The sequence below is a fragment of the Streptosporangium sp. CA-135522 genome, from assembly GCF_050949235.1.
Taxonomy (GTDB): Bacteria; Actinomycetota; Actinomycetes; order Streptosporangiales; family Streptosporangiaceae; genus Streptosporangium.
Genome location: NZ_CP192026.1, coordinates 6686195 through 6798556, shown reverse-complemented (window position 1 = coordinate 6798556; position 112362 = coordinate 6686195). Strand labels below are relative to the sequence as shown.

Annotated in this window: 97 protein-coding genes, 7 tRNA genes and 2 pseudogenes (2 of these 106 only partly in view); 55 read left to right on the top strand and 51 right to left on the bottom strand. The window is 70.5% G+C overall.

Annotated elements, in window-relative coordinates; translation table 11 throughout:
* From ACQPYK_RS32420 to ACQPYK_RS32410, 3 genes are all read left to right on the top strand, one after another.
* Positions 1-1679: the 3' portion of an alpha/beta hydrolase gene (locus ACQPYK_RS32420; protein ID WP_433239305.1), read on the top strand. Its footprint begins 163 nt before the window's first position; the window shows 1679 of its 1842 coding nt (coding positions 164-1842); the start codon falls outside the window, past its left edge; the stop codon is at positions 1677-1679.
* A gap of 108 nt (positions 1680-1787) precedes the next feature.
* Entirely contained in the window at positions 1788-2204 is a 417-nt protein-coding gene (locus ACQPYK_RS32415; protein ID WP_433239303.1) for a hypothetical protein, read from the top strand.
* 361 nt (positions 2205-2565) lie between these two features.
* Positions 2566-3024: a type I restriction endonuclease gene (locus ACQPYK_RS32410; protein WP_433239300.1), complete on the top strand. Its 459-nt coding sequence runs from the start codon at positions 2566-2568 to the stop codon at positions 3022-3024.
* Here ACQPYK_RS32410 and ACQPYK_RS32405 read toward each other — a convergent pair.
* The 3 genes and pseudogenes from ACQPYK_RS32405 to ACQPYK_RS32395 form a co-directional block, all read right to left on the bottom strand.
* Complete coding sequence (locus ACQPYK_RS32405) at positions 2958-3944, bottom strand: Ig-like domain repeat protein (RefSeq protein ID WP_433239297.1); 987 nt, start codon at positions 3942-3944, stop codon at positions 2958-2960. The two genes, ACQPYK_RS32410 and ACQPYK_RS32405, sit on opposite strands and share 67 nt — an antisense overlap.
* A gap of 122 nt (positions 3945-4066) precedes the next feature.
* Positions 4067-5959 (bottom strand): annotated as a pseudogene (locus ACQPYK_RS32400) (alpha-L-arabinofuranosidase C-terminal domain-containing protein); the annotation flags it as partial.
* A 494-nt stretch (positions 5960-6453) separates the two neighbouring features.
* Entirely contained in the window at positions 6454-6693 is a 240-nt protein-coding gene (locus ACQPYK_RS32395; RefSeq protein WP_433239294.1) for a hypothetical protein, read from the bottom strand.
* A gap of 284 nt (positions 6694-6977) precedes the next feature.
* On the opposite strand from ACQPYK_RS32395, the gene ACQPYK_RS32390 reads away from it, so the two are divergent.
* From ACQPYK_RS32390 to araA, 8 genes are all read left to right on the top strand, one after another.
* Positions 6978-7967: a LacI family DNA-binding transcriptional regulator gene (locus ACQPYK_RS32390; protein WP_433258974.1), complete on the top strand. Its 990-nt coding sequence runs from the start codon at positions 6978-6980 to the stop codon at positions 7965-7967.
* A 225-nt stretch (positions 7968-8192) separates the two neighbouring features.
* On the top strand, positions 8193-9176 hold the full coding sequence (locus tag ACQPYK_RS32385; RefSeq protein WP_433239291.1) for an ABC transporter substrate-binding protein: 984 nt from the start codon (positions 8193-8195) through the stop codon (positions 9174-9176).
* 57 nt (positions 9177-9233) lie between these two features.
* Positions 9234-10745, top strand: coding sequence for a sugar ABC transporter ATP-binding protein (locus tag ACQPYK_RS32380; RefSeq protein ID WP_433239288.1), 1512 nt, complete (start codon positions 9234-9236; stop codon positions 10743-10745).
* A gap of 68 nt (positions 10746-10813) precedes the next feature.
* Positions 10814-11860, top strand: a complete 1047-nt coding sequence (locus ACQPYK_RS32375; RefSeq protein WP_433239286.1) for an ABC transporter permease — start codon at positions 10814-10816, stop codon at positions 11858-11860.
* Entirely contained in the window at positions 11857-12837 is a 981-nt protein-coding gene (gene yjfF / locus ACQPYK_RS32370; RefSeq protein ID WP_433239283.1) for a galactofuranose ABC transporter, permease protein YjfF, read from the top strand. Before ACQPYK_RS32375 ends, yjfF begins: the two co-directional genes overlap by 4 nt.
* A gap of 47 nt (positions 12838-12884) precedes the next feature.
* Complete coding sequence (gene araB, locus ACQPYK_RS32365) at positions 12885-14540, top strand: ribulokinase (protein WP_433239280.1); 1656 nt, start codon at positions 12885-12887, stop codon at positions 14538-14540.
* Complete coding sequence (locus ACQPYK_RS32360) at positions 14537-15184, top strand: L-ribulose-5-phosphate 4-epimerase (protein ID WP_433239277.1); 648 nt, start codon at positions 14537-14539, stop codon at positions 15182-15184. The genes araB and ACQPYK_RS32360 overlap by 4 nt, the downstream gene beginning before the upstream one ends.
* The gene (gene araA, locus ACQPYK_RS32355) at positions 15181-16662 is read left to right on the top strand and encodes an L-arabinose isomerase (RefSeq protein ID WP_433239274.1); all 1482 of its coding nucleotides are present in this window, start codon (positions 15181-15183) and stop codon (positions 16660-16662) included. The genes ACQPYK_RS32360 and araA overlap by 4 nt, the downstream gene beginning before the upstream one ends.
* Positions 16663-16772: 110 nt before the next feature.
* Here the strand turns inward: araA and ACQPYK_RS32350 are convergent, their stop codons facing one another.
* Positions 16773-18341, bottom strand: coding sequence for a hypothetical protein (locus tag ACQPYK_RS32350; RefSeq protein ID WP_433239271.1), 1569 nt, complete (start codon positions 18339-18341; stop codon positions 16773-16775).
* Between the two features lie 128 nt (positions 18342-18469).
* On the opposite strand from ACQPYK_RS32350, the gene ACQPYK_RS32345 reads away from it, so the two are divergent.
* Positions 18470-18880: a RidA family protein gene (locus tag ACQPYK_RS32345; protein WP_433239268.1), complete on the top strand. Its 411-nt coding sequence runs from the start codon at positions 18470-18472 to the stop codon at positions 18878-18880.
* 101 nt (positions 18881-18981) lie between these two features.
* Here the strand turns inward: ACQPYK_RS32345 and ACQPYK_RS32340 are convergent, their stop codons facing one another.
* Both ACQPYK_RS32340 and ACQPYK_RS32335 read right to left on the bottom strand, forming a co-directional pair.
* Positions 18982-19608: a restriction endonuclease gene (locus ACQPYK_RS32340; protein ID WP_433239265.1), complete on the bottom strand. Its 627-nt coding sequence runs from the start codon at positions 19606-19608 to the stop codon at positions 18982-18984.
* Between the two features lie 214 nt (positions 19609-19822).
* The gene (locus ACQPYK_RS32335; RefSeq protein WP_433239262.1) at positions 19823-20674 is read right to left on the bottom strand and encodes a LysR family transcriptional regulator; all 852 of its coding nucleotides are present in this window, start codon (positions 20672-20674) and stop codon (positions 19823-19825) included.
* A gap of 82 nt (positions 20675-20756) precedes the next feature.
* Here ACQPYK_RS32335 and ACQPYK_RS32330 point away from each other — a divergent pair, with 82 nt between their 5' ends.
* Complete coding sequence (locus ACQPYK_RS32330; RefSeq protein ID WP_433239260.1) at positions 20757-21665, top strand: MBL fold metallo-hydrolase; 909 nt, start codon at positions 20757-20759, stop codon at positions 21663-21665.
* A gap of 164 nt (positions 21666-21829) precedes the next feature.
* Here the strand turns inward: ACQPYK_RS32330 and ACQPYK_RS32325 are convergent.
* From ACQPYK_RS32325 to ACQPYK_RS32310, 4 genes are all read right to left on the bottom strand, one after another.
* Positions 21830-21904 (bottom strand) — tRNA-Val (locus tag ACQPYK_RS32325).
* Between the two features lie 16 nt (positions 21905-21920).
* Positions 21921-21991 (bottom strand) — tRNA-Cys (locus tag ACQPYK_RS32320).
* Positions 21992-22016: 25 nt separating this feature from the next.
* Positions 22017-22088, bottom strand: a tRNA-Gly gene (locus tag ACQPYK_RS32315).
* A 76-nt stretch (positions 22089-22164) separates the two neighbouring features.
* Positions 22165-22815 (bottom strand): amino acid-binding protein, encoded by a 651-nt coding sequence (locus ACQPYK_RS32310; RefSeq protein ID WP_433239257.1) that lies wholly within the window; start codon positions 22813-22815, stop codon positions 22165-22167.
* 93 nt (positions 22816-22908) lie between these two features.
* Between ACQPYK_RS32310 and dusB the strand changes: the two genes are divergently transcribed.
* The 3 genes from dusB (at position 22909) to ACQPYK_RS32295 (ending at position 27136) form a co-directional block, all read left to right on the top strand.
* Entirely contained in the window at positions 22909-24030 is a 1122-nt protein-coding gene (dusB, locus tag ACQPYK_RS32305) for a tRNA dihydrouridine synthase DusB (protein WP_433239254.1), read from the top strand.
* A 218-nt stretch (positions 24031-24248) separates the two neighbouring features.
* Positions 24249-26171 carry a TRAP transporter permease gene (locus ACQPYK_RS32300; protein ID WP_433239251.1) on the top strand — a complete coding sequence of 641 codons (1923 nt, stop codon included), beginning with the start codon at positions 24249-24251 and terminating at the stop codon, positions 26169-26171.
* Complete coding sequence (locus ACQPYK_RS32295) at positions 26168-27136, top strand: TAXI family TRAP transporter solute-binding subunit (RefSeq protein WP_433239248.1); 969 nt, start codon at positions 26168-26170, stop codon at positions 27134-27136. Before ACQPYK_RS32300 ends, ACQPYK_RS32295 begins: the two co-directional genes overlap by 4 nt.
* On the opposite strand, the gene ACQPYK_RS32290 is transcribed toward ACQPYK_RS32295, so the two are convergent.
* Complete coding sequence (locus tag ACQPYK_RS32290) at positions 27127-29379, bottom strand: ATP-binding cassette domain-containing protein (protein ID WP_433239245.1); 2253 nt, start codon at positions 29377-29379, stop codon at positions 27127-27129. The genes ACQPYK_RS32295 and ACQPYK_RS32290 overlap by 10 nt on opposite strands.
* A gap of 63 nt (positions 29380-29442) precedes the next feature.
* Here ACQPYK_RS32290 and ACQPYK_RS32285 point away from each other — a divergent pair, with 63 nt between their 5' ends.
* Positions 29443-30399 (top strand): helix-turn-helix transcriptional regulator, encoded by a 957-nt coding sequence (locus tag ACQPYK_RS32285; RefSeq protein ID WP_433239242.1) that lies wholly within the window; start codon positions 29443-29445, stop codon positions 30397-30399.
* Here ACQPYK_RS32285 and ACQPYK_RS32280 read toward each other — a convergent pair.
* From ACQPYK_RS32280 to ACQPYK_RS32270, 3 genes are all read right to left on the bottom strand, one after another.
* Positions 30366-30881, bottom strand: a complete 516-nt coding sequence (locus ACQPYK_RS32280) for a DUF2087 domain-containing protein (protein WP_433239239.1) — start codon at positions 30879-30881, stop codon at positions 30366-30368. The two genes, ACQPYK_RS32285 and ACQPYK_RS32280, sit on opposite strands and share 34 nt — an antisense overlap.
* Positions 30882-31020: 139 nt before the next feature.
* On the bottom strand, positions 31021-33513 hold the full coding sequence (locus tag ACQPYK_RS32275; RefSeq protein WP_433239236.1) for a DEAD/DEAH box helicase: 2493 nt from the start codon (positions 33511-33513) through the stop codon (positions 31021-31023).
* 197 nt (positions 33514-33710) lie between these two features.
* Positions 33711-35078, bottom strand: a complete 1368-nt coding sequence (locus ACQPYK_RS32270; RefSeq protein WP_433239233.1) for an acyltransferase family protein — start codon at positions 35076-35078, stop codon at positions 33711-33713.
* A 185-nt stretch (positions 35079-35263) separates the two neighbouring features.
* Between ACQPYK_RS32270 and ACQPYK_RS32265 the strand changes: the two genes are divergently transcribed.
* Positions 35264-36511: a sensor histidine kinase gene (locus ACQPYK_RS32265; protein WP_433239230.1), complete on the top strand. Its 1248-nt coding sequence runs from the start codon at positions 35264-35266 to the stop codon at positions 36509-36511.
* Positions 36502-37149: a response regulator gene (locus tag ACQPYK_RS32260; protein WP_433239227.1), complete on the top strand. Its 648-nt coding sequence runs from the start codon at positions 36502-36504 to the stop codon at positions 37147-37149. The genes ACQPYK_RS32265 and ACQPYK_RS32260 overlap by 10 nt, the downstream gene beginning before the upstream one ends.
* Positions 37150-37207: 58 nt before the next feature.
* Here ACQPYK_RS32260 and ACQPYK_RS32255 read toward each other — a convergent pair whose 3' ends face one another.
* Positions 37208-38134, bottom strand: a complete 927-nt coding sequence (locus ACQPYK_RS32255) for a TNT domain-containing protein (protein WP_433239224.1) — start codon at positions 38132-38134, stop codon at positions 37208-37210.
* A gap of 631 nt (positions 38135-38765) precedes the next feature.
* On the opposite strand from ACQPYK_RS32255, the gene ACQPYK_RS32250 reads away from it, so the two are divergent.
* The 10 genes from ACQPYK_RS32250 to ACQPYK_RS32205 all read left to right on the top strand — a co-directional run bounded on the left by ACQPYK_RS32250 (position 38766) and on the right by ACQPYK_RS32205 (position 49592).
* A complete protein-coding gene (locus ACQPYK_RS32250) occupies positions 38766-39779 on the top strand; it encodes a LacI family DNA-binding transcriptional regulator (RefSeq protein ID WP_433239221.1) in 1014 nt (337 codons plus the stop codon).
* Positions 39776-40687, top strand: coding sequence for a carbohydrate ABC transporter permease (locus ACQPYK_RS32245; RefSeq protein ID WP_433239218.1), 912 nt, complete (start codon positions 39776-39778; stop codon positions 40685-40687). Before ACQPYK_RS32250 ends, ACQPYK_RS32245 begins: the two co-directional genes overlap by 4 nt.
* 1 nt (position 40688) lies before the next feature.
* Positions 40689-41507, top strand: coding sequence for a carbohydrate ABC transporter permease (locus ACQPYK_RS32240; RefSeq protein WP_433239215.1), 819 nt, complete (start codon positions 40689-40691; stop codon positions 41505-41507).
* A 26-nt stretch (positions 41508-41533) separates the two neighbouring features.
* Positions 41534-42826 (top strand): ABC transporter substrate-binding protein, encoded by a 1293-nt coding sequence (locus ACQPYK_RS32235; protein WP_433239212.1) that lies wholly within the window; start codon positions 41534-41536, stop codon positions 42824-42826.
* Positions 42823-43794, top strand: coding sequence for an ADP-ribosylglycohydrolase family protein (locus ACQPYK_RS32230; RefSeq protein WP_433239209.1), 972 nt, complete (start codon positions 42823-42825; stop codon positions 43792-43794). Before ACQPYK_RS32235 ends, ACQPYK_RS32230 begins: the two co-directional genes overlap by 4 nt.
* The gene (locus ACQPYK_RS32225; protein ID WP_433239206.1) at positions 43772-44764 is read left to right on the top strand and encodes an ADP-ribosylglycohydrolase family protein; all 993 of its coding nucleotides are present in this window, start codon (positions 43772-43774) and stop codon (positions 44762-44764) included. The genes ACQPYK_RS32230 and ACQPYK_RS32225 overlap by 23 nt, the downstream gene beginning before the upstream one ends.
* Positions 44761-45981, top strand: coding sequence for an ADP-ribosylglycohydrolase family protein (locus tag ACQPYK_RS32220; protein WP_433239203.1), 1221 nt, complete (start codon positions 44761-44763; stop codon positions 45979-45981). Before ACQPYK_RS32225 ends, ACQPYK_RS32220 begins: the two co-directional genes overlap by 4 nt.
* Complete coding sequence (locus ACQPYK_RS32215; protein WP_433239200.1) at positions 45978-47423, top strand: ADP-ribosylglycohydrolase family protein; 1446 nt, start codon at positions 45978-45980, stop codon at positions 47421-47423. The genes ACQPYK_RS32220 and ACQPYK_RS32215 overlap by 4 nt, the downstream gene beginning before the upstream one ends.
* Positions 47420-48337 (top strand): ribokinase, encoded by a 918-nt coding sequence (gene rbsK, locus ACQPYK_RS32210; RefSeq protein ID WP_433239197.1) that lies wholly within the window; start codon positions 47420-47422, stop codon positions 48335-48337. Before ACQPYK_RS32215 ends, rbsK begins: the two co-directional genes overlap by 4 nt.
* A 94-nt stretch (positions 48338-48431) precedes the next feature.
* Positions 48432-49592, top strand: a complete 1161-nt coding sequence (locus tag ACQPYK_RS32205) for a CaiB/BaiF CoA transferase family protein (protein WP_433239195.1) — start codon at positions 48432-48434, stop codon at positions 49590-49592.
* A 105-nt stretch (positions 49593-49697) separates the two neighbouring features.
* On the opposite strand, the gene ACQPYK_RS32200 is transcribed toward ACQPYK_RS32205, so the two are convergent.
* Entirely contained in the window at positions 49698-50099 is a 402-nt protein-coding gene (locus ACQPYK_RS32200) for a GlcG/HbpS family heme-binding protein (RefSeq protein ID WP_433239192.1), read from the bottom strand.
* A gap of 167 nt (positions 50100-50266) precedes the next feature.
* On the opposite strand from ACQPYK_RS32200, the gene ACQPYK_RS32195 reads away from it, so the two are divergent.
* Entirely contained in the window at positions 50267-50401 is a 135-nt protein-coding gene (locus ACQPYK_RS32195; protein WP_433239189.1) for a hypothetical protein, read from the top strand.
* Here the strand turns inward: ACQPYK_RS32195 and ACQPYK_RS32190 are convergent.
* The 6 genes from ACQPYK_RS32190 to ACQPYK_RS32165 form a co-directional block, all read right to left on the bottom strand.
* The gene (locus ACQPYK_RS32190; RefSeq protein ID WP_433239186.1) at positions 50371-51849 is read right to left on the bottom strand and encodes an AMP-binding protein; all 1479 of its coding nucleotides are present in this window, start codon (positions 51847-51849) and stop codon (positions 50371-50373) included. The two genes, ACQPYK_RS32195 and ACQPYK_RS32190, sit on opposite strands and share 31 nt — an antisense overlap.
* On the bottom strand, positions 51846-53069 hold the full coding sequence (locus ACQPYK_RS32185) for a cytochrome P450 (protein ID WP_433239183.1): 1224 nt from the start codon (positions 53067-53069) through the stop codon (positions 51846-51848). Before ACQPYK_RS32185 ends, ACQPYK_RS32190 begins: the two co-directional genes overlap by 4 nt.
* Complete coding sequence (locus tag ACQPYK_RS32180) at positions 53066-54790, bottom strand: N-acyl-D-amino-acid deacylase family protein (RefSeq protein ID WP_433239180.1); 1725 nt, start codon at positions 54788-54790, stop codon at positions 53066-53068. Before ACQPYK_RS32180 ends, ACQPYK_RS32185 begins: the two co-directional genes overlap by 4 nt.
* A 107-nt stretch (positions 54791-54897) precedes the next feature.
* A complete protein-coding gene (locus tag ACQPYK_RS32175) occupies positions 54898-55728 on the bottom strand; it encodes an SDR family oxidoreductase (protein WP_433239177.1) in 831 nt (276 codons plus the stop codon).
* Positions 55725-55895: a hypothetical protein gene (locus ACQPYK_RS32170; RefSeq protein WP_433239174.1), complete on the bottom strand. Its 171-nt coding sequence runs from the start codon at positions 55893-55895 to the stop codon at positions 55725-55727. Before ACQPYK_RS32170 ends, ACQPYK_RS32175 begins: the two co-directional genes overlap by 4 nt.
* Positions 55896-56051: 156 nt before the next feature.
* The gene (locus ACQPYK_RS32165) at positions 56052-56543 is read right to left on the bottom strand and encodes a DUF4386 family protein (protein WP_433258972.1); all 492 of its coding nucleotides are present in this window, start codon (positions 56541-56543) and stop codon (positions 56052-56054) included.
* A gap of 1 nt (position 56544) precedes the next feature.
* Between ACQPYK_RS32165 and ACQPYK_RS32160 the strand changes: the two genes are divergently transcribed.
* Entirely contained in the window at positions 56545-57141 is a 597-nt protein-coding gene (locus ACQPYK_RS32160) for a TetR/AcrR family transcriptional regulator (RefSeq protein WP_433239171.1), read from the top strand.
* A gap of 10 nt (positions 57142-57151) precedes the next feature.
* Here ACQPYK_RS32160 and ACQPYK_RS32155 read toward each other — a convergent pair whose 3' ends face one another.
* Complete coding sequence (locus ACQPYK_RS32155) at positions 57152-57319, bottom strand: hypothetical protein (protein ID WP_433239168.1); 168 nt, start codon at positions 57317-57319, stop codon at positions 57152-57154.
* A 123-nt stretch (positions 57320-57442) separates the two neighbouring features.
* Between ACQPYK_RS32155 and ACQPYK_RS32150 the strand changes: the two genes are divergently transcribed.
* Complete coding sequence (locus ACQPYK_RS32150) at positions 57443-58447, top strand: phosphotransferase enzyme family protein (protein ID WP_433239165.1); 1005 nt, start codon at positions 57443-57445, stop codon at positions 58445-58447.
* A 93-nt stretch (positions 58448-58540) separates the two neighbouring features.
* Complete coding sequence (locus ACQPYK_RS32145; RefSeq protein WP_433239162.1) at positions 58541-59317, top strand: class I SAM-dependent DNA methyltransferase; 777 nt, start codon at positions 58541-58543, stop codon at positions 59315-59317.
* 14 nt (positions 59318-59331) lie between these two features.
* Here the strand turns inward: ACQPYK_RS32145 and ACQPYK_RS32140 are convergent, their stop codons facing one another.
* From ACQPYK_RS32140 to ACQPYK_RS32110, 7 genes are all read right to left on the bottom strand, one after another.
* Entirely contained in the window at positions 59332-60960 is a 1629-nt protein-coding gene (locus ACQPYK_RS32140) for an amidohydrolase (RefSeq protein WP_433239159.1), read from the bottom strand.
* A 114-nt stretch (positions 60961-61074) separates the two neighbouring features.
* On the bottom strand, positions 61075-62490 hold the full coding sequence (locus ACQPYK_RS32135) for an amidase (protein ID WP_433239156.1): 1416 nt from the start codon (positions 62488-62490) through the stop codon (positions 61075-61077).
* Entirely contained in the window at positions 62487-63314 is an 828-nt protein-coding gene (locus ACQPYK_RS32130; protein ID WP_433239153.1) for an ABC transporter ATP-binding protein, read from the bottom strand. The genes ACQPYK_RS32135 and ACQPYK_RS32130 overlap by 4 nt, the downstream gene beginning before the upstream one ends.
* The gene (locus tag ACQPYK_RS32125) at positions 63307-64275 is read right to left on the bottom strand and encodes an ABC transporter ATP-binding protein (protein ID WP_433239150.1); all 969 of its coding nucleotides are present in this window, start codon (positions 64273-64275) and stop codon (positions 63307-63309) included. The genes ACQPYK_RS32130 and ACQPYK_RS32125 overlap by 8 nt, the downstream gene beginning before the upstream one ends.
* Positions 64275-65138 carry an ABC transporter permease gene (locus tag ACQPYK_RS32120; RefSeq protein ID WP_433239147.1) on the bottom strand — a complete coding sequence of 288 codons (864 nt, stop codon included), beginning with the start codon at positions 65136-65138 and terminating at the stop codon, positions 64275-64277. Before ACQPYK_RS32120 ends, ACQPYK_RS32125 begins: the two co-directional genes overlap by 1 nt.
* A complete protein-coding gene (locus tag ACQPYK_RS32115) occupies positions 65135-66085 on the bottom strand; it encodes an ABC transporter permease (RefSeq protein WP_433239144.1) in 951 nt (316 codons plus the stop codon). Before ACQPYK_RS32115 ends, ACQPYK_RS32120 begins: the two co-directional genes overlap by 4 nt.
* Before the next feature lie 8 nt (positions 66086-66093).
* A complete protein-coding gene (locus ACQPYK_RS32110) occupies positions 66094-67719 on the bottom strand; it encodes an ABC transporter substrate-binding protein (RefSeq protein WP_433239141.1) in 1626 nt (541 codons plus the stop codon).
* A 162-nt stretch (positions 67720-67881) separates the two neighbouring features.
* On the opposite strand from ACQPYK_RS32110, the gene ACQPYK_RS32105 reads away from it, so the two are divergent.
* Positions 67882-68931 carry a LacI family DNA-binding transcriptional regulator gene (locus ACQPYK_RS32105; RefSeq protein WP_433239138.1) on the top strand — a complete coding sequence of 350 codons (1050 nt, stop codon included), beginning with the start codon at positions 67882-67884 and terminating at the stop codon, positions 68929-68931.
* Between the two features lie 44 nt (positions 68932-68975).
* On the opposite strand, the gene ACQPYK_RS32100 is transcribed toward ACQPYK_RS32105, so the two are convergent.
* Positions 68976-69431: a DUF3237 domain-containing protein gene (locus ACQPYK_RS32100; protein WP_433239135.1), complete on the bottom strand. Its 456-nt coding sequence runs from the start codon at positions 69429-69431 to the stop codon at positions 68976-68978.
* Positions 69428-70669, bottom strand: a complete 1242-nt coding sequence (locus ACQPYK_RS32095) for a flavin-dependent oxidoreductase (RefSeq protein ID WP_433239132.1) — start codon at positions 70667-70669, stop codon at positions 69428-69430. Before ACQPYK_RS32095 ends, ACQPYK_RS32100 begins: the two co-directional genes overlap by 4 nt.
* Positions 70670-70766: 97 nt before the next feature.
* Between ACQPYK_RS32095 and ACQPYK_RS32090 the strand changes: the two genes are divergently transcribed.
* Entirely contained in the window at positions 70767-71267 is a 501-nt protein-coding gene (locus tag ACQPYK_RS32090) for a MarR family winged helix-turn-helix transcriptional regulator (protein WP_433239129.1), read from the top strand.
* 206 nt (positions 71268-71473) lie between these two features.
* On the opposite strand, the gene ACQPYK_RS32085 is transcribed toward ACQPYK_RS32090, so the two are convergent.
* The 4 genes from ACQPYK_RS32085 to ureA form a co-directional block, all read right to left on the bottom strand.
* Positions 71474-73312, bottom strand: a complete 1839-nt coding sequence (locus ACQPYK_RS32085; RefSeq protein WP_433239126.1) for a tetratricopeptide repeat protein — start codon at positions 73310-73312, stop codon at positions 71474-71476.
* A gap of 310 nt (positions 73313-73622) precedes the next feature.
* Positions 73623-74609 carry an agmatine deiminase family protein gene (locus ACQPYK_RS32080; RefSeq protein WP_433258970.1) on the bottom strand — a complete coding sequence of 329 codons (987 nt, stop codon included), beginning with the start codon at positions 74607-74609 and terminating at the stop codon, positions 73623-73625.
* A 63-nt stretch (positions 74610-74672) separates the two neighbouring features.
* Entirely contained in the window at positions 74673-76322 is a 1650-nt protein-coding gene (locus tag ACQPYK_RS32075; RefSeq protein ID WP_433239123.1) for an urease subunit alpha, read from the bottom strand.
* A complete protein-coding gene (ureA, locus tag ACQPYK_RS32070; protein ID WP_433239120.1) occupies positions 76319-77059 on the bottom strand; it encodes an urease subunit gamma in 741 nt (246 codons plus the stop codon). The genes ACQPYK_RS32075 and ureA overlap by 4 nt, the downstream gene beginning before the upstream one ends.
* Before the next feature lie 66 nt (positions 77060-77125).
* Between ureA and ACQPYK_RS32065 the strand changes: the two genes are divergently transcribed.
* Together ACQPYK_RS32065 and ACQPYK_RS32060 are read left to right on the top strand one after the other, a co-directional pair.
* Positions 77126-77719, top strand: coding sequence for a TetR/AcrR family transcriptional regulator (locus ACQPYK_RS32065; protein ID WP_433239117.1), 594 nt, complete (start codon positions 77126-77128; stop codon positions 77717-77719).
* A 356-nt stretch (positions 77720-78075) separates the two neighbouring features.
* Complete coding sequence (locus tag ACQPYK_RS32060; RefSeq protein ID WP_433239114.1) at positions 78076-80202, top strand: NPCBM/NEW2 domain-containing protein; 2127 nt, start codon at positions 78076-78078, stop codon at positions 80200-80202.
* 52 nt (positions 80203-80254) lie between these two features.
* Here ACQPYK_RS32060 and ACQPYK_RS32055 read toward each other — a convergent pair whose 3' ends face one another.
* Entirely contained in the window at positions 80255-80932 is a 678-nt protein-coding gene (locus ACQPYK_RS32055) for a helix-turn-helix domain-containing protein (RefSeq protein WP_433239111.1), read from the bottom strand.
* Positions 80933-81366: 434 nt separating this feature from the next.
* On the opposite strand from ACQPYK_RS32055, the gene ACQPYK_RS32050 reads away from it, so the two are divergent.
* Positions 81367-82971, top strand: coding sequence for an acyl-CoA synthetase (locus tag ACQPYK_RS32050; RefSeq protein ID WP_433239108.1), 1605 nt, complete (start codon positions 81367-81369; stop codon positions 82969-82971).
* 129 nt (positions 82972-83100) lie between these two features.
* Here the strand turns inward: ACQPYK_RS32050 and ACQPYK_RS32045 are convergent, their stop codons facing one another.
* The gene (locus tag ACQPYK_RS32045) at positions 83101-84483 is read right to left on the bottom strand and encodes an IS30 family transposase (RefSeq protein WP_433239105.1); all 1383 of its coding nucleotides are present in this window, start codon (positions 84481-84483) and stop codon (positions 83101-83103) included.
* 332 nt (positions 84484-84815) lie between these two features.
* Here ACQPYK_RS32045 and ACQPYK_RS32040 point away from each other — a divergent pair, with 332 nt between their 5' ends.
* The 3 genes from ACQPYK_RS32040 to ACQPYK_RS32030 all read left to right on the top strand — a co-directional run bounded on the left by ACQPYK_RS32040 (position 84816) and on the right by ACQPYK_RS32030 (position 88380).
* Positions 84816-86960 (top strand): SpoIIE family protein phosphatase, encoded by a 2145-nt coding sequence (locus ACQPYK_RS32040; RefSeq protein ID WP_433239102.1) that lies wholly within the window; start codon positions 84816-84818, stop codon positions 86958-86960.
* Between the two features lie 149 nt (positions 86961-87109).
* Positions 87110-87946 carry a helix-turn-helix domain-containing protein gene (locus ACQPYK_RS32035; RefSeq protein WP_433239099.1) on the top strand — a complete coding sequence of 279 codons (837 nt, stop codon included), beginning with the start codon at positions 87110-87112 and terminating at the stop codon, positions 87944-87946.
* A gap of 5 nt (positions 87947-87951) precedes the next feature.
* On the top strand, positions 87952-88380 hold the full coding sequence (locus ACQPYK_RS32030) for a VOC family protein (protein WP_433239096.1): 429 nt from the start codon (positions 87952-87954) through the stop codon (positions 88378-88380).
* A gap of 405 nt (positions 88381-88785) precedes the next feature.
* On the opposite strand, the gene ACQPYK_RS32025 is transcribed toward ACQPYK_RS32030, so the two are convergent.
* The 3 genes from ACQPYK_RS32025 to ACQPYK_RS32015 all read right to left on the bottom strand — a co-directional run bounded on the left by ACQPYK_RS32025 (position 88786) and on the right by ACQPYK_RS32015 (position 89044).
* Positions 88786-88860 (bottom strand) — tRNA-Val (locus ACQPYK_RS32025).
* Between the two features lie 16 nt (positions 88861-88876).
* Positions 88877-88947, bottom strand: a tRNA-Cys gene (locus ACQPYK_RS32020).
* 25 nt (positions 88948-88972) lie between these two features.
* Positions 88973-89044 (bottom strand) — tRNA-Gly (locus tag ACQPYK_RS32015).
* A 291-nt stretch (positions 89045-89335) separates the two neighbouring features.
* Here ACQPYK_RS32015 and hutH point away from each other — a divergent pair.
* Positions 89336-90883 (top strand): histidine ammonia-lyase, encoded by a 1548-nt coding sequence (hutH, locus tag ACQPYK_RS32010; protein ID WP_433239093.1) that lies wholly within the window; start codon positions 89336-89338, stop codon positions 90881-90883.
* On the opposite strand, the gene ACQPYK_RS32005 is transcribed toward hutH, so the two are convergent.
* Positions 90864-92072, bottom strand: a complete 1209-nt coding sequence (locus tag ACQPYK_RS32005) for an NAD(P)-binding domain-containing protein (protein ID WP_433239090.1) — start codon at positions 92070-92072, stop codon at positions 90864-90866. The two genes, hutH and ACQPYK_RS32005, sit on opposite strands and share 20 nt — an antisense overlap.
* A 73-nt stretch (positions 92073-92145) precedes the next feature.
* On the opposite strand from ACQPYK_RS32005, the gene ACQPYK_RS32000 reads away from it, so the two are divergent.
* From ACQPYK_RS32000 to ACQPYK_RS31990, 3 genes are read left to right on the top strand one after another with little or no spacing between them, the layout of a single operon-like run.
* The gene (locus ACQPYK_RS32000) at positions 92146-93033 is read left to right on the top strand and encodes a LysR family transcriptional regulator (protein WP_433239087.1); all 888 of its coding nucleotides are present in this window, start codon (positions 92146-92148) and stop codon (positions 93031-93033) included.
* Between the two features lie 4 nt (positions 93034-93037).
* A complete protein-coding gene (locus ACQPYK_RS31995; protein WP_433239084.1) occupies positions 93038-94060 on the top strand; it encodes a chorismate-binding protein in 1023 nt (340 codons plus the stop codon).
* A complete protein-coding gene (locus ACQPYK_RS31990; RefSeq protein WP_433239081.1) occupies positions 94057-94887 on the top strand; it encodes an aminotransferase class IV in 831 nt (276 codons plus the stop codon). The genes ACQPYK_RS31995 and ACQPYK_RS31990 overlap by 4 nt, the downstream gene beginning before the upstream one ends.
* Positions 94888-94891: 4 nt before the next feature.
* On the opposite strand, the gene ACQPYK_RS31985 is transcribed toward ACQPYK_RS31990, so the two are convergent.
* Positions 94892-96307: an LVIVD repeat-containing protein gene (locus ACQPYK_RS31985; RefSeq protein ID WP_433239078.1), complete on the bottom strand. Its 1416-nt coding sequence runs from the start codon at positions 96305-96307 to the stop codon at positions 94892-94894.
* A gap of 42 nt (positions 96308-96349) precedes the next feature.
* On the opposite strand from ACQPYK_RS31985, the gene ACQPYK_RS31980 reads away from it, so the two are divergent.
* Positions 96350-96982 (top strand): DUF305 domain-containing protein, encoded by a 633-nt coding sequence (locus ACQPYK_RS31980; RefSeq protein WP_433239075.1) that lies wholly within the window; start codon positions 96350-96352, stop codon positions 96980-96982.
* Positions 96983-97005: 23 nt separating this feature from the next.
* Here ACQPYK_RS31980 and ACQPYK_RS31975 read toward each other — a convergent pair whose 3' ends face one another.
* Positions 97006-97422 (bottom strand): SsgA family sporulation/cell division regulator, encoded by a 417-nt coding sequence (locus tag ACQPYK_RS31975; protein WP_012892610.1) that lies wholly within the window; start codon positions 97420-97422, stop codon positions 97006-97008.
* Positions 97423-97880: 458 nt separating this feature from the next.
* Here ACQPYK_RS31975 and ACQPYK_RS31970 point away from each other — a divergent pair.
* A tRNA-Val gene (locus ACQPYK_RS31970) sits at positions 97881-97952 on the top strand.
* Positions 97953-98811: 859 nt separating this feature from the next.
* Here ACQPYK_RS31970 and ACQPYK_RS31965 read toward each other — a convergent pair.
* Positions 98812-99951 carry an FAD-dependent oxidoreductase gene (locus ACQPYK_RS31965; protein ID WP_433239071.1) on the bottom strand — a complete coding sequence of 380 codons (1140 nt, stop codon included), beginning with the start codon at positions 99949-99951 and terminating at the stop codon, positions 98812-98814.
* Between the two features lie 96 nt (positions 99952-100047).
* Here ACQPYK_RS31965 and ACQPYK_RS31960 point away from each other — a divergent pair, with 96 nt between their 5' ends.
* Positions 100048-100665 carry a TetR/AcrR family transcriptional regulator gene (locus ACQPYK_RS31960; protein ID WP_433239068.1) on the top strand — a complete coding sequence of 206 codons (618 nt, stop codon included), beginning with the start codon at positions 100048-100050 and terminating at the stop codon, positions 100663-100665.
* A 41-nt stretch (positions 100666-100706) separates the two neighbouring features.
* Here ACQPYK_RS31960 and ACQPYK_RS31955 read toward each other — a convergent pair.
* A pseudogene (locus ACQPYK_RS31955) lies at positions 100707-100826 on the bottom strand (DegT/DnrJ/EryC1/StrS family aminotransferase); the annotation flags it as partial.
* Between the two features lie 13 nt (positions 100827-100839).
* Complete coding sequence (locus ACQPYK_RS31950; RefSeq protein ID WP_433239065.1) at positions 100840-101652, bottom strand: helix-turn-helix transcriptional regulator; 813 nt, start codon at positions 101650-101652, stop codon at positions 100840-100842.
* 77 nt (positions 101653-101729) lie between these two features.
* Between ACQPYK_RS31950 and ACQPYK_RS31945 the strand changes: the two genes are divergently transcribed.
* The 3 genes from ACQPYK_RS31945 to ACQPYK_RS31935 all read left to right on the top strand — a co-directional run bounded on the left by ACQPYK_RS31945 (position 101730) and on the right by ACQPYK_RS31935 (position 104121).
* On the top strand, positions 101730-102464 hold the full coding sequence (locus ACQPYK_RS31945; RefSeq protein WP_433239062.1) for a dienelactone hydrolase family protein: 735 nt from the start codon (positions 101730-101732) through the stop codon (positions 102462-102464).
* A 335-nt stretch (positions 102465-102799) separates the two neighbouring features.
* Positions 102800-103726, top strand: a complete 927-nt coding sequence (locus ACQPYK_RS31940) for a pyridoxamine 5'-phosphate oxidase family protein (protein WP_433239059.1) — start codon at positions 102800-102802, stop codon at positions 103724-103726.
* A gap of 98 nt (positions 103727-103824) precedes the next feature.
* Positions 103825-104121 carry a hypothetical protein gene (locus ACQPYK_RS31935; protein WP_433239056.1) on the top strand — a complete coding sequence of 99 codons (297 nt, stop codon included), beginning with the start codon at positions 103825-103827 and terminating at the stop codon, positions 104119-104121.
* A gap of 26 nt (positions 104122-104147) precedes the next feature.
* On the opposite strand, the gene ACQPYK_RS31930 is transcribed toward ACQPYK_RS31935, so the two are convergent.
* Positions 104148-104906, bottom strand: coding sequence for a PaaX family transcriptional regulator C-terminal domain-containing protein (locus tag ACQPYK_RS31930; RefSeq protein ID WP_433239053.1), 759 nt, complete (start codon positions 104904-104906; stop codon positions 104148-104150).
* Positions 104907-104982: 76 nt separating this feature from the next.
* Between ACQPYK_RS31930 and ACQPYK_RS31925 the strand changes: the two genes are divergently transcribed.
* A complete protein-coding gene (locus tag ACQPYK_RS31925; RefSeq protein WP_433239050.1) occupies positions 104983-106737 on the top strand; it encodes an acyl-CoA dehydrogenase family protein in 1755 nt (584 codons plus the stop codon).
* Between the two features lie 35 nt (positions 106738-106772).
* Here ACQPYK_RS31925 and ACQPYK_RS31920 read toward each other — a convergent pair whose 3' ends face one another.
* Together ACQPYK_RS31920 and dapD are read right to left on the bottom strand one after the other, a co-directional pair.
* On the bottom strand, positions 106773-107387 hold the full coding sequence (locus ACQPYK_RS31920) for a hypothetical protein (protein WP_433239047.1): 615 nt from the start codon (positions 107385-107387) through the stop codon (positions 106773-106775).
* A gap of 123 nt (positions 107388-107510) precedes the next feature.
* Positions 107511-108488 (bottom strand): 2,3,4,5-tetrahydropyridine-2,6-dicarboxylate N-succinyltransferase, encoded by a 978-nt coding sequence (gene dapD, locus ACQPYK_RS31915; protein WP_433239044.1) that lies wholly within the window; start codon positions 108486-108488, stop codon positions 107511-107513.
* A 93-nt stretch (positions 108489-108581) separates the two neighbouring features.
* Between dapD and ACQPYK_RS31910 the strand changes: the two genes are divergently transcribed.
* Together ACQPYK_RS31910 and thrS are read left to right on the top strand one after the other, a co-directional pair.
* Positions 108582-109187, top strand: coding sequence for a glycoside hydrolase family 25 protein (locus tag ACQPYK_RS31910; protein ID WP_433239041.1), 606 nt, complete (start codon positions 108582-108584; stop codon positions 109185-109187).
* A gap of 70 nt (positions 109188-109257) precedes the next feature.
* On the top strand, positions 109258-111234 hold the full coding sequence (thrS, locus tag ACQPYK_RS31905; protein WP_433239038.1) for a threonine--tRNA ligase: 1977 nt from the start codon (positions 109258-109260) through the stop codon (positions 111232-111234).
* A gap of 140 nt (positions 111235-111374) precedes the next feature.
* Here the strand turns inward: thrS and ACQPYK_RS31900 are convergent, their stop codons facing one another.
* A complete protein-coding gene (locus ACQPYK_RS31900) occupies positions 111375-112028 on the bottom strand; it encodes an Asp23/Gls24 family envelope stress response protein (protein WP_433239035.1) in 654 nt (217 codons plus the stop codon).
* 224 nt (positions 112029-112252) lie between these two features.
* Between ACQPYK_RS31900 and ACQPYK_RS31895 the strand changes: the two genes are divergently transcribed.
* Positions 112253-112362, top strand: the beginning of a protein-coding gene (locus tag ACQPYK_RS31895; RefSeq protein ID WP_433239032.1) for an HIT family protein. The gene runs 442 nt beyond the window's last position; the window shows 110 of its 552 coding nt (coding positions 1-110); its start codon is at positions 112253-112255; the stop codon falls past the right edge of the window.

Sequence of the window (112362 nt, the reverse complement as noted above, 5' to 3'; positions counted from 1 at the left end):
CCGGGCTGGACGTCGCCGCCATGAACCGCCTGGTGGCTGACCTCCAGCGGGCCGGACAGGAGCTGCCCCAGGCCGGACAGCGGCTCGCTGCCGAGCTGTCGACGCTGTGCATCGCCACCCCCTCCGGCAGGCAGGTCGGCGACATCGGGGTTTGGGCGGAGGAACAGGTGCGGGACCTGCGACAGCGCCTGGCCACGATCCAGCAGACACACGACATTGGTACGGCCTCCCAGGCGACGGCCGCCTTCGGACTGTTCGGCGGGCACGCGCCGGATGCGGGCGGAGCCTGGAAGCTGATGGCCGCCGCGGGTAGCGGTGACGTCGCGGCGTTGAAGTCGCTGCTGGACCTGCAGCGAACCGGTAAGGAAAAGACGTTGGCCGCCCGGCTCAGCGTGTGGTGGCGGCAGCTCGGCCCCCTGGCCCAAGGGCAGTTGATGAACGCCTCCCCGGGCCTGGTCGGCAGCCTGAACGGCCTTCCGGCGGTGAACAGGGACCGGGCCAACCGGGCGTACCTGGCCACCCAGAAAGCTGCGATCCCCTTGGAACTGGAGCGGTTGCGTAGGTCTTCGGCGCAGCTGGGGGAAGCGATGAGGAAGCTGGGAGGCCAGCTGAATTCGATCCGCGATCCTCGCCAGAAGTACGGGCTCGTCCAGGAGTTGGAGCGGTTGCGTAAGTCGTCTGCGGAGGTAAAGGAAGTGATCGACGAGCAGGAGTTGAAGATGCGACAGATCGCAGCTGTGGAAAAGGGGCTGGCGCGCGGCGGACAGAATGGCCGTCCTTCGGCGCTCTTGCTGCAACTGGAGCTGGGCGGTCTGGGGAAGACCGCCGTCTCGTTCGGAAATCCCGATGAGGCCGACAACGTGGCCGTCTATGTTCCCGGAACAGGCACCAAGCTGGAAGGTTTCGGGGGCGCCGACTCCGACGCCGAGCGTGCCGCCCTCACGTGGGATCGGGCAAGCTACCACGCGCCGAACAAGAAAGTCGCTTCCATCGCCTGGCTCGGCTATGAGGCTCCGCAATGGGAAACAACCGTGAGTCTGAACGGGACGGTCGCCAACGCGAACGCCGCCACCAAGGGGGCTCCGTTGCTGGCATCCTTCACCGATGGGCTGCACGCCGCACACAAGGGATCGTCAGATGTCCGGCTCAGCGTGCTGGGACACAGTTACGGCTCGACGGTCGTCGGTCTGGCTGCGCAGCAACGCTTCGGCAAGTTCGCCGATCAGGTGATCTTCGTGGGAAGCCCCGGCGTGGGGACGGGGAAAGCGAAGGATCTGGGAGTCGCCTCGGTATGGGTGGGAGAGTCGCCCAATGACCCGGTGGGGGATCTGGGATCCATGCCACTGGTGCCCGTTCGTTCATCTGATGGCCTGAAGTGGGGGAGCCCGCTCGGAGTCGATCCCAGCGGAAGTCGGTTTGGAGCCAGCCGGTTCCCTGTCCAAAGTAGTGGGAACTACTATGATTTCGCGGCTCACTCAAGTTATTGGGACCCTAACTCCGCTTCGCTTGAGAATATCGGCCACTTGATCGACGGTCAGTACAACAGGCTTCATGAGCCTCCTGAACCTTCCATAAAGCCACCACCCCCCATTGTGCCGCCCTCTCCCGCACCGCAGTCGATGCCGACCGGGAATCCGTCGCCCCGCCCGTTGCCTTCACCCAGCCCGGCCGGAGGATAGATGTCACGCCCTATCGCGATGATTGTTGTTGTCATGCTCCTTGCCGCTGGTTGCGGTCGGGGAGGAGCGGTGAACGATCCACCAGGAGGAGTTGTGCACAGACCCACGATGACCCAAGCTCAGGCACTTGAGCGGGTCGAACAGCTCATCGGAGAGACGGCCGACGTGATAACTCCGAAACCCCATTTGGATCTCTACCGGCCCAGCCTGAACGTCAACAGCTGCCTCGATCCCACTGATGGCGGCTCCGAGGATCGTGTGGTGATCAACCGCTCGTACTACCTACGTGGCATTCCCAAGGAAAAGCTGGGGGAGGCAGCCCGACAGATCAGACGATATTGGGAGCAGAAAGGGTATCACATCGAGGGGATCTCGAAAGATGGTCTGGGTGTCGCGGGGCGTTCTCGGCCCGATGACTTTCTGCTCTCCCTTTCGGCCATTGATGACGGTGACTTCCTGGGATTGGGGGCCACATCACCCTGCGTCTGGCCGAACGGGGTGCCGGAGCCCTCTTCCGGTTCCTGATCCGCCGGTAGAGATGCTCGTTTCCCGGTGCGGGTAGCTGTTCCCATCGGTTAGTCGTCCCGCTTATCTTGTGATGCCCCTCGACAAGGGGCGTTTTCTGTTTGAATGAAAAGCCCCCATCCCTCCAAAGGCCGGTGATCGTGTCACCCGTGCATCACGAGAAGGTCTTCGAGGACGCCATCGAGTCGGCCTTGCTCAAAGCGGGCTGGCTCAAAGGCGCGAACGAGCTCTACGATCACGTCCTCGGGCTGAACCCCATGAGCTGCTGGACTTCGCGCGTGCGACGCAGCCCAAGGGATGGAAGCGGCTGGTCGTCGCGCAGGCCGGGGACGAGGCGGGGCCGCGGCGGCTGGCCGGCCAGGTGGCGAAGGCGATCGACAATGAGGGCGCCCTGGAGGTGCTTCGGCACGGGGTGAAGGACCGGGGGATCACCTTTCGGCTCGCCTACTACCAGCCGGCCCACACCATCGTCGCCGCCGCGCTGAAGCCGTACGGCAAGAACACCCTCAGCGTCGTCCGCCAGTTCCGCTACTCGGCGAAGAAGGCCGAGGCCCTGGATCCGCTGCTGTCCGTCAATGGGGTTCCGGTCGCCACGGCAGAGCTGAAGAACCCGGCTGGAGCGGGGTTGCCAGCCGAACCAGCCGGTCTTCGACAAGGTCATCGTGAAAACCCTGCCGTAAAGCGCGAAGGCTCGTTAGGGTGCCGCCCCGCGGCGGGGCGACACCCTCTCACACGATCATCTGACGCGTTCGATCACGCGGGTTTCACCACGAGGGTGATGGTGCTGCTCGCCGGGGAGAACTTGCCGTCGCCCCTGTAGGAGACCGTCAGCGTGTGGCTGCCGGTCGGCAGGTCGCGGGAGAGATCGACCTTGGTCTCGCCGTCGTCGTTCATGGTGGCCTCGCCGAGGACGGCGGGGCCCTCCGTCACGGTCACCTGGCCCGAGGCGGTGCCGGGACCGCCCTTCACCGCGACGTGGACCTTGACCTTCTTGCCCTGCTTCACCTGCGGCGGCGACGCCTTGGCCTCGATCGAGGCCGTCGCGCGTCCGTCCTTGCCGAGCCGGATGAACGTCACCGAGCCGGCCGGGAAGTCGTAGGTGAACGACGACCCTAGGCCGGTGACGGTCTGCTCGACGGGGGCGACCTTCGTCGGCTCGGCGAGCGAGTTGACGTCGGCCGGCGAGCTCGCGGTCAGCGAGGTCACCAGGGCCTTGTCGGCGATCCTGGCGGCGCCGAGGTCGACTTTGCTGCGTACGGCGGAGTCCTGGGCGTTGACCACCTTGAGCACGACGTCCCCGGAGGCCGCGTCCTTCGAGACCACCTGGTACAGCGGTTGGACGGCGCTGGAGTCGTCGACGAACTCGTTGACCTTCTGCCCGTCGAGCCAGGCCGTGATCTTGCGCCCGGCCACCTGGATCTTGACGTGGTAGTCGCGGCCCGTCTCGATCGTGGTGTTCGACGTCGCGATGGACGACTTGGCGCCGTTGACCGACTTCTCGATCGCCGACTGGGTGTTGTTCCAGCCGCCGAGGTTCCACCAGTAGTAGTTGTGCCGGTGTCCTTGGCGCCGAACATCACCAGGAAGCCCTCGGAGCCGCCGGTCTTGCGCGCGGTGAGTTCGAGCGTGTAGTTCGACCAGTCCGCAGAGCCGGCGGTGGACCGGGCGTCCTCCACGTTCGCGGACTGCGCGTAGGCGCCGTCCTGCGCGCTCCAGGCGCCGGCCGTGCCCGGCGTCCACTTGCCGGTTCCGGCCGAGAAGTCGTCGCTGAACAGCACGGTTCCGTCCGAGCCGGTCACCTTGACGTCGTCGTAGCGGACCTGGGTGTTCCATGAGCCGACGCCGATGTCGCCCTTGACGTCCTCCACCGGCGGCGGACTCGCCTTGTAGGCGCTGGGCAGCACCACGTCGCCGACGTTGCGGGAGAACAGGCGCTGCACGTAGTAGTTGGGCGAGCCGTAGACCTGGTCGTTGTCGTACCAGATCATGTCCGGGCTCCAGTCGACGTAGTCGACGTTGGCCAGCAGCGGTGCGTATGAGGCCAGCTCGACGACGTCGGAGTTGCGCTCGATGCCGGTGAGGTAGGACGCCTCGGCGAGCGCGTTGCGGAAGGCGTTGCCGCGCGAGGCGTACTCGCCCACGAACACCTTGGGCCCGTTGCGGTCGTAGGAGTCGTAGCGGTGGTTGTTGGCCAGGAACCACTCGGGGCTGTTGTAGTAGTGCTCGTCGACCAGGTCGGCCTTCTACTGCCGGGCGAAGTCCCACATCCGGTCGAACCAGGAGCCCTGCGAGGTCTGGCCCGCGTTACTGATGATCTTGATGGAGGGATGCTTCGCCTTGATCGCGTCGGCGAACTTCGGGTAGTTGGCGAAGAACTCGTTGTAGATCTCCTCGTTGCCGAGGCCGATGTACTCCAGCCCGAACGGCTCCGGGTGGCCGAGCGCGGCACGTTTGGCGCCCCAGGTGGTGTCCGTGCCGCCGTTGGCGAACTCGATGAGGTCGAGGGTGTCCTGCACCCAGCGGGCGAGCTTCGCCTGGTCGGTCAGCGGCCGGTTCTCGCCGCAGGCGTTGACGCCGACCGAGAGCACCGGCAGTGCCTCGGCGCCCAGGTCCTCGGCGAACTGGAGGTACTCGTAGTAGCCGATGCCGTAGGACTGGTTGTAGCCCCAGAAGTTGAAGTTGGTCGGCCGTTCCTCGACCGGGCCGATCGTCTCCTTCCACCGGTAGATGCGGCGCCGGTCCTGCTTTTCCGAGTACGGGTCGTAGATGCCGACGTTGGTCACGCAGCCGCCGGGGAAGCGCAGGAAACGCGGCTTGAGGTCGGCGATCATCTCGGCGACGTCCTTGCGCATGCCGTTGGGGCGGCCCTTGAAGGTGTCGCGCGGAAACAGCGAGACCATGTCGAGGTCGATCCTGCCGCCGCCGCCCGCCAGTACCACCAGCCGTCCGGCGTCGGTCGTCTCGCCCGCCTCGACGGTCGCGGTGTACTTCTTCCAGTCGCCCGAGGCCACGTCCGCCGTGGCGGTGCCGTAGACCTTGGAGCCGTCGGCGTTCTCGACCGACACGGTGATCGGGCCGCCGCTGGAGCGCCTGGCCCAGAACGACAGGTCGTATGTCCTGCCCTTCTCCACCGGGACGCCCCGGTTGAAGCCGGCGTTGCGGACCCCGACCCCCGCGCCTTCGGCGGTGACGTCCAGCCGCAGGTAGTTGCGGTTGTCGGCGTTGAGCGGCCGGTCTCCGGCGACCGCGATCGTGCCGGTGGCGCCGCCGCGCTCGACCTTGCTCCACGCGGTCAGGCCGGTGTAGGTCCGCTCGTCGGTCGAGTTGAACTCGAAGGAGCGGTTCTGCACCAGCTCGGCGTAGAGACCGCCGTCGGCGGCATGGTTGATGTCCTCGTAGAGGATGCCGTACAGGTTCTCGCCGACCTTGGTGCCGTCGGCGGCGGTGTCCACCGTCAGGGCGCCGGTGTCCTTGGCGTAGCCCTCGACGCGGAACTTGGCGGCCTGCGCGCCGGTGACCAGCTTGCCGTCGGCGATCGAGACGTTCTCGCCGTCCACGGTCAGGCGGACCTTGCCGCCGCCCGCGTCGCTCAGCCGGAAGAGACCGGTGCCCGTGGTGCCGACGCGCAGCGAGCCGTCGGTGTGGACGTGCAGGTAGCCCGCGCCCGCCAGGTCCTTCAGCGCGATCCGCCCGTCGCCGCGGTCCTCCGGGGTGACGGCGAGGCCGATCGCCGGCGGGGCGGCCGAGGCGCGCACGGTGCCGTCACCGCCGGCCGACAGGTACGGCGAGGCGCCGTCGGCCCGCAGGGTGAAGGGGCCGGCGGGAACGACCGGCTGCCCCGGCGCGGCTTTGACGGCGAAGTAGTCGAAGTCGGCGGTGACCGGGGTGCCGTTCTGTGCCGAGAGCGCGAAGAGGCCGACCTGCTTGACGTCGAGGGCGGCGGTCACCTTCGACGCCTGCACCCGGGCCGAACCGTTCCAGTAGGAGGAGATGAACTCGTCGCCGCTCCTGGCCAGCTTGAGCGTCTCCGCCGAGGGGCCGGCCCTGGCCGCGTAGCTCGCGGAGAAGGCGGCCTTGACCTCCCTGGCGGTCTCGACCACGTTCCCGCCGGAGAAGCCGACGTGTGCGAGGCCCGCGCGCACGTAGTTGTCCCAGTCCTGCCAGGCGAGGATCCCGGCGCTCTGGAAGTCGAGCGCGACGGGGGCACCGAACTTGGCGACGACCTCGAAGTCCCCGGCCGGGATGTCGGTCAGGAAGAGGTTTCTGGCGGTGTTGGAGCCTTGCCAGGTGTCGCCGCTCTGCGAGTGAGCCGCAGGGCGCCGGGTTGTTCGGTGAGTGACCACCGGGTGGGGTCGGGGGCCAGGATCTGCCAGTTCGGGCCGAGCGTGGCCGCGTCGAACCGGTCGACGATCGCGCCCTGGGGATCGGCTCGACGGTGTCGGTCGATGCGGGCCGGCCTGCGAGCAGGCCGACGACCAGCGTTGCGCATAACGCCGGTGGCCAGGTTCTTCTTCTCACGTGGGGAGGGCTCCTCAGTATTTGTTAGCGTTAACAAATCGGCTTGATGGCGGAGTGAGCGTTAACAAGGGGAGACCGCCAACAGTTAAGGACCTCGTGCGCCGCTGCGTCAATAGGACGTTGACGGGAGGTTTCCTGTGACCGGACCGTGACCGGGAGAGTGCTTGACGAAGGGTGTTGTTAACGTTCACAGTCTTGCCCAAGCCAAGAAAGGAGCAGCTCGTGGGATCGATCTCGGAGCGGCGCCCTCCCGTGATGGCCGACGTCGCCAGAGTGGCGGGTGTGTCGCACCAGACGGTCTCCCGGGTGCTCAACGACCATCCGAACGTCCGCGCCGAGACCCGCACCCGGGTCCTGGAGGCGATCGACCAGCTGGGCTACCGCCGCAACTTCGTCGCTCGCGCGCTGGTCACCAGGCACTCGCGAAGATTGGGCGTGGTCAGCTTCGACACCACGCTCTACGGCCCGGCCAGCACGGTCTACAGCATCGAGCAGGCGGCCAGGGCGGCGGGCTACTTCGTGAGCATCGTCAGCCTGCGGACCATCGACAGGGCGGGTGTGCGCGACGCGCTCGACTACCTCGCCGACCAGGGCGTGGACGGCATCGTCGTGGTCGCGCCACAGCGTTCGGCGGCCCGCGCCCTCGACGACCTGCCCGCCGGCATGCCCGTCGTGGCCGTCGAGGGCGGCCACGCCGAGGACGTCTCGGTGGTCAGCGTCGATCAGGTGGCGGGCGCCAGGCTCGCCACCGAGCATCTCCTGGGGTTGGGCCACGACACGGTCTGGCACGTCAGCGGGCCTGTGGACTGGCTGGAGGCCGAGGGGCGGGTCGCCGGCTGGCGTGATGTCCTGACCGCCGCCGGGCGTCCGGTCCCCGAGCCGCTGGACGGAGACTGGAGCCCGCGCTCCGGCTACGCGGCGGGCCGGCGCCTGGCGGCGATGGCGGGTGAGGTCACCGCGGTCTTCGTGGCCAACGACCAGATGGCGCTCGGGGTCCTGCGGGCGCTGGCCGAGAAGGGGGTGAGGGTCCCCGAGCAGATCAGCGTCGTGGGCTTCGACGACATCCCCGAGTCGGAGTTCTTCTCCCCGCCGCTGACCACCGTCAGTCAGGACTTCGGGGCCGTGGGCAGGCACAGCATCGAGGTGCTGCTGCGGCAGGTCGAGGCGGACGAGCCGCTGGCGCGCGAATGCCTCGTCGTGCCACCGGAGTTCGTGGCCAGGGACAGCACCTCACCCCCGCGCTAGCCGTACGGGCCCGGCACCCCGCGCCGACCGTATGGGCCCGGCACCCCGCGGGGGCCGCGCAGGCCGGACACCCCGCGCGGGCCCGGCGAGGCCCCGGTCGCAGGCCATACGGGCCGGCCGTACAGATCCAGCGATACCGACAGACAAGCGATACCGGCAGACAACGGAGGACGCCGGCGTCGCCGCGGCGATGTTAGCGTTCACAGCAAGAAAGGACCCCCCACGATGTTCAAGAGGATCTCGGCGTTGCTGCTCGCCGGCGCCGTCACGATGACGATGGCGGGATGCGGCGGGGGCGGCAGCGGCGGCTCGGGCGGATCCGCCGACGACGGCAAGCTCACGATGGGGTTCTCCCAGGTGGGCGCCGAGAGCGGCTGGCGCACCGCCAACAGCAAGTCCGTCCAGGGGGCGGCGCAGGCGGCGGGGGTCACGCTGAAGTTCTCCGACGCCCAGCAGAAGCAGGAGAACCAGATCAAGGCCATCCGCTCCTACATCCAGCAGAAGGTGGACGTCATCGCCTTCTCGCCGGTCGTCGAGTCCGGCTGGGACACCGTGCTCAAGGAGGCCAGGAACGCCAACATCCCGGTCATCCTCACCGACCGGGCGGTGGACTCCAAGGACACCGGTCTCTACAAGACCTTCCTCGGCTCGGACTTCGTCGAGGAGGGCCGCAAGGCCGGCAAGTGGCTGACCGAGGAGTTCAAGGACGCCAAGGACCCGGTGAACATCGTCGAACTGCAGGGCACCACCGGCTCGGCGCCGGCCAACGACCGCAAGGCGGGCTTCGCCGAGATCATCGGGGCCGACCCCAAGTTCAAGGTGATCGCCTCGCAGACCGGCGACTTCACCCGCGCCAAGGGCAAGGAGGTCATGGAGGCCTTCCTGAAGTCCAACCCCGACATCGACGTGCTCTACGCGCACAACGACGACATGGGCCTCGGCGCCATCGAGGCGATCGAGGGCGCGGGCAAGGTGCCCGGCAAGGACATCAAGATCATCACGATCGACGCGGTCAAGGACGGCATGCAGGCCCTCTCCGAAGGAAAGATCAACTACATCGTCGAGTGCAGCCCCCTGCTCGGCCCGCAACTCATGGACCTGGCCGCCAAGGCCGTCAAGGGTGAGAGCATCCCGGCCCGGGTCGTGACGGAGGAGACCACCTTCACACAGGACCAGGCCAAGGAAGTCCTGTCGAGCCGCAAGTACTGATCGACGGCGGGCCGCTTCCCGGAGCGGCCCGCTCCCATCGAGGAAGGTGGACGCCGCATGGCCGCACCCGCCCCGATCCTGCGGATGAGCGGGATCAGCAAGGAGTTCCCCGGAGTGAAGGCGCTCTCCGACGTCGACTTCCGGCTGCTGCCGGGAGAAGTGCACGCGCTCATGGGGGAGAACGGCGCCGGGAAGTCGACCCTCATCAAGGTCCTCACCGGGGTCTATGACATCGACGCGGGCGAGATCGAGCTGGACGGCCGGAAGGTCGCCTTCGCCGGCCCGCCGGCCGCCCAGCAGGCCGGGATCAGCACGGTGTACCAGGAGGTCAACCTCTGCGCGAACCTCTCGGTGGCGGAGAACATCTTCGCCGGCCGCGAGCCGCGCCGGCTGGGCCGTATCCAGTGGGGCCGGATGCGCCGACGCGCCGCCGAGCTGCTCGCCCGGCTGGAGCTCGACATCGACGTGTCCGCGCCGCTGTCGTCCTACTCGCTGGCCGTGCAGCAGATGGTCGCGATCGCCCGGGCCGTGGACATCTCGGCCCGGGTGCTCATCCTGGACGAGCCCACCTCCAGCCTGGACAGCGGTGAGGTCGCCCAGCTGTTCCGGGTGATGCGCAGGCTCAAGGAGGAGGGCATCGCGATCCTGTTCGTCTCGCACTTCCTCGACCAGATCTACGAGATCTCCGATCGCATGACGATCCTTCGCAACGGACGGCTCGTGGGCGAGCACCTCACCGGTGAGCTCGGCCAGGTCGAGCTGGTCGGCAAGATGATCGGCCGCGAGCTCGCCGACCTGGAGAAGTTGGAGGGCAAGCCCTTGGCCAGGGAGACGAAGAGCCTGGTGGAGGCCGAGGAGCTGGGCAGGGCCGGAGCCGTCGAGCCGTTCACCCTCACCATTCACGAGGGCGAGGTCGTCGGCCTGGCCGGGTTGCTCGGCTCCGGACGGACCGAGCTCGCCCGCCTGCTGTTCGGCGCCGACCACGCGGGCACCGGTTCCGTCAAGATCGATGGCAAGCCGGTGAGCCTCCGCACCCCGCGCGCGGCGATGAACCACAAGATCGCATTCTGCTCGGAGAACCGCCGCACCGAGGGGCTCGTTCCCGAGCTCACCGTCCGGGAGAACCTCGTCCTCGCCCTGCAGGCGGCCCGCGGCTGGACCCGGCCGATCCCGCGCCGCAAGCAGGATGAGCTGGTCGAGAAGTACGTCTCCGCGCTGAAGATCAACCCGGCCGATCCCGAGCAGTTGATCAAAAACCTCAGCGGCGGCAACCAGCAGAAGGTGCTGCTGGCCCGCTGGCTCATCCTCGAGCCCCGCCTGCTCATCCTCGACGAGCCCACCCGGGGCATCGACGTCGGCGCCAAGGCCGAGATCCAGCGCCTGGTCGCCTCCCTGTCCGACGGCGGCATGGCCGTACTGTTCATCTCCGCCGAACTGGAGGAGGTGCTGCGGCTCAGCCACAAGATAGGCGTGCTGCGCGACCGCAGGCTGGTCGCCGAGCTGGACAACGACGACGACCTCACGACCGACGTCCTCATGGAGACGATTGCGAGTGGAGTCCGCGTATGAACCGCCGGTGGAGCCCGCGTATGAACCGCGAGTGGAGCCCGCGCATGAACCGCCGGTGGAGCCCGCGCATGAACACCGTCATCAGGCACCGGCTCTTCTGGCCCGCCGTCATCCTGGTCGCGCTGCTGCTGACCAACCTGCTGTTCACTGACGACTTCTTCGCCGTGCAGATGCGCGACGGCCACCTCTACGGCAGCCTGATCGACATCGTCAGGTTCGGCGCGCCGCTGATTCTCGTCGCGCTCGGCATGACCCTGGTCATCGCCACCGGCGGCATCGACCTGTCGGTCGGTTCGGTCGTGGCGATCTCCGGGGCCCTGGCCTGCCTGCGGATCAGCGGCATGGACGACCAGAGCTCCGTCCCGGGCGTGATCGCGGCCGCCGGTCTCGCCCTCCTGCTCTCCCTGGGCCTCGGCCTGTGGAACGGTTTCCTCGTCGCGGGCATCGGCATCCAGCCGATCATCGCGACGTTGATCCTCATGGTCGCGGGACGTGGCCTGGCCCAGCTCATCGCCGACGGCCAGATCGTCACCGTCAACAGCGGGCCGTACAAGCTCATCGGCGGTGGCTACTGGCTCACGCTGCCGTTCGGCATCATCATCGTGGTGGCGGTCCTGGCGCTGACCGCGCTGCTCACCCGGCGTCTGGCCCTCGGCCTGCTGATCGAGTCGGTCGGCGGCAACGCCGAGGCGAGCCGGCTGGCGGGCATCCGTTCCCGTGGTGTGATCATCATGGTCTACACCTTCGCCGCCCTGTGCGCCGGCGTCGCCGGCCTCATGATCAGCTCCAACGTCTCCAGTGCCGACGGCAACAACGCCGGACTCTGGATCGAGCTGGACGCCATCCTCGCCGTCGTCATCGGCGGCACCTCGCTGGCCGGAGGCCGCTTCTCCCTCGGCGGCACCGTGCTGGGCGCGCTCATCATCCAGACGCTGACCACCACGATCTACTCCATCGGGGTGCCTCCGGAGACGACGCTGCTGTTCAAGGCGCTCGTGGTCACCGTGGTGTGCCTGCTGCAGTCCCCGGCCTTCCGAGAGAAGGTCTTCCACCGCCGCAGGCGCCCGCGGACGGCGCCCTCGACGGCCGACAAGAAGGTGAAGGTCCCGGCATGAGCACCGTCCTCGCCGGCCGCCGCGCGATCCCGCAGAAATACCTCCCGGTCCTGGTGACCGCCTGCCTGTTCGTGGCGATGTTCGTCGCCGGCGGTGTCCGCTACGACAGCTTCGCCACCGGACAGGTCGTCCTCAACGTCTTCATCGACAACGCCTTCCTGCTCGTCGTCGCCGTCGGCATGACGTTCGTGATCCTCGCCGGCGGCATCGACCTGTCGGTCGGCGCGGTCGTCGCGCTGTCGACGATGATCTCGGCGAGCCTCGTCACCGACCACGGTTGGCCGCCACCGGCGGTGATCCCGCTGGTGCTGGCCATCGGCGCGGCGCTCGGTTTCGCGATGGGCTGCATCATCCACCACTTCGAGATCCAGCCGTTCATCGTGACGCTGGCCGGGATGTTCCTGGCCCGCGGGCTCTGCTACACGATCGGCACCGACTCGATCTCCATCACCGACGAGACCTACACCGCCCTCGCGCAGGCCCGCGTCGATCTGCCGGGAGGCATGTTCGTCTCGCCGAGCGTGGTCATCGCGCTGGTGGTCGTCCTCGTCGCGGCCTACGTGCTGCATTACACCCGCCTGGGGCGCGGCGTGTACGCGACCGGCGGCAGCGAGCAGTCGGCGCTGCTCATGGGCCTGCCGGTGGCCAGGACCAAGATCGTGGTCTACACGATCAGCGGTTTCTGCTCGGCGCTCGGCGGTGTGCTGCTCTCCCTCTACATGCTGTCGGGGTACGGTCTGCACGCGGTCGGCATGGAGCTGGACGCGATCGCCGCGGTCGTCATCGGCGGCACGCTCCTGACCGGAGGCTCGGGCTACCTGTTCGGCACCGTGCTGGGCGTGCTCGTCCTGGGCCTGATCCAGACGATCATCAGCTTCGAGGGCACGCTCAGCTCCTGGTGGACCAAGATCTTCATTGGCCTGCTCCTGCTGGTCTTCATCCTGTTGCAGCGCCTCATCTCGGTGCGCCGTACCTAGATCGCTCTGTGGTGCGGCGGCTCCGCACTTTGATCACTGGAGTTTTTGTGAACGCTAACAAGGATCGCTACGTGGTCGGTGTCGACTTCGGCACGCTGTCGGGCCGCGCCGTCGTGGTACGGATCGGCGACGGCGCCGAGGTCGGCAGCGCCGTCCACGAGTACGCGCACCGCGTGATCGAGGATCGGCTGCCCGGCACCGACGTACGCCTCGGCGCGGACTGGGCGCTGCAGTCACCGCAGGACTGGCGCGACGTGCTGCGCAAGGCGGTGCCGCGGGCGCTGGCCGCCTCGGGGGTCCCCGCGTCACAGATCGTCGGCATCGGCACCGACTTCACCGCCTGCACCGTGCTGCCCGCCACCGCCGAGGGCCTGCCCCTGTGCGAACTTCCGGAGCTCGCGGACCGCCCGCACGCCTGGCCGAAACTGTGGAAGCACCACGCGGCACAATCGCACGCCGACCGGATCAACGCCGTCGCCGGGCGGCGGGGCGAGAGTTGGCTTCCCCGTTACGGCGGCAGGATCTCCTCCGAGTGGGAGTTCGCCAAGGGCCTGCAGGTCCTCGAGGAGGACCCGGAGGTGTACGGCAGGGCCGACCGCTGGATCGAGGCAGCCGACTGGATCGTCTGGGAGCTGACCGGCGCGGAGACCCGCAACGTCTGCACCGCCGGTTACAAGGGCATCCACCAGGACGGCGCCTATCCCACCGAAGACTTCCTGGCCGAGCTCAATCCCGCCTTCGCCGGTTTCGCCGGCAAGCTCGGCCGGGAACCGGTTCCACTCGGCGGCCTCGCCGGTCGGCTGACCGCGCGGGCCGCCGGGTGGACCGGACTGCCCGAGGGCATCGCGGTCGCGGTCGGCAACGTCGACGCGCACGTCACGGCCGTCGCCGCGGACGCGGTGCGGCCCGGGCAGATGGTCGCCATCATGGGTACCTCGACCTGCCACGTGATGCCCTCCGACCGGCTCGCCGAGGTGCCGGGAATGTGTGGTGTGGTCCGCGACGGCATCGTGCCGGGGCTGTGGGGCTACGAGGCGGGCCAGTCCGGCGTCGGCGACATCTTCGCGTGGTTCGTCGAGACCTCCGTACCCGCCTCCTACGTGCGGGAGGCCGACAGGCGCGGTCTCACCGTGCACGAACACCTCACCGAGCTGGCCGCCGGGCAGGAGGTCGGCGGGCACGGGCTGGTCGCCCTCGACTGGCACAACGGCAACCGCTCGGTGCTGGTCGACCATGACCTCTCCGGCGTGATCGTCGGCCAGACGCTCGCGACCAGGCCCGAGGAGACCTACCGGGCGCTCATCGAGGCCACCGCGTTCGGCGCCCGAGTGATCGTGGAGGCGTTCGAGGCCGCCGGGGTGGCCGTGGAGGAGTTCGTCGTCGCCGGTGGGCTGCTGAAGAACCGGTTCCTCATGCAGGTCTACGCCGACGTGCTGCGCCGCCCGCTGTCGGTGATCGGCTCCGACCAGGGCCCGGCGCTCGGCTCGGCGATCCACGCGGCGGTCGCCGCCGGCGCCCACGAAGACGTCACCGCGGCCGCCGCGGCGATGGGCAAGCGCACCGAGGCCGCCTATGTGCCCGACAGCGGGCGGGCCGACGCCTACGACCGGCTGTACGCCGAATACCGCATCCTGCACGACCACTTCGCGGACGGTGCGATGCTGCACCGGCTCCGCGCCATTCGTAACGAGGTGACCGGATGAGAGAGATCGTCTGCGCACTGCACCGGGAGCTGGTGCGCAACAACCTGATCGCCTGGACCGCGGGGAACGTCTCGGGAAGGGTGCCCGGCGAGGAACTGTTCGTCATCAAGCCGAGCGGCGTCTCCTACGACGACCTGACCCCCGAGTCGATGGTCGTCTGCGACCTGGAGGGCGACCTCGTCGAAGGCGAGCTGTCGCCGTCCAGCGACACGGCCGCGCACGCCTACATCTACCGGCACATGCCCGAGGTGAACGGGGTGGTGCACACCCACTCGACCTACGCCTCCGCCTGGGCGGCACGCGGTGAGCCGATCCCGTGCGTGCTGACCGCGATGGCCGACGAGTTCGGTGGCGAGATCCCGGTGGGCCCCTTCGCGCTGATCGGCGACGACGACATCGGCAAGGGGGTCGTCGCGACCTTGGACGGCCACCGTTCCCCGGCGGTCCTCATGCGCAACCACGGGGTCTTCACCGTCGGCGACTCCCCGAAGGCGGCGGTGAAGGCCGCCGTCATGTGCGAGGACGTCGCCCGCACCGTGCACGTCTCCCGTCAGCTCGGCGAGCCGCTGCCGATCCCCCAGGGCGACATCGACCGCTTGTACCACCGTTACCAGCATGTTTACGGGCAAAGGAGTCAGCGTTGAAAGTCTGGTTCATCACCGGAAGTCAGGGACTCTACGGCGAGGACACCCTGCGCCAGGTGGCCGAGCAGTCCCGGCGGATCGCCACAGCCCTCGACGAGGCACTCGCCTTCGAGGTGGAGTGGAAGCCGGTGCTCACCGACGCCGCGGCGATCCGCCGGATCTGCCTGGAGGCGAACTCCTCCGACGAGTGCATCGGGCTGATCGCGTGGATGCACACCTTCTCCCCGGCCAAGATGTGGATCGCCGGCCTGGACGCCCTACGCAAGCCGCTGCTGCACCTGCACACCCAGGCCGACCTGGAACTGCCGTGGGGCTCCATCGACATGGACTTCATGAACCTGAACCAGGCGGCGCACGGTGACCGCGAGTTCGGCTACATCCAGTCCAGACTCGGTGTGCCCCGCAAGACCGTGGCCGGGCACGTGAGCGATCCGTCCGTGACGGCGCGCGTCGGCGCCTGGACGCGGGCCGCGGCGGGAAGGGCCGAGGTGGGCTCCCTGCGGCTGGCCAGGTTCGGCGACAACATGCGCGACGTGGCCGTCACCGAGGGCGACAAGGTCGAGGCGCAGCTGCGCTTCGGCGTGTCGGTCAACACCTACGGCGTCAACGACCTGGTGGACGCGGTCGGCGACGCCTCCGACGCCGAGGTCACCGCGCTGGTCAAGGAGTACGAGGACCTGTTCGAGGTCGCGCCCCGGTTGCGCGCCGGCGGCGAGCGGCACGACTCGCTCCGCTACGCCGGACGGATCGAGCTCGGCCTGCGCCACTTCCTGGAGGACGGTGGTTTCAAGGCGTTCACCACCAACTTCGAAGACCTCGGCGGGCTGCGGCAGCTGCCCGGCCTGGCCGTACAGCGGCTGATGGCCGACGGCTACGGCTTCGGCGGCGAGGGCGACTGGAAGACCTCGGTACTGCTGCGCACGCTGAAGGTGATGTCGGCCGGACTGCCGGGCGGCACCTCGTTCATGGAGGACTACACCTACCACCTGACGCCGGGACAGGAGGTCATCCTCGGCGCGCACATGCTGGAGGTCTGCCCGACGATCGCCGCGGGCACCCCGTCGTGCGAGATCCACCCGCTCGGCATCGGCGGCCGTGAGGACCCGGTCCGGCTGGTGTTCGACGCCGAGCCCGGCCCCGCCGTCGTCGTCGGCCTGGCCGACATGGGCGAGCGGTTCCGGTTGGTCGCCAACGAGATCGACGTGGTGACCCCGGCCGAGCCGCTGCCGAACCTGCCCGTGGCCAGGGCGGTCTGGAAGCCGCGGCCCGACCTGCGCACCTCCACCGAATCCTGGCTCATCGCCGGCGCCCCGCACCACACCGTTCTGTCGGCCGCGATCGGCGCCGAGGAGCTCACCGACTTCGCCGACATGCTCGGTGTCGAGCTGCTCGTCATCGACGCCGACACCACCTCACGGCAGTTCGCCAAGGAACTGCGCTGGAACCAGGCCTACCACCGCCTCGCTCGGGGATTCTGACGGCGCACCCGGTGCGTGACGGGGGCGAGCCCCCGTCCGCGTCCGGCGGTATGACCGGCCCTGTCGGGTTCACCGTGTGAACCGGCGCAGCAGGCGGGCGTCGGCCACGATCATCGATCTTCGAGAAAAGCGGTCATCTCGGTCTGGGTCTCCTCATCCGGCTCGGCGGCGGCCGCCTGCCGTACCCAGCTCATCGCCTCGTCCGGTACGGCCGACGCCGGCCAGGTGGTCAGCACGGTCAGGGCCGCGCGCCGGATCCGGGTGACCCGATTGCGCAACGCCACGTCGATCAGCGGCAACCCGACGCCGGGGAAGGCGCTCAACCCGCTCACGACGGACTCCAGGGCTCGGTCGGGAGCGCACTCCTCGCCCAGGCCGTAGTGATCGCCTGGACCGTTGGCCAGGTCGGGCAGGGAGAGGAGCCGTTCGGCCAGGTGGCTGAGCCGCCCGGCTTCCTGCGTGGTGGCGAGACGAATGGCGTGGTACCAGGTGAACTCGTCCAGCGGGTCGATCTCCAGGCGGGCGATGGCCTGCGGGACGACCGGCAGCCGCAGCCGTTCGGCCGCCCACAGCGCGTGGCCGAAATCGACATGGCGCGGATCGGTCAGGTGCGTCAGCACGAGGTCGCTCCACCGAGATTCGGCGGCGAGCGCCTCGTACCGATCACGGAGCCGCGCGATGTCGCCGGCCGGCCAGGGTACGTGGTCGCCGGGTTCGCGAAGGAAGGCCCGGATCGCCAGCAGGCTGTCCAGCCTTCCGAGCGTGGTCCGCCGGCCGGACAGGAGTTCGGCGAAGCGATGCATGGCCGGTACGGCGTCGGCGTAGTCGCTCATGTCCTCGGCCGGGCCGCCCATCGCCATGGCGGCCAGGATGTCCCCGCCACCGTCGAGCAGGGCGTCGTCGACGCCGGGTCCGAGAAGGGCGGAGTACAGGTCGCCGGTCGTGGCCGCGAGGTGGGCCAGATACCCGTTCATGATCCCGTTGCGGAAGCCGTCCCGCAGCAGCCAGGCCTTGATCTCCGGATCGTCGCAGTCCTTGAGCCGTTCCACCGCGTGGACGCGGCCCCAGTCCCGCACCCGGCGGGCCAGTTCGTACACGGCCCGCACCCGGTCGGGCTGGGTGCGCATGAGGGCGACCACCGCGTACAGCGTGAACTCCTCCAATGTGCCGAGCAGAAGCAGCAGGTCCCGGTCCCGCTCGTCCCCGCAGGCGCCGAGCAGCACAATGCCGATCTTGACGGTGTTGCGGCGGGTGCCGTACTCGGCCAGATGCCGTCCGACCTCGCGGACGCGGTCCTTGGGCAGCTGCCGCAGCCGGATCCGTTCGACGAGGTCGTCGGCGATGCCGAGCGCCGAGACGGTGGCGAGCCGGTCATGGAGCCGTGGGAGATCGTCCCGGGCGGGTTCGCCGGTGACGATCCTGCCGAGCAGGTCGGCGACCTCGGCGACGGCGTCGGCGTCGGGCCGGGTGCCGAAGTGGTGGCTTTCGATGCCGTCCATGACGACGCTGGTGATGATCAGTCCGCCGTCGGTGCGACGGGGTGGGTCATCGGGGAGTTCGTGGGCGTCCTCGGGCCAGGGGCCGGGCCCGTAGCGCAGGGACATCGCGAGCGCGTGCGCGAGAAAGGTGGGGCGATCGTCGACGGGGTCGTCGCCCGGCTTCCACGTGCCGGGGTTCATCGGCTGGGGCGGTGGCCGCCCTTCCCATAGATCATGCCCGCCATGATGACCCATCGTTGTCCGGGCCGCAATCGGTGCGCCGGGAAAACCCGTCGTGCGGTCGGAACCGGTCTGCGACACTCGGGCGGGTGAACCCGCCGATCATGCGTCTCAACCCCGCCCTCCTGCACTCCACTCCCGGATACAGCCATGTCACCGTGGTCGAGGCAGGCCGGACGGCGTATCTCGCCGGGCAGTGTCCGTTGGATCCGTCCGGTGTCCTGGTGGGGGAGGGCGACGTGACGGCCCAGGTCGATCAGATCGTGGCCAACGCGCTGGTCGCGCTGGGTGCCGTTGGCGCGCACCCCGATCAGGTCGTCCGATCGGTGATCTACGTGGTGAGCGACGACGCAGCAGCCCTGGCGACGGTCTGGCGGCACCTGACCGAATCGGCGCTGGGCGCGGCGTTCACCACCGCGAGCACGCTGCTGGGCGTCGCCCGGCTGGGGTTCACCGGGCAGCTCGTGGAAGTGGATCTCACCGCCGCGCTGCACGAGTGACCGGCCCCGCCTTCGCTGCCCCGTACCTGCGGACAACGGCATCGGGAACGTCGTCGAATTCCGTATCCGCTACCTGACACATTCGCCCAGAGCCCGGTCCTTCAGCTTCGCCGAAGCTCGGCCAGTGGTGTGCCCTGCAGCCATTTCGCGAGCTGATCGCGTTGAATGAGGATGAGCTTGGCCGCCCCGGCCTCGGCCAGCGCGTGCCGGGTGAGGCGGCTGGAGGTGACCAGAACGCCGGTGTGCCCAGCGAAGGTATGCGCCAGTGCGCCGAGGAAGTTGCGCACCTCCGGTGAGCCGACTGTCCCGGTGTAGCGCTTGCACTGGAACGCGAACAGCCGCCCGTCCGGGCCGATCGCGGTCACATCCACTCCCCTGTCGGCGGTCCTGCCGACCTCCTGAACGTCGCGGAAGCCATCGCGGCGTAGCAGCGCGGCCGTCAGTTTCTCAAAGTCGGTGCCGGACAGCAGATCGACCCTGGACAGCTCCTGGTGGGCGGCCAGCCACTGCTGCTGTCGCCGTGCCACTTCACGTGCCCTGGCCAAGAGGAAGGCTGCGGTCGTGATGAGCGCCAGCACGGCCGTCGCGATCAGATAGGGCCAGTAGGCGAAGACGAATCCCAGCACCAGCTTTCCCACCACGATGACCCCGACGATCCCGATCGCCCAAGTGACCAGGTTGATCTCGCGGCCTCTCCGCGACCTGCGTTTGCGCCGACCTGCCATCATCCGGCTCCCTCGCCATGACGGTGATGAGCGTCAGTGTGAGCCGCACCACCGACAAAATCATGCTGGCGTCTCCTGCGCTGCGTTCGCGAAAGCGAAAATCCCAGGCCGCAGATCTGAGGGCGTCGACCGGGTCCGCTTCGGGCCTTCGAAGGTCGTTTCAAAGCATTCAGGGCGTGTGTAAGCCCGCGCGATGCATTCGCCGGCCGCGAGGCGCTCAGTCGCGGTAGGCGGCCGTCGCGATCTGGACGAACGACCGGATCAGCGGGTTCGCGTCGCCCTCGTTCCACGCCGCCACCACGCGGCTCGGCGCCATGTCGATCAGCGGTACCACGGTCAGCTCCTCGGGTGGGTCGTGCCCGAGTGGGGTCATCCCGACCGTGCCGTTCCAGAGCACGGCCTGAAGGCACTCCTGGACGGCGCGCACCACCGGACCCTCGCGAGGCTCGCCGCCGTTCCAGTACGACTGCCAGATCGGGTCGGTGCCGTCAGGGAACTGGAACCAACGCCGGTCGGCCAGGTCGGCCAGCTTCAAGCGGTCGCGGCGGGCCAGCGGGTCGTCGGCGCGCAGCACCGCACCCACCGGGTCGGCGCGCAGCTCGCGCACCGTCAGGCCGGTCTCGTCGAACGGCCCGCGGGTCAGGGCGATGTCGACCAGTCCGGCGCGCAGCCCGCAAGTCGGATCGGTCAGGTCGGTCTCGCGGATGCGGACCTCGACGCCCGGGTGCCGCCGGCGGTACGCGGCGGCCAACCGCGTCGCGCCCCGGTCAGTGCTGTCGCCCAGGATGCCGACGGTGATGGTCGCGGCGCCGGCCGCCGCGGCCACGCGCACGCGTACCCGGTCGGCCTGGTCGAGCAGGGTACGCGCCTCGTCCAGCAGTGCCGCCCCAGCCGGGGTGAGCGTGACGCCTACGGCGGAGCGGTGCAGCAGAACGGCACCGAGGTCGGTCTCCAGGTGCTTGATCGCCCGGCTCAGAGGTGGCTGGCTCATGTGCAGCCGGGCGGCGGCCCGGCCGAAGTGGAGCTCCTCGGCGACGGCCACGAAATAGCGCAGCGTGCGTAGCTCCATGATCGGCGACGATACCCGTACGGTATCGAGACCACCTAATCGGTCTTGGACGGCCGCAGTGCCCGGGCGGTGGAATCGGAGCATGATCGACGAACCGATGACCGACGAACCGATGACCGACCCCGCCGTGCAGGTTGCCGGCGCCCGGGAGATCGCCCCCGACCTGATGGTGATCCCGAACCACCGGGTCGCGCTGGTACCCAACATCGGCATCATCGGCGGTACGCGGGCCGTACTGGTCGTCGAGACGGGCATCGGCGTCGCCAACGCCGAGCAGGTCCTCACCTTCGCCTCCGAGGTGGCGAAGGGCCGTCGGTTGTACCTGACCACGACGCACTTCCACCCCGAGCACGCTTTCGGCGCGCAGGTGTTCGCCGGCCAGGCCACCTACCTGGTCAACCGCGCCCAGGCGGACGACCTGAAGACGAAGGGACCGGGCTACCTGGAGATGTTCCGGGGCTTCGGCGGGCCGATCGCCCGCCGCCTCGACGGCGTCCGGTTGCCCATCCCTGATGTGGTCTACGACGACGGCTACGACCTGGACCTCGGCGGCCGGACCGTACGGCTGCGGCCTACCGGCAGGGGCCACACGAAGGGCGACCAGGTGGTCGAGGTGCCGGACGCCGGCGTGCTGTTCACCGGGGATCTTGCCGAGACCGGGCAGTTCGCCATCTTCCCGTGGTTTCCGCCGTACGACACGGACGTCTCCGGCGTGCGCTGGCTGGCGGTGATGGACCGGCTGGCCGCCACCGGACCCCGGGTGGTGGTTCCCGGTCACGGTGACCTCGGCGGCCCGCAGGTGCTCGCCGAGGTCCGCGACTATCTGTGCGAGCTACGCGACGAGACCTGGCGGCGGCGTGACTCCGCGATGGGCGAGGCCGAGATCGTCGCCGAGGTGCGGACGTTGCTGATCGAGCGGCATCCCGAGTGGGTCGGCCAGGAGTGGATCGAGCGGGGCGTCGGGTGCCTGTGCACCGAGCATGCCGCATGACCCCTCCTCCCGCCATGTCTGAACGATGTATAGGCCGGCGTCCTCGTCGAACTGCGGGCCAGAGCCGATGCGATCGGCGAGGTGGCGTGGGAGGTAAGCGTCGATTCTCCTGGCCGAACGGCCGTGAAAACAGAAAATCCCAGGTCGATGACCTGGGATCGCTGTGGTGGACGATACAGGGATTGAACCTGTGACCTCTTCCGTGTCAGGGAAGCGCTCTCCCGCTGAGCTAATCGTCCTCGCATGAAACACAAGAGGTGGAGACGGGATTTGAACCCGTGTACACGGCTTTGCAGGCCGTTGCCTCGCCTCTCGGCCACTCCACCGGAGTGAGAGCCCGAAGGCCCTTCGAGCGGAAGACGGGATTCGAACCCGCGACCCTCACCTTGGCAAGGTGATGCTCTACCACTGAGCCACTTCCGCGTGTTTTCGCCGGGTGTTTCCCCTGCGGCAACGAGAGAACTCTAGCGGGTTTTCCGAGTGGTTGCGTAACCGTCGGTCAGCCGGGGAGGCGCAGACGGCGGGTGACCCCCCGTTCCACGGCGGGGAGCGTGAGGAAGATCTCCAGGATCCGGGTGAGGCGGTGCACCTCGATGCGGTGGAAGGCGGGGCCGTCGGCGCGGGCCAGCAGGAAGGTCAGCGCCAGCGGAGGCAGGGGCGCGGAGATCACGTGGAGGCCGGAGTCGAGGGTGGTGGCCGTCGGGCGTCCCGGGGTGTCGGCGGGGAAGGGGACCTCCGCGGGGGCGCGCCAGCTGGAGTGCACCACCGTGCGCGGGTCGTCCTCCGTTCCGGCCGCCGCCCAGTCGGCGCTGAACAGCACCGGCATGGAGTCGAGCAGCGTGGCCAGCGCGCGGTCGCCCGCCGTGGTGATGTATTTGAGGATCTCCAGCTCGGGGTAGGTGCCCGGCGCCTCCCGCGTGCCCCACACGCCCTCGACGGTCACCCCCGGGATGCTCTGCAGCCCCTCCACCAGCGTCTCCCGGGGCGCGGAGTCCGGCCAGTAGACGGTGATGTCGTCGACCGCCCGGCCCTCGCCGCGCTCCAGCACGACGAGCTGGGTGATGTCGGCTCCGGCGGAGCCGAGGACATGGGTGATTCTGCTCAGGGAGCCCGGCTGGTCGGGCAATGCGATCCGTAGTCGCAGAAGCATCCATGGCCTCCGGTGTCACGTCTGGCTACGCCAAGGACAACCCTACCCAGCGGCGATTCGTCCCGCCGCGCCCCGTACGGTAGAAACAACCAGGTGGAGTCGTTGAAGCTGGGATCGCTCGAGGTCTGGCCCCCCGTCGTCCTCGCGCCCATGGCGGGGATCACCAACGCGCCCTTCCGGACCCTCTGCCGTGAGCAGGGCGGCGGGCTGTTCGTCTGCGAGATGATCACGACGCGGGCGCTGGTGGAACGCAACGCCAAGACGCTCAAGATGATCCGGTTCGACCCGTCGGAGCGGCCCCGCAGCATCCAGCTCTACGGGGTCGACCCGGTGACCGTCGGCAGGGCCGTCCGGATGATCGCCGAGGAGGACCTGGCCGATCACGTCGACCTCAACTTCGGCTGCCCGGTGCCCAAGGTGACCCGGCGCGGCGGCGGCTCCGCCCTGCCGTACAAGCGGAACCTGCTGCGGGCCATCCTGCGCGAGGCCGTGCGCAACGCCGGGACGCTGCCGGTGACCATGAAGATGCGCAAGGGCATCGACGACGACCACCTGACCTACCTGGACGCCGGGCGCATCGCCGTGGAGGAGGGCGTCGCCGCGGTCGCGCTGCACGGCCGCACCGCTGTCCAGCACTACGGCGGGACCGCCGACTGGCAGGCCATCGCGCGGCTCAAGGAAGCGGTGACCGACATCCCGGTGCTCGGCAACGGCGACATCTGGAGCGCCGCCGACGCGCTGCGGATGATGGCCGAGACCGGCTGCGACGGCGTCGTCGTGGGCCGGGGCTGCCTGGGGCGCCCGTGGCTCTTCAGGGACCTGGCGGCCGCGTGCGAGGGCGGCGAGGAGCGCGTCCGGCCTCTGCTGGGAGAGGTCGCCGCGACCATGGACCGGCACGCCACGCTGCTGGCCGAGTGTTTCGGCAGCGAGCAGCACGCCGTCGCCGACTTCCGCAAGCACGTCGGCTGGTATCTCAAGGGCTTCACCGTCGGGGCCGACCTCCGACGGCGCCTGGCCACCTCCGAGACCCTCGCCGGTCTGAGGGAGGGCCTGGCCGAGCTCGACCCGGTCCAGCCCTGGCCCGACGGCGCGGACGCGCCGCGCGGCAAGACCCATCCGCGCGACCGGGTCCACCTGCCCGTCGGCTGGCTGGACGACCCCTACGACCTCGCGGTCCCCGGCGCCGAGGCCGAACTCGACACCTCCGGCGGCTGAGAGTCCTCGCCCCGTCCGGGGCGCTCGCCATCGCACACGCCGGTACTCCGCGCGCTCGCCATCGCACGCGCCGGTACTCCGTGCGCCGGCCCGGCCCGCGCGGCCCCGCGATCGGCCCCCGTAATCGCGATGAGAACGTGATCCATTCCTGACAGATGATCGTCAGATTGTGGGTAACTTCCCGTCAGGGATCGGCGGCTCACACGTGGGGACGGCGCTTGACGGAGACCACATCACCGGATGACCTGATCGCCGAGTTCGACGCGGAGCGGCCCGCCCGGCGTCTGTCCGGCCGCGTGGCGGGAGCCGTCACCGCGGTCGCCCTCGGACTGTCGCTCTACGCCCTCTACTGGGCCTTCCGCCCAGGTCCCGTGCTGCCGTACCGCATGGTCTTCCTCGCGGTCGTGCTGCCGCTCACCTTCGTCTGCTACAAGCCGGGACGGCGGGGCGGCGATCGTCCAGGCGCCGTCGACTGGGCGCTGGCCGGACTGTCGCTGACGGCCTGCCTCTACCCGCTGGCCGTCTTCGACGAGTTCATCCGCAGGGCGTTCGACCCGACGGCCCTCGACGTGGCGGCGGGCGCGGTCATCTCACTGCTGGTGCTGGAGGCCTGCCGGCGCACCGTCGGCTGGATCCTGCCCGCGGTCTGCCTGGCGTTCATCGCCTACGCCTACTACGGCGGCTACCTGCCCTTCGGCTGGGTCATCGGGCACCGCGGCTACGACATCGACCGGATCATCGCCTCGTTCGTGATGGGCACCGACGGCGTGTACGGCGTGCCGCTCGACGTGGCGGCCACCTACATCATCCTGTTCACGATCTACGGGGCGGTCCTCGACCGCTCGGGCGCGGGCAGGTTCTTCGTGGACGTCTCCCTGGCCGCCTTCCGCCGTTCGCGCTCTGCGCCGGGCCGTACGGTCACCCTCGCCGGATTCCTGCTGGGCACGGTCAGCGGCTCGGGCGTCGCGACGACGGTGAGCGTGGGCAGCGTCGCCTGGCCGATCCTGCGCAGGGCGGGCTACCCCCGCGAGCAGGGCGGAGGAGTGCTCGCCGCGGCGGGCATCGGCGCGATCCTGTCGCCGCCCACGCTGGGCGCGGCGGCGTTCATCATCGCCGAATACATGAGGGTCAGTTATCTCACCGTGCTGGTCTACGCCCTGATCCCCACGGTCCTGTACTACCTGGGCGTCTGCCTGGCCATCGAGATCGACGCCCGCAAGTACGGCACGCGGCCGGTCGAGGTGGACGCGCCGAGGTTCTGGCCGCTGCTGAGGCGCTACGGCTACCACTTCAGCTCGCTGTTCGTCATCGTCGTCCTGATGGCCCTGGGGCAGTCGCCGTTCCGGGCGGTGGTGTACGCCACGCTGCTGGCCCTGGCGCTCTCCTTCCTGGACGCCGGCCACCGGCTCACCCCCCGCGAGACGGCGAAGGCGCTGGCCGCCGGGACGGTGGGGATCCTGCCGGTCGCGGTCACCTGCGCCGCCGCCGGGACGATCGTCGCCGTCGTCACGCTCACCGGGCTCGGCCTCAAGGCGAGCTCGCTGATCGTCGGGGCCTCGGGCGGCGTCCTGCTCGTCACCGCGCTGTTGTGCGCGCTGGCGGTGCTCGTGCTCGGCCTCGCGGTACCGGTGACGGCGTCGTTCGTCATCGCGGCGGTCGTGATCGGGCCCGCGCTGACGGACCTGGGGGTCAGCCAGGCCGAGGCCTACATGTTCATCTTCTACTACGCGGTGCTGTCGGAGGTCAGCCCGCCCACGGCGCTGTCGGCCTTCGCGGCCTCGGCCATCACCGGCGGCAACGCCTACCGGACCATGATGGCCACCTGGAAGTACACGCTGCCCGCCTTCCTGGTCCCGTTCGCCTTCGTGCTGACCCCGGCCGGTTCGGCGCTGCTCGCCCAGGGGCCGGTGGGGGAGATCCTCCTGACCACGGCGGTCTCGGCGCTCGCGGTGGCGGCGCTGGCCGCCACCACCGGCGGCTGGCTGGCCGGCCCCGCGAGTGCGGCCGAGCGGGCCCTGTGCGGGGTGGCCGCCGTCCTGCTGCTGTTCCTGTCGCCGGTCCCGGTTCTCGTCGGGGCGGGCGTCCTGACCCTCGCCATCGCACTGCACCTGGTTACGCGCAAACGGAAGGCACGATCATGACCATCAAACGTGTGGCGGTCCTGCTGGCGGCCGGAGCGCTGCTACTCGGCGGCTGCGGCGGCGACCGGTCCGCGGAGCAGGGCGCGGACCGCAGCACGGCGGGCAAGCGGCTGTCGATCGCCACCGGCAACACCACCGGCGTCTACTACGTCCTGGGCGGCGGCCTGGCCGACCAGATCGGCAAGAACATCCCCGGCTACCAGGCGACGGCCGAGGCGACCGGCGCCTCGGTGGAGAACATCCAGCGGGTCGTCAGGGGCGACTCCGACATCGCCTTCACCCTCGCCGACTCCGCCGCCGACGCGGTCGCCGGCAAGGGCTCCTTCACCTCTCCCCAGCCGATCCGCGCGATCGCCCGCCTGTACGACAACTACACCCAGGTCGTCGCCACCACCGGGTCGGGCGTGAAGTCCGTCGCCGATCTCCGGGGCAAGCGGGTCTCCACCGGGTCACCGAACTCCGGCACCGAGGTCATCGCACTGCGCCTGCTGCGGGCGGCCGGCCTCGACCCGGACAAGGACGTCAGCCGCCAGTCGCTGGGCCTGCCCGAGAGCGTGCAGGGCATCAAGGACGGCAACCTCGACGCCCTGGTCTGGTCCGGGGGGCTGCCCACCCCCGGCATCACCGACCTCGTGACCACGCTCAAGGGCGAGGTCGCCTTCGTCCCGCTGGATGCCGTGCTGGCCTCCGTCCGGCGCGAGCACGGCGAGGTCTATGCTCGCGGCACGATCGCCAAGGACGTCTACGCCACCCCGGCCGACGTGTCCACGATCGCCGTGCCCAACCTGCTCGTGGTGAACGAGAAGATGGATCCCGTCCTCGCGGGAAACCTCGCCAGGCTGCTCCTCGACCACAGGGCCGACCTGGCGAAGATCCACCCCGCCGCCGGAGGTATCACCCGGGAGAACGCCCCCAGGACCGATCCCGTCCCCCTCCACGACGGCGCGAAGCACTACTACGGCTGACCCAGGTCGCGGCGGAGATATTCGGCGGTGAAGGAGCCCTTCGCGTCGAGGAGCTGCAGGGGTGTGCCCTCGAACACGACGCTTCCGCCCTGGTCGCCGCCGTCGGGGCCGAGATCGATGATCCAGTCGGCTTTCTTGACGACGTCGAGGTTGTGCTCGATGGTGATGACGGAGTTCCCGCCGTCCACCAGGCTGTCCATGATGGCCAGCAGATGCTGGACGTCCGACATGTGCAGTCCGGTGGTGGGCTCGTCCATCACGTAGACGGCGCCGGTCTTGTGGAGCTCGCCGGCGAGTTTGATCCGCTGGCACTCGCCGCCGGACAGGCTGTTCAGCGGCTGGCCGAGTTTGAGGTAGCCAAGGCCCACCTCGTTGACCGCGCGCAGGACGCGTGAGGGCTTCGGCTCGGTGAAGAACCCCGCCGCCTCGGCCGCCGTCATCTCCAGCACGTCGAGAACGGACCTGCCGCGCAGGGTGTGCCGGAGCACCTCCTCCCGGAACCGCCGCCCCTGGCAGGTCTCGCACGTCGACGTGACGCCGTCCATGAACGCCAGGTCGGTGTAGATGAGCCCCAGACCCTGGCACTGCGGGCAGGCGCCCTTGGAGTTGAAGCTGAACAGCGCGGGGCTGACGCCGCCGGCGGCGGCGAACAGCTTGCGGATCTCGTCCATCAGCCCGGTGTAGGTGGCCGGATTCGACCGGATCGACCGGCTGACCGCCGACTGGTCGATGACCACCGCGTCCGGGTGCCGCGTCAGGAACACCTCGTTGACGAGCGTGCTCTTGCCCGACCCGGCCACTCCCGTGACCACGGTGAGCACGCCGGTGGGGAAGGCGACCGTGACGTCCTTCAGGTTGCGCGCGGTGGCACCGGTGACGGTCAGCGCGCCGGTCGGCTCGCGGAACCCCGTCTTGAGCGGCTGGTTGTCGCGCATGTGCCGGCCGGTGAGCGTGCCCGCCCGGTGCAGGCCGGCCACGCCCCCCTCGTAGACGATCTCGCCGCCGTGCGATCCCGCGCGCGGTCCGACGTCCACCACGTGATCGGCGATCTCGATGACGTCACGGTCGTGCTCGACCACGAGCACGGTGTTGCCCTTGTCGCGCAGTTCGCGCAGCAGGTCGTTCATGCGGGTCACGTCTCGCGGGTGCAGGCCGATGGTCGGCTCGTCGAAGATGTAGGTCATGTCGGTCAGGCTGCTGCCCAGGTGTTTGACCATCTTGATCCGCTGCGACTCCCCGCCGGAGAGGGTGAGCGTGGGCCGGTCCAGGCTGAGATAGCCCAGGCCGATGGTGACCAGGTGCCGCAGCCTGGCCACGATCGCCGGGACCAGCGTCACCGCGACCGGGCGGTCGATCCCGGCGACCACGTCCACCAGGTGCCGGACCTCCATCGCGGCCATCTCGGCGATGTTGCGGCCGTCGATCCGGCAGGCCAGCGCCGCCTGGTTGAGCCTGGCCCCTGCGCACAGCGGGCAGGCCTGCGTGGAGACGAACTCCATCAGCGCGTCTCGGTTGGACTTGGTGTCGATGTCCTTTTTGATGTAGAGCCGGTCGAACTTGTGGATCACCCCCTCGTAGCCCTGGTGCACCGGGCCGCCCTGCGTCTCGAACGGGACGTCCGGCCCGCTGCCGCGCAGCAGCGTCTCCCATTCGGCCTCGGTGTAGTCCTTCAGCGGCTTGTCGTTGTCGAACAGCCCCGAGTGGGTGTAGGTCTTCCAGTACCACGAGCCGACGCGGAAGTTCGGCAGCAGGATCGCGCCCTCGTTCAGTGACTTCGACCGGTCCAGGGCCAAGCCGACGTCCAGCGCCATCTTCCGTCCCACGCCCTCGCACTCCGGGCACATCCCCGCCGGGTCGTTGAAGGAGAAGGCGTTGGAGTAGCCGGCGAACGGCGTGCCGGCCCGGGAGTAGAGCAACCGCAGCAGGGAGTAGATGTCGGTGATCGTGCCGACGGTGGAGCGGGAGTTGCCGCCGATGCGCTGCTGGCCGATGACGACCGCGGCCGAGAGGTTCTCGATGCCGTCGGCGTCCGGCTGGCCGTACTTGGGCAGGCGGTTGCGGACGAAGGTGGTGAAGGTCTCGTTGAGCTGCCGCTGCGACTCGGCGGCGATCGTGTCGAAGACGATGGACGACTTGCCCGATCCCGAGACCCCGGTGAAGACCGTGATCTGCTTCTTCGGGATCTTCAGCGAGATGTTCTTGAGATTGTTCTCACGGGCGCCCGTTATCTCGATGTGGCTCATGAACCCGACGCTAGCCACGGTTTAGGCCAGTTTCCGGCCGCAACCGGTGGCATCGTGGAAACCATGGCAGACACCACGGCACGGGTGCTTCGACTGCTGTCCCTGCTCCAGGCGCACCGGGAGTGGCCGGGGCCCGAGCTCGCCGAGCGCCTGGAGGTCAGCCCGCGCACGCTGCGCCGGGACATCGACCGGCTGCGCGAGCTGGGTTACCCGGTGCACGCGACGACCGGCCCGGCCGGGGGATACCGGCTGGAGGCGGGGGCGGCGATGCCGCCGCTGCTGCTCGACGACGAGGAGGCCGTGGCCATCGCGGTGGGCCTGCGCACGGCGGCGAGCGGATCGGTGACGGGGATCGAGGAGACCTCGGTGCGCGCGCTGGCCAAGCTGGAGCAGGTGCTGCCCTCCCGGCTGCGCCGCCGGGTCAACACCCTGCAGACCCAGACCGTGGCGGTGCGCGGCCGGCAGCCGACCGTCGATCCCGGCACCCTGACGCTCCTGGCGCAGGCGAGCCGGGACCGTGAGCGGCTGCGCTTCGGCTACCGGCGGCGTGACGGCACCCAGACCGCCCGTCTGGTCGAGCCGTACCGGCTGGCCTCCACCGGGCGGCGCTGGTATCTCGTCGCGTGGGACACCGACCGGCGGGACTGGCGGACCTTCCGGGTGGACCGGCTGACCTCGCCGCTGGCCACCGGGATGCGCTTCGGCCCGCGCGAGCCGCCGCCCGGCTATGTGGAGGAGTCCGTGGTCGCCCCCTTCAGCCGTTACCGTGCCGTGGTGACCGTGCACGCCCCCCTGGTCGTGGTCGCCGAACGGTTCTCCGGGCCCGGCTGGGTGCTGGAGGCGCTGGACGAGCGCAGCTGCCTGCTGCGCACCGGCGGTGACTCCCTGGAGTGGCTGGTCTTCTCCGTCGGGCTGCTCGGTCTGGACTTCACCGTCCACGAGCCGCCCGAGCTGGTCGACCACATCCGGGTGCTGATCGCCCGGCTTCAGGCGTCGACGGAGCCGCCGCTGCGCCAGTAGACATTGTTCTCCCGGCTCAACAGCCCGTCGTCGACCAGGTATCGGCGCAGCGCGGCGTAGTCGTCGTGGAAGGCGCGCAGCGCGGTGTCGACGTCCTTCTCCGGGTAGCGGATCCCGGGCTCGAAGACCTGGGCGATGTAGTTCAGCACGACGAGTTGCTTGTCCCGTTTAGTGGGAATCGCCCGAAGTCGCCCCTCGACGAGAAAGGACTGCAGCACCTTCTCCTCCGGGGAGACCGGGACGGCGGGCTTGGCCGTGGCGTGCAGCAACTCGCGGAACCGCTCCCGCCGCACCTGCCACGCGCCGTCGTCGTCCCGTACGGCCAGCCCGCCGCGTTCCAGCCGGTCCAGCGCCCGTCTGGCCGCGTCCCTGTCCAAACCGGCCTCCTCGGGGCCGCCGCTCAGCACCAGCGCCGCCAGCACCCGTAACGTGTCCTCCTGGTAGAGCAGGCCCAGCACCTGCCTGATCGCGTCATCGCTCATGCCTTCCATTCTGTCGGTCCCGCCGGGTGCCTTCGCTCTGTCGGTCCCGCCGGGTGCCTTCGCGCCGTGGACGCTCACGGCGCGGACGGGGCCCCGGCCCGGGTCGCGGGTGGACGCGTCCGGGCCGGCTTCCGTGGGGTCAGAGGCGGTTCAGGCCGATGACGTGGACCACGGCGCGGCCCTCCTCGTCGGAGGCGGCCAGGTCCACCTGGGCGTCGAGGCCCCAGTCGCCGTCGCCCGCCGGATCGGCGATGACCTGACGGACCCGCCAGAACTCCTTCTCCTCCTCGATCCGCAGCAGGCCCGGACCCCGGGCGTCCGGGCCGGTGCCGATCTCCTCGTGGTCGTCGTAGTAGGCGTCGAGGGCGGCGCCCCAGTCCACATCCGGTGCCAGCTCGGCCAGCTCCGTCTCCCTCTCCAGGGATGCCAGCTCGACCAGGCGGAACATCGCGTTGCGGACCAGCACCCGGAAGGCGCGGGTGTTGGCGGTGACCGGCTTGGTGGTCTCCTCCAGGGAGGGCGCCTCCAGCTCGCCGCTCGGGTTCTGCAGCTGCTCCCACTCGTCGAGGAGACTGGAGTCGACCTGACGCACCAGCTCGCCGAGCCACTCGATGAGGTCGATGAGATCCTCGGTCTTGAGATGCTCGGGGATGGTCCGCGACAGGGTGCGGTAGGCGTCGGCGAGGTAGCGCAGGACGGTGCCCTCGGACCGGGCCAGCTCGTAGAACTGGACGTAGTCGGCGAAGGTCATCGCCCGCTCGTACATGTCCCGCACGACGGTCTTGGGGCTGACGGTGTAGTCGCCGACCCAGGGATGGCCGCGCCGGTAGGTCTCGTAGGCGCCCAGCAGCAGGTCGGCCAGCGGCATGGGATAGGTGACCTCGTTGAGGAGCTCCATCCGCTCCTCGTATTCGATGCCGTCGGCCTTCATCTGCGCCACGGCTTCGCCACGGGCCTTGTTGAGCTGCGCCGACAGGATCTGGCGCGGATCGTCGAGGATGGACTCGATGATCGAGACCATGTCCAGGGCGTAGTTCGGCGACTCCATGTCGAGCAGTTCGAGGCTGGCCAGCGCGAAGGTGGACAGTGCCTGGTTGAGCGCGAAGTCCTCCTGCAGGTCGACGGTCAGGCGGGCCATCCGGCCCTGCTCGTCGGGCTCGGCGAGCTTCTCCACCACGCCGCCGGCCAGCAGCGAGCGGTAGATCGCGATGGTCTGGCCGATGTGGCGCCGCTGCGACTTGCGGTCCTCGTGGTTGTCGGTGAGCAGGTGACGCATCGCCGAATAGCAGTCGCCCGGGCGGTTGATCACCGCGAGCAGCATCGCGTTGCTGACCTTGAACCGGGAGTTGAGCGGCTCGGGCTCGGCGCTCTGCAACTTCTCGAAGGTCTCCTCGCTCCAGCCGACGAAGCCCTCCGGCGGCTTCTTGCGGGCGTAACCGCGCCGCCGCTTGGGGTCGTCGCCGATCTTGGCCAGGGCCTTCTCGTTCTCGACGACGTGGTCGGGAGCCTGGCAGACGACGTAGCCGATGGTGTCGAAGCCGGCCCGGCCGGCCCGCCCGGCGATCTGGTGGAACTCGCGGGCGCGCAGCCGCCGGACCCGGTTGCCGTCGTATTTCGACAGGGCCGTGAACAGCACCGTCCTGATCGGCACGTTGACGCCGACGCCGAGCGTGTCGGTGCCGCAGATGACCTTCAGCAGGCCGGCCTGGGCGAGCCGCTCCACCAGGCGGCGGTATTTGGGGAGCATCCCGGCATGGTGCACGCCGATGCCGTGCCGTACGAGACGCGACAGCGCCCGGCCGAACTTGGTGGTGAAGCGGAAATTGCCGATGAGGGTGGCGATGGCCTCCTTCTCGGCCTTGGTGGACATGTTGATGCTCATCAGCGCCTGCGCCCGCTCCATGGCCGCGGCCTGGGTGAAGTGGACGACGTAGACGGGCGCCTGGTTGGTGGTGAGCATCTCCTCCAGGGTCTCGTGGAGGGGGGTGAGCCGGTAGGAGTAGACCAGCGGGACCGGGCGTTCGGCGTGCTTGACCACGGCGGTGGGCCTGCCGGTGCGCCGGGTCAGGTCCTCCTCGAAGCGGCTCACGTCGCCGAGGGTCGCCGACATCAGGACGAACTGCACGTTCGGCAGCTCCAGCAGCGGCACCTGCCAGGCCCAGCCACGGTCGGGCTCGGCGTAGAAGTGGAACTCGTCCATCACGACCTGGCCGATGTCGGCCTGGGCGCCGTCGCGCAGCGCGACGTTGGCGAGGATCTCGGCGGTGCAGCAGATGATCGGCGCACCGGGGTTCACGCTCGCGTCACCGGTCATCATGCCGACGTTCTCGGTGCCGAACAGCGCGCACAGGTCGAAGAACTTCTCCGACACCAGCGCCTTGATCGGCGCGGTGTAGAAGGTGCGCACGTCCCGGGTCAGCGCGGCGAAGTGCGCTCCGGCCGCCACCAGGCTCTTACCCGACCCGGTCGGGGTGGCCAGGATCAGGTTGTTTCCGGAGACGACCTCGATCAGCGCCTCCTCCTGCGCCGGATAGAGGGTGAGCCCCCGCTCGGAGTTCCACTCGACGAACGCGTCGAAGATGGCATCGGGGTCGGCGTCGATCTCTTCTGGCAGGCGATCTACAAGGCTCACCCTTCAATACTGCCGAAGAACTGACGGTGGTCGGACCGGCTCGGGCAACGGATGCGATCACATCTTGCACAGAATGGGTGACGCGGCGCATGGCTATCTGCTCAAATCACATCAAATTATGATCAAGAGGACTTGGCGGATGGTGCCGCAGACCGGGGCCGGGCCGCGGACCAGGTCAGCGCCCAGTCAGCGCCGAGTCATCGCCGGGCCGGCGCCGGGTCGGCACCGGGGCAATGCTGATCCGGCACCGGGGCGGCGCCGGGCCGGTGCCGGATCAGCGCCAGGGCCGCCAGCATCATCCCCGTAGCGAGCACCGGCGCCGGTCCCGGGACGAAACCGATCGCCGTGAGGATGAGCAGGCCCACCCCTGCCAGCGCCATGGCCGCCACGGTCCGTGCCATCCCCCCGCCGTACGGCGGGGCCTGCGCGGGCGTCTCGAACCGGGCGAGGCACCGCAGCAGCGGATACATGGCCAGGGCGAGCGCGAGCAGCCAGTGCGGCCAGCCCGACAGCCAGGCCGAGGAGCCCGGTCGCGGGGTGGAGACGCCCAGACCCACCACGACCACCGAGGTGACGACGAACATCGCGCTCATGTGCCACAGGTAGACGGTCATCATCCGCGGAGCCGCCCAGGCGAGCACCCGCGACACCCACGGCCACCGCGCGAAAGCCACGATCCACCGGCGCAGCGCCACCGCCAGCCCGATCTGGCCGATCGCCACCGCGAGCAGCGCGATCGTGGGCGGGGCCATGTTGGAGACGGCCGCTCCCGGCATCCCGATCATGCTGCCCGGATAGGGCCCGAAGGCCACCAGCGCCGCGGCCAGGCCGTACCCGGTCAGCGCCATGACCCACGGGCGGCCCAGGCGGCCGTCGGCGTAGAGGAAGCCGAGCTGGTGCACCGCCAGCCAGACCAGCCCGATGTTGAGGAACCCGATGGCGTCCAGGCCGCTGGCGAACCGGGCGACGTCCACCACGACGGCCCCCGCCATCAGCGCCGCCGGCACCCGCCAGCCGTAACGCATGTTGAGCCGGAGCATCGGCAGGGTCAGTGCCACCGCGACCAGGTAGATCGCCAGGAACCAGAGCAGCTGCCCGGCCAGGCGCGAGGCCGTGACCACCGGCTGCTGCGGCATGCCGGCGGCCAGCAGCAGGTGGGGCAGCGGCACCCACACCGCCGCCAGCGGCAGCACCGGCCAGGTCAGGCGGCGCAGCCGCACCGCCAGCCAGGCCGAAGCCGTGCCGCCGCGCCGTACCGAGCCGCGCCAGCCGATCGCGTTGGCCGCACCGCCCGCGAAGAAGACCAGCGGCATCACCTGGCTGATCCAGGTGATCATCCAGGCGCCACCGGTGGACAGCGCGTTGCCGGTGGAGATCCGGCCGTCGGCGAAGGACAGCACCGGCATGCTCCAGTGCTGCAGCACCACCAGGGCCATGCCGAACAGGCGCAGCACGTCGATGAACACATCACGTCCCGGCGGGGCCGTCTGACGGGGGACGGCCGTACGGACGGTCACGCGGGGGACGGCCGTACGGGCTGCCGGGCGGGAGATGACGGCGGTCATGGGAGGTCTCGATTCGTCGGGGGAGCGGTGCCTCGACCCTCCCGCGCGCGCCCCGTCCGGCGCAGTCACGCCCGCAGCAGTCTTCCGCTTCGGATCGCCCCCCTGTCCGGGGTAGTGCTGGCCCTACCCCGGCACGGTGGCGCACCGGGTCGAAGCGGACCCGCCGGGCTCGTAGCGTTGACGCCATGAGAACGCTCCTGCGCCGCATCGGCGCCGACACCCGCTACCTGATCGCGGGTTTCCCCATCGCCGTCGTCTTCTTCTGCCTGATGGTGACGGGTTTCGCCGCGGGGGTCGGCACGATGATCGTGTGGGTCGGCGTGCCGATCCTGGCGATGACGCTGCTGGTGGCGCGAGGCATGGCCGACATGGAGCGGCGGACGCTGCCCGAGGTGCTGGGCCGCGCGGTGCCCCGGCCCCGCTACCGGTCGGCTCCGGAGACGGCCGGCTGGTTCCGGCGGATGGCCAACCCGCTGACCAACGGGCAGTCGTGGCTCGACCTGCTCTACGGGATCGTGGCCTTCCCGATCTCCATCGTGACGTTCGTCTTCACCGTGGTCTGGTGGGCCGGGACGATCCTGGGCCTCACCTCCCCGCTCTACGGCTGGATCACCGCGAGCATCCCCGGCAACCACGGGCTGGCCTACCTGCTCGGGTTCGGCGACGAGGCGTGGATCGACGTGGTCGTCAACACCGTCATCGGCGTGCTGTTCGCGCTGACCCTTCCGGTGATCGTGCGCGGTGCCGCGCTGACCAAAGCAGGGCTGGGCCGGGCACTGCTGACCGGCGTCGCCGAGTTGCAGGAGCGCATCGACGATCTGTCCGAGAGCCGGGCCGCGGCGGTCTCGGCCGAGGCCAACGCGCTGCGGCGGCTGGAGCGTGACATCCATGACGGGCCGCAGCAGCGCCTGGTCTCCCTGGCGATGGACCTGTCGCGGGCCCAGCGCCAGCTCCAGCGCGACCCGCAGGCGGTCGAGCAGATGCTCAGCCAGGCCATCACCTCGACCCGGGAGACCCTGGACGAGCTGCGCGCGCTCTCGCGCGGCATCGCTCCGCCGATCCTGACCGACCGTGGCCTGGCCCCGGCGCTCGCCGCGCTGGCCAGCCGCTGCACGATCCCGGTCGAGCTGGACGTGCAGGTCGTCGGCCGCTTCGCGGCGGCGGTGGAGAACACCGTCTACTTCGTGGTCGCGGAGTCCCTGACCAACGTCGCCAAGCACAGCCACGCCACCGTCTGCACGGTGACGCTGAGCAAGAGCGGGGGCGTTCTGATGCTGACGATCGGGGATGATGGGGTCGGCGGCGCGCACGTCGCCAAGGGACACGGCCTGTCCGGCCTCGCCGACCGCCTGAAGGCGGTCGACGGGGAGATCGCGGTGAACTCACCGGTGGGCGGGCCGACGGTGATCGTGGCGGAGGTGCCGTGCGGGTAGTCGTGGCCGACGACGCAGTGCTGATCAGAGAGGGCCTGATCAGGCTGCTCGAGGAGTTCGGCTGCGAGGTGGTGGCGGCGGTCGGGGACGGCGACGGCCTGGTGAAGGCCGTCGCCGAGCATCGGCCGGACGTCTCGGTGGTGGATGTCCGGATGCCGCCCAGCTTCACCGACGAGGGGCTGCGGGCGGCGGTCGAGGCGCGCCGGCAGGTGCCGGGCGCGCCGGTGCTGATCCTGTCGCAGTACGTGGAGGTGTCCTATGCCGACGACCTGCTCGCCGACGCCAGAGGCGCGGTGGGATACCTGCTCAAGGACCGTGTCGTGGACGTGGACGACTTCATGGGAAGCCTGCGCACCGTCGCTGCCGGCGGAACGGTCTTCGACCCGCAGGTGGTGGCTCAGCTGATGGTACGGCGCCGCCGTGACGACCCCCTCGCCCTGCTCACCCCCCGGGAACGCGAGGTGCTCGGCCTGATGGCGGAGGGCAGGTCCAATCCGGCCATCGGCCGCCAGCTCGTGGTCAGCGATGGAGCGGTGGAAAAGCACATCCGGAGCATCTTCGCCAAACTCGGCCTGTACGCCGAGGACGGCGACCAGCACCGCCGGGTGCTCGCGGTGCTGGCCTACCTGCGCTCCTGACCCCGCCGCGGCGTGGTGTGGCGCATCGCGCGTGGGGGCCGCCGGATCCGGCGGCCGTTCAGTTGGTCGCTTTCAGGTATCCGTTGTTGAGCAGCCATTCCACCGACAGCTCCTTGGACGTCTGGGGAGCTTCGGGAATGTATTTGCTGACCAGGTGGTACTGCTTGGCCGCGCCCTCCTGCTCGAACGCCGCCGTGGCCGGGCCGCCGTCTACTTTGAACTCTTTCACCACCTTGTAGGTGTGATAGCTGCACAGGTATTTCGGGGCCGCCGCATAGGTGTTGAGATTGCTCGGAGGCAGGGCGCGGCCGACATAGGAGGCGCCCAGCGGCGAGACGAAGGCGCCCTTCTCGCCGCCGAAGCGGTCGAGATCGGTGCCGACCGGCAGCGTCACGGTCCTGATCAGCAGTTTGCCGTTGGAGTAGCCGCCGGAGTGGGCGAAGCCGTAGTCCTGCGGGTAGCGCCAGGCGCCGGCGCTCTCGTCCCAGTAGCGGTCGATGAACTCCTGAGGCGAGAGCTTGTTCAGCGGTTTGTAGTCGCGCAGGATCTTGCCGAGCGGTCCGTCGTCGGGAAGATACCTCGGCCCGAGGTTCGGGTCGTCGTCGAGGTACGGCGGCCCGCAGACCGGCTTGGCGGGCTTGGCCGTCGCCGCGAGCGGTGCCTGGCCGGGGGCCGCCGGACGGGCGGCTGCGGCTGCCGCGGCGGACGCGGTGACCGGCACGGCGGTGACCGGCACGGCGGTGACCGGCATGGCGGTGACCGGCACGGCGGTCGGCATGGCGGCCGGCATGGTGACCGGCACGGCGGCGGCCGGCACGGTGACCTGCATGGTGATCGGCGGGGTGCCCGGGTCGCCGGCCGGTGGCACGGACGGCCCGGAGATCATGTGGGGGGCGGTGCCGGCCTGGGCCGTGGCACCGGTGAGAGCAGCGGCGACGATGCCGATGGCGGCGGCCAGCGGTGCGCGTCGTCGAAGATGCCGCACGGATCCTCCTGATGAACTCATGAACAGCTGAATCGGATATACGGCTTCAATTTGTGAATCAGTGGAGATGGCAGTGAACGAGTGGCTGGTCCCCATTCGACGCTTTTCTCCTGAGGCCGGATCCTCGAAAAGTCGGTTCCGTTCCCGTCGCCGCTTTTTCCGAATGGAATGGCCGATCCGTGCGTACCCGGCCTTTCGTTGGCGGCACCGTTGAAGAGTTCAGCGAATGACAAAATCGAAAAGACAAAAGGCGTGCCGGTGTGCATTCTTAATTACCGGGATGAATTGGATCCGCCGTGGCGCCCCGCCCGGCGGCCCGCCGGGATGAACCGGATCCACCTCGGCGCCCCCGCCTGCCGGCCCGGGTGGCGGCCCTCCGTCCGGGGTGGGCGCGGTAGGGCGGCTCTCCGCCCGAGGTGAGTGCGGCCTGGCGGTCGATCCGTTCCCGGGGCCGCCCCGGGGCGTGGTTCGATCGGAGTCCCTCTAGTGGCGAGGACCCCTCTGACATGCCGTTGCTCGATCGTTACTTGACGTTGTCTGTTACGGGCGAGTTACATGTCCCTAACCCCGTAAACGTTTTCAGGAAATCGTTCAAGATCTTCGTAAACGTTTACAGAAAGGTGTGGTCTCTGTGAGCGACGGGCCCACGATCACCACGATCGCGGAGCGGGCGGGTGTCTCGATCGCCTCGGTCTCCCGCGTGCTCAACGGGCTGCCGACCCGCGAGGACACCGTGCGCCGGGTGCTCAGCGCGGCCGACGAGCTGGGCTACGTCCCCAACTCGGTGGCCCGCTCGCTGAAGTCGCGCCGGACCAACCAGGTGGCCTTCGCGATGGCCGACATCGGGAACCCGGTCTACCTGGCGATGGTCCGCGAGATCCAGCCGGTGCTGAAGGCCGCGGGCTACCGCCTCGTGCTGCACTCCACGAACGCGGACGTGGCCGAGGAGATCGAGGTGCTCCGCAGTCTCGGCGAGCGCTACGTGGACGGGCTCATCATGATCCCGCTGCGGATCGGCGAGGCACACCTGCAGGCCGTCGAGGCGGCCCGCGCTCCCGTCGTCATCATCGGCTCGGTGCCGGACGGCACGAGGGTGGACAACGTCCGCACCGACTCGCGCACCGGTGTGCGGCTGGCGCTCGACCATCTCCACTCCCTCGGACGCCGCAGGATCGGATTCGTCAACGGCCCGCTGGACACCGTCCCCGGCTCGGCCCGATCCACGGCCTACGCCGAGGGCCTGGCCGACCTCGGCCTGCCGTACGACGAGAACCTGGTGGAGATCGGCGACTTCTACCGCGCCGAGGGGGCGGACGCGGTGGGCCGGCTGCTGGCCAGGGCGCCCGACCTGGACGCGATCATGTGCGCCAACGACCTGATCGCGCTCGGCGCCCTGGACGTGCTGCGCCGGGCGGGCCGGCGGGTGCCGGAGGACGTGGCGGTGGCCGGCATGGACGACATCGACCTGGCCGCCGTCGCCTGGCCCGCGCTGACCAGCATCTCCCTCGGTTCGGCCGAGCGCGGCCGGCTGGCGGCGGAGCTGCTCCTGGAGCGTCTCGGCGACGGCGAGCGGGACCCCCGGGTGGTCACCGTGCCGCCCCGCCTGATGGTCCGGGCCTCGACCGTGGGAGAGGAGACGCCATGACCCTCACCGCAGACCGGCCGGTCAGGACGGCGACGCCGGGAAAGCCTCGGCGGCGCGACCGGCAGGGACGCGAGGCGCTGCTGCTGATGCTGCCGGCGCTGGTGCCCGTGCTGGTGTTCAGCGTGGGACCGCTGCTCTACGGGATCTTCCTGGCCTTCACCGACGCGCGCTCCGGCCGCAACGCGGTCACCTCGTTCGTCGGACTGTCGAACTTCGGGGATCTCCTGGCCGACGGGGACTTCTGGGCGTCGTTCCGGATCGGTATGGTCTGGGCGGTCTCGGTGACCGTGCTGCAGTTCCTGGCCTCTCTGGGGCTGGCGCTGCTGCTCAACCAGGACCTGCGGTTCCGGGGGTTCGCCCGGGTGCTGGCACTGGTGCCGTGGGCGATGCCGCCGGTGGTCATCGGGCTGATGTGGCGGCTGGTCTACCACCCGGACGCCGGAATCCTCAACAGCATGCTGGGCACCGAGATCGACTGGCTCAACGACTTCTCCATCGCGCTGCCCGCGGTGATCGTCGTCGGGATCTGGACCGGCATGCCGCAGACCACGGTGGTGCTGCTGGCCGGGCTGCAGAGCGTCCCCAAGGAGCTCTACGAGGCGGTCGAGGTGGACGGGGCGGGTGTCTGGCGCCGGTTCTGGAGCATCACCCTGCCCCAGCTCCGCCCGGTCGTCGTGGCCATCACCTCACTCGACTTCGTCTGGAACATCAACCAGTTCGGCCTGGTCTACGTGCTCACCCAGGGCGGTCCCGGCGGGCAGACCCGGCTGCCCATGCTCTTCGCCTACGAGGAGGCCTTCCGCTACGGCTTCTTCGGCTACGCGGCCACCCTGGGCGTGGCGATCGTGATCGTCGTGCTGGCCGTGCTCGGCGTCTATCTCTGGCGGCAGATGCGGGAGGCGAGCTGACATGGGTAGGGCACTGCGTTACCTGGCCCTGGCCGGCTACGTCGTCTTCCTGGCGTTCCCGCTGCTCTGGCTGCTGTCCACCGCGCTGAAGACGCCGCAGGAGATGGCGAGCCTGCACCCGACGTGGATCCCGCGCGCGCCGACGCTGGCCAACTTCGCCGACGCCTTCGGCGAGCAGGACCTCGTCGGCAGCGGGTTGCGCAGCCTCGTGGTGGCGGTGGCCAGCGCGGTGCTCACCGTGGTCCTGGCGATGCCCGCCGCCTACGCGCTGGCCCGCTACCGCTCGATGGTCAACCGGATCGCGATCGGATGGGTGCTGGTCAGCCAGGTCTTCCCGTTCATCCTGATCATCATCCCGCTGTTCATGGTGCTGCGCAGGCTGGACCTGGTCAACACGCTGCCCGGTCTGACCGTCGTGCACGTCACCTTCACCCTGCCGTTCGCGCTGTGGATGCTCCAGGGCTACGTGCGCGCCGTACCGCGTGAGCTGGAGGAGGCGGCGGCGGTGGACGGCGCCGGTCGGGTGCGGTCGCTGCTGAGCATCGTCGCCCCGCTGCTCGCCCCGGGAGTGGTCGCGACCCTGCTGTTCGCGTTCATCTCCTCCTGGAACGAGTTCTTGTTCGCCCTGATCGTCCTCAAGGATCCGGATGTGGCGACTCTGCCGCTGACGCTGGTGAAGTTCACCGGCGCCGAGGGGGTCGTACGGCTCGGGCCGCTCGCGGCGGCCTCACTCCTGGCGACGATCCCGAGTCTGATGTTCTTCGCAGTCATCCAGCGGCGGTTGAAGTCCGGCCTGATGGCCGGGGCCGTCAAGGGATAGCCCCACCCCCCGATAGGAGAAGTCATATGCGTATGAGGACAGCGCTGGCCGCAGGCCTCCTCGTGCTCGCCGCCGGATGCGCCTCGGAATCGCCCGCGGCCGCCCCCGACCAGCCGGTGAAGATCAAGTTCCAGAGCCTCGCCTGGCAGAAGGAGTCGATCGCCGCCAACAAGGAGCTGGTCGCCGAGTGGAACAAGGCGAACCCCAAGATCCAGGTCGAATACATCCAGGGCAGCTGGGACAACGTCAACGACCAGCTCGTCACCTCCTTCGAGGCCGGTGACCCGCCGGACGTCATCCACGACGACTCCCCGGCCCTGTCCGGCTTCGCCAGCCGCGGCTACCTGCTGGACCTCAAGGACAAGGTGCCGGCCGAGCTGAAGAGCGACATCCCGCAGCCCGCCTGGGACACCGTCACCTTCGACGACGGCAAGGGCGGCCAGGGGGTCTACGGCGTGCCGTTCCTGCAGGAGTCGCAGGTCATCATCGCCAACAAGAAGCTGCTCGACAAGGCCGGCGTGCGGATCCCGACCCCGGACAGCCCGTGGACCTGGGACGAGTTCGCCGAAGTGTCCAAGAAGCTCACCAAGGGTGGCTCCTACGGCGTCGCCTGGCCGATGAAGTCGCCGGTCAACAAGGTGCTCAACCTGGGCCTGAACTTCGGCGGCACCTTCTTCCAGACCGACGGCGGCAAGACGACGGTCAAGGTCGGCGCCGGGGAGCGCGAGGTGCTCCAGCGCATCCACGACCAGCTCTACAAGGACAAGTCGGCCGACCCCGCCGCCCTCGGCATGGGCACCGCCGACCCGCTGCCCGGCTTCTACGCCGGCAAGTACGCGATGCTGCCCGTCGGCGTCTACCTGCGTCAGCAGGTCGTGGAGCAGGCGCCGGACGGCTTCGAATGGGTCGCCCTCCCGCCGCTGAAGGGCGCCACCGCCGAGCAGGGCGCGGTCTCCCAGACCCTGTCCGTCGCGGCCGACAGCAAGTATCCCGAGCAGTCGCTGAAGTTCATGTCCTTCTTCCTCAACGGTGCCAACCAGGTCAAGCTGGCCAAGGGCGACTGGCTGCTGCCGACCTCGCTCAAGGCGGCGGGCGACCCCGCCATGACGACCGAGGAGAACGGCTGGAACGTGGCGACCGCGTCCGGCAAGAACCTCGTCGTCGCGCCGTTCCTGAAGGTCAACGGCTTCGACGAGTGGAAGACCAAGGTCGCCACGCCGACGCTGCAGCAGTACTTCGCCGACAAGATCACCCTTGACGATGTGGCGAAGAAGCTGGTCGACGAGGGCGACAAGGTGCTGGAGCGGTACAACCGGTGACCTTGACACATCGGGGACGCGCCCGGGGATGTCTGCTCGGCCTCGCGGCCGGCGACGCCCTCGGGCGTCCGGCGGAGAACCTCTCGCCCGAGCAGATCGCCGCCCGCTGGGGCAGGCTGACCGAGATCGACGGCGGCGGCACCGACGACACCGAGTACACCATCTTCGCGGCGTCCCTGCTGGTACGGCACGGGCACGCGCTGACCTCGCAGGACGTCGCCCAGGCCTACCATCGGGAGATCATCCCCCTGGTCGACGGCCCCATGAAGGGCGCCGGCTTCTCCGAGCTCGGCACCGTCCAGGCACTCCGGCAGGGCCTCCAGCCGCCGCTGACCGGCCGGTGGCACCGGCACGGCTGGTCGGACGGCCTGGCCATGCGCGCCGCGCCGTACGGCGTCTTCGCCGCCGGGGACCCGGACGAGGCCGCCCGCCTGGTGGAGGTCGACGGCCGGGTGAGCAACGCGGGCGAGGGCATCCTCGGCGGCCGCGCCGTCGCCGGCGCGGTGGCCGCCGCGATGGCGGGGGCCACCCCGCAGGAGGCGGTCGCGGCCGGTCTCGGGGTGATCCCGGAGGATTCGTGGACCGCCCGCAGCGTCGACCGCGCCCGGGAGGCCGTCCGCCGTCCCGCGTCCGGCTCCGGCGAGGTCGCCGGGCGGCTGCACGAGGCGGTGGTGGTCCGGCACTACCCGTGGACGGACCTGGCGCCCGAAGCCGTCGCCCTCGCCTTCGCCGCCTACCTGCTGGGCGAGGGAGAGGTCGAGGAGTCCGTGGTGGTCGCGGCGAACCTGGGACGGGACGCCGACACCACCGCCGCCATCGCCGGAGCTCTTGCCGGGGCGGGGCGCGGGGAGGCGGCGGTGCCGCCGCGGTGGGCGCGGCAGATCGGCCCGGTCGAGGGACGCTGCCTGCCGGTGACCGCGGGACGGCACGTGCTCGAGGTGGCCGATGAGCTCGTGGAAGGGGCGTAGGACGATGATGTCGGGGGACAGGGTCCTCGGGGCGTTCGCCGGACTGGCGATCGGGGACGCGGCGGGCTGGCCGTCGGCGCGGCACCGGGCCGCGGTGCACGCGCCGTGGAGCAGGCGGCTCCACCGTGAGCTCGACGCCTTCGCCGAGGAGCACCGGGTGACCACGCTGCCGGTGCCGTTCGCGCTCAACCAGCCGGTCGCGCCGCTGGTGATCGGGCCGTCCGACGACGCCGAATGGCTCGCCTGGACCGTGCTCACCATCGACCAGGACCGCGCGGAGGCGTTCACCGGCCTGGCCGGCCGGGACGACGTCAGGGCGCGGATCTCGGTGCGGACCGCGCTGGACAACCTCGCGCGCGGTCTCGGCCCGCCCGCCAGCGGCCACGACAACCCGCACTTCTTCGACGACGCCGCGGTCGTGCGGGCCGTCGCCTTCGGGGCCGCGGGGCTCGATCCCACGGCCGACGCCCAGGTCACCAACTCCGGGGACGGCGTGCTCGGGGCCGTCGCGATGGCGCGGGCGATCGGCGTCCTGACGGGCGGCGGCCCGATGGGCGAGGCGGTGGAGGCCGCCCTCGACGCGCTTCCCGCCGACACCGTGATCGGCCGCGCGGCTCGCACCGCGCTCGCGGTCGCGCGCGAGGCGGGTGATCCGTTCGGGGCGGTGCCCGCGCTGGACGCGGCGCTGTTCGACCACGTCTACAGCTACGGGGTCGCCGCCGCCGAGACGCTCCCGGTGGCGCTCGCGCTGGCGGAGGTCTCCGGCGGCTCGCCGCGCACCGCCGTACCGGCCGCCGCCTGCCTTGCCGCCGCGGCGGATTCCGCGCCCGCGCTGACCGGCGCGCTGACCGGCGCCTTCACCGGCCACGACGCACTGCCGCGGGGGTGGAGCACCGCTCTGACCGGCTGTTGCCTGCCCGAGTTGGCGGGCATTGACCTACTGGACATCGCGAGGGGATGGATGGCATGAGTGCATCGGGTGAACAGGCGGCGCGGCCGGCGGGCGCCCCGGTGAGCGGGGGCGGCGCGGCGGGCGTGACCGTGGGCGGGCTCGAGGACAGGGCCGTCGGATGCGTGGCGGGCGCCGCGGTCGGGGACGCCCTCGGCGGCGCCACCGAGGGCTGGACGCCCGAGCAGATCCACGAGCGCTACGGCGGGCACGTCGAAGGCGTGGTCCCGCCGTTCTTCGAGGACTGGCGCAACGCCCGGCCCATCGCCCCCTATCACAAGGGCGACGGCCACATCACCGACGACACCCTGATGACGCACGCGCTGATCCGCGTCTACGAACGGGTCGGGGGCCACCTGGACGCCTACGCGGCGGCCGAGCACCTGGTGCCGGAGATGATGGGGGACAAACGCTGGATCCCCGAGCTGGAGACCGAGGCGCTGCCGCTGCACCGGGTGTTCCTGGCGGAGAAGTGGCTGGTGCTGCGACTGCACTACGGCCACGTGGACCCCCGCGAGGCAGGGGTCGGGAACATCGTCAACTGCGGTGCGGCGATGTACATGGCGCCGGTCGGCGTGGTGAACGCCGCCGACCCCGACGCCGCCTACGCCGAGGCGATCGAGCTGGCCGGCGCCCACCAGTCCAGTTACGGCAGGGAGGCGGCCGGAGTGCTCGCCGCCGCGGTGGCCGAGGCCATGCGCCCCGGCGCGACGGCCGACTCGGTGGTGGCCACCTGCGTACGGCTCGCCCGCGACGGCACCAAGGCGGCCATCGACGCGGTGTGCTCGGCGGCTCTCGACCTCGGCCACTGGGACGGCTCCTTCGAGACGCTGCGCGCCGCCATGAAGCCCTACGACACCGTCGCCGACACCTACCGCGACCAGGGGCTCGGCGCCCGCCGCCCGAGCCGCCTGCACAGCATCGAGGAGCTCCCGCTCGCCCTGGCCTTCCTGCTGATCGCCAAGGGCGACTTCCGCGACACCGTTCTCGGTGGCGTCAACTACGGTCGCGACGCCGACTCCATCGCCTCCATGGGCGGCGCCATCGCCGGCGCCCTCGGCGGGCGTGAGGCCGTTCCCGCCGAGTGGCTCGACCGGATCTCCGCCGCCAGCCGCACCGACCTCGTCACCCCCGGCCTGGCCCTGGCCCGCGTCGCCCGCCGCGTCCACGCCGCCGACCTGGAGCGCCGCCGCGCTCACGAGTCCGCCTTCGCCGCCCTCCTCGGGGACGCCGGATGATCCGGCTGACCTGGGTGCAGCCCGAGGACCTGGTCGGCCACGAGCTGCGCCAGGCCGCCGAGGACGGGCGTGAGGTGACGGAGATCGCCGCGCGCTGGCACGCGGCCGGGGGACACGGCGCCCCGCCTCGGGCGGGAGCCTCACCCGAGGTCCCCCCGGTACGGCTGCGCCGCCTGGCCGAGGACCTGCTCGACGAGCTCGCCGCGATCCCGTCTCCGCTGCCCGAGCCCTCCACCCTGGCCGGGATCGTCGCGGCCTGCCCGCGGTGGCCGTCGGCCCGGCCACCCGCCCCCCGGCCGTCACCGGTGACGGCCGGCGCCGCGTCGCGTGACGAGCCGGACCCGCGAGCCCTGGATCGGATGCTGGGGGCGTGGCTCGGCCGGGCTGCCGGGTGCGTGCTGGGCAAGCCGGTGGAGAAGATCCCCCGCGAGGGGATCAGGGCGATCGCCGAGGCGACCGGGAACTGGCCCATCCGGGGCTGGTTCACCGCCAAGGGCCTGCCCGCCGAGATCGGCGCGCGGTGGCCGTGGAACCGGCGCAGCGCGGTCAACAGCCTCGCCGAGAACATCGACGGCGTCCCCGAGGACGACGACCTCAACTTCCCGCTCCTCGCGCTGGCCCTGCTCGAACGGCACGGCCGCGACTTCACCACCGAGAACGTCGCGCAGCTGTGGCTGGACGAGCTGCCCGGCGGCCGGGTGTTCACCGCGGAGCGCGCCGCCTACCGCAACCTGCTGACCGGCCTGGAACCACCCGCCCACGACGCGCCGGACGGCGGACGGGAGCCCGCCGTCCGGCCGGACGTCTCCACGGCGACCTTCCGCAACCCGTTCCGGGAGTGGATCGGCGCGCTGATCAGGGCCGACGTCTACGGCTGGGTGAATCCGGGCGACCCGGCGACGGCCGCGGAGTTCGCCTTCCGCGACGCCCGGCTCAGTCACACCGCCAACGGGATCTACGGCTCCATGTTCGTGGCCGCGATGTGCGCCACGGCGCTGGTGGCCTCCTCCGTCGACGAGGTGGTCGCCGCGGGTCTCGCCGTGATCCCACCGGACTCCCGGCTGGCCGGCGCCGTACGGCAGGCCGCGCAGGACGCGCGCCAGGAGGCGGACTTCGAGCGGGTCGTCGACCGGCTCCACGAACGCCACGGCGCCCTGCACTGGGTGCACACGATCAACAACGCCGCGCTGATCACGGCCGCGCTGGTCCACGGCCGCGGCGACTTCACCGCCTCGATCGCCGGGGCGGTGGCCGGCGGCTGGGACACCGACTCGGCAGGGGCGACCGTGGGCTCGATCGCCGGCGCGCTGCTCGGCGCGTCCGCGATCCCGCCGCGGTGGTCGTTGAAGAACCGGCTGTCCAGCAGTGTGACCGGCTTCGACGGCATCGGCCTCGACGAGCTGGCGATCCGCACGCTGGCCCTGGCGACGGAGGAATCATGATCTCGGTATTCGGCAGCGTCAACATGGACCTGGTGGCCTACGTCGAGAGCGCCCCCGCGCTCGGCGAGACCGTGACCGGCCGCGCCTTCCGCACGGTCCCCGGGGGCAAGGGCGCCAACCAGGCCATCGCCGCCGCGCGGGCAGGCGCGGAGGTGGCCTTCCTCGGCGCGGTGGGCGAGGACGCCTTCGGGCCCCAGATGCGCCGTACGCTGGCCGAGTCCGGCGTCGACGTCACCGGCCTGCGCACCGTTCCCGGCGTCTCCGGCATCGCTCAGATCGTGGTCGACGACCAGGGCGGCAACTCCATCATCGTGGTCCCCGGCGCCAACGGCACCGTCACCGCCCCCTCCGAGGCCGAGTTGGAGGTCATCGCCCGCTCCGACGTCCTCCTCCTGCAGCTCGAACTGCCCATCGAGGCGGTCACCGCCGCCGCCCGGGCGGCACGGGCGGCGGGGACGACGGTGATCCTCACCCCCGCCCCGGTCCAGCCGCTCCCCGGCGAGTTGCTCGACGCCGTGGACATCCTCGTCGCCAACGAGCACGAGGCCGCGGCGATCACGGGGCGGCCCGATCACGAGGAGGCGTTGCGCGAGCTGAAGGCCAGGGTCGACTGGGTGATCATCACTCTCGGGTCGCGCGGCGCGCTGACCGCCGCGCCCGGCACCGGCCCGGCCCTGCACGTCGAGGCGCCGAAGGTGCGGGCGGTGGACACCACGGCGGCCGGTGACACGTTCGTGGGGGCGCTCGCCGTCGCCCACGTCGAGCGGTGGTCCCCGGACCGGGCCGTCCGGTTCGCCGGGGCGGCCGCGGCCCTGTCGGTCCAGCGGGAGGGGGCCAGCACCTCCATGCCCACCCGCGCCGAGATCGACCGCAGCCTCGCCGGCGACGTCCCGCCCCCGGACGAGCACCGATGACCGGCCTGCCCGGCCCGCAGAAGTCCGGCTCGCAGAAGCCCCGCCCGCGACCCGCCCGCGAGCCTCGCCCGGAGAAGACCCGCCTGGAGAAGAGATGAAGGCCCTGGAAGGTGTCCGCGTGCTGGATCTGGCGACCCTGTTCGCCGGGCCGATGGCGGCGATGCTGCTCGGTGACTACGGAGCCGAGGTGATCAAGGTCGAGCATCCGGCCAAGCCCGACCCCTCGCGCGGCCACGGCCCGGAGGGGCTGTGGTGGAAGATGCTCGGCCGCAACAAGCGCGCGATCACGCTCAACCTGTCCACGAGCGAGGGGCAGGACCTGCTGGTGGAGCTGGTGCGTCAGGCCGACGTGGTGATCGAGAACTTCCGGCCCGGGACGCTGGAGCGCTGGAACCTCTCCTACGAGCGGCTCAGCGCGGCCAACCCGGATCTGGTGCTGGCCAGGGTGACCGGGTTCGGGCAGTTCGGCCCGTACGCGAAGAGGCCCGGCTTCGGCACGCTCGCCGAGGCGATGAGCGGGTTCGCGGCGATGACCGGGGAGCCGGACGGCCCGCCGACGCTGCCGCCGTTCGGGCTGGCCGACGGCATCTGCGCCCTCGCCACGGCCTTCGCGGTGATGACCGCGCTGCGCTCGGGCAGAGGCCAGGTGGTCGACCTGTCCATCATCGAGCCGATCCTGACCGTGCTCGGCGCCCAGCCCACCATCTACGACCGGCTCGGCGTCGTCCCGCCGCGCACCGGCAACCGTTCGGTCAGCAACGCCCCCCGCAACACCTACCGCTGCAAGGACGGCTCCTGGGTGGCGGTCTCCACCTCGGCGCAGAGCATCGCCGAGCGGGTGATGACCCTGGTCGGCCGCCCCGAGGTGATCGGTGAGCCGTGGTTCGCCAGCGGGTCGGGCCGGGTCGCGCACGCCGACGAGCTGGACGGCGCCGTGGCCGCCTGGGTGGCCGAGCACACCCGCGAGGAGGTCCTGACCGCCTTCGAGCAGGCCCAGGCCGCGGTCGCCCCCGTCTACGACGTGCGTGACGTCATGGCCGACCCGCAGCTGGCGGCCCTGGACGCGATCACGACCGTCGAGGATCCCGAGCTCGGTCCGATTCGCATGCAGAACGTGATGTTCCGGCTCACCGGCACCCCCGGTGAGATCCGCTGGACCGGCCGCCCGCACGGGGCGGACACCGACGAGGTCCTCGGAGCCCTCGGCCTGCTCCCCGAAGACCTCCTCGCCCTGCGGAACAAGGGGGTCGTCTGAAAAAGGAGGTCATCCAACCGTCGACCAGCGACGTGCCGGACAGCGTGATCAGGAACGCTCCGGCCGCGAGCAGTGCCCCGTTCATGACCCCGTCCGTGACCCCGCCTACGCCCCGTCCCAGAGCGCGGCGGCGGCCTCGGCGCACGCCACGTCCTGGGCGACCGTGCCGCCGCTGACGCCGACCGCGCCCACCACCCGCCGGCCCTCGCCGAAGTCCCACAGCGGTATGCCGCCGCCGAAGCACACGTACCGGTCCCCGGCGAGGCCGTACAGGGCCCCGCCCGGTGTGACCAGCGGCGCCAGGTCGGCGGTGGGCCTGCGGTGGGCCACGGCCGTGAAGGCCTTGCCGGGGGCGAGGGCCGGGCCGGCGATCTCCGAGCCGTCCATCCGCTGGAAGGCGACCAGGTGGCCGCCGGCGTCGACCACCGCCACCGAGATGAGGGCCCCTTCCCGTCCGGCCTGCTTCACCGATGCCTCACACATGCGCAGCGCGAGTTCAAGGTTCACCGGGTTCCCTGGCCTCTCAGCCGTGGCAGTGGATATTTCGGTTTCTATCCGTCGCCGACCGGGTGGCGCAAGATCCCATGAGACAGCGGTCTAGTAGTACTTCGTCAGGTTGATTTGATCTTGGGTGTCGGGTTCGGCATGCCGCCCGCGCTGACCTTGCTCAGCCGGTGGCCGGCCGGCTGGTCAGCGGCCTGCCCACTCCGCCGACCCGCCGCCTGGCCAAGCTGAACGCCTTGGGCCTCCGCCTCCACCACTCGATCACGCTGAAGGACTACGCGAACAACGTCCGCGCCCACGCGTAGTCGAGCTTGCCCACGGGCGTCCGCTTGATCTCGGGCACGATCCGCAGCGCTCGCGGGATCTTGTAACCCGCGAGCCGCCCGCGGCAGTGCTCGGCCAGCTCCTCCAGCGTCACCTCACCTGCGACCACTGCTGTCACCCGCTGGCCGAACCGCGGATCGGGCGTGCCGACCACCAGCGCGTCGTACACCTTCGGGTGGCTGCGCACGGCGATCTCCACCTCCTCGGGGAACACCTTCTCCCCGCCGGTGTTGATCACCATCGAGGCCCGGCCGAGCATGAGCGCGGTGCCGTCCTCGTGCAGGATCGCCTGGTCGCCCTGCAGCGCCCAGCGGGTCCCGTCCGGCCCGGTGACGAAGGTGCTCGCCGTCTTCACCGGATCCTTGTAATAGCAGAGCGGGATGTTTCCTGATCTGGCCAGCTCGCCCTGCTCGCCCGGCCGTACCGGCAGGTGATCGGGGCCGAGCACGGCGAAGCCGGGACCCAGCGCGAACCTGGGCCGCTCCTCCTCGGCGGCGGCCCCTACCGCGCCTGTCTCCGACCCGCCGTAGTTGTCGACGATCATCGCGTCGGGCAGCGCCGCGCGGATCCTCTCGCGGGTCGTCGCCGACAGCTGCGCCCCGCCCGACCCCACCGAGAAGACCTCCAGCTTGTACGGCCGGCGCCCCAGCTCGTCGGCGACCGGCCTGGCCATGCCGTCCCCCGCGAACGACAGCACCTGCGACCGCTCGCGCTCGGCCAGCTCCAGCACCGCGGCCGGATCGAAGTGCCGCCCCGTCCACAGGATCACCGTGCCGCCCGCCGACAGGCAGATCCAGGTGCTCCACTGCCCGTTGCCGTGCATCAGCGGCGCGTGCACCTGGAAGCGCAGCCCCTCGGGCCCGAAGCGCAGCTCCGAAACATTCTCGATGGGCCCCGAGTAGACGCTCATCGCCGCGAGGTAGATGCCCTCCGAACGCCACAACACGCCCTTGGGCAGCCCGGTCGTGCCGCCGGTGTAGAGGATGTACGGGTCGTCCCCCGACCGCGGCCCGAAGTCCCTGCCGCCCGGCACGCCCGCCAGCGCCCGCTCGTACGGCTCGCCGAAGGCCAGCACAGGACCGTCGAAAGGTGCCCTGGCCAGCAGGTCGGCCTCGCCCAGCAGCGCCACGCAGTCGGCGTCGCCGAGCAGATGGGCCAGCTCCCGCTCGACGTAACGGTAGTTGACGTTGACCGGCGCCACCCTGGCCTTGAAGCAGCCGATCATGCTCTCCAGCCATTCCGCGCGGTTCCAGGACAGGATGCCCACGTGCTCGCCCGGCCGTACCCCTTGGATCTGGAGCCAGTGCGCCACCCGGTTGGCACGCTCGTCCAGCTCGCGGTAGGTCAGCCGGATCTCGCCCGCGACCAGCGCGAGCCGGTCGGGCACTGCGTCCGCGGCGCGTTCGAAGACGTCCGCGAGGTTGATCACCGCGCCTCCAGGACGATCGGGAAGGAGGTGACCCCGCGCACGAACGAGTTGCGCATCAACCGCGGCCCCTCCGCGTCGGCCCACGCGGCCGAGTCGACCCTGGCCACCCACTCCTCGAAGAAGATCTTCAGCTCCAGCCTGGCCAGCGCCGCGCCGAGGCAGAAGTGCGTGCCCAGGCCGAAGGCGATGTGGCCGCCCGGCTTCCTGGTCACGTCGAACACGTCGGGGTCGGCGAAGACCGCCGGGTCGCGGTTGGCCGAGCCGTACATGAGCAGGACCTGCCGGCCCTTTCTGATGATGTGGCCGTGCAGCTCGGTGTCGCGGGTGGCGGCGCGGCACATGTTGAGGATCGGGGTGGTCCAGCGGATGAACTCCTCGACCGCGTTCTCCACCAGCGACGGGTCCTCGCGTAGCAGCCGCCACTGGTCCGGGTGCCTGATCAGCGCGTCGATGGCGGTGGCGATCACCGTGCGGGTGGTCTCCGCGCCGCCGTCGAGCAGCAGCAGCGCCTCGTTGGCCAGGTGCTCGTCGTCGTAGTCGGGCCGTGCCGACCACAGCGACATGAGGTCGTCGTGCGGGCACTTGCGGCGCTCGGCGGCCAGGTCGAGCACGGCCAGGCCGAACTCCCCGGCGGCGACCGCGGCCTCGTGAGTGACGTAGCGCAGGCCGCCCCCCGCCGCGATCGTCGTCTCCGACCAGTGCTTGAGCTTGGGCCAGTCGGCGTCGGGGAAGCCGAGCAGCCAGCCGATCATCCGGGCGGGCAGCGGCGCGGCCAGCGCGGGCACCGCGTCCACCGTGCCCTCCTCCAGCGCCTGGCCGATCTGCTCGACCACCACCGCCCTGATCCGCTCGGCGTAGCGTTCGTGCACGTAGCGTGGGGTGAAGCGGCGGTAGACGAGGCGGCGGCGCTCGGCGTGCTGCGGATCGTCTATGCCGATCATGGAGGGGTCGGACGGCAGCTGCGGGCGGTAGCCGCCGGTGCTGGTCCAGAGCTTGGGATCGCGCTCGATGGCGGAGATGTCGGCGTGGCGGGAGACGCCCCAGAGGTCGTTCGCCTCGTCGTAGTGGACGGGGGAGTGCTCGCGCAGCCAGGCGTACAGCGACCAGGGGTCGTCCGCGTACATGTCGCCGTCGAGCAGGTCGATGCCGGTCCGGTGGCCGGAGGCCGTGGCCTTCCTGGCCGCGATCGCCGCTTCCGCGGTCCTGAACAGCTCGCTCATGCTCCGCCTCTGATCAGCCGGCCGGGCAGTGCCCCGGTGTGCTCGCCGTGGGAGAAGGTCTGGGTCCCGCCGACGAAGGTGGCGACGTAGCCGTCGGCCTGCTGGATGAGCCTGCGTCCGCCCGCGGGCAGGTCGCGCACCATTCGCGGGCGGTGGTTGCCGACCCGCTCGAAGTCGATGAGGTTGAGGTCGGCCTTCATGCCGGGGGAGATCGTGCCGCGGTCGCGCAGGCCGTACAGCCGGGCGGTGTCGCGCGACATCAGCTTGACGACGTGCTCCAGCGGCAGCCGCGCACCGCGCGAGCGGTCGCGCGCCCAGTGGGAGAGCATCGTGGTGGGCATGGAGGCGTCGCAGATGAAGCCGCAGTGCGCGCCGCCGTCGCCGAGCCCGAGTACGGCCTGCGGGTGCAGCAGCATCTCGCGCTGGGGATCCAGGTCGCCGTTGGCGTAGTTGAGTATCGGCATCAGGAAGATCGCCTGGCCGTCATCCTCCAGCATGAGGTCGTACAGCAGCTCGAGCGGCTCGCGGCCCTGGCGCTCGGCTTGGGCCTTGACGGAGGTGCTGGGGTGCGGCTCGTAGTCCGGCTTTTCCGGATTCAGCGGATAGAGGCGGTCGGTGAAGCCGCGGCAGAGGGCCGCGAGCATGTCCTCGTCTTTCGGGACCTCGTGGAGGATGCGGTGTTTGACCTGGGAGTCGCGCATGCGGTGGACACGCTCGTAGCGCGGCAAGGTGGAAATTTCCTGATATGAGGGGCGGTCGGCGAAGGCGTGCAGCGCCTCCAGGCCGATCAGCATCCCGAACGGCCGGCAGGCCACCTGCGGGTGCAGCCGCGCCACTTTGGCCGACTCGCTCAGCAGCTCACGCCACAGGTCGGGCACCGAGTCGATCTGCAGCAGCGCGAAGGTGACCGGCCGATCGATCGCCTCGGCCAGCCTGCTCATCCAGGCGACCTCCTTCATCGGCGCGTTGACGTCCTCGCCCGCGGCTCCGGCCGGTGCGATCTCATAGACGCCCCTGCCGAGCTCGCGTAGTGCCTCGCCGATGCCGAACAGCTCGTCCTCGGCCGCGAACGTGCCCGGCACGGGCTCGCCGTCGATCGCCTTGTGCGCCAGCGTCCGGCTCGTCGAGAACCCCAGCGCCCCGGCCTCGAGGCCCTCCTTGACCAGCTGCTTCATCCTGGCGACGTCGTCGGGCGAGGCGGGTTCGTTGCGCGCGCCGCGCTCGCCCATCACGTACGCGCGCAGCGCCCCGTGCGGCACCTGGGTGCCGATGTCGAGCGCGTGCGAGTGCCGCTCCAGCGCGTCGAGGAACTCGGGGAAGCTTTCCCACTCCCAGGCGATCCCCTCGGACAGGGCGGTGCCGGGAATGTCCTCGACGCCCTCCATGAGGCCGATCAGCCACTCGCGCCGGTCCGGCCTGGCGGGGGCGAAGCCGACGCCGCAGTTACCCATGACCACGGTGGTGACGCCGTGCCAGCACGAGGGACCGAGCAGCGGGTCCCAGGTGGCCTGGCCGTCGTAGTGGGTGTGCAGGTCGACGAAGCCGGGCGTGAGCAGCAGCCCGTCCGCCTCGACGGCGCGCCGGGCGCGCCCCGGCCGGTCCGCGCTGTTCTGGCGGGCGACCTCGGTGATGCGGCCGTCCGTGACGGCGACGTCGGCGGTGTACGGCGGGGCGCCGGTGCCGTCGACGACGGTGGCGGCGCGAATGACAAGATCGTGCATGGTCAGCTCCGGTGGGGGAGTGTCACGGAGCCGCCGCATCGCTCGCGCCGACGATTTGGCGGTCATACCGAAATTTCCTGATATGTCCGGCGCTGGCGCCGGACATATCAGGATGGGGTCTGGGTGGGTGTCACCCCTCTCAGGCCGTCGCGGCCGTAGGCGGGTTCGAGCCAGGGGGAGAAGTCGGGGCCGCGGCGCAGCGAGTGGCCGCCGTCCACGTTGATGACCTGGCCGGTGATCCACGAGGCCTCGGGCGACAGGAGGAAGGCCGCCAGTGCGGCCACGTCCGCCACCTCGCCCACCCTGGGCAGCGGGGTGCAGGCCTGGTAGTCGGCCAGAACCGGGTTCTCCGCGTCGGTGATGATCGACACCATCTCGGTGCGGATCAGGCCGGGACGGATCGCGTTCACCCGGACGCCGCTGGGGCCGAGCTCGTCGGCGGCCAGCATGCACAGGTGGTCGATGCCCGCCTTGGCCACGCCGTACGGACCGAACCAGCGGTGGGTGTTGGAGGCGGCGATCGAGGAGATCGCCACGAACGAGCCGCCGCCCGCCGCGGCCATCAGCGCGCCGGAGTGCTTGAGCGCCAGCATGGTGCCGGTCAGGTTCGTCGCGATGACCTTCTGCCACTCCTCGATCGGCAGCCGGGTGATCGGGCCCAGCCAGCCGGAGCCGCCCGCCGAGGCGACCACCCCGTCCAGGCGGCCGCCCGCGTGCTCCCACGCCCGCCGTACCGCCGCCGCCATCTGCTCCTCGTCGGCCACGTCGGCCACCACGTAGCTCGCCTTGCCGATTTCCGCGCAGGCGGCGGCCAGCCGGTCCTCGGTGCGGCCGCAGATGGTCACGGTGGCGCCCGAGGCGGCAAGGCGCTTGGCGACGCCCAACCCGATGCCGCTGCCGCCGCCGGTGACGAGCACTCCCTGGCCGCCGAGGTTCATGGCTGCTCCCTCCACAACGGTTCGTCGACGGTGAAACCGACCGGGTCGTGCTGCACGAAGGCGAACGGCATCAGCGGGTAGTTCTCGAAGTTGTCGGCCAGGTGCTGCGCCGAGGCGAAGACGCGGCGGGCCTGATCGTCGGCCGGGTCCGGCTTGACCCGGCGCATCGCGCGCGTGGTGTGGCGAACGGGCCCGGGGCGAGCCCGGCCGGCTCCGGCACCCGCACTCCGGCCAGAGGACCTTCAGGCATGGACATCTCCTCGACTCTAAGTCCGTACGACTATCTCAAGCAAGCGCTTGGTAATGCGATGTCGCCGCGGCGATCAGCTGCTGGAGCGATTCGCCGGAGATGTACTCGCTGACGATGTGGGGCCGGTCGCCCTGGACGTCGACGTCCAGGATCTGGGCGGTGCCGAACGGCCCGGCAGGCCGGTGGTCCGCGCCGGCAGGAAGGCGAGGCACAGCGCCCACCCGCTCCAGGCGATATAGCCTGCGAAATTGGCCAGGTCGGCGCCGGGCAGACCGAGCGGCACGAACACTCCCGCCACGATGGTCAGGGCCGAGCCCGTGCCCAGGACGCCGAACCAGCGCGGCCGCCCTGGCAGCGCGGCCAGGAGGAGGACGGTCCACGCGGCGGTGAACAGATAGCCGAGGGTCTCACCGATCCCGGTGCCGAGGTAGCCGTGGAGCGTGGAGAAAACGATCTCCGCCACCTGTGGCTGCCCCGAGTGGGCCAGCACGGGTACGGCGAACGGCCAGCGGAGAAGTCCGAGCACCTGGACCAGCCCGGCCAGCACTCCCGCATGTACCGACAGCGTGGCTGCCGCGCTGGGCGGCAGCCTCCTGCCGAGCAGGACCGCCGCGGGCGGGCTGACGATGCGGGCGCTGGCCGCCCGGGTGGGCCTGACGCCCGGCGCCCTCTACACCTACTTCCCCGACCGCGCGGCGATCGTGACGGCGTTGACCGACAGGCTGCTCAGCGCCGCCGACCTCGGCCTGCTGGAGGACACCGCCAGGGCGCGGGACGAGCGGATCGTCGCGTTCGCGCTGAACCTGCGCGAGGTGCTGATGCGCCACCCCGGGGCGGTGTCCTCGATCCTCGGCGCCGCATTCACCGGCCCCGTCGCGCTACGGGTCGGCGAAAGCCTGCTCGCGGCGCTGCCGGATCCACGCGCCGCCTACACCGTCATGGTCTACGTCCTGGGTGCGATCGCACTGGAGGCGGCCGAGATCGAGGGAGCGGGCCCGGACGCCGTCGCACCGGAGGCCGAGCGGATCGCCGCCCGCAGGTCCGCCTTCGCCGTCGATCCCGGGGCCTTCCCACGCACGCACGCGGCGGCCGACGCCATCGCCGCGTACGTCTCCACCGAACAGTTCCGCTGGGGCCTCGAGCGGGTCCTGTCCGGGCTCTAGGCGTACTCGGTCATGACGTCGGTGACAGGCGGCTGATCGGTGGAAGACCGTCGAGGCGGACGCGCCGGACCGGCAGGGTACGGCCGTGCGGGGTCAGGCGGGCGTCGGCGTGGGCCATGAAGACCTCCGGTTGAGCGGTGAGGGCGGCGATCTCCACCACATCCGGAGGTCTTCTCATCGATCAAGCATCAACTACGGTGTGTCACCAACCTGCCGACCAAGTGCACCGACCAGCGTGATGCCGCGTGCGGCGAGGTCTCGGATAGGATCCGGACCTTCGCGTGATTTACACGGAGGACCGATGCAGGCCCACGACCTGTCCGCCGGGGGCGAGGTGCTGGCCCGCGTGCACGAGGCCGCCCGCGAGGCGGTGCGGATCCACGGCCTGCCGGAGGCCGAGGTCACGCTGATCAACGTGTCGGAGAACGCCACCTACCGGGTGGACGACCCGGCCACCGGGGCGCGGTCCATCCTGCGCGTGCACCGTCTCGGCTACCACGCCGTCCCGGCGATCCTGTCGGAGCTGGCCTGGCTGGAGGCGCTCCGCGGGGAGGCCGGGGTCCACACCCCCCGGGTGATCCCGGCGCCGGGTGGGGCCAGGGTGCTGACCGTCCCCGGCGCGCAGCCCCGTGACTGCGTGATGTTCGAGTTCCTGCCCGGGGCGGAGCCGCCGCCGGAGCGGCTGGTGGCCGACTTCGAACGGCTCGGAGAGGTCACCGCCCGGATGCACCGGCACGCGCGGGGCTGGCGGCCTCCGGCGGGGTTCACCCGCTTCCACTGGGACTACGACGCCGCCCTCGGCGCCGAGTCGCGGTGGGGCCGTTGGCGGGACGGCGTGGGGGTGGACGCGGCGGCGGCGACCCTCCTGGACCGCCTCGACAAGGAACTGCGCGAACGGCTGCGCCGGTTCGGTCGTGACGCCGGCCGCTACGGCCTGATCCACGCCGACCTGCGCCTGGCCAACCTGCTGGTGGTGGATGACGAGTCGCCCAGCGTCATCGACTTCGACGACTGCGGCTTCGGCTGGTACCTCTACGACCTGGCCGCGGCGCTCAGCTTCATCGAGGACCACCCCCGGGTCCCCGAGATGGTCACCTCCTGGGTGCGGGGCTACCGGGCCGTGCTCGACCTGCCCGCCGAGGACGAGGCCGAGATCTGGACCTTCGTCATGTTCCGCCGTCTGCTGCTGGTCGCCTGGATCGGTACGCACACCGGCGTCGACATCGCCGCCGAACTCGGCGCCGGCTACACCGAGGGCACCTGCGAGCTGGCCGAACGGTTCCTGTCGGGGATGGGGGAATGGTAGGCCGCCGCTCCCGCCGGCGTCGGCGGGAACCGGTTCGATCACGGTGAGGTAACATCTCGTTGCCCAGAGTATCGACCTCACCCGGGGAGAGGCATGCACAACCGCAACCGCGCCGGCATCGCCCACCAGATCGGCTACGCGATCCGCCATCCCGAGCGGATCCCGCCCCACCTGAGGAGATTGGCCAGGGACGCCTGGCTGCGCCTGCGCACCCGCGACCACGTCGGCTACTACCGGGCCGTCATGAAGTCCGACACCACCCGCGGCTCGGAGTCGGCCGTGGGCAGCAAGTCGCACAGACGCTGGCTCGCCATGGGCAAGCTGCAGTTCGACTACCTGGTACGGCACGGGCTGAAGCCGGACCACCGCCTGCTGGAGATCGGCTGCGGCAACCTGCGGGCCGGGCGCCTGTTCATCGACTACCTGGACACCGGCAACTACTACGGCATCGACATCTCCCCCGACATCCTGATCGCCGCCCAGGACACCCTCGCCGGTCACGGTCTGCGCGACAAGCTGCCCCACCTCATGCCCGTGGGAAACCTGTGCTTCGCCGCCCTGCCCGACGAGGCCTTCGACGTGGTCCACGCCCACAGCGTCTTCTCCCACTCCCCGCTCCAGGTGATCGAGGAGTGCTTCCAGCACGTCGGCCGGATCATGAAGCCCGACGGCTGGTTCGACTTCACCTTCGACGCCACGGAGGGGGAGGAGCACCATGTCCTCCACGAGGACTTCTACTACCGCACCTCGACCCTGACCGCCCTGGCCGGCCGGTACGGCCTGCACGCGACTTTCATGGACGACTGGGAGAAGCTCCCCTCCAAACAGTCCAAGATCCGCATCACGCTCGGACCGCCCGGCGGCGGGTGACGCCGGGCGGCGGCTCAGAAGGCCGGATCGGTGTGGACCCGGTGGCCTTCGACATAGGTGGCCAACACCGACGTCTCGGCGAGTTCGCCGGCCGGGATCGCGCACGGGTCACGGTCGGTGACCACCAGATCGGCGAGCTTGCCCTCTTCGATCGTGCCGGTCCGCGTGTCGAGGTGGTTCACCCAGGCCGTGCCGATCGTGTAGGCGGACAGTGCGGCCGTCAGGTCGAGACGCTGTCGCGGCAGGAACGCCTCCCGGCTTCCGCCCGGAACCGTACGGTTGACCGCGACGTGGATGCCCCAGAACGGGTCGGGGCTGCTGACCGGCCAGTCGCTTCCCGCCGCGAGCCGGGCGCCGGTTCGGGCCAGATCCCCGAAGGGATACTGCCAGCCGGCGAGTTCCGGGCCGAGGAACGGGATGGTCAGCTCGTCCATCTGCGGCTCGTGCGCCGCCCACAGCGGCTGGATGTTGGCGGTGATCCCCAGGGCGGCGAACCGCGGTACGTCGGCGGGATGCACGACCTGCAGGTGGGCGATGTGGTGGCGGTGGTCGTTCATGCCGTTGGCGGCGCGCGCGGCCGCGAAGGCGTCGAGGGCCTCACGGGCCGCCCGATCCCCGACGGCGTGCACGTGGACCTGGAAGCCTTCGGCGTCCAGGCGGGTGACGTGCGCGCGCAGCTTCTCCGGGTCGAGGAAGCTGAGTCCCCGGTTGCCGGTGTGGCATCCGCAGCCGTCCAGGTAGGGAGAGGTCATCGCGGCGGTGAAGTTCTCCGCCACGCCGTCCTGCATGATCTTGACGCTGGTGGCGCGGAACCGTCCCACGCCACCTCGGCGCGCGAGCAGTTCGGGGAGCTGCTCCTCGCCCCTTTCGCGATCCCACCACAGCGCGCCGATCACCCGGGCGGTGAGCAGCCCGGATTCGGCCGCGGCCAGGTAGGCCCGCTGGACCTCGGGGCTGACCATCGCGTCCTGCCAGGCCGTCACGCCGACCGAGTGCAGCCGCCGCTGGCCGGCCTGCAGAGCGTGGAGCATCATGTCGGCGGTCGGCTCGGGGACGTGCCGGCCGACCAGGCCTGACGCGCCTTCGTGGAGTGTGCCCTGCGGGGTGCCGTCGGCCTCCCGCTCGATGCGCCCGTCGGGCGGATCCGGGGTGCCGGCGTCGATTCCGCACAGCTCCAGTGCCCTGGTGTTGACCCAGGCGCCGTGACCGTCCTGGTTGATCAGATGGACGGGCCGGTCGGCGACCACCGCGTCCAGCAGATGCCGGCTGGGCGTGCCGCCGGGAAACCACTCCATGGACCAGCCGCCTCCGGCGATCCACGTCGCCTCGGGATTGGTCTCGGCGTAGGCGCGGACGACCGCGAGGGCCTCGTCGGCGTCACGGGCGTCGTGCAGGTCACACTGGATCATGGTGACGCCGGCGAGGACCGGATGCACGTGGGCGTCCTGGAATCCGGGCAGCAGGGCCCGGCCGGCCAGATCGACGACCTCGGTGGAGGCGCCGATCAGTGGTCGCACCTCCGCGTCACGGCCGACGGCGACGATCAGGCCGTCGCGGACGGCGACCGCTGTGACGGGGGGCCGGGCGGGGCCGAGCGTGTGCACCGGACCGTTGTGGAAGACGAGGTCGGCGGGGGCGGGCATGGGGACTCTCCTCGACATGGGATCAGACATGGGATCAGACGTGGGATCAGGGGGATGGAGCGCTGGGGGTGTCGGGGCAGGGGGCCGGAGCCGGTGAGGGAACGGGCCGGGGGTTCAGAGTGTCTCGGGACGCAGGGCCCAGGGGCGGACACGCTCGACGGCGGCACCGACCTGGAAGACGGTCGCGTCGTCGTAGCTGCGGCCGACGATCTGCACCCCGGTCGGGACGCCGTTGGACGCCCGTCCGGACGGGACGTTGAGAACCGGGCAGCGGCTGGCGACGTTGAAGACCGTCGTCAGCGAGTGCTCCATGTAGTGGCCGAGCTCGACGCCGTTCACGGTCAGTTTCGTGTCGACGTAGTCCTCGCCCGCACGGAGGGCGGGCGCTCCGGCGGTCGGGCAGATCAGGGCGTCGTAGCGGTCCAGCAGCGCGCCGATGACCGCGTAGATCGCCGCCTCCATTTCCAGCCCGGCCAGGAAACCGTCCCGCTCGGCCGCGGCCCGGGACTCCGCGGCGAAGGTGAGGGCGTAGCGGGTCAGCCTGTCGCCGTGCTCGGCCGCGACGCCGGCGACCATGGGGCCGAAGATGGTGCCGAAGTGGATGAACGCGGCGCGCATGACGTCGGCGCGGCGCAGGCCGACCTCCACCTCCTCGACGATCGCCCCGGCCGCCGTCAGGGCGTCGGCCACGGCCCGGGTGTTGGCCGCGACGTCGGGTTCGATCTCCCAGTCGCCCAGGTTGGGGGCGTAGGCGATGCGGAGCCCGGTGACGTCTCCGAGCCGGCCGGGGATGCGGACCGCCGGGCGGAGAGAGACCACGTCGCCGGGGTGCGGACCGACGATGACGTTCTGCAGCAGCGCGCAGTCGGCGACGGTACGGGCCATCGGCCCGTCATGGCAGTAGTGGTCGAGGTTGAAAGGAGGCATCGCCGGCACCCGGCCGTAGGGCGGTTTGTACCCGACCGTGCCGGTGGCCGAGGCGGGCAGGCGGATGGAGCCGCCGATGTCGGAGCCGGTGGCGAGCGTGGCCGTACCGGAGGCGAGTGCCGCGCCCGAGCCGCCCGAGGAGCCGCCAGGTGAGTAGTCCAGGTTCCACGGGTTACGGGTGATCCCCCAGATCCGGGAGTGCGTGAACGCCGCGCAGCAGAACTCGGGCGTCGTGGTGCGGGCGTGGATGATCCCGCCGGCGGCCAGCACCCGTTCGAGGACCGGATGGGTCTGCTCGGCCACATGGCCGGCGTAGGCGAGCGAGCCGTCCGTCGCCAACCGTCCGGCGATCGGCTGCTCGTCCTTCGCGGCCACCGGGAGCCCTTCCAGCGGTCGTGGTGAGCCGCCGTCGCGGTAGGCGCGCTCGGCCTGCCCCGCCTGGACGAGGGCGTCTTCGAAAGTGCGCTCGCTCAATGCGTTGACCTGTGGCTCGACGGCTTCGGCCCGTTCGATGACGGCGGTCATCAGCTCGACAGGAGACAGCTTCCGGGAACGGAACAGCCGCAGGGCCTCGGTCGCGGGAAGGTAGGCGAGGTCGGTCATGGGGACTCCTTCAGGGCGGCTGCGAGGGCACGCCGGTCGGCTGCGATCTGGGCGGGGTCCCAGCCGCGCCGGGGCACCGAGTGCAGCAGCAGGCGGGTGTAGGGATGTCGAGGGGCGGACAGCACCTGCCGGGTCGGACCGGACTCGACCACCTGTCCCCGGTAGAGCACGAGCATGTCGTCGGCGACATGCCGGGCGAGTGCCAGGTTGTGGGTGACGAACAGGTACCCGACGCCGGTGTCACGGCGGATCTCCGCCAGCAGGCCGAGGATCTGCGCCTGGATGGACACATCGAGCGCGGCGGTCGCCTCGTCCAGGATCAGCACCTTCGGCTCGGTCGCCAGCGCGCGGGCGAGCGCGACCCGCTGGCGCTGGCCGCCGGACAGCCGCCGGGGGAGCGCGTTCGCCTCCCGCTCGCCGAGTCCCACCTGCGCCAGCAATTCGTCGCGGCGCGAGCGCCGCTGCTGCGGGCTCAGTGCGAAGTGCAGGTTCAGCGGTTCCTCGACGCACCGGGCGACGGTGACGCGAGGGTCCAGCGAGAGGTAGGGGTCCTGGAAGACCATCTGGATCTCCCGGGCACGGGCCAGCCTGGTCGCCCTGCCGCGGGTGGTGTCCGAACGGTCCCGCCCGCCGACGCGGATCCGGCCGGCGTCCGGCCGCTCCAGGCCGACGAGCATCCGCGCCGTCGTGGTCTTTCCCGATCCCGACTCGCCCACGACGGCCAGGCAGCCGCCCGGCCGGAGCGAGAAGGAGACGTCGTCGACGGCCACATGGTCGCCGAACGACTTGCGCAGGCCCTCGACCTGCAGCGCGTACTCACTCATTTACCAGCTCCTCCACCCGCAGACAGGCCACGTGAGCGCCGTCGACCTCCCGCCGGACGGGTTCGTGCTCGCCGCAGCGGGGCTGTGCGTGGGCGCAGCGGACCGCGAAGGCGCATCCCGGCGGAGCCTCGGCGAGCGACACCGGACGTCCCGGAACACCGCGCGGGGGCCGGTTCGAGTCCAGCCGCGGGGTCGAGGCCAGCAGCGCCGCGGTGTACGGATGGCGGGGCCGGTCGAAGAGCCCGCCGGTGGGCTGGGTCTCCACGATCCGTCCCGCGTACATCACGTAGATGCGGTCGCAGATCGCAGCGGCCAGGTCCAGGTCATGGGTGACGAAGAGCATCCCCATGGCGCGTTCGGTCCGCAGCCCGGTGAGGATCGAGACGACCTCGGCCTGGGTGGTGACGTCCAGCGCCGTGGTGGGCTCGTCGGCCAGCAGCAGCCGGGGTTCTCCGGCGAGCGCGCCGGCGATCATCACCCGCTGGAGCATGCCGCCGGAGAACTCGTGCGGACGGCTGCGCAGAGCGGTGCGCGGGTCACGGATTCCGACCGATTCCAGCAGCTCCTCGGCGCGCCGGAGCGCCTCTTTCCGCGACACGCCGCCCGCCCGCATCCCCTCGGTGACGAAGTCGCCGATCCTGTGCAGCGGGTTGATGGAGGCTCGGGGATCCTGGAAGATCATGGAGATCCCGTGGCGGCGTAGCTCGCGGAGCCGGGCGGGAGGCATCGTCAGGACGTCGTCGCCGTCCACCCGCAGGCTTCCGCCGGCCTCGGCCCCCTCGGGGAGCAGTCCCAGCACCGCTCGGCAGGTGACGGACTTGCCGGACCCGGACTCACCGACCAGCCCGACGGTCTCGCCCCGTGCCACGTGCAGTGACACTCCGTCGATGATGGGGCGCGCGGCCCTGCCGGCCGACAGCCGCACGTTCAGGTTCTCGATCTCCAGCAGGGGAGGGGTCATCACCGCTCCCGCCCGGCGACACGGTCGGTGATGGCCTCGCCGACGACGCCGAAGGCGACCACCGCGATCACGATGGTGACACCGGGAGCGAGACCGGGCAGTACCGCGCCCTGGAGCAGGGCGGCGGAGCCGTCGTTGATCATCGCACCCCAGTCGGAGGTAGGCGGCTGGACGCCGAAGCCGAGGAAGGACAGGGCCGCGAGGTCCATGAGCGCGTAACCGAAGTTGATCACGGACTGGGCGAGGACGAGCGGGGCGATGTTGGGGACCAGATGCCTCAGGCAGATCACCCAGCCGGACCAGCCCTGCACCCTGTAGGCCTGGATGTAGGGGCGGGCCTTCTCCTGCAGGGCCACGCTGCGTACCAGCCGGCCGACGTATGGGACGTAGGCGACGCTCATCGCGGCCACCGGCGCCGTCAGCCCGGCGCCGAACATCGCCACCAGCATGATGGCCAGCAGCAGGGAGGGAAAGGAGAAGACGAACTCCATGGCGCGCGACAGCAGGGAGTCGACGACCCCGCCGTGCCAGGCGGCCGCCACCCCGACCAGCATGCCGAGAACCGTGGAAACGCTCACCACCGCCAGCGGTCCGAGCAGGCCGGTCCGGGCGCCGTAGATCAGCCTGGACAGGATGTCGCGGCCCGACTGGTCGGCTCCCAGCGGGTGGTCGGCGCTGAAGCCGCTCAGGGTGGCGGACAGGTCGATGCCGTCGGGGTCGTGCGGCGCGATCAGCGGGGCGAAGACCGCCGCGACGATCAGCACGGCCAGGACGGCGAGGGCGGCCGTGACGAGCCTGTCGCCTCCCGACAGGCGGGTCAGCGGCGCCAGGATCTTGCGTCGGTGGACGGGCGGGGCGGTCATGACGAGCCTCCCTTCGCATGGGACAGACGGGGGTCGATGAGGGGATGGATCACGTCGATGAGGAGGTTGGCGGAGACGAAGGCCAGCACCACCAGCAGGCTGACGGCCTGCACGACAGGGAAGTCCTTGACGGTGACGGAGCCGACGAGCAACTGGCCGACCCCCGAGAGGCCGAAGGCGGTCTCCACGATCGAGGTGCTGACCAGCAGGCCCGCCACGACGGTCCCGGTCACGGTCGTGATCGGGCCGAGGGCGTTGCGCAGCACGTGCCGGCGTATCACCCCCGTGCCGGCGATGCCGCGCGAGCGGGCCACCTCGACGTGCTCGCGTGCCAGTTCCTCCAGCATCGAGGCCCGGGTCACCCGGGCCAGCAGGCCGGTGAAGGTCAGGGCCAGCGCCACGGCGGGGAGCGTCAGGTGGCTGATCCGGTCGCCGAAGCCGGTGCCGTTGCCGAAGGCGGGCAACCAGCCCAGCTGGAGGGAGAACAGCGAGATCAATCCGATCGCGGCGACGAACGCCGGGGTGGCCGTGGCGACGCCCGTGCCGATGAGGACCAGCCGGTCGACGGCGCCCGGTCGCAGCGCGGCCAGCGCTCCGAGCGCCAGTCCCGCGACCAGGATGAGCAGGGTGGCGTAGCCGACGAGCCAGAGCGTCGTCGGCAGCCGGGCGAGGATCAGGCCGGCCACGTCCTGCCGGAACTGCACGGATCGGCCGAAGTCGCCGGTGGCCACACCACCGACCCATTTGACGTACTGGACCAGGAACGGGTCGTTCAGGTGGTACTGCGCCTTGATGGCTTCGATCGCCGCCGGTGACGCCGAGCGGCCTCCCAGGAGAAAGGCGGCCGGGTCGCCGGGGGCGAGGTGGACCGAGCCGAAGACCGCGAATGAGGTGGCGATCAGTGTCGCGATGATTCCGGCGAGCCGGCGAAGGAGGAAATGTGCCATGGCCGGGCTCAGCCGGCCGAGCCCAGAAGGGCGGCCCAGGGATATTGGAGCTGGGCGATGCTCGTCGGCGCGCCCGTGAGCCGGTTGCTGAGGAACATGGTGTGCGGAACCTCGTACAGCGGTATCCAGACCAGATCGCGGACCGCGATCTGCTGCAGTTTCGCGACCGTCTCGGCGCGGGCGGAGGGGTCGGCCTGAGCGTTGGCCCGGTCGAGCAGGGCGTCGTACTCCGGGTTGGAGTAGCCGCCGTAGTTGGCGAAGTTGCCGGTCTGCAGGTTCCCGTAGAACTCCAGCGGATCGGGGGTGGAGTCGTACCAGGTCGTCATCATCAGATCGAGGCCCGCACGCGCCTTCGGGTCGGAGAACAGCGCCGTGTAGGCGTCCGGGGCGACCGCCCTCAGCTCGACGTCCAGGCCGATGGCGCGTCCGGCGGACTGCACCGCGTTGGCGATGACACCGATCTCCGGAGAGAGCGTGCTGGTCGCCATCACGATTTTCCGGCCGCCGGCGCCGGCCTCCTGAATCAGCTTCTTCGCCCCGGGGATGTCCTGGGTGAGGGCGGCAAGCCCGGCGTAGTGGCTCTTGGCCGCCTCCGGGGCGATCGCCCAGGCGCCGATGGCGGCGGGCGCCTTGGCCGGTGTGCCGATCCCGGCCGTGGCGGCCTTGATGATGCCCGTGCGATCGAGTGCCATGGACAGCGCCTTGCGGATCCGAGGATCGCCGAGCGTGCCCTTGAGGTCGGTGGGGATCAGGCTCACGGCCGTGGTGTTGGGCCCGAAGTAGAGCTTTCCGTTGGTGGCGGTGCGCAGCTTGGCGAAGCCGCTGGGCGGCAGCAGATAGCCGCCGTCGACCTCGCCGGCGAGCATCGTGTTGACGCGGGCGGAGGGATCCTGGATGAACACGTTCTTGACCGTGCTCGCCTTGGGGGCGAGCGTTGAGTCCCAGTAGCCGTCGAACTTCTTGAGAGTGATCGACTGCCCCTTCTGCCACCTGTCGAGGGCGAAGGGGCCGGTGCAGTTGACGCCGACGTCCGGAGTGCCGTAGCCCTGCCCGGCCTTGGCCAGGAACGCGGCACTCTCGATGGTCCCGGCGGAGGTGCCCATCTCCTCGTTGAAGAGCTGGTCGGGCCTCTTCAGGCGGACCGTGACCTCCATCGGACCGGTCTTCTCGATCGAGTCGACGTTCCGGAAGGCCGAGATCCAGTAGGAGCCGACCTCGGGTTTCAGGTGGCGGCGCAGGCTGGCGACGACGTCCTCGGCGGTGAGCGCGGAGCCGTCGTGGAAGCGCACGCCCGGGCGGATCGTGTAGACCCAGCGCCTGGGGTCGGGGGAGGCCACGGAGCTGGCCAGGCCCGGCTGCAGCTTCAGGTCGGGGGTGATCCGCATGAGCTGCTCGCACACGTTGGCGAGCACGGTGTTGGGCGGATAGTCGAAGGCGTAGGCGTAGTCCAGGGACTGCGGTTCGGCGTAGAGCGACCAGGTGACCGAGTCCACGGGGCCCTTGGCCGGCGAGGTGTCCTTGGCGATCTCGAAAGCGGCCGAGCCTCCGCCGAGGCCGGCCCGTGGAGTGCCACCGCAGGCGGCGGTCGCGAGCGCGAGCAGCGCGGTCACGACGGCGAGACGGGAGGTGCGCATCAGACCACCTCTTTCTGAACGGGCCGCGACGTTTTGCGCCGTGCGGCTGAGGTGCCAGCGAGTATTGGTGAAGGAACGTTCCTGCACAAGGGTTGGAAGGAACGATTCTGCAACGGTGGGAGGGGTAGCGGATCACGGAGGTCGGATGACAGGATCACGCCCATGAGCCAGTCAGAGCGCAGCTCCGCCTCACGGGTTCGCCTGGTGGACGTGGCCCGTGCCGCGGGGGTCTCCAAGACGACCGTGTCGGACGCGTTGAACGGAGCCGGACGCCTTCCCGCGGCCACCCGCGAGCACGTACGGCAGGTGGCGCGCCGTCTCGGCTACCGCCCGAACGCCACGGCGCGACTGCTGCGCGCCGGGCATACCCGGCTGATCGGCTTCGCGGCCCGGGAGTACGTCGAGGCGCCGTGGGTCTACGCCGAGCTGGCCTACTTCGGGCAGCTCGTCAACGCCACCACCCGAGCGGCCCTGACCCACGGATACGGGGTCGTCCTGCTACCCACCTCCGGGCCGGACGACTGCTGGCTGGACATGCCGCTGGACGGCGTGTTCGTCGTCGACCCGGTCGCGGGGGACCCGATGGTCGGAGACTTCCTCGCGGCGGGCATCCCGGTGGTCTCCGACCGGCGGGCCCTGGCGGAGGCCGCGAGCGGGGTGGGGACGACCGGCCGGTGGATCGACTTCGACCACGGGGGCGCCACACGCCGGGTCCTGGATCATCTGGAGGCCGCCGGCGCCGAGCGGATCGCGGTCATCGCGGCCGCCACCACCGCCTGCTTCCACCATGAGTCGGCCGGCGCCTACCGGGACTGGTGCGCTGAGCGGGGTCGTGAACCCTTCATCGCCCACTCTCCCAGCCCCGGTCTGCAGGGAGTGCTCGACGCCGTCGACGAGCTGCTCGACGGTCCGGCGCCGCCGGACGCGCTCTTCATCCTGGTCGAGGTCAACCCGCCGCTCCTGCTGGACGCGATCCGCAGGCGCGGCCGGTCCGTCCCCGATGACCTGCTGCTCGTCTGTACCACGGAGGACCCGACGGCCCTCTACACGGATCCGCCGATCAGCACGCTCAGCTTCCTGCCCGGGGAGACCGCCGAGGCCGCGGTGGAACTGCTCGTGGACAGCGTCGAAGGCCGCGCGGGAGAGCCCGGTCGTCTCTTCTCGGCCGAGCTCCGGATCCGCGCGTCCTCGGCCTTCACGGCCACCGGGTAGGCCCCGTGCCTCATCTCACCTCGCAGGCGCTCGTAGAGCGCGGCTCATCTCACCTCGTAGGCGTCGTAGAGCACGGCGCCGGGGGTGCGCCTGCCGGACGCGACGGCCAGCGAGCGGTTGAGCCAGTGATATCCAGGCGCTCCGGTCTCGAAACGGCAGAACAGCCGGAAGTAGTATTCGGCGGGGTCCACCTCCTCGCCCCCCGCGAGCCGCGCCATCACCTCGGGTGGGCCGTGCCGGATCCCGCTGGTCTGCAGATAGATCAGGGCGCCGTCACGTGTGCGCAGCGTGTAACGGGTGTCGATGCTCGCGCTCGCGTCCGGGTGCACGACCTGCCAGTCGGCTCCGCCCGGCAGGATCTCACCGGACAGTCGCGGGCCTTCGAAGGAGCCGCCGACGATGTTGATGATCCGGCGGCGGCCCCAGGGGGAGGCGCCGAGTTCCAGGATCGGGTCGAGCTCCACCCGGAAGGTGGCCAGCGGGGTCAGCTCGGGTCTCATGCCGGCGCCACGCCGTAGGAGGGGCGCTCGTTGAGCAGCCGGGGGTCGAAGCCGGCGGTGCGCTTGTAGGCGGCTGCGATGGCCTCGCGCTCGGCCATCGGGATCACGTCCTCGATGTCGGCGAACCCGTCGGGCGCGCGCTCGTGGGCGATTCTCATCACGACCTCCGGCCCCATGCCCCGGTTGGCCAGGCACAGGGCGGTCGTCACGGGCCGCCGCCGCTCCTCGTAGGCGCTCAGAGCCTGCTCGGGGGAGCGGCCGACGGCGAGTTCGTAGGCGAGCACGCGAGCGTCGAGCACCGCCTGGGAGGCGCCGTTGGAGCCGATGGGGTACATCGCGTGGGCGGCGTCGCCGAGCAGGGTCACCCGGCCGTGTGACCAGCGGGGGAGCGGGTCCCGGTCGACCATCGGGTACTCGTAGACGGCCTCGGCCGCCGAGATCAGCCTCGGCACGTCCAGCCAGTCGAACCGCCAGTCGCCGAAGTGGCGCAGGACCTCGGCGGGCTCCACGGACCGATTCCAGTCACCGCGCGCGACGGCCTCGTCCACAGGGCGCTCGGCGATCCAGTTGACCAGACCCGGGGTCGCGTCCTGGATCGGATAGGCGACGAACTTCGCGGTGCCGTCCCCGGCCATGATCATGGAACGGCCGGAGAGGAACGGCCGCGCACGGGACACCCCACGCCACAGGACCAGACCGTTCCACGGCGGCGGCCCCTCGTCCGGGTAGAGCAGGGCTCGAAGCGTCGAATGGATTCCGTCGGCGCCGACGAGCACGTCGCCGGTCAGCTCGCTTTCCCCGCCGGCGGTCGTGAACCGGGCCGACACCGTGCCGCCCTCCTGGTGGAAGCCGGTGAGCGTGTGATCCGGCCGTACCGCGGCCTCGCCCAGCCGCCTGCGCACCTCCGCCAGCAGCAGCATCTGCAGCCGGCCCCGGTGCACCGAGAACTGCGGCCACCGGTATCCGGCGCGCAGGCCGCGAGGCTCGGACCAGATCGGCGAACCGTGGCGGTTGTAGTAGGCGAGCTCCCCGGTGGCCACGCCGATCTCGGCGAGCCGGTCATACAGGCCGAGCTCGGCCAGTTCGCGGACCGCATGGGGAAGCAGGTTGATGCCCACGCCCAGCGGGCGCAGCTCCGCGGCGGCCTCGGCGATCACCACATCGGTCATACCCGCCGCGTGCAGGCTCAGGGCCGTGGCCAGCCCGCCGATGCCGCCACCCACGATGACCACTGACATCCGTACCCTCCCGGGCAAATGTTTTGGCCTTAACTATTTCGGGCTTCATCATCTAGAGTCAGTGGTCCTCGCGCAAGACCCTGAGAAGATCGGACGCATGAACGAATCAGCCGAGAGCTGGTACGAGGCGCACGCGAGAGACCGGGTGGCGGACATGCGGACGCCGGCGGACTCCCGCGCCTTCACGCTCTCCTACAACGTGCTGCAGCTCTCCCAGATGCTGGTCAACGACCTGGAGTCCCGGGTGCACCGGCCACGCGGGCTCACGTTGCCGGGCTTCCGGCTGATGTTCAAACTGTGGCTGCTGGGGCCCACCCAGTCGGCCCGGCTGGCCGAGATGTCGGTGCTGACCCGCTCGGCGGTGTCGAACCTGGTCAACACGCTGGAGCGGGACGGCCTGGTGGAGCGCAGCCGGACCGTCGCCGATCGAAGGCTGGTCTACGTCGATCTCACCGAGAAGGGGCGGGCGATGGTGACCGAAGCCTTCGAGCTCCAGACCCGGCGTGAGCGGTCCTGGTTCAGCGCGCTCGACGAGGACGAACAGGCGCGGTTCGTCGCGATGATGCGGAAGCTGATCGAGTCCCGGCCGCAGGACTGACGCCGGCCCGGCCTACGGCGCCGCGTGGTTCGCCGGGTCGGGGTCGTGCGGGTTCGCCGGGTCAGGGGTGCGCGGTTCGCCGGATCGGGCCGCGTGGTTCGCCGGGTCGGGGTCGTGCGGGTTCGCCGGGTCGGGGTCGTGCGGGTTCGCCGGGTCGGGGCCGGTCCTCGCCGCCGGCCCCGAAGTCTGACGTCACGGCCTGCTCTTCAGCCCGCCAGCTCCCGCTTGATGTCCTCGTCGTCCGGCGCCAGCTCCAGCGCCCGGGTGAGATCGGCCACCGCCTCCTCCTCCCGGCCGGCGGCGCGCAGCGCCATCGCCCGGTTGAACAGCAGCGCGGGGTCCGCCCCGGGTTCGAGGGCGCGGGTGAAGTCGGCCACGGCCGCCCCGGGGTCGCCGGTCTCGAAGGCCAGCATCCCCCGGTTGGCCCAGGCCGCTGCCAGCGACGGGGCACGTTCCAGAGCCTGGTCGAAGGCGGCCCGCGCCTCCTTGTAACGGCCCTGGGCCATCTCGACCTGGCCCAGCGCGCACAGCAGGTACGGGTTGGCGGGGTCCAGCGCGAGCCCGCTCTCCGCGTCGGCCCTGGCCCTGCCGTACTCGCCCAGCGCGGCCAGCAGCCCGGCCCGGTTGGCCAGCCCGTCCACGAACTCCGGGTCCAGCTCCAGCGCGTGGTCCAGATCGACGAGCGCGCCCCGATGGTCTCCGTCGGAGAAACGGATCTCGGCCCGGTTGTAGTACGGCTCGGGGAAGGGCGGGCCGACCCGCATCGCCGTCTCGTAGTCGGCGATCGCCGCCTCCCGCCTGCCCAGCCGGTGCAGCAGATTGCCCCGGTCGATGTAGTAGTCGGGGTAGCCGGGATCGGCCGCGATCACCGCGTCCAGATCCTCCAGTGCCTCCTCTGGACGGCCCAGCATGACGGCCAGCTGCGCCCGGTTGGCCAGCAGCACCAGCCGGTGGATCGGGTGCTCGCCCGGCCGCAGGCCGTGCTCGGCCAGCGCCACCGCCTCCTGGACCAGCTCCAGCGCCTTGGCGGGGTTGCCGAGCCGTACCTCCACCAGCGCCCGGCCGTTGAGGTCGAAACCCAGCTTGAACGCGCGCTCGTGCGGGTCGGGAAGCAGCGTGGAGATGGCGATCGCCTGGTTCACCCAGGCCAGCGCGGCGTTCAGATCGCGCCGTGCCGGGTCGTGGTGGCGGACCTTGAGCATCCCGGTGGCGTAGGCGGCGGCCGCGTGCGTGACGGGGGAGACGCTCCGGCGCCTGGCGAGGTCGAACAACGCCTCGGCCTCCTCCTCGCGGTTCAGCGAGCCGAGCGCGGTCGCGGTGCTGTGCAGGAAGCGCCACCAGATCTCCGGCTCGGCGGCCGGGTCGGTCAGCTCCAGCGCGCGCAGGCCCAGCTCGGCCACAGCGTCGTGACAGCCCGCGTCCAGGCACCACTCCACCGCGAACCGGAACGCCTCCACCGCCTTGCGCGGATCGCCGCCGCGCTCGCGGTGGTAGGGAATCGCCCCGAGCCGCGCGCCGACCGTCCCCTCCCGCTCCAGCTCGTCGGCCCGCGCGTCGTGCTCCTCCGGGCTGAGGGGCTCCTCCGGTACGGCATGCTCGCCTATCACGATGGTCAGCAGTTCCGGGGCGATCCGCCGTCGCAGCACCGCAAGGAACTCGCGGTCGGTGGGGTCGGCCTCGTGGACGTTCTCCACGACGAGCGTCCGCGGTCCGGTCTCCGCCAGGTGCTCGCGGACGAACTCGGCGAGCCCGTTCGCCAGGCGGAGCGTGCGGCGGGGCGCGTGCACCAGGATCCGTTCGGCCCTGGACACATGGTCGGCCACCGACCGGCGCCTGACGGGGATCAGCCCGTGCAGGTCGGGCGCCACGGCGCGCAGCTCTATGTCATAGCGAGAGACCAGCTCCGGCTGGGCGGCGGGCGCCAGGGCCGAGACGATCGCACCCGCCGCGGTGTACGGCCCCCGCAGGCGCCGGTCCCCGTCCACGGGGGGCAGGAGCAGAGGGGGAAGGGGCGGGTTTTCCAGTGGGATCGATCCCCGACTCACCAGTCTCCTTTATGTTGTTCTGAGGTTTTATGTCGTTCTGAGGCCCGGCGCCCATCGCTGGGCGCCGGTTCTGTGATTTCGGTTCAGCCGACGTGCTTGGGACTCGCGGACCCGCGGAGCGGGACGGTGCCAGGCTTGTGAACAATGACGCGCTTCATCGCGATGCCTCTCTTGGAAATAAGAACAAATCGCAAGTATTCGCACTAATCGCTCAGATTGACAAGATCTATTTCTTAGAGTGGCCGGATCCGGACAATCCCATGGACGGCCGGTGAAGACCCGCCTTCCCGCAGCCGTGCCCGGGGGCCGGTCAGGGGCGCGGCTGCTGCTGGGTGATGCAGTGGATCCCGCCGCCGAGGGCGAAGATGGGACGGGCGTCCACTGTCTCGATGGCCCGCTCCGGGAAGAGCTTGGCGAAGATCTCGGCCGCCGCGGCGTCGCGCGGATCGTCGAAGGAGCACAGCAGGGCCAGGCCGTTGGCCAGATAGTGGTTGACGTAGGAGTAGTCGACCAGCTCCCCGTCGGCCTCGCGGGTCTGCGGGGCGATCAGTTCGACGACCTCCAGCCGGCGGCCCCTGGCGTCGGTCGAGGAGCGCAGGATCGCCAGGTTCTCCCGGGTGACCTCATAATCCGGGTGGTCCGGGTCGGGCTGGACGTGGCAGAGCACCAGGCCCGGGCGGGCGAAGGAGGCGAGCAGGTCCACGTGGCCGCTGGTGCCGTACTTGCCGTAGTCGGCGGTGAGACCGCGCGGCAGCCAGATCACCTTCTCCACGCCGATCCGGGCGCCGAGCTCGGTCTCGACCCGCTCCCTGCTCCAGCCGGGGTTGCGCCTGTCGCCGAGCTGCACGGTCTCGGTGACGATGACCGTGCCCTCGCCGTCCACGTGGATGCCGCCGCCTTCGTTGACCATCTCCGAACGGAACCGGGTGGCCCCGGCCCGTTCCAGGACGGCCTCGGCGACCAGGTCGTCCTTGGCGTGGACGTTCCAGCCCCACCCGTTGAAGGTCCAGTCCACCCCGGCAAGGCCACCCCGGCCGTCCACCAGGAAGGTCGGGCCGTTGTCGCGCATCCAGGAGTCGTCCAGCGGCTGCTCCATCACCTCGACCTCGGGAGCCAGCCATCGGGCGGCCGACTCGCGCTCGCCCGGGTCGACCACCATGGTGACCGGCTCGTAGCGGACGATCGTGTTGGCCACGCTCGACCACGCGCGATAGGAGGCCTCGGGGTCGGTGAGCGCGTATCCGGAGACCGGCCAGGACATCCAGGTACGGGTGTGCGGGTGCCACTCCGGCGGCATGAAGAACACGGTTCGGGCTCCTAGTCAGAGGATCGGAGAGAGAGGCGGGCCGGGCAGGGGGTGTCAGAGGAAGTACAGGCGGCTGAGCGAGACCGATTCGGCGGGGGACGAGCGGACCGGGTCGCCGTCGAGGGTGACCTGGCCGAGCGGGTCCACCTGGACGGAGCCGAGCCGGGAGTTGCGGACCAGGTCCGCGGGACCGATGCCGCGGGTGCCCCGCACGCCGACACGGCGGCGGCGGGTCGTCATGTGATCGGCCGCCGCGTCGGCCGCCGCGCCGCTGACGAAGGCCACCGACAGATCCGCGGCGGTCGCGCCGTAGGCTCCGAACTGCGGGCCCAGCACCAGCGGCTCGCAAGTGTCGGTGGAGGCGTTCGGGTCTCCGGTCACACCGTAGGCGGGGAAGCCGGCCTTCAGCACGAGCTGAGGCTTGGCGCCGAAGTGATCCGGCCGCCACAGCACGATGTCGGCCAGCTTGCCCGGTTCCAGCGAGCCGACCTCGTGTGCCAGGCCGTGCGCGATGGCCGGGTTGATCGTCAGCTTGGCCAGGTAGCGCAGCACGCGCTCGTTGTCGTTGCCCTCCGGCGCGCCCAGCTCGCCCTTCATCTTTCCTGCCATCGCGAACGTCCGGCGGACCGTCTCGCCCGCCCGGCCCATGCCCTGGGCGTCGGAGGAGGTGATGCCGATCACCCCGAGGTCGTGCAGCACGTCCTCGGCGCCCATGGTGCCCGCCCGGATCCGGTCCCGGGCCAGCGCGGCGTCCCCCGGCAGCTCGGGCCGGAGCCCGTGCACCGAGACGATCATCCCGTGGTGCTCGGCGACGGCGTCGCGGCCGAAGGGCAGCGTCGGGTTGGTGGAGGAGCCGATGACGTTGGCCACCCCGGCCAGCTTGAGCACGTTCGGCACGTGGCCGCCGCCGCACCCCTCGATGTGGAAGGCGTGGATCGTCCTTCCGGACAGGACCGCGAGGGTGTCCTCCACCGACAGGCACTCGTTGAGGCCGTCGGTGTGCAGGGCCACCTGCACGTCGTGCTCCTCGGCGACCCGCAGCGCGGTGTCCAGCGCACGGGTGTGCGCCCCCATGTCCTCGTGCACCTTGAAGCCGCTGGCGCCGCCCTCGACCAGCGCCTCGACCAGCGGGGCCGCGTGGGAGGAGGAGCCGCGCGCCAGGAAGCCGATGTTCACCGGCCAGGCGTCGAAGGCGTTGAAAGCGTGCCGCAGCGCCCACGGTGAGTTCACCCCGACGCCCCAGACCGGCCCGAACTCCTGGCCGATGATCGTGGTGACGCCGGAGGCGAGGGAGGCCTCCATGATGCGCGGGCTGAGCAGGTGCACGTGGGTGTCGATCGCCCCCGCCGTGGCGATCAGCCCCTCGCCGGACACGATCGTGGTCCCGGTGCCGACCACCACGTCCACGCCGTCCAGGGTGTCGGGGTTGCCGGCCCGGCCGACGGCGTGGATGCGCCCCTCGCGCACCCCGATCGAGGCGGTCCGCACGCCCAGGAACGGATCGAGGATCAGCACGTTGCTGATCACCAGGTCACAGGTCTCCCCGATCGAGGCGGCCTTCAGGTGCAGGCCGTCGCGGGCGGTCTTGCCGAACCCGGCGAGAAACTCCTCCCCGGGCTTCTGCGAGTCGTGCTCGACCTCGACGACCAGGCCGGAGTCGCCGAGCCTGACCCGATCTCCCCTACGGGGGCCGTAGACGCTCATCGTCCGTCCTCTCCCGTCACTCGTTCTCCGCCCGTGGGCTCGCTTCCCAGATAGCCGCAGGCCCGCGCCTTCCCCATGGCCCGTTCGAACGCGCCGGGCGCGTCCAGTGGCCCGTCCACCAGCCCGGCGAACCCGATCGCCACCCGGGCGCCGCCGATCGGGACCAGCCTCGCCGTACGGCTCTCGCCCGGATCGAACCGGACGGTGGATCCCGCCGGAACGGCCAGCCGGCGTCCGTATCCGGCGGCCCGGTCGAACCGGAGCCGGGGGTTGACCTCGAAGAAGTGGAAGTGCGAGGTGACGCTGATCGGTACGGTCGCGGTGTTGAACACCTCGATCTCGACGATTTCCGCGCCGGCGCCCTTCTCGGCGTCCTCACCGGGGGACGGGGACGCCGCGATCACCGCGCCGGGAGCCTCGGCCCCGAGCGAGCCGCCGCCGAACGGGTCGGTCACCACGGCCAGCCGGGTGCCGTCGTCGAAGACCGCCTCGACCATCACCTCGGTGACGACGTCGGCAACGCCGGGCAGCACGTCGTCCGGGCCGAGCGCCCGGCGGCCGGCCTCGACGGCCTCGGCCAGCCGCACCCCGTCGCGCGCGGCCTCGCAGACCGTGTCCGCGATCAGCGCGGTGGCCTCCGGCACGTTCAGCCGCAAACCTCTCGCCTTCCTGGCGCGCGCCAGCCCGGCCGCCGTGAACAGCAGCAGGCGATCGCGCTCCGCAGGTGTCAGCCGCACAGCCGCCCCCCTTTTAGAACCGTTTTCAAACTTAGAGCAGTATTCTAAACCTGTACGGTAGGTGTCATGACTGCGAAGCTGGAGCGCCCCGACGTGCGAGCGCACGTGCTGCGAGCGGCGCTGCTGGCGATCGACGAGGTGGGGCCCGAGCGGCTGCGGGTGCGCGACATCGCCGAGCGGGCGGGCATGAGCAGCGGTCACGTCATGTATTACTTCGGCAAGCGCGACCGGATCCTCGTCTCGACGCTGCTGCTCAGCGAGGACGAGCTGGCCGAGCGCCGGACGGCGGAGCTCGCGGCCGTCACCGACCCCGGTCAGGCGCTCGGCCGCCTGGCGGAGCTGTATCTCCCCGGCGGCCCGAGAGACGTCCGCTGGCGGCTGTGGGCCCAGGTCATCGCCCGCCCGCCGCAGGACGAGGAGACGCTCGCCAGGATCGCCGGATTCATGGGCACCTGGGTGCGAGAGCTGGCCGGCATCGTGACCCGGGGCGCGGCGGAGGGGCTGTGGCGGCCGGTGGACGACCCGGAGGACTACGCCACGCGAATGTGCCGGATCATGGACAGTCTCGCCGCCGACGTGCTGCTCGGACTGCCCGGCCGGGGTCCCCGCTGGGCTCACGAGCAGGCCGTGAAGGCGATCTGGCGGGAACTGCGCCCCTGACCGCCGGACCCGGCGCCCGCCGGGATGGGCGAGCGGCCGGACGGCCGGATGGGCGAGGTGGGTGAATGGTCGGGCGGCCGGATGGCCGAGGTTGGTGAGTGGCCGGGCGGCCGAGATGGGCGACCGCCGGGAATCCTCGCCGTCATAGCACAGCGACCAACATTTTCTCGGGGGAACATTCCCTTTTTTGATGATGTATGTCGAAATTCAGTTTTAATCATGATTGGTATTGCTTGATTACGGTGATTCATGGTCTCTTTTGATAAAAGACCTCCTCGTCTGCATGCACATCGCACCCCCCGTACGGCGTCAGCCGTACCCGCCCGATGCGTCCAGCCGAACAGCGGGAGCACACCATGCGCCGCCTCACCTCAGTCCTGTCCGGGTTGTCCTGCTCAGCTCTCATCACCGCCTCCCTGGTCGTGCCCGCCGTCGTCACGGCGGCGGTCGTGGGCGCCGCGCCCGCCGCGCTGGCCCTCGACAACGGCCTGGCCAGAACGCCGCCCATGGGGTTCAACAACTGGAACTCCACCCACTGCCGCGCCGACTTCAACGAGACGATGGTCAAGGGCATCGCCGACATCTTCGTCGGCAAGGGGCTCAAGGACGCCGGCTACCAGTACGTCAACATCGACGACTGCTGGGCGCTGCCCCAGCGCAACGCCCAGGGCAACCTGGTGCCCGATCCGGTGCGCTTCCCCAACGGGATCAAGGCCGTGGCGGACTACGTGCACGCCAAAGGCCTGAAGTTCGGCCTCTACACCAGCGCCGGCACCAAGACCTGCGACACGCTCGGATTCCCCGGTGGCATCGGTCACGAGCAGCAGGACGCCGCCCTGTTCGCCTCCTGGGGCGTCGACTACCTCAAATACGACAACTGCGGCGACCATCTGGGGCAGAGCGCGCAACAGCGGTACACGGCGATGCGGGACGCGCTGGCGAGCAGTGGCCGCCCGATCCTCTTCAGCATCTGCGAGTGGGGCGCCAACCAGCCGTGGAACTGGGCCCAGAGCGTCGGCAACTCCTGGCGTACCACCGGGGACATCAGCGACAATTGGGCGTCCATGCTCGACATCATGAAGCGCAACCGGGACCTGGCGCCGTACGCGCGGCCGGGCGCGTGGAACGACCCGGACATGCTGGAGGTCGGCAACGGCGGGATGACCGACACCGAATACCGCACCCACTTCAGCACCTGGGCCATCATGGCGGCCCCCCTGCTGATCGGCACCGACCTGCGCACCGCCTCCCAGGCGACGTTCGACATCCTCAAGAACACTGACGTGATCGCGGTCAACCAGGATCCGCTCGGCAGGCAGGCGACGGTGGTCAAGAGCGACAACGGGCTCACGGTCCTCGCCAAGACGCTCAGCAACGGCGATCGCGCGGTCGCCCTGGTCAACGAGACCTCCTCGGCCAAGACCATCGCCACCACCGTCACCGAGGCGGGCATGGGAGGCGCGTCCGCCTACTCGCTGAAGGACCTCTGGTCCAAGGCGGTGACCTCCACCACCGGGGCGATCAGCGCGAGCGTACCGGGGCACGGCACCGTGATGCTCCGGGTGACGCCGAGCGGCCTGATACCGCCCCCCACCGGCCTGTCACAGCTCGGCGACCTGCCCTGGACCTCGGCGAGCAACGGCTGGGGACCGGCCGAGCGCAACCTCAGCAACGGTGAGCAGGCCGCCGGGGACGGCCGCACCCTCACGATCCAGAACGTGCCGTACGCCAAGGGACTGGGCGTCCACGCCGGCAGTGAGATCACCTATCACCTCGGCGGGAAGTGTCGCGCGGTGACGGTCGCGGTCGGAGTGGACGACGAGGTCGGCGCGAACGGGTCGGTGGTCTTCCAGATCTTCCGCGACGGGGTCAAGATCGCCGACAGCGGCCGGATGACGGGCGCCGACGCGGCGCGGCGGCTGAACGCCGACGTCACGGGAGGAACCACGCTGCGCCTGGTCGTCACCGACGCGGGCGACGACATCCGCTACGACCACGCCGACTGGACCGACGCCCGTCTTTCCTGTGGTGACGGCCCTCCGGCCGGCACGACACAGCTCAGCGACCTGCCGTGGAGCAGCGCCGTGAACGGCTGGGGGCCGGTGGAGCGCGACCGGAGCAACGGCGAGCAGGCCGCTGGAGACGGCCGTACGCTGACCGTCGGGGGCGTCACGTTCGCCAAGGGACTGGGCGTCCACGCCGCCGGCGAGATCGAGTACTTCCTCGGTGGAGAGTGCTCGTCGGTGCAGGCCAAGGTGGGGTTGGACGACGAGGTCGGCACGGTGGGGGCGGTGGTGTTCCAGCTCTACCTGGACGGTGTCAAGGTCGCCGACAGCGGGCTCATGACGGTCAACGACCCCGCCAGGACGCTGACCGCGAACCTCACCGGCGGCCTCGGCCTGCGCCTGGTCGTCACCGACGGCGGTAACGGTGTCGACTACGACCACGCGGACTGGGCCGATCCGAAGATCACCTGCACCTAGGGCGATCACCCGCGCCCAGGAGGGCGCCCATACCCGGCGGGCCCGTCTCGGGTCACGCCGGGGCGTGGCGGATGCGGCGGCCGGTGACCTCGGTGGGAGCGATGCGGATGTAGAGCCTGCGCTCACCGCCCGCCCACGGTTCGACGTCCGCGCCCGCCACGGCCGCCTGCTCCTCCTCGGCGGAGATGTGATGGGCGGGGCCCCGGACGAGCACGCTCCAGCCCTCCCTGCCGGGGTCGTCGATGCGGTCGACCTCGAAGGCGATCTTGAACTCGACCCCCTCGACGCCGGTGCGCAGGTCGTCGTCGAGGGGGCCGCCGAACGCGGTGCGCAGCAGCACGGCCCCGTCGTGGATCACGTAGTTGACCGGCATCACCACCGGCCCGGTGGGGTTGACGAAGGCCACCCTTCCCACGCCGCCCGGTGAGATGAGCCTCATGCACTCCTCGGCGTCCAGCTTCTCCAGCCGCGGTCGCGTGCCCGCGGGACCTCGTCCCGGGGGCACGTCCACGGTGCCGCCGAGGAGCTCGTCGCTGCTGGTGCCCAGGGCGGCGGCCAGCTGGTTGACGGTGCTCACGCCGGGCGCGGCGGCGTTCTCCTCCAGGTATCCGAGGTAGCCGGGGTCGATCCTGGCCCGTTCGGCCAGCTGCTCTCGGGTCATTCCGAGAGACCTGCGTCGATGCGCCACCCGGCGACCCAGGTCGCCCGGGGCCGAGATGTGTTCGGTCATGGCATCCCCCTGCTCGCGGACCCGAGGTGACGACGCCGTGCAAGGGGCGGCACGGCGCCCGTGCCACCCGGCGGAGGCCCTCGGCGACGGCGTCCCCCGGACGCCTCGTGGTCGTGGAAGCCGCGATCCCCGCTTCCACGGACGCGATCGGGACGGCACGCGCTCCGACGGCGAATCCGGTCCCGCTTCCGCACACCTCCGTACCCGGCGGACCGGCAGATCACTCCGCCGTCAGGGCCGCCGGGCATCCCGCGCGGCGGCGGGCCGTGGCGGGCCATGACGGGCGGCGGCGGGCGACGGCGGGCGACGCTCCGTGACCTCGCGCCGACGGCCGGAGAAGCCGAGCCCGCCGTACGGAGCCCCTCCCCGGGAAGGGTGAATGTCACTACGCTTACCAGAAGTTTTATCTGTTGTAGTCATTTCTGGAGAAGCCCATGACTTTTGCCGGAGCCCCGGAGCGGGCGGATGTCGCGCTTGCCCGCCGCCACTCGCTGGCCGACCTGCTTCGCCGATCCGCCCGGCGTCACCCCGGCCGGCCGGCGGTGTCGGACGGCGTGAGCGCCCGGACCTACGCCCAGCTCGACGAGGACGCCGGCAGGATCGCCAACGCGCTCATCGAAAGGGGAGTGGGCGTCGGCGATCGGGTCGCGGTGCTCTCGCGCAACAGCGTCGAGTACGTTCAGACGATCTTCGCGGTCGCCCGCGCGGGCGCGGTCCTGGTGCCGGTCAACTTCATGCTGCGGGGCGAGGAGGTCGGCTACGTCCTCGGTCACTCCTCGGCTGTCGCCCTGCTCGTGCAGGACGCGCTCCTGCCGGTCGCGGAAGAGGCGATCAAGGCGACGGACCACCTGCGGACGCGGATCGTGTACGGCGAGGCGGTGGAGGGCTGGGAGGCGTTTTCCACCCTGCTGGACCACGCGGACCCCGGTGAGCCCGCGGTGCCCATCGCCCCGGACGATCCGGCCCAGATCCTCTACACCTCGGGTACCGAGTCGCGTCCCAAGGGGGCGGTCCTGTCCCACGCCGCGCTGATCGCCCAGTACGGCAGTTGCGTCATCGACGGAGGCATGGACCGCGACGACATCGAACTGCACTCGATGCCGCTGTTCCACTGCGCGCAGCAGCACTGTTTCCTGGTGCCCGACATCCAGCTCGGAGCCTCCAGCGTCATCCTGCCCGGGCCCGACCCGGCCGCGGTGCTCGCCGCCATCGAAACCCACCGGGTGACCAAGTTCTTCGCGCCGCCGACGGTGTGGATCGGCATGCTGCGCCACCCGGACTTCGAAAGGCGCGACCTCTCCTCGCTGCGCAAGGGCTACTACGGGGCGGCGATCATGCCCGTGGAGGTGCTCAAGGAGATCGGTGAGCGGCTGCCGGGGGTGCGGCTATGGAACTTCTACGGCCAGACGGAGATGGCACCCGTCGCCGTCATGCTCCAGCCGGAGGACCAGATCCGCAAGGCCGGATCCGCGGGTCAGGCCGCCCTGAACGTGGAGACCCGGGTGGTGGACGCGGAAGGCCGGGACGTCCCCACGGGCGAGATCGGGGAGATCGTCCATCGCAGCCCGCACGCCATCCTCGAATACCTCGACGACCCGGGCAAGACCGCCGAGGCGTTTCGCGGCGGCTGGTTCCACTCCGGCGATCTGGGGACGATGGACGCGGAGGGCTACCTCACGGTCGTCGACCGGATCAAGGACATGATCAAGACCGGTGGGGAGAACGTCGCCAGTCGAGAGGTCGAAGAAGCGATCTACGAGCACCCCGCCGTCGCCGAGGTGGCGGTCGTCGGGCTCAGCCATCCGAGCTGGATCGAGGCGGTCGTCGCGATCGTGGTGACCAAGGCCGGTGCGGCCGTCACCGAGGAGGAGCTGCGGGCACACGTCCGTGAACGGCTGGCGCCGTTCAAGGTGCCCAAGGCGTTCGCGTTCGTCGAGGCGCTCCCGAAGAATCCCAGCGGCAAGATCCTCAAGCGTGAGCTCCGGGAGCGTCACGGCGGGCTCGCGGATCGGATCGCCGACGCGGGCGCAGGACGCTGACCCGGCGCCGAGACCGCACCCGTCATCCGGGCGGTGCCTCCCGGTAGTCCGGATGACGCGATCACTCGCATGGCGACGCCCCTGTGCCGCCCATCGGCGGATTCTAGGGATCCTCGCAACACCTGCCACTTACGTGGCTGTCAGTAGATCACGCAGGCGCTCGGCTGGGGTTCCCCAGCCGAGCGTTTTGCGTGGTCGGCCGTTGAGTTGTTGGGCGACGTGTTCGAGATCTGCGGGGCTGTGCACGGACAGGTCGGTGCCTTTGGGGAAGTACTGGCGCAGTAAGCCGTTGACGTTCTCGTTCGATCCACGCTGCCAGGGCGAGTGGGGGTCGCAGAAGTAGACCGGCACGCCTGTGGCCACGGTGAACTGCTTGTGCGCGGCCATCTCGCAACCCTGGTCCCAGGTCAGCGAGCCGCGCAGGTGCTCGGGCAGGGTCTGGATCAGAGGCACCAGCACGTCGCGGACCTCCTCGGCGGTGTGTCCGCCGGGCAGATGTCCGAGCAGGACGTAGCGGGTGGAGCGCTCGACCAGGGTCACGATCGCACTCTCGCTTCGGGGACCGACGATCAGATCGCCTTCCCAGTGGCCCGGAACCGCCCGGTCCTCGACCTCCGGTGGCCGCTCGGAGATCATCACCATCTCGTCGACGAAGCGGCGAGTGCGCTGCTGAGGAGTCTTGCGCGGCTTGCGGCGGGTGCGCCCGGTGCGCAACGCGTCAGCGACCTGGCGGCGCAGTCCGCCACGGGCCTGGACATAGATCGCCTGGTAGATCGTCTCCGGACTCACCCGCATGCTCTCGTTGCCGGGGAACTCGATGACCACAGCGTGACAGATCTGCTCTGGGGACCAGCGTTCGCGCAGCTTGTCCTCAACGTATCGACGCAGCGGACCGTCTGCGGTGAGCTTCGAGGCCTTGGGCCGCAGCCGGCTCTCGGCCCAGGCCCTCTGGGCCCGGTGCGGCTGGTAGACGCCGTCGACCGCCCGAGCGTCGATCTCCCGCTTGATCGTGGACGCCGGTCGGCCCAGAGCTCGTCCGATAGCCCGCAGCGAGTCGCCGGCCCGGTGCATGTCAGCGATCGTCTCCCGCTCGGTCACGTTCAGGAACCGAGGGTGCAGCCGCGCGTCGACCGCCGCGAGGGACGGCTTGGTTGCACTGGCGCTGATGGTGATCACACCGGTCTTATAGTCGATCAGGCGGCCATCAGCGTGCAGTCGCGAATGGCCGATCTGCCGGATGCCCTGGTCCCAGTCCTGGGCGGTGCGCTCGTGGACGCCGACCTGCGCGGCGGCATCGCGGCGTCGGACTCCGGCCGCACGCAGCCGCTCGTACTCCGCCCGGCCCGGATGTCCGGACGCGCCGGGCTTGCCACGACCACGTACACCGGCCCGACGGGCCCACCCGAACGCCGTATTGCGGTTCACCCCGGCTGCAAGAGCAGCAGCGGTGACGCTGCCGTCCTCCCGGTCCAGTGCCTCGAAGAACCTCGCCTTCAGCACCTCAAAACCCATGATCCCCGCAGCTCCCTGACTTCAGGGTGTTGCGGGGATCATTAGAACCCAAGCATCGCTCGCATGGGGGCATCGTCCATATGGCGATGTCCATAAGGTTCGCCGGGATCGGTGCCCTTTGCCCGAAGGTGTTGGCAAAGCTCCTGGTCGGCGAGGGTATCGTCCATACATGTGCATGAGGTCGTGTCGAGCGACGGGGCGGGAGCCGATGCCTGCCGGGTCTGTCCCCGGCGAAGGAGCCGGCGTGCGGCTCCCCGGCGGGAGAGCCGGTGCGCGGCGGCGGGGTGATCTGATCGGCCCGTGGCCGCGGGCCGGGAAATGAGGGGCTGACCGTGGTGGGACGACTCCTCCCTCCGGACGGCGGGCCCGAGGAGCCCGGCGGGGACGGTCCCGACACGCTGGCCGAGGGCATCGGCGCCATGCTGGCGGAGGTCGGCGCCCACGCGGGCGCGATCTACCGCCTGACTCCTGACCGCCGAGTGCTGGAACTGGTGGTGATGGAGGGGCTGACGCGGGAGTTCGTCCGGCCGTGGGAGCGGGTGAGCCTGACCGCCCCCGCTCCGGTGGCCGACGCGTTCCGGGAGAGGCGGCTGGTGTGGGTGGGGGGCGAGGAGGAGATGGTGCGCCGCTACCCGGGCATCGCGCTCGCCCTGCCCTACGAGTTCTGCCTGGCCGCGATGCCGCTGGTCACCGCCACGGCCGCCTACGGGGCGATGTTCGTGGTCTGGCCCGGCTCCCACGCGTCGCGGCTGTCCTCCGGCGAGCGCGCTCGTCTCAGGTCCGCCGCCGGGGGCCTGGCGCGGACTCTTGAGGAGATCGTCCGGACCGGCCGCCTGGGCCGGACGGATCAGGAGCCGCTCGTGCTCGTCCCGCCCAGCGCAGGGCAGACCGAAGAGGTGGAGGCGATGATGGCGCGCCTGCCGGAGGGCCTCTGCACCCTGGACAATCACGGCCGCCTCACCTTCATCAGTCCCCGGGGGGCCGCACTGATCGGTGAGTCGCCACGGCGGCTGGTCGGCGCGCAGCCGTGGACGGTGCTGCCCTGGCTGAACGACCCGGTGTACGAGGACCGCTACCGCGGAGCGATGATCAGCCAGCAGCCGACCTCGTTCGTGGCGCTGCGCCCTCCGGACCGGTGGCTGTCCTTCGATCTCTACCCGTCCGTCTCCGGCATCACCGTGCGCATCACCCCTGCTCCGGTGGAGCCGCAGGATGTTCCGGAGCTCACGCCGACGGTCGATCCGGCGATGCCCACCCGGGTGGGGGCCATCTATCACGTGCTGCATCTGGCGAGCGCGTTGACCGAGGTCGCCGGCGTGCAGGACGTGGTGAACCTGGTCGCCGACCACATGATGCCGGCCTTCGGCGGGCAGGCCATGGCCCTGCTGACGGCCGAGGACGGCAGGCTGAGCGTCGTCGGCCACCGCGGCTACCAGCCCGACGTCACCAAGCATTACGAACGCCTGCCGCTGACCTCGCCCACCCCGAGCGTGCGGACGATGATCGCCGGCGTGCCCAGCTTCTTCGAGTCCAGCGAGGATCTGGACCAGATCTACCCCCTGGCCGTCGCCCCGGACGACGGAATGGCGGCCTGGGCGTTCGTGCCGCTGATCGCTTCGGGCCGGCCCATCGGCACCTGGATCCTCGCCTTCTCCCGGCCCCATCGCTTCACCGTCGAGGAACGCGCCGTGCTGACCTCCCTCGGCGGCCTGCTCGCCCAGGCGCTGGAACGCGCGCGTCTCTACGACACCAAGCTGGAGCTCGCCCACGGCCTGCAGGAAGGCCTGCTGCCCCACGCCCTGCCCCGTCTGCCCGGTCTGACGGCGGCCGCCCGCTACCTGCCCGGAACCGAGGGCATGGACATCGGGGGAGACTTCTACGACGTCATCCGGCTCACCGACGAAACCGTCGCCGCCATCGTCGGCGACGTCCAGGGACACAACGTCACCGCCGCGGCCCTCATGGGCCAGCTGCGCACCGCGGTGCGCGCCTACACCACGGCCGGCGCCGATCCCGGTGAGGTCCTGGCCCGTACCAACCACCTGCTGACCGACCTGGACCCCGGCCTGTTCGCCACGTGCGTCTACGCCCATCTCGACCTGCGTCATCACGTGGCGTGCCTGACCCGCGCCGGCCATCCCCAGCCTCTCCTGCGCAGTCCCGACGGCGACGTGCAGGTGCTGGACGTGGCCGGCGGCCTGATGCTGGGCGTCGATCCGGAGGCCGAATACCCGCGTACGGAGATCCCCCTGCGGGCCGGCTCCACCCTGGCCCTCTACACCGACGGTCTTATCGAGACACCCGGGGTCGACCTCGACGACGCCCTGGCCGAGCTCGGCTCGGTGCTGGCAGACACGGGAGGCCAGCACCTGGACGACGTGGCCGACGCATTGATCCGGTACGCCCAGCAGACCAGCCATCGCAGTGACGACATCGCCCTGCTCCTGCTGCGCCTGACCGCCGGTCTCGGCCCCTGATCCCCGCTCCGATCCCCGCTCCGTGAACGGACGGGGCTCCATGTCCGGCGGGCTCGGCGGCCGGCCTCGGCCGGCCCCGCACGGGAGGCGGCGTCGTCGCAGAAACGCTCCGGCGCGCCGGTTCGGCACCGGGGCCGTAATCTGTGCGGATGGAGGAGGTGTCGGAGTACGGCCGGTCCAGGCCCGCGCCGGTGCTGCGCCGTTTCGTGTCCGGATACACCGGCTACCGCCTGGTCGGCCCGCCCGGTCTGCACCAGGGCCTGCCCTCGGCGCATCTGACGCTCGTCGTGTGCCTGTCCGGTACGGTCGACGTGGTCTCGATGCCCGATCGGACCCGCCCGCCGGTCTCCCTCTCCTCGATGGTGGCCGGGCTGCACGACGCCCCGGCCGTGCTCTCGCACGACGGCCATCAGTACGGCGTGCAGCTCGATCTGACCTGGCGGGGTGCCCGGGCGCTGCTGGGCGCGCCGGCCGGGGAGTTCGCGGGCGACGTGGTCGACCTGAGGTCCCTGCTCGGCCGCCGCGCCGAGGAACTGGCCGCCCGGCTGGCCGGCGCGCCGGGCTGGCGGCAGCGGTTCGGGGTGCTCGACCATGTCCTGGCCGGGCTCATCGACGACCGCCACGCCGAGCCGCCCGCGGAGGTGGCCCAGGCGTGGTGGCGGCTGGAGAAGACGGGCGGGCGACTGCCGGTCGGTGAGCTGGCCCGGGAGCTGGGATGGAGCCGGCGCCACCTCGGAGAGCGGTTTCGCCGCGAGGTCGGCCTGCCGCCGAAAACCGCGGCCCGGGTGATCCGCTTCGAGCGGGTCTGCCGGCGGCTGCGGTCCGCGGCCCGCCCGCCGCTGGCCGAAGTGGCGGTCGAATGCGGCTACTTCGACCAGGCCCACCTGGCCCGGGAGTTTCGCGATCTGGCCGGCATCACCGCGACCCGATGGCTGGCGGAGCTCCCATCCGTCCAAGACCACGGCTCGCAGCGGGAGCCAGGATGAGCTCCATGACACAGATCATCGGTGCCGAAGGCACATCCCCTTCCAATCCCTCCGCGAACCCCTCGGTCTGGCCCTGTCTGACCTATCGGGACGTACGGACCGCGATCGATTTCCTCGTCGGTGCGTTCGGCTTCGTCGAACGGGCCTGTTACGGCGAGGGCGGGACCGTTCACCACGCCGAGCTCGGCTGGCCGGCCGGCAGCGGCGGGATCATGCTCGGTTCGGCCGACGGGGGTGACGAGTGCGCCCGGCCGGTCGGCGGCGGTTCGATCTACGTGGTGGTCGACGAGCCCGACGTCCTGTTCGCCCGGGCCACCGCCGCCGGTGCCCGGGTCGTGCGGAGCGTCAAGGACGAGGACTACGGCGGTCGCGGCTTCAGCGTGCTCGACCCCTGGAACAACCTGTGGAGCTTCGGCAGCTATCCGGGAGCGTGAACTCGCCGGTGACGGCCGCCCCGGGCCGACCCCGTCCCCTGTCATTCGTAGCCTGCTGGATCGGTGACAACCAGAAATTTATGGATAAATCAGCTTTTTCGGTCTGATTCACGGACCTGTAGCGCGAGTATGGCTTTGATCAGCAAAATCCCGAGACGAGGGAAATACGCGGTGTCAAGAAAAAGATCCTAAAATGCTCCGCAGGTTTCCGCTGTTTCCGGATGCCGATCAACGATCAGTGGCGCGTCCCGCATCGTCTTCGAGGCGTGACCACAGTGTTCCGGGCGTCATCGGAGGGTGTCCGAAACCGCGTCCGTGAACGGGACCCCGGCGAAAAACCAGAGGCCGCCAAGGTCTCCGAGCTGGGATTTTGGCGGCCGTTCGACCCATAGGCGACATGGATGGTGGTGGACGATACAGGGATTGAACCTGTGACCTCTTCCGTGTCAGGGAAGCGCTCTCCCGCTGAGCTAATCGTCCTCGCATGAAACACAAGAGGTGGAGACGGGATTTGAACCCGTGTACACGGCTTTGCAGGCCGTTGCCTCGCCTCTCGGCCACTCCACCGGAGTGAGAGCCCGAAGGCCCTTCGAGCGGAAGACGGGATTCGAACCCGCGACCCTCACCTTGGCAAGGTGATGCTCTACCACTGAGCCACTTCCGCGTGTTTTCGCCGGGCTCGGCCCGGTCTCACGCGTAGAACTCTAGCGAATACTCGCCGACTCCCCAAACCGGAGCGTGTCCGCTCCTCCGGCGTCCCGGGCGATCCCGGCCATGATCCCGGCCGCGGGCCCGGCGATCGGCGGTGGAGTCCGTCCCGGCCACGGCCGGAGCGGACCTCGTGGCGGGGCGGTGAGGAGGTGACGGAACGGGGCAGGAGGAACATAGCGGCGATCTCCCCCTGTAAGGGGCTAACATCGCATACGCCAGTTACCTAGTGCGAGAGAGTGACGCCATGCGCGACAACGAGGTCGTGAACATCGGGCCGGAGCCGCTGAGCTTCGAAGAGGTCGTCAGGGTGGCCCGCCACGGCGCCCCGGTGCGTCTCACCGACGACGCCGTGGCGGCCATGGCCGCGGCCCGCACCCGGGTGGACGAGCTGGCCGAGAGCCCCACCCCCGCTTACGGGGTGTCGACCGGCTTCGGGGCGCTGGCCACCCGGCACATCGACCCCTCCCTCCGGGCCCAGCTGCAGCGCTCCCTGGTCCGGTCGCACGCCGCCGGCTCCGGCCCCGAGGTGGAGACCGAGGTGACCCGGGCGCTGATGCTGCTGCGTCTGCACACCCTGGCGACCGGTCACACCGGCGTGCGCCCGAAGACCGCCAAGGTGCTCCAGGACCTGCTCAACGCGTCGATCACCCCCGTGGTGCACGAGTACGGCAGCCTCGGCTGCTCGGGCGACCTCGCACCGCTCTCCCACGTCGCCCTCACGATCATGGGGGAGGGCGTCGTCCGGGACGCCTCCGGGGAGCGCGTGGACGCCGCCGAGGCGCTCAAGCAGGCGGGCATCGAGCCTGTCGAGCTCGCCGCCAAGGAGGGGCTCGCGCTGATCAACGGCACCGACGGCATGCTGGGCATGCTGATCCTGGCCATGGACGACCTCGACCGCCTGTTCAAGACCGCCGACATCGGCGCGGCCATGAGCGTGGAGGCGCTGCTCGGCACCGACCGCGTCTTCGCCGCGGACCTGCAGGCCCTGCGCCCGCACCCGGGCCAGGCCGTCAGCGCGGCCAACCTCCGGGCCCTGCTGGCCGGCTCCGAGATCATGGACTCCCACCGGGACGGCACCTGCACCCGCGTCCAGGACGCCTACTCGCTGCGCTGTGCCCCGCAGGTCGCCGGGGCGGCCCGCGACACCCTCGCTCACGCCGCCGCGGTCGCCGCGCGGGAACTCGCCTCCGCGATCGACAACCCGGTGGTCCTCGCCGACGGCCGGGTGGAGTCCAACGGCAACTTCCACGGCGCTCCCGTGGGCTACGTGCTCGACTTCCTGGCCATCGCGGTCGCGGACATGGCCGGCATCTCCGAGCGCCGCACCGACCGCATGCTCGACGTGGCCCGCAGCCACGGCCTGCCCGCCTTCCTCGCCGACGACCCCGGCGTCGACTCCGGGCACATGATCGCCCAGTACACCCAGGCCGCGATCGTCTCCGAGCTCAAGCGCCTGGCCGTGCCCGCCAGCGTCGACTCCATCCCGAGCTCCGCCATGCAAGAGGACCACGTCTCCATGGGCTGGTCCGCCGCCCGCAAGCTGCGCCGCTCGGTGGACGGTCTCACCCGGGTGCTCGCGGTGGAGATCCTCACCGCGGCCCGGGCGCTCGACCTGCGCGCGCCGCACCGGCCCGCCCCCGCGACCGGGGCCGTGGTCACCGCCCTGCGTCAGACGGTCTCCGGCCCCGGCCCGGACCGCTTCCTCGCCCCGGAGATCGAGGCGGTCGTCCGGCTCGTCGCCGACAACACGGTCGTCGCCGCCGCGGAGTCGGTCACCGGCTCCCTGGGATAGCCGCGATCACCTCCACCTCGAGCATCACCCCCGGATGGAACAGCCGTGACACCTCCACGGTCGTGCTGGCCGGGGGTTCGCCGGTGAAGTAACGACTGCGGACCTCCCCGTACTCCTGCAGCAGCGACATGTCGGTCACATGCGTCCGGATGTGGGTCACGTCGTCGAACGTGCAGCCCTGGTCGGCGAGGATGCGCGCCAGCAGCTCCATCACATACTCCGACTGGCGCCCCATGTCCCCCTCGCCGACCACCCGTCCGTCGGCGTCCAGGGCCACCTGGCCGGAGACGAACAGCAGGTCCGCGGTCCTGGTGGCGTGGGAGTAATACCCGTTGGTCGCCGGGACCGACGCCGGATTCAGCTTCCGCACGCCGGTACGGCGGGCGGTGCCGACGTGCCCGAAGACGGCCGTCAGGTCTTCGCCGCCCAGCCCGGCGGCGGCCGCCTCCAGGAGCCTGTCCCTGGCCGCGGCCGCGAGCGTCTGCGTCTCGTGCGAGGCCAGCACCAGATCCTTGGCCGCCAGGCCGAGGGCGTAGCGCGTCTCGGGCGGGCCGTTCTCCACGGCGGGGCGCAGCCGTTCGACGAGCGTTCCCAGCGGGGTCTCGCCGAGCACGTCCAGCAGCGCCGCCGTGTCCACCCCGTTGGCCTCGCCGTAGGCGACGGTTTCGGCGAGCAGCACCTGGGCGGGCACCAGGGCGCTCATCACGGCCAGCTTCATCGCGGCCCCCGAACCCGGCCCGCCGACCTCCCGGACCCGGCCGAACACCTCGAGCACCCTCCGGCAGCGCGCCAGATCCTCCGGCCGCCCGCCGGCCAGCACCGTCAGCGTGCCCTCCCGCGCGGGCTGCACGCTGCCCAGCACCGGCGCGTCCACCAGGCCCACCTGCGAGGGGAGTCTGCCACGGAGCTCTGCCACCGCCTCCGGCCCGATCGTGGACATCTCCACGACCAGTGCCCCGGATCCCAGCCCGGGTGCCGCGTCCGCGAGCACCCGCTTGACCGCGGCGGGGTCGCTGAGCATTGTGACGACCACCTCCGCATCCGCCACGGCCTCGGCGGGGGACGCCGCGGTCACGGCCCCCTCGATCGTGCGGGGCGTGCGGTTCCACACCGTCACCTTGTGCCCGGCCTCCACCAGCCGCCGCGCCATGAGGGCGCCCATATGTCCCAGTCCAAGAAAAGCGATCATGGGATCCACGATAGGAGCGGCCAAGGTATTCCACCAGCGACTAGATTTCATGCTAGCCATGCCAAGGAGGAATGTGTTCGACACCGACGCGCTGCGCCTGCTCGACGCGGTCGCCCGCACCGGCTCCTTCACCGGAGCGGCGGCGCAGCTCAACTACACCCAGTCCGCGATCTCCCGGCGCATCGCCTCTCTCGAACAACAGGCGGGAGGGCCGTTGTTCGACCGGCTCGCGCGGGGAGTACGGCTGACGCCCGCCGGCGAGGCGCTCCACCAGCACGCGCTGGTCGTGCTGAACCGGCTGGCCAGGGCAGCCGAGGAGCTGGCCGGCATCCACGGCGGCTACCGCGGGAGCCTGCGCGTCGGCGCCTTCGCCACCGCCAACGTCGCGTTGGTCCCGAGCGCCCTGCGAGCCTTCCGGCGGCGCTTCCCCGAGGTCGCCCTCACCCCCGTCGAGGGGCCCAGCGGCGGCCTGCTGCGCCGGCTGCGTGAGGGGGGCCTGGACGTCGCCGTGGTCAGCGACTATCCCTCCGGCCTGCCCTACGACGAGGAGGTGGAGATCGTGGAGCTGGTGCGGGACGAGCTGCTGGTCGTGCTGCCCGGCGACCACCGGCTGGCGGGGCGGGAGACGGTCGACCTGCGCGAGTTGCGAGAGGAGACCTGGATCGAGGCGCCCCCGCCCGGCGGGACGACCATGCTCGAACAGGCGTGCGCCCGCGCCGGGTTCACGCCCCGTGCCACGATCAGGATCGCCGAGTGGACCGGCAAGTTCGGGTTCGTCGCGGCCGGGCTCGGCATCACGCTGGTGCCCGCGATCGCCGCGCGGGCCGTGCCCCCCGAGCTCGTGCTCGGCTCCCTCGGTGAATTCGCCCCGTACCGGACCGTCCACGCCGCCCTGCCGGGCACACCCCTGCCCGCGGCTCGCACGCTGGTGCACCTGCTGTCCGAAGCGGCGAGACAATAGCGGGGTGTACGACTCATTTGCCCATGTAGGGGGCCGTTTGGCCACCCGGCTCCGTGACGTCACCACCGACCTGGCCGCACTCGACGGCGAGGGCTGGTGGGCCGTCGTGGTCGACTACGAGGGCAAGGTCACGTGCGCCAGATTCGCCGACGTCCGGCCCGCGCCGCTGCCCGGACCCCGGGGACCCTGGCGCGGCCCGCACCCGTCGTCGTGGCGCAGCTCGCTGGATCAGGCCGCCTATGAGGACGGCGTACGCCGCATCCGCGCCCACATCGAGCGGGGCGAGGTCTACCAGGCCAACCTGTGCCGGGTGCTGACCGCGCCGCTGCCCGGCGACCCGGATCCGGCGGCGCTGGCCGTACGGCTGGCCGAGGGCAACCCCGCCCCCTACGCCGCCACGGTGTGCCTGCCCGGGGTCAGCGTGGTGTCGGCCTCCCCGGAGCTCTACCTCTCCAGAGACGGCGATGTGATCGAGTCCAAGCCGATCAAGGGCACCGGGGTGGTCGCCGACGACCTGCTGGAGAAGGACTACGCGGAGAACGTGATGATCGTCGACCTGGTCCGCAACGACCTGGGCAGGGTCGCCGAGGTCGGCTCGGTGCGCGTGCCCGCGCTGTGCGAGGTGGAGGAGCATCCCGGCCTGGTGCATCTGGTCTCCACGGTCCGGGCCCGGCTCGCGCCGGAATTCGGCTGGCCGGAGCTGTTCTCGGCGACCTTTCCTCCCGGCTCGGTGACCGGTGCCCCGAAATCCTCTGCCCTGCGCATCATCAATGAGCTCGAACCCGAGCCGCGCGGGCCGTACTGTGGAACCGTGGGCTGGGTCGACGCGGACCGGCGCCGAGCGTCGCTGGCCGTGGGCATCCGCACATTCTGGCTCTCGTCCGGCGAGATCCACTTCGGCACGGGCGCGGGCATAACCTGGGGCAGCGATCCGCAGCGTGAGTGGCGCGAGACCGAGTTGAAGGCCTCCCGGCTCATCGCGCTCGCTTCCACGTCAGGTTCAGCAGGTTCAGGAGGAGTCGTATGAACGTTCCCGTATGGGTCAACGGGGAACTCATCAGCCCGGAGCAGGCCACCGTCTCGGTGTTCGACCACGGCCTGATGGTCGGGGACGGGGTTTTCGAGACCATCAAGTGCGTCGACGGTGTCTCGTTCGCGCTCACCCGCCACCTCGACCGGCTCCGGCTCTCGGCCCAGCGCATGGACCTGCCCGAGCCGGACGTCGAGGCCATCGCCGCCGGTGTGCGGGCCTGCCTGGCCGAGGCGCCCCCGTGGCGGCTCGGCCGCATCCGCATCACCTACACCAGCGGCCCCGGCCCGCTCGGCTCCGACCGCGGGGACAAGGGCTGCACCAGCGTGGTGATCGTCGACGAGCAGCAGCCGTTCCCGGCCACCGCCGACGTCACCGTCGTGCCCTGGCCGCGCAACGAGCGAGGCGCGCTCGCCGGGGTGAAGAGCACCTCCTACGGCGACAACGCCAAGGCCCTCTTCTACGCCAAGGCCAGGGGCGGGGGAGAGGCGATCTTCGGCAACCTCGCCGGAAACCTGTGCGAGGGCACCGGCAGCAACATCTTCATCGTGCGCGACGGCCGTCTGCTCACCCCCACGCTCGCCTCCGGCTGCCTGGCCGGGGTCACCAGGGCGCTCACGCTGGAGTGGTGCGGCGGCGCCGAGGAGGACGTCCCGCTGTCGGCCCTCTACGAGGCCGACGAGGCGTTCCTGACCTCCACCACCCGCGACATCCAGCCGATCCGCGCGGTCGACCAGACCGTGCTGCCGGTCGCGCCGGGCCCGATCACGGCCAAGGCGATGCGGGTCTTCGCCGAGCGGAGCGCCGCCGACCTCGACCCGTGAGGCGTCACTCCGGATAGGACACCTGGGTCTGGGCGTTCAGCTCCTTGAGCACGACCTTCTCGGCCGCGTCGGTCAGCGGATCGTCGATGCGGAGCACGTCCAGACCCCTGGTGATGTCACTGGAGTAGATATGGCCGTTGTAGTAGTAGGCCGACCACGAGCCGCCCACTCCCTCGACGGGGCCGCGCTCGAAGAAGCCGATCTCGCGAGGGTGGTCGGCGTCGGTGAAGTCCCAGATCGACACTCCGCCCTGATACCACGCCTGGACCATGATGTCCCGGCCCGGAACCGGCAGCAGCGAGCCGTTGTGCGCGACGCAGTTCTCGTCGGGCTGCTGCTTCCTGGGAATCTTGAAGTAGCCGCGGAGACGGAGCACGCGGTCCCGGGTCAGGTCGTACACGGCGTCCGCCCCGTGGTTCTTCGGCGTCTCGTCGTCACAGGTGGCGCTGACGCCCCCGCCCAGCTCGTCGCCGAAGACCACCTTGGTCGCCGCGTTGTTGAACGTCGCCGAGTGCCAGATCGAGAAGTTCTCCTCGTCACGCACGCGCTGGAGCACCTTGGGGTGGACCCTGTCGGAGATGTCCATCAGCAGTCCGTCGCCGAAGCAGGCGGCGGCGGCCAGGTCCTTCTCCGGGTAGGCCGTGATGTCGTGGCAGCCGCCGAGGCCCTCCTCACCCTCCCCCTCGGAGAGCACCGGCTCCGAGACCACCTTGGCCCCGGCCGGGTCGGCGGTGGGCACTTCGACCACGGAAATCTTGTTGTGCGGGGCCGGGCAGGTCTTCGATTCGGGCTCCGGACCGGGGGAGGAGACATAGAGGTAGACCTTTTCCCCGCCGTCCCCTCCGCCCCCGCTTTCGCCCGGGATCAGGGTGTGGGTGTGGGAGCCGCAGTCGGTGCTGACCGCCGAGACGAACCGGGGGTGGGCCTTGTCGGTGACGTCGAAGATCCGGATGCCCTCCCAGGCTCCGCCCTGCCCACTCGATCCGGCCTCGCACGTCGGACCGCCGCGCGGCGAGTCGACCGACAGGAAGAGCAGGTTCCCGTGCACCGAGACGTCGTTCTGCTCGCCGGGGCAGGACACCCGGCTGATCGCCCTGGGTCTGGCGGGATCGGACACGTCGAAGACGCTGAAGCCGTCATAGTTGCCGACGAACACGTGGTCACCCTGGAAGGCCAGGTCGGTGCCCCAGGACTGGGGGCCGTCGAGCGGCGCCTGCGGCGGCACGTTGGCCATGAGTGTGACGTTGGCGCTGTGCGTGGCGTCTCCCGAGGTCGTGACGTCCGCCGAACCGGCGCCTGAGCCGGCCTCCGGGCCGCCGGCCGAGGCGGAGACGGCCGGAGGGGCCGCCGATCCGGCTCCCGCGCCGCATCCGGTCGCAAGGAGCAGAGCCGCCAGGCCGAATGCCACGCTCGATCGCACGGTGTCCCCATCACTCGATTAACTTGCCCCATTATTGGGGGTATGCGGGGAATGCGATGGCGTTACGGGGTGATTGTTGCGATCTCGGCGACATCGGTCCTCGCCGCCTGCGGGACGGGCGGAACCGAGGAGCGCACCCCGCTGGTCGCGGGCACCGGCGCACCGGTGATCGTCCCGGGCGGCCCGGGTGACGCCGGCCGTACGGCGAGGCCCGGCGAGCGCCTCGGCGTGTCCGAGGCACGGGTGACGGCGGCCGACGTGCGGTTCGCCGAGGGCATGATCCCGCATCACCTGCAGGCGCTGGAGATGGCGGCGCTGGTCGCGTCACGGTCGCCGTCGGCGGCGCTGCGGGCGCTGGCCGACAGGATCGCCGCCGCACAACGGCCCGAGATCGCGGCCATGACCTCATGGCTGGAGTCGGCGGGCCGGCATTCCGGCCGGCACGGCGGCCACACGGTCACCTCCGAGCAGATGAACCGGCTCGGGCAGGCCAGGGGAGCGGCTTTCGACCGGCTCTTCCTGACCCTGATGATCGCCCATCACGAGGAGGCGATGACCATGGCCAGGCAACAGCTCGCGTCAGGTGCGGATCGGGCCATGCTGGCCACCGCGAAGGACGTCCTGTCAGGGCAGGGCGTCGAGATCGCCCGGATGCGGAAGCTGCTCAGGGGCTGAGCGTCCGCTCCGGGCCTCGGGGGTCAGGAGCTCCAGAGCATGTTGCTCAGCTCGGCGTCGAGGTCCATGAAGTCGGTCTCGCGACCGGCGGGGACCAGCTCGTACGTGCGGTGCAGGAACTCCGTGAGCGGAGCCAGCGGCACCTCGAACAGGGCCTGTCCGAACGGTGACGTGAGACTGATGTGCAGGGTGCGCTCGCCATCGGCGCGCGCCGGCCACACCTGGACGTCTCCGTCGCCAACTCGCCGCACGATGCCGACTGTCAGCAGTTCGCGGGCAAAGATCCACTCGACCGGTTCGTCGTTCCCCACATGGAAGGCCATTCTGATCGCGTAAGGATCATCGGCCGTGTAGCTGAGTCCGGCGAGCAGGGGGACGGTGGTACGGTCGGGGACCACAAGCCGAAGGCCAAGCTCGGCAGAGACGGTGGCGCTGTTCATCGTCAGCCAAACCTTTTTCGTCGTCGGTCCCCTCTTCGGGGCTTTCACTGCTCTGGCGGACTTTGTCCCGAGCTATGACGCGGAACAAAGAAACCTGTAGGAAAGATTCCGCCTCCAGGCCCTTCTGTAACACACATCACAGCGCGACATTTGGGCATCTACCTGGCTAAACATCGCCAACAGGGCCGTATTTACAAGGGTTTTGCGTATCGTTTTGGTCACCGTCGACTCCCCGGCAGGGGCGACTCGGGCGATAGAGGTCCAGCTTGGGTCGTTCGGTGCTTCTGCGGATCAGGACGATGCTATGACACCGTAGCCCCCCGCCGGACGCATCCCCAGCCCTTTGCCTCATGGCCGTGTCGCCTCTCATGATCGTCTCTGGCCCCGGTGTCGCTTCGCCAGCGGTCTCGGATTGCGGTATGGTTTTCCACGTCGGCACCGCGAGGAGCCGACAGGGCGGGCGATTAGCTCAGCGGGAGAGCGCTTCGTTCACACCGAAGAGGTCACTGGTTCGATCCCAGTATCGCCCACAGCAGTAAGACGCAGGTGAGAGCCCGGAGGTTGCCAAAAATCTCCGGGCTCTTTGCCTTCCCGGGACGGTTGATGTCCGGTTCTGGCAGTAGATCTTGAAAACTCCTCCCAACGATACGGTTCGTCTCGCCTGCATCGCGCCCTCGCATCGGCCGACAGCGAACTCCGGCCCGTCGCCCGGCCCGCGCCAGCCGAAGATTCTTCGGCTGAGGGATCCGCGACACCGCACTGTCCCGATACGGCTGTAGCCGCCGATCCGGTAGAGGCACCGCCGACCGTCGAGGGATGCCTGCCTCCGCCCATTGGAGCTCCAACTCGGCTCGCTCCATGAGCGCGGTCTCCCACCGCCTCTGAAGCGCGTCCACGGTCCATGTGTCCGGGGTCGGCTGATGCGGTACTCCATCCACGCTCGACACGCCGCGGTGGTCCGCTCCCGCTGTGCCCGCAGATGCGGTGGGCCGATCTGCCCCATGCGCACGGCGAAAAGTGTCCGGACGGCGGCCGGCGTGGTGACGGCGTCGGCAGGATCCGAGCCCCGCGCGGGCACCCGGGAGGCGACCTGCTCGCCCGCGCCTACGGAGCGAATCCGGATCAGCTCGGTTTGAGGCGTCGGTGCGTGTGCGGGTACGGAGACCTTCGGTACGGTCACCCCGAGGCCCATCCCAGGTGGACGCCGGTCCTGCTGCCAGGAGTTGAGCTGATGACCACAGCCAGTGGACTGCCCGCCGTCCGAGAGTCGCTACACCTGGCTCTGCTGGACGCGCCGTACGGCAGCCCGGTGGTGATGGAACTCGCCGGTTCGAATCCGGCCGAGAGCGCTACCTGCTCCACATGCTCTGTGCGTGGGGCCACGCGGGCTCAGGACGTTCGGGCCACGGGCAGTTGTCCGGGATCGTGGTCGTACAGCCAGCCGGTGGCCTTCTCGTAGAAGCGGTTGAAGAAGAACGGCATCATGATCTCTCGGAGCCGCGCCGCTATGGGTCCCGCCGTTTTGGCGTCTCGGTTGGCGGCCGCCGTCTTGGCCAGCTTGCCCGTACGGTCATGGCGCATCCGGTCGAAGGCGGCCAGGGCCGCGGGGACGGCTTCGGCCGCCGCGAGTTGACGGGCGAGTGCGACGGCGTCCTCGATCGCCATCGAGGCTCCCTGCCCGGCGCCGACCGGATGGGCCGCATCGCCGACCAGCACCGTGCGGTCATCATGGCGACGTGTCACCGGGGGGAGCACGTGCAGCAAGGTGGAAGCGGTCACCGCCGAGGAAGCGCGGAGTACGGCGAGCGGTGTCTTCTCGGTCCGAAACAGCTCGGTCAGCTTCGCCGGGCCGACGGCGGTCAGGTCCAGCGGCGGATCGGCTGCGGCGACCTGAGCGGACCACCACACGGTGCCGTCGGGGGCGGGTAGGTAGATGAAGGCCCCACGTCGTGCGAAGACCATGTTGAAGCCCTGCGGCCGTTCACCGGGCAGGCGGACGGGCCCGTCGGTGGTGCCGGAGATCGAGTACAGGCCCGCGTAACGAGGCTCGGGAGCCGCGGGGTTCAGCGCCCGGCGGGTGGCCGACCAGATCCCATCCGCTCCCACGACGAGATCGGCGCCGGCGGTCAGCGGATCGCGTGAATCGCCGGAGATTCGTCTGCCGACGAGGATCCGGGCGCCGGCTCGCGTCGCTCCCTCCCGAAGAACCCTGACCAGGTCGGCGCGCATCAGTGTCACACTGCGCAGCGGATCGCCGGACCGTCGCCCGCGGGGTACGTCGCCCAGCGGCTGATCCCTCCCGGACCACATGTGCTGCCTCTCCACCGGGAAACCCGCCCGCTGAACCGCATGCAAACAACCAAGCGCGTCCAGGGCGCGCAGTCCGTTGACCGACAGGCTGACGAACGACCCGACCGTCCCGGCGGGATCCTCATACGCCTCATAGACCGTGACCTGAGCCCCGAGCCGTGCCAGCGCGATCGCGCTCGCCGACCCGGCGACCCCGCCGCCCACCACCACTACCTGCACGAAGAACCCTCCTGAATCAAATTGACCGAATCTAAATTCAGTGAAATCGCGTTCAGTATGCTGATGCAGTGACGACAACGTCAAGACGGAGGTCCTGTGGGAGTACGTAAGGCGAGGGCGGCGGAGACCGAGGCGGCGCTGAAAGACGCCGCACTGCGGCAGTTCGTGGAGCGCGGCTACCTGAACACAAAGATCACGGACATCACGGCCGCGGCCAGCCGGGCCACGGGCTCCTTTTACGACCACTTCGCGAGCAAGGATGACCTGCTCCAAGCACTGCTCGTCGACCTGCACGGCAAAGCGCACGACCGATTCGCCCAGGAGGATCACCCACCACACGACCTGACGGACCGAGACCAGCTCCGCGAGCATCTGGCGGTGGCCTGGCACCTGATGCGCGACAACCGGCCCATCATGATCGCCCTGTTCGAACAGGCGATGGCTGCGGGTCCCAGCGCAGGCCGGCTCTGGCGGCGCCTGATCGAGGACACCCAGGTGCTCCGCGAGCACCTGGAACACCTGCGAGAGACGGGGCACTCCCTCCCAGGCGACCCGGAACTGGTCGCGGCAGCGATGGGCGGGATGCTGTCGATGCTCGCCTACGCACTGCTCGGCGACGACCCGGACTCCGGCCGCTCCGACGATGAGGTGATCGACACCCTCACCCGGCTCCTGCTACACGGCCTCGCCGGTCCGGGCTCCACGTCGGCATGACCGGAAGACGGCACGGCCGAGCGGGCATCCCTCCCACGGCGTCACCGGCCGGTATCTACGCGCGGCCGCCCGTCGCGGCTGGCGTGCAGTGCATGGGCTGCATCCTCGATCAACAGAAGCCCGTGATCGTCGGCCGGCTTGCGGAAGGCGCGCAGGTCGCAGGGGTGCCCGCCGTCAGCAGCCGACCGCGCCTGCCGCCGAGTAGGTGATCAGGGTCTGGTCGGGGTCGTCTGCGAGTTGCAGCACGACGTGGCTGTAGTCGAGCGGCCCGAGCCTCGGATGGCGAAGCCTCTTCGATCCGCTGCCCACTGCCATGACGTCATGCCGCGGCCACCACTGCCGGACCTCCTCGCTGTCCCCCTTCAACTCCTCGATCAGGGCCTCGAAGCCGGGATCGTCCGGGTGCCTGGCCGCCGCGAGCCGGAACCGGCCGAGCATGGCCCGGGCCTCCGGTTCCCATTGGAGATACACCGTTCGGGCGCGCGGCGCGGTGAACATCCAGCGCACGAGGTTGCGCTCGCCGTCGGGCAGCGCGTCCCAGTCGGCGAACAGCTCCCGCGCGGCGGGGTTGGAGGCCAGCACGTCCCAGCGGCGTCCCTTGACGATCGTCGGGAACGGCTCGAGTCGCTGCACCAGGGCGACCACTTCGGGATCGATCCACTCCGCCGGTGTCGCGGCGGTACCAGCGCCGGGCCCGTCCTCGCCGCCGCGGGCCAGCACCCGCAGGTACTGCCGTTCTGCGCCGGACATCCGCAGCGCGTCGGCCAGGGCGTCCAGCACCTGGGTCGAGGGCCGCACAGGTCGGCCCTGCTCGAGGAACGTGTAGTACGTAACGGACATGTTGGCCAGCAGTGCGACCTCCTCGCGGCGCAGTCCCGCCGTGCGCCGGCGGCTTCCGGCGGGCAGGCCGACATCGCTGGGACGCAGGCGCTCGCGCCGGGACCGGAGCAACTGGCCCAGGGCCTGCAGATCACCGGTTGCTGTCATACGGCGCAGCCTAGTCATGCCGATACCAGTAACAAGCTGCTCTGGTTACCAGTTTCAGTCTCGCCCATGCTGGACCCATGACGATCACCGCGGAAACCATCACCATCTCCGTGCCCGACGGCACCACCTTGCCCGCCTACCTGGTCCGCCCGGTCGGCCGCGTCGCCCCGGTCGCGGTGCTCGTGGCGCACGAGCTCTTCGCGGTGAATCCCGACATCCGGGGCGTGGCCGATGCCTTGGCGCAGGCCGGGTACCTGGCCCTCGCGCCGGAGTTCTACCACCGGCACGCCGAACCCGGCCGCTGGCTCGAACGCACTGACTCCGGGCGCCGAGAAGGATTCGCCCTCCTGCACCAGTTGCGCCGCAACGAGGCCCTGGCCGACGTGGACACCTGCCTGGGTTGGCTAAGCGCGCAGCCGGACATTCAGCAGACCGCAATGATCGGATTCAGCGCCGGCGGCCACCTGGCCTACCTGGCAGCCTGCCGACTTCCGATCAGCCACACCGCCGTGCTGTACGGCGGCTGGCTGCCCACCACCGATATCCCGATGAGCCAACCCACCCCCACGCTGGACCTGACCCCTGGGATCAGCGGCCGATTGCTCTACCTGGTCGGCGAGGACGACGCACTGATCGACGCGGGCCAGCGCGGCCAGATCCGCGCCGCACTGGAGCAGGCCGACGTCGAGCACGAAATGGTCACCTACCCCGACGTCGCTCACGCATTCTTCTGGCCCGGCACGTCGGCCTTCGACCAGAAGGCCCGAGACGACGCCTGGACCCGGATCCTGAGCCTGCTCGCCGCCTCTTGAGACTCCCTCAGGACGAGCTACACCCAACAACGACAGCGGCCTCATGATCACGTCTGTGATCATGAGGCCGCTGCTTTTCGATCTACTTCGCCAACGGCGTCCCCGCGCTCGTCGTCGATGGCGCAGTACCGGAGAGCGGCGGTCGGGCCTGACACCGACCTCCGCTGGCACGGCCGACAGGGCGATCCTTGAGGTCGCCTGCCATCAGGCTGGGCTCGACCCGCGCTGCGCCGAGCCCATGCGGCTCGCTGAGAACGGAGCCGGGCTCCGTCGCGCGCTGGGGGAGGGCCTCCAACGGGCTTGCGGGAGAGGCGACATTGGTTAGGTTCTCTGCCATGCAGATCCTTGATCCCGTCCTCCACCCGACGATGGACGCCTTCCGCACGTGCGAGTTCACCACCCTGGGCCGTGACGGCACCCCGCTCACCTGGCCGACCGCGTTCCACCGTCGCCAGGACGGGACGCTGCTGGTGACCACCTCTCTGGCTTTCGCGCAAAAGGCGCTGAACGTGCGCCGGGACGGCCGGGTCGCGCTGCTCCTGTCCGACCCGACCGGCAGTGGCCTCACTGATCCGCCGCAGATCCTGATCACCGGTACGGCGGTCTGCCCCGAGGAGATCGTCACCGGCCCGGCAGGTGAGGAGGCGTACTGGACCATGCTCTTCGAACGCCAGCCGGACAGCCGGAAATACGTGGGCGCGCCTGCCCGCTGGTTGATGGACTGGTACTACATGCGGCTTCTCATCACCGTGATCCCCACCCAGGTCCGCACCCAGCCGCCCTTGTCGCGGCTCCCCCTTACCGAAGGCCCTTCCGCGCCCGGCTCTCTCTTGGGAGCGGCTCTCCTGGCCGCCTTTCCCACCGCCGTCCTGGGCGCCCGCGACGCCGCAGGCGCGCCCTTGCTCATGCGCACCCGCGTCACCCCCACCCCGGAGGGCTACGCCGTGGACGTCCCGAGCGGCTACCCGGTGGCTCCGGGACCCGCCAGCCTTCTCGTCCACCGGCATGACGAACGCCTCGCCGCAATGCACAACGCCCTGGTACGGGGAGAGCTCCATCCGAGCGGTGACGGCTGGCTCTTCGTCCCCACCAAGGTCGTCGAACCCGCCGGTTCCGGGCGCCCGCGCGATGTGATCCGCACCCTGCGGAGCGCGCGGAGAGCCACCCGGTCCTACCTCGACCGTCGCGGTCTGCCCCGCCCTCAGGTCCAATGGCCCGAGTTCAAGTCCCTCGCGGCGGCGGCGTCCCGTACGACCCCCTGATCGGGAGCGGCGCCCGCCGCTAGAACCCCGCCCTGAAGGGCCGCGCGCCGGCCTTCGTGATCGGGCCGCCGGACCGCCAGGACGTGACGGCCCACCGGGTGAGCGCTGACAGGGTCGATCCGGCCGACAGCGCGGAGCCGAGGGAGAAGGCCGACGTGGCCGAGCCGATCGATCCGGCCGACAGTGCCGAGCCGATGGACCCGGCCGAGAGCACCGAGCCGATGGAGAAGGCCGACGCGGCCGAGCCGATGGACCCCAGGGACAGTACCGAGCCCGCGGATCCGAGGGACCCGACGGACAGGAACGAGCCCGCGGATCCGATGGACAGGATCGAGTTCGTCGACCCGATGGACAAAATCGAGTTCTTCGAGTTGATCGACCACAACGAGTCCTGATTTTTCGGCATAACGGCAATCATGCTCTATCCGCCGGCCGGTGTGATCTCCAGATGGTCGCGGACGATGCCTTCGAACTCGGCCTCGAACAGGTCGTAGCGGTGCCTGAGATCGTCGCCGGGCCAGTCTCCGGGCAGCAACTCCGCCGGCAGGAGGGGATCGGCCAGCAGATGGCGCAGGGCGGCGGCGGCCAGGGTGAACCGGTCGGCGACGGTGGCCGCCGCGTCGAACGCGTTCCGCAGCGCCCGCGCGCGCCCGGCCCAGCCGGGCAGGTCCCAGAGCGATCCCGCCAGCGAGGCGGGATCCTCCTCGGGCACCGCCCGCAGGAAAGTGCACCGCCCGGCCACGACGGGAGGCCGCTCCCCGGTCAGGTTGTCCGGCCGCATCCACACGCCCTCGCGGACCTCCGCCAGGCGCAGTGCCGTCACGGCCTCCCGGAACGCGGCCCGTTCGGCGGCCGGTCGCCGCTCCGCGGTGACGATCGCGACCTCCCAGGTGCCGTCCCAGAGACGGGTGCTGGGCGAGCGGCTCTCGTCCTGGCGGGCCTGGCGCAGGCGCAGGCGCTCGCCGAGCTCGTAGAAGCCCTCCGGCTGCCCGAGGTCGCCCGCGGCGACCATGCGCGACAGCGCGACCCTGACCGTGCCCTCGGAGATGCCGAACAGGCCGCCCACGCGCACCAGGTGGCCGGCCCTCAGCCGCGGTGGATGGGTGCCCAGCAGCGTGCTGAGAATGACCGAGCGTGCGGTCAGCGGCCGCAGCCGGAGCGGATCGTCTTCGTTCGTCATCACTGGCCGCCGAGCTTACCCACCCTCCCGAGATTACATCTTTTCATCAGGTGTAGGAAAAGCGTAATGTCCAGGCATGGCTTCCTACCTCACCGAGCCGGTCGACCGGCTGCCCTTCGGCGGCCCGGACAAGGCCCGCCGCTACGCCACCGAGCGCTACCGCGGCGCGGCCGGCCTCAACTGGTACGGCTCCGACCCCACGCTGCGCCTGCTGATGCGCCGCCACCTCGGCGCCGACGCCCTGGAGTGGGCGACGCCGCACCTGGAGAAGGCCGGCGCGCTGATGGCCGGCCCCGTCCTGGAGCACGCCGAGGAGACCGACCGCAACCCGCCCCGGCTGGAGCGCTACGACCGGTGGGGCCACGACATCGGCCGAATCGTCATGCCGCCGTCCTTCGAGGCGGCCCGCCGGGACCTGGTGGCGGGCGCCTTCACCCGCCCGGAGTTCGTCCGGGAGGCCAAGGCGGCCGGGGCAGACCCGGTGACCATGGGACTGGCCTGGAACTACCTGCTCTACCAGGCCGACATCGGAATGGGCTGCGCGCTGGGCACCGGCGGCGACATGGTGGTGCTGATGGCCGAGGCGTTCGCGCCCGAGGACGTCAAGGAACGGGTCAGGGAGATCTTCGCCGAGGGGATGTTCTCCGGTGAGGCCGCGCAGATGTTCACCGAACGCACCGGCGGCTCCGACCTCGCGGCCCTGGAGTCCACCGCCACCCCGCAGGGGGACGCCTGGCGGCTGAACGGCCTGAAGTGGTTCGTTTCCAACGCCAACGGCTCCGCCTTCGTGGTGCTGGCCAAGGCCGAGGGAGCCCCCGACGGCGGCCGGGGCGTCGCGCCCTTCCTCGTGCTGCGCGAGCGTCGCGACGGTGGGCGCAACGGCATCCGGGTCCGCCGGCTCAAGGACAAGCTGGGCACCCGGTCGGTGGCCTCGGCGGAGATCGAGTTCACCGACGCCGAGGCGTTCCTGCTGGCGCCGCGGAGCGGGGACGCCGGCGACGGCAGAGGCCTGGGCCGGATGATGGAGCTGACCAACGGCGCCCGGCTCGGGATCGCCACGATGGGCCTGGGCTGCGCCCGGCGCGCCCTGGTCGAGTCGCTCTGCTACGCCCGCAGCCGCGAGGCCTTCGGCGCGGCCCTCATCGACCAGCCGCTCATGCGCCGCAAGCTGGCCGAGCTGATCGTCGAGGTCGAGGCGGCCCAGGCGCTGGTGTTCGACGGCTTCCACAACAGGCTGCGTCTCAGCCCCGCCCTGATCAAGCTCAGGGCCGCCCGGCTCGGCGTGACCGCGGCCGGCGACGCCATCGAGGTGCACGGCGGCAACGGCTACATCGAGCAGTGGCCGGTCGCCCGCATCCTGCGTGACGCGCAGGTCAACCCCATCTGGGAAGGCGGTGACAACATCCTCTGCCTGGACGTTCGCCGGGTCCTCGACAGGGACCAGCACCTGCCGTTCTTCGACCGGCTTGCGGAAGCCGTACGGCAGGCGCCGCCCGGCGACGACCCCACCGCCCGGCTGGTGTCGGAGCGGATCGACCGGCTGCGCGAGGCCGTGGATCTGTGGCGCGGCCTCGACCCGGTCACCGCCGAGGCCAGGCTCTTCCCCCTGGCGCAGTTCATGGCCGACGTCTACGCCGCCGCGCTGCTGCTGGAGCAGGCCGGCTGGGAGCGCCGCGAGCTCGGCGGCGACCGCAAGGCGCTGGTCGCCCGCCTCTACGCCCGTGCCCACCTCGCCGACCACGGACCGCTGCGCGGCATCGACCACGCGGCCGAGGAGCTCGACCGGTTCAAGGACCTCGCCGACGGAGCCCTCACCGACGACAGGCCGTGATCGCGCGCGCCGCCCCCGGGGTCACCGGGGGCGGGTCAGACGCCGAAGGCGGCCAGGGTCGCCCAGGCCGAGCCGGCGCCGATGACGACCCCGGCGGCGACCTGGGCCGGAGTGTGGTGCCTGAGCCGCACCCGGGCCCAGCACACCGTCGCCACGATCAGCGCGCCCGCCACGAGGGTCGGTACGGCCGGCAGCACCCGAGCGAGCACCACCACGGTGCCCGCCGAGACGGCCGCGTGAAAGGAGACCTTCCACCTGAGCGTGATCGGGACCGTCAGCGCGAGCGCGGCCAGCATCGCGGTCACCGTGGCGACCAGTAGCCGGGGCGCGCCCAGGGAGGCCAGCAGCACCAGCGCGACGAGCACCGCGACGACCGCCACCAGCAGCGGCTTGGTCCGGCTCGCCCGGTCGACCAGGTGATGGGAGTCCAGCCGTCCCGAACGGACCCCGGCCAGGATCACCCCGGCCGGGACCCCGCCGCACAGCGCCGAGGCCACCAGCCCCCATCCCGCGCCCAGCCAGCCGTCCGCCACCAGCCCGACGACCGGAGGCAGCACGATGACCAGCACCTGGGGGGCGAACAACCCGGTGACCCACCGGGCGGCCGCCGCCGTGGCCCGCCGGCCGTACGCCGCTTCCTGACCGGTCATGCCACTCCCCATCGTCGCGAGGTCCATGATCCAAGACTGTCAGGTGGACGGCCCCGAGACGACCCCCGCCGGCCGACGGCCCGGCGAGCCGTACGACTCGGGGACCCGAGAGACCCGGCAGGCTCAGTCGTTGGCGTGCAGGGCGGTGTTGAGCTCCACACCGGTGCCCTGGCGGGCGACGACCTCGACGGCGCCGGAGGTGGAGTTGCGGCGGAACAGCAGGCCGGAGGAGCCGGAGAGCTCGGCGGCCTTGACGATCCGGCCGTCGGGAAGGATGACCTTGGTCCCCGCGGTGACGTAGAGGCCGGCCTCCACGACGCAGTCGTCGCCCAGGGAGATGCCGACGCCGCTGTTGGCGCCCAGCAGGCAGCGACCGCCGATGGAGATGACCTGCTTGCCGCCACCGGACAGGGTGCCCATGATCGAGGCGCCGCCGCCGACGTCGGAGCCGTCGCCCACGACCACGCCCGCGGAGATGCGGCCCTCGACCATGGAGGCGCCGAGCGTGCCGGCGTTGAAGTTGACGAAGCCCTCGTGCATCACCGTCGTGCCGCCGGCCAGGTGCGCGCCGAGGCGGACGCGGTCGGCCTCGGCGATCCGGACGCCGGAGGGCACCACGTAGTCGACCATCCGGGGGAACTTGTCCACGCCGTAGACGGTCACCTGGCCACGGGCGCGCAGACGCAACCGCACGGCCTCGAAGCCCTCGACCGGGCAGGGGCCGTGATTGGTCCACACCACGTTGCTCAGCACGCCGAACAGGCCGTCCAGGTTCTGCCCGTGCGGCTGGACGAGACGGGCCGACAGCAGGTGGAGGCGGAGGTAGGCGTCATGGGCGTCGGCCGGCGGCTCCGACAGCTTGGTGATCCCGGTGCGCACCGCGATCACCTCCACGCCGCGGTCCTCGTCCGGGCCGAGCAGTGCGGCGACCCCGGAGCCGAGGGCTTCGACGGCCTCCTCCGAGGTCAGCCGCCTGGTGCCCGGAGCCGGGGGCTCGCCCAGCTGCGGGGCGGGAAACCAGGTGTCGAGGACGGTCCCGTCCGTGGTGATGGTCGCGATGCCGACGCCGTGGGCGCCGGAGGACTGAGCTGCTGCGTTCACGCCGACCAAGCCTAGTCAAAGCCGGTGCAATGGCCGTACGCCGAGGGAGCGTTGGGCGTGTGTCGCTGTCGCGCGGTCATTAGCGTGGCCGCCATGTTGCGTGGCATCGATGTGTCGAACTGGCAGGGCGCCGTCGACTGGGACCACCATGCCAACAACGGGATCTCCTTCGCCTTCGCCAAGGCGACCGAGGGAGGCACCTTCACCGACCGGTGGTTCACCAGGAACTGGGTCGGCATGCGGGAGAGCTGGCTCGTGTGCGGGGCCTACCACTTCGCCCGCCCCGCCGGCGATCCGGAGATCCAGGCGGGACACTTCCTGCGGGCCGTACGGCGGGCCGGTGGCCTGCACCGGGGCGACCTGCTCGCGCTCGACCTGGAGACCAACGACCACCTGCCCGCCCGGAGGGTGTCCGACTTCGCCCGCCGCTGGTGCCAGACGGTCACCGCGCTGGCCGGGGTGCGACCGGTGATCTACACGTTCCTGGGGTTCGCGCTGAACGGCAACTGCGCCGGGCTGGAGGAATACCCCCTGTGGATCTCCGCCCCCGACGACCCCCGGGGCCGGCCGGACGTGCCCGTGCCGTGGCAGAGGTGGACCATCCACCAGCACACCAGCATCCCCGTGGACCGCAACGTCTTCCGGGGCACCCGGGCCGACCTCACCTCGCTGGGTTACCGGCGCGGGCGCGATGCCTGAGATATCCCGTGGCGGACACCGGTAGCATCGATGGCTAGACCTAGATGTCACCGTCTTTCAGGGAGTAACCGTGTCCACCGTGCCAGAACTTCGTATCACCCTCGCCGGAGCCGAGCGTGTGGTGGCGGAGGGCACGACGTACGGCGACGCGCTCGGAGCCGACGGCCGCTCGGTGGTCGCCGCCCGGGCCGACGGAGAGCTGAGAGACCTGGCGGCACCCGTCGCCGGGGGAGAGGTGATCGAGCCGGTCGCGGTCGACAGCCCCGACGGCCGGGCGATCGTGCGCCATTCCACCGCGCACGTCATGGCCCAGGCCGTCCAGGAGCTGTTCCCCGAGGCCAAGCTGGGCATCGGCCCGCCGGTCGAGAACGGCTTCTACTACGACTTCGACGTCAAGAACCCGTTCACCCCCGACGACCTCAAGCGCATCGAGAAGCGCATGCGCGAGATCGTCAAGCAGGGGCAGCTCTTCTCCCGCCGGCCCGTCTCCGACGACGACGCGCGCGAGGAGCTGGCGGCCGAGCCGTACAAGCTGGAGCTCATCGGCCTCAAGGGCGGCGCCGGCGCGCAGGAGGACGGGGCCGACGTCGAGGTGGGCGGTGCCGAGCTGAGCATCTACGACAACCTCGATCCCAAGTCCGGCGACCTGTGCTGGAAGGACCTGTGCCGCGGCCCCCACGTGCCGACCACCCGGTCCATCCCGGCGTTCAAGCTGATGCGCTCCGGCGGCGCCTACTGGCGGGGCAGCGAGAAGAACCCGCAGCTCCAGCGGATCTACGGCACCGCCTGGGAGTCCCGCGAGAAGCAGGACGAATACCTCCACCTGCTGGAGGAGGCCGAAAAGCGCGACCACCGCAAGCTGGGCGCCGAGCTCGACCTGTTCTCCTTCCCCGACGAGCTGGGCTCCGGCCTGCCGGTCTTCCACCCCAAGGGCGGCGTGATCCGCCGCGTCATGGAGGACTACTCGCGCAAGCGGCACGAGGAGGCGGGCTACTCCTTCGTCAACACCCCGCACATCACCAAGAGCAAGCTCTACGAGATCTCCGGCCACCTCGACTGGTACAAGGACGGCATGTTCCCGGCCATGGAGCTGGAGGGGGCGGAGTATTACCTCAAGCCGATGAACTGCCCGATGCACAACCTGATCTTCAGGTCCCGCGGGCGTTCCTACCGGGAGCTGCCGCTGCGGCTGTTCGAGTTCGGCACGGTCTACCGCTACGAGAAGTCCGGCGTCATCCACGGTCTGACCCGCGTGCGCGGCATGACGCAGGACGACGCGCACATCTACTGCACTCACGACCAGATGCGCGACGAGCTCAAGTCGCTGCTGCGCTTCGTGCTCGACCTGCTCCGCGACTACGGGCTCGAGGACTTCTACCTGGAGCTGTCGACGAAGGACCCGGAGAAGTTCGTCGGCTCCGACGAGGTGTGGGAGGAGGCGACCGAGACGCTGCGAGAGGTCGCCGAGTCCGAGAAGCTGGAGCTCGTCCTCGATCCCGGCGGTGCCGCCTTCTACGGGCCGAAGATCTCCGTCCAGGCCCGTGACGCCATCGGCCGCACCTGGCAGATGTCGACCATCCAGCTCGACTTCAACCTGCCCGAGCTCTTCGAGCTGGAGTATCAGGCCGCCGACGGCACCCGCCAGCGGCCCGTCAAGATCCACCGGGCGTTGTTCGGCTCGATCGAGCGCTTCTTCGGCGTCCTGGTCGAGCACTACGCGGGCGCCTTCCCTCCCTGGCTCGCCCCGGTCCAGGTGGTCGGCATCCCGATCGCCGAGGCCCACGCGCCCTACCTGCAGGACGTGGCCAAGAAGGCCCGTGAGCGAGGCATCCGGATCGAGGTGGACGCCTCCGACGACCGGATGCAGAAGAAGATCCGCAACGCGCAGAAGTCCAAGGTGCCGTTCATGCTCCTGGCGGGCGACGAGGACATCGCCAACGGCGCGGTCTCCTTCCGCTTCCGCAACGGCGAGCAGAAGAACGGCGTGCCGGTCGACGAGGCGATCAACGAGATCGTCGAGGCGATCGAGCGGCGCGTCCAGGTCTGACCCGGCGGCAGGGACGCGACCGTGTCGCGAGCAGTCGAGCAGTACGGCGGGCCGCCGCGGCGGCCCGCCGTATCGCTGTAGGCCGAGGCCGTCCCCCTGCTCGTCTCCGGGCCCGCGCCCGGAGACGGCCGGAGGGCACGTCAGGACTCGGCGGGCGTCTCCGGGTGATCCTCGCCGGGCAGGCGGACGTCGTCCACGTTGACGTTGACCTCGACGACCCGCATGCCCAGCATCCGGCTGACCGTGCGGGCCACGTTGGTCTTGACCTCGTTGGCCACGTCCATCACCACGTGCCCGTACTCCGCCACGATCGCCACGTCCACCGCGACCGTGCGGTCCTGCACGTGGGCGCTCACTCCCTGGGGCTCCCGCCGCCTGGCGCCGACGCGTTCGCGAGTCGACGGCACCGCGTCACCCGGGACCGAGCCCAGGCCGACGACGCCGGTCACCTCCAGGGTGGCGAGGGCGGCGACCTTCTCCACCACCTCGTCGGCGACCTTGATCCTGCCCTTCACCACGGCCGCGGCGACCGGTTCGGCGGCCGACCCGTTGACCGTCCCGCTGATCGAGCCGTTGACCGTCCCGTTGATCGGCCCGGTGACCGTCGTGGAGACCGGCTCCTCGGCCGGTTCCCCGATCGGCTCCTCGATCGGCTCGACGACCGGCTCGGGAAGCGAGGGGATGGACAGGGCCGAGGGGGAGGACAGGCCCAGGGAGAACGGGCGGGCGGTGGAGATGGTTTCCGCGGGAGAGCCGGTCTCCTCGGTGGTTTCCTCGACGGAGACGTCGGTCATGGGGTACTCCTCGGCTGTTGATGGTCACGCTCGCTGGGATTCTGCCGGAAGTCTGCACCATTTGTCGGCCCGTGCCGCGGTGGGCCGGTTTTGAACACCCTCCAGCAGGCCCGCCGGGGCCGCGAGTGGCGCCCGGTTTCCCGTGCCGGACGGTCCGGCGGGTTTCCGCTCCCTGACGGGAGGCGCCAAACCGAACAAATCCGCTTGGCAATATGCTGATCGCCATGAGCGAAGAGCCGGAGACGCAGCAAGGGACAGGGACGCCGGACGCGTTCGAGAGACTCTGGACTCCTCATCGGATGGCCTACATCAAGGGGAGCAACAAGCCGACGGG

What these genes read in the sequence shown, in the direction of transcription:
- ACQPYK_RS32415 (WP_433239303.1), top strand. Translation starts at nt 1,788, where the DNA reads ATGACCCAAGCTCAGGCACTTGAGCGGGTCGAACAGCTCATCGGAGAG.
- ACQPYK_RS32395 (WP_433239294.1), bottom strand. Translation starts at nt 6,693, where the DNA reads ATGCGCAACGCTGGTCGTCGGCCTGCTCGCAGGCCGGCCCGCATCGAC.
- ACQPYK_RS32390 (WP_433258974.1), top strand. Translation starts at nt 6,978, where the DNA reads ATGGCCGACGTCGCCAGAGTGGCGGGTGTGTCGCACCAGACGGTCTCC.
- ACQPYK_RS32385 (WP_433239291.1), top strand. Translation starts at nt 8,193, where the DNA reads ATGTTCAAGAGGATCTCGGCGTTGCTGCTCGCCGGCGCCGTCACGATG.
- ACQPYK_RS32380 (WP_433239288.1), top strand. Translation starts at nt 9,234, where the DNA reads ATGGCCGCACCCGCCCCGATCCTGCGGATGAGCGGGATCAGCAAGGAG.
- ACQPYK_RS32375 (WP_433239286.1), top strand. Translation starts at nt 10,814, where the DNA reads ATGAACACCGTCATCAGGCACCGGCTCTTCTGGCCCGCCGTCATCCTG.
- yjfF (WP_433239283.1), top strand. Translation starts at nt 11,857, where the DNA reads ATGAGCACCGTCCTCGCCGGCCGCCGCGCGATCCCGCAGAAATACCTC.
- ACQPYK_RS32360 (WP_433239277.1), top strand. Translation starts at nt 14,537, where the DNA reads ATGAGAGAGATCGTCTGCGCACTGCACCGGGAGCTGGTGCGCAACAAC.
- ACQPYK_RS32350 (WP_433239271.1), bottom strand. Translation starts at nt 18,341, where the DNA reads ATGAACCCCGGCACGTGGAAGCCGGGCGACGACCCCGTCGACGATCGC.
- ACQPYK_RS32340 (WP_433239265.1), bottom strand. Translation starts at nt 19,608, where the DNA reads ATGATGGCAGGTCGGCGCAAACGCAGGTCGCGGAGAGGCCGCGAGATC.
- ACQPYK_RS32335 (WP_433239262.1), bottom strand. Translation starts at nt 20,674, where the DNA reads ATGGAGCTACGCACGCTGCGCTATTTCGTGGCCGTCGCCGAGGAGCTC.
- ACQPYK_RS32330 (WP_433239260.1), top strand. Translation starts at nt 20,757, where the DNA reads ATGATCGACGAACCGATGACCGACGAACCGATGACCGACCCCGCCGTG.
- ACQPYK_RS32310 (WP_433239257.1), bottom strand. Translation starts at nt 22,815, where the DNA reads ATGCTTCTGCGACTACGGATCGCATTGCCCGACCAGCCGGGCTCCCTG.
- ACQPYK_RS32295 (WP_433239248.1), top strand. Translation starts at nt 26,168, where the DNA reads ATGACCATCAAACGTGTGGCGGTCCTGCTGGCGGCCGGAGCGCTGCTA.
- ACQPYK_RS32290 (WP_433239245.1), bottom strand. Translation starts at nt 29,379, where the DNA reads ATGAGCCACATCGAGATAACGGGCGCCCGTGAGAACAATCTCAAGAAC.
- ACQPYK_RS32285 (WP_433239242.1), top strand. Translation starts at nt 29,443, where the DNA reads ATGGCAGACACCACGGCACGGGTGCTTCGACTGCTGTCCCTGCTCCAG.
- ACQPYK_RS32280 (WP_433239239.1), bottom strand. Translation starts at nt 30,881, where the DNA reads ATGAGCGATGACGCGATCAGGCAGGTGCTGGGCCTGCTCTACCAGGAG.
- ACQPYK_RS32270 (WP_433239233.1), bottom strand. Translation starts at nt 35,078, where the DNA reads ATGACCGCCGTCATCTCCCGCCCGGCAGCCCGTACGGCCGTCCCCCGC.
- ACQPYK_RS32265 (WP_433239230.1), top strand. Translation starts at nt 35,264, where the DNA reads ATGAGAACGCTCCTGCGCCGCATCGGCGCCGACACCCGCTACCTGATC.
- ACQPYK_RS32245 (WP_433239218.1), top strand. Translation starts at nt 39,776, where the DNA reads ATGACCCTCACCGCAGACCGGCCGGTCAGGACGGCGACGCCGGGAAAG.
- ACQPYK_RS32240 (WP_433239215.1), top strand. Translation starts at nt 40,689, where the DNA reads ATGGGTAGGGCACTGCGTTACCTGGCCCTGGCCGGCTACGTCGTCTTC.
- ACQPYK_RS32235 (WP_433239212.1), top strand. Translation starts at nt 41,534, where the DNA reads ATGCGTATGAGGACAGCGCTGGCCGCAGGCCTCCTCGTGCTCGCCGCC.
- ACQPYK_RS32225 (WP_433239206.1), top strand. Translation starts at nt 43,772, where the DNA reads ATGAGCTCGTGGAAGGGGCGTAGGACGATGATGTCGGGGGACAGGGTC.
- ACQPYK_RS32220 (WP_433239203.1), top strand. Translation starts at nt 44,761, where the DNA reads ATGAGTGCATCGGGTGAACAGGCGGCGCGGCCGGCGGGCGCCCCGGTG.
- ACQPYK_RS32215 (WP_433239200.1), top strand. Translation starts at nt 45,978, where the DNA reads ATGATCCGGCTGACCTGGGTGCAGCCCGAGGACCTGGTCGGCCACGAG.
- rbsK (WP_433239197.1), top strand. Translation starts at nt 47,420, where the DNA reads ATGATCTCGGTATTCGGCAGCGTCAACATGGACCTGGTGGCCTACGTC.
- ACQPYK_RS32205 (WP_433239195.1), top strand. Translation starts at nt 48,432, where the DNA reads ATGAAGGCCCTGGAAGGTGTCCGCGTGCTGGATCTGGCGACCCTGTTC.
- ACQPYK_RS32185 (WP_433239183.1), bottom strand. Translation starts at nt 53,069, where the DNA reads ATGAGCGAGCTGTTCAGGACCGCGGAAGCGGCGATCGCGGCCAGGAAG.
- ACQPYK_RS32180 (WP_433239180.1), bottom strand. Translation starts at nt 54,790, where the DNA reads ATGCACGATCTTGTCATTCGCGCCGCCACCGTCGTCGACGGCACCGGC.
- ACQPYK_RS32175 (WP_433239177.1), bottom strand. Translation starts at nt 55,728, where the DNA reads ATGAACCTCGGCGGCCAGGGAGTGCTCGTCACCGGCGGCGGCAGCGGC.
- ACQPYK_RS32170 (WP_433239174.1), bottom strand. Translation starts at nt 55,895, where the DNA reads ATGCGCCGGGTCAAGCCGGACCCGGCCGACGATCAGGCCCGCCGCGTC.
- ACQPYK_RS32155 (WP_433239168.1), bottom strand. Translation starts at nt 57,319, where the DNA reads ATGAGAAGACCTCCGGATGTGGTGGAGATCGCCGCCCTCACCGCTCAA.
- ACQPYK_RS32150 (WP_433239165.1), top strand. Translation starts at nt 57,443, where the DNA reads ATGCAGGCCCACGACCTGTCCGCCGGGGGCGAGGTGCTGGCCCGCGTG.
- ACQPYK_RS32145 (WP_433239162.1), top strand. Translation starts at nt 58,541, where the DNA reads ATGCACAACCGCAACCGCGCCGGCATCGCCCACCAGATCGGCTACGCG.
- ACQPYK_RS32140 (WP_433239159.1), bottom strand. Translation starts at nt 60,960, where the DNA reads ATGCCCGCCCCCGCCGACCTCGTCTTCCACAACGGTCCGGTGCACACG.
- ACQPYK_RS32135 (WP_433239156.1), bottom strand. Translation starts at nt 62,490, where the DNA reads ATGACCGACCTCGCCTACCTTCCCGCGACCGAGGCCCTGCGGCTGTTC.
- ACQPYK_RS32130 (WP_433239153.1), bottom strand. Translation starts at nt 63,314, where the DNA reads ATGAGTGAGTACGCGCTGCAGGTCGAGGGCCTGCGCAAGTCGTTCGGC.
- ACQPYK_RS32125 (WP_433239150.1), bottom strand. Translation starts at nt 64,275, where the DNA reads ATGACCCCTCCCCTGCTGGAGATCGAGAACCTGAACGTGCGGCTGTCG.
- ACQPYK_RS32120 (WP_433239147.1), bottom strand. Translation starts at nt 65,138, where the DNA reads ATGACCGCCCCGCCCGTCCACCGACGCAAGATCCTGGCGCCGCTGACC.
- ACQPYK_RS32115 (WP_433239144.1), bottom strand. Translation starts at nt 66,085, where the DNA reads ATGGCACATTTCCTCCTTCGCCGGCTCGCCGGAATCATCGCGACACTG.
- ACQPYK_RS32110 (WP_433239141.1), bottom strand. Translation starts at nt 67,719, where the DNA reads ATGCGCACCTCCCGTCTCGCCGTCGTGACCGCGCTGCTCGCGCTCGCG.
- ACQPYK_RS32105 (WP_433239138.1), top strand. Translation starts at nt 67,882, where the DNA reads ATGAGCCAGTCAGAGCGCAGCTCCGCCTCACGGGTTCGCCTGGTGGAC.
- ACQPYK_RS32100 (WP_433239135.1), bottom strand. Translation starts at nt 69,431, where the DNA reads ATGAGACCCGAGCTGACCCCGCTGGCCACCTTCCGGGTGGAGCTCGAC.
- ACQPYK_RS32095 (WP_433239132.1), bottom strand. Translation starts at nt 70,669, where the DNA reads ATGTCAGTGGTCATCGTGGGTGGCGGCATCGGCGGGCTGGCCACGGCC.
- ACQPYK_RS32090 (WP_433239129.1), top strand. Translation starts at nt 70,767, where the DNA reads ATGAACGAATCAGCCGAGAGCTGGTACGAGGCGCACGCGAGAGACCGG.
- ACQPYK_RS32080 (WP_433258970.1), bottom strand. Translation starts at nt 74,609, where the DNA reads ATGCCGCCGGAGTGGCACCCGCACACCCGTACCTGGATGTCCTGGCCG.
- ACQPYK_RS32075 (WP_433239123.1), bottom strand. Translation starts at nt 76,322, where the DNA reads ATGAGCGTCTACGGCCCCCGTAGGGGAGATCGGGTCAGGCTCGGCGAC.
- ACQPYK_RS32065 (WP_433239117.1), top strand. Translation starts at nt 77,126, where the DNA reads ATGACTGCGAAGCTGGAGCGCCCCGACGTGCGAGCGCACGTGCTGCGA.
- ACQPYK_RS32060 (WP_433239114.1), top strand. Translation starts at nt 78,076, where the DNA reads ATGCGCCGCCTCACCTCAGTCCTGTCCGGGTTGTCCTGCTCAGCTCTC.
- ACQPYK_RS32055 (WP_433239111.1), bottom strand. Translation starts at nt 80,932, where the DNA reads ATGACCGAACACATCTCGGCCCCGGGCGACCTGGGTCGCCGGGTGGCG.
- ACQPYK_RS32050 (WP_433239108.1), top strand. Translation starts at nt 81,367, where the DNA reads ATGACTTTTGCCGGAGCCCCGGAGCGGGCGGATGTCGCGCTTGCCCGC.
- ACQPYK_RS32045 (WP_433239105.1), bottom strand. Translation starts at nt 84,483, where the DNA reads ATGGGTTTTGAGGTGCTGAAGGCGAGGTTCTTCGAGGCACTGGACCGG.
- ACQPYK_RS32035 (WP_433239099.1), top strand. Translation starts at nt 87,110, where the DNA reads ATGGAGGAGGTGTCGGAGTACGGCCGGTCCAGGCCCGCGCCGGTGCTG.
- ACQPYK_RS32030 (WP_433239096.1), top strand. Translation starts at nt 87,952, where the DNA reads ATGACACAGATCATCGGTGCCGAAGGCACATCCCCTTCCAATCCCTCC.
- hutH (WP_433239093.1), top strand. Translation starts at nt 89,336, where the DNA reads ATGCGCGACAACGAGGTCGTGAACATCGGGCCGGAGCCGCTGAGCTTC.
- ACQPYK_RS32005 (WP_433239090.1), bottom strand. Translation starts at nt 92,072, where the DNA reads ATGATCGCTTTTCTTGGACTGGGACATATGGGCGCCCTCATGGCGCGG.
- ACQPYK_RS31990 (WP_433239081.1), top strand. Translation starts at nt 94,057, where the DNA reads ATGAACGTTCCCGTATGGGTCAACGGGGAACTCATCAGCCCGGAGCAG.
- ACQPYK_RS31980 (WP_433239075.1), top strand. Translation starts at nt 96,350, where the DNA reads ATGCGGGGAATGCGATGGCGTTACGGGGTGATTGTTGCGATCTCGGCG.
- ACQPYK_RS31975 (WP_012892610.1), bottom strand. Translation starts at nt 97,422, where the DNA reads ATGAACAGCGCCACCGTCTCTGCCGAGCTTGGCCTTCGGCTTGTGGTC.
- ACQPYK_RS31950 (WP_433239065.1), bottom strand. Translation starts at nt 101,652, where the DNA reads ATGACAGCAACCGGTGATCTGCAGGCCCTGGGCCAGTTGCTCCGGTCC.
- ACQPYK_RS31945 (WP_433239062.1), top strand. Translation starts at nt 101,730, where the DNA reads ATGACGATCACCGCGGAAACCATCACCATCTCCGTGCCCGACGGCACC.
- ACQPYK_RS31940 (WP_433239059.1), top strand. Translation starts at nt 102,800, where the DNA reads ATGCAGATCCTTGATCCCGTCCTCCACCCGACGATGGACGCCTTCCGC.
- ACQPYK_RS31930 (WP_433239053.1), bottom strand. Translation starts at nt 104,906, where the DNA reads ATGACGAACGAAGACGATCCGCTCCGGCTGCGGCCGCTGACCGCACGC.
- ACQPYK_RS31925 (WP_433239050.1), top strand. Translation starts at nt 104,983, where the DNA reads ATGGCTTCCTACCTCACCGAGCCGGTCGACCGGCTGCCCTTCGGCGGC.
- ACQPYK_RS31920 (WP_433239047.1), bottom strand. Translation starts at nt 107,387, where the DNA reads ATGACCGGTCAGGAAGCGGCGTACGGCCGGCGGGCCACGGCGGCGGCC.
- ACQPYK_RS31910 (WP_433239041.1), top strand. Translation starts at nt 108,582, where the DNA reads ATGTTGCGTGGCATCGATGTGTCGAACTGGCAGGGCGCCGTCGACTGG.
- ACQPYK_RS31900 (WP_433239035.1), bottom strand. Translation starts at nt 112,028, where the DNA reads ATGACCGACGTCTCCGTCGAGGAAACCACCGAGGAGACCGGCTCTCCC.